We start from the raw sequence: 115,343 nt of genomic DNA on the forward strand, positions 1-115,343 counted from the left end.
GTTATGACGAACAGGCACTACGGCGGGCGCTCCATCAGATTACTTCGCACCATGATGCATTGCGTATGGTTTTTAGTTTGTCGGAGAACGGATGTACAGCATGGAACCGCAGTGTAGAGGAAGGCGAACCGTACCATCTGGAGTGCTTTGACTATAATGACAGCGATGTAAACAAGCAAGATTTGGCGAAGATAATTGAAGCGAAATGCAATGAAATTCAATCTGGTATTTCCCTAAGCGAAGGTCCGCTGATGAGACTGGGGCTGTTCCGTTGCCCGGATGGAGATCATCTGCTGGTCGTGATTCATCATTTGGCGGTGGACGGGGTATCCTGGCGCATTTTATTCGAGGATTTGGCGACTGCCTATGATCAAGCCTCCAAGGGTGAACAGGTGATTCAGCTGCCTCATAAAACAGATTCGTTCCAAACGTGGGCCGAGCAGCTGCACGCTTATGCCAACAGTCCAGCTATGGAACGTGAGCGAGCGTATTGGGGGAAACTTGCACAAGCGGAACTGGCTCCTTTGCCGCAGGATTACGGGCATAACGAGCACGAAAAGCCATTGATTGGCGATAGTGAGTCGGTTACTGCTTTGTGGACACATGCTGAGACAGAGCAGCTGCTCAAGCAGGCCAATCGTGCCTACCGTACAGAAATTAATGACCTGTTGTTGACGGCGGTAGGAATGGCATTGCAAGCATGGAGCGGACATGAGCGTTTCCTGATTAATCTGGAGGGACATGGGCGTGAAGCCATTTTACCAGAGGTGGACATTACCCGAACGATAGGGTGGTTTACAAGCCAATATCCTGTTTTGCTCGAAATGCCGGAAGAACTGGCACTTTCGCAACGGATTAAGCGTGTGAAGGAAGGACTGCGCGGCATCCCGCAAAAAGGGATTGGCTACGGTGTACTGAAATATTTAGCCGACCGCCAGACACAGGCACCGGAGGCATCTCCAGCCATATTTACGACAGATCCCGAAATCAGCTTTAACTATTTGGGACAGTTCGATCAGGATATGAAAGGGAACGACTTGCAATCATCCTCATATGAGGGTGGGATGCCGCTGAGCCCGACCATGGCTCGAACGTATACGCTTGATTTTGGCGGCATCATTTCGGGAGGCCAACTGGGTCTGACGATTAGCTATAGCCGTACGAGCTATAGAGCGGAGACGATCGAGCGATTGGCGAAATTTCTAGAATCGAGCCTGCGTGAAATTTTGGCGCATTGCATCCATAAAGAACACCCGGAGCTTACCCCAAGTGATATTTCCTATAAAGGAATGAGTGTGGAGGGCTTGGACAGCCTCTTATCTGAAATGGGTGCTGCGGGTGAGATTGACAATGTATATGCACTGACCCCGATGCAGAAAGGGATGCTGTTTCACAGCCAGCTAGATAGTCAAGCAGCTGCGAATGACGCGTATTTTGAGCAGGTTTCTTATGATATGCGAGGTCAGATGGACATTCGGGCTTTTGCAGAAAGCCTGAATATTCTGGTTCGGCGACATGAGGCGCTGCGTACAAATTTTTATTTTGGCAGAAATACGGAACCGTTGCAGGTGGTGTATCGAAATCGGGATTGCGGCTTTCAATATGAAGATTTACACCATCTAGATGAGGATGAAATAGATTCCTGGGTGAAAAATTTCAAGCTACAAGATAAAGCACGGGGCTTTGATCTGCGTCGGGATGTCCTGCTGCGTGTAGCGATTTTACGTACCGGAGAAGACAGCTATCATTTTGTATGGAGCTTTCATCATATCGTCATGGACGGCTGGTGTCTGTCCCTTATAAACAAAGAAGTGTTTGAAAGCTATGCAGCACTTCAGGAGGGCAGAGTACCAGAACTGGCACCGGCAGTGCCGTACAGCCGCTTTATTGAATGGCTGGAAGCACAGGATCGCAAGGCGGCAACCGACTACTGGAGCAGCTATTTATCCGGATATGAGCAGCAAACAGCGTTACCAGCTGTAAAATCCGGTCGCAAGAGTGAAGGCAACACGGCTAGTGATTGGGTGACGGTTTTGGAACGTGAGTTGACCCTCCGGGTGGAGGAGACGGCTAAGCGATATCAAGTGACCATGAATACGTTATTACAAACCGCATGGGGGATTGTGCTGCAAAAATATAACAACCACAGTGATGTCGTATTTGGCAGTGTCGTCTCAGGCCGTCCATCAGATATTATCGGGGTAGAGGATATTATCGGCTTGTTCATTAATACCATTCCCGTTCGCATTCTTAGTGAGGCAGGGGAATCTTTTGCAGAAGTTATGAAGAAAACGCAGGAGCAGGCGCTGGCTTCTCATGCATATGATACGTATCCACTGTTTGAGATTCAGGCATTGACCGATCAGAAACAGGATTTAATTAACCATATTATGGTGTTTGAAAATTATCCAGTAGATGAGCAGGTCGAGGAACTGGGAAGTGACGGGCAGGATACATTCCCGATTTCCAATGTGGTGGCTGCAGAGCAGACTAACTATGATCTGAGCTTAGTCGTTATGCCGGGAGAATGCATCAAGATTCGTTTTATGTATAACGCGTTAAGTTATGATCAAACAGGCATTGAGCGTCTGCATGGACATTTTGTGAACCTGTTGGAGCAAGTTTTGCTTAACCCGAATGTTTGCGTAGAAGAGCTGGAACTGGTTACAGCGGCGGAAAAACAACAAATTACAGGAGAGTTTAATGACACTGCCTCTGCATATCCAAGCAATCACACGATCCAAAAACTGTTTGAGGAGCAGGCAGAGCGCACGCCGGATCATATTGCCGTAGCTTTGGGTCATCAATCATTGACCTATCGGGAACTCAATGAGACAGCCAACCGTTTAGCGCATACGCTGCGTGATGCAGGGGTGAAATCCGATGAACCTGTGGGCATTTTGACGGAGCGCTCACTGGATATGATTACGGGAACACTCGCTATTTTGAAGGCTGGTGGCGCGTATGTGCCGGTAGACCCTCAATATCCGGAGGACCGTATCCGTTATATGCTGGAGGACTCGGGAGCCAAGCTGCTGCTGGCTCAGCAGGATTTACTGGATCGTTGCTATTTTGAAGGACAGATTGTCAATCTGAATGAGGATACGTCCTACAGTGCAGATGCTTCCAATCTGGGTATAGATGGAGCGGGTAATCATGCTGCTTATGTCATTTATACCTCAGGTTCAACAGGTAAGCCTAAGGGTGTCGTTGTTGAGCATCAAAGTGTCGTGCGCCTTGTCCGCAATACGGATTATGTGCCATTTGATGAATCGACCCGAATGCTGCAGACTTGCGCGTTTGTATTTGATGTATCTACGTTTGAAATTTGGGGCGCGCTGCTGAACGGCGGTCAGCTTGTTCTTGTGCATAAGGATGATCTATTGGACGCGGCCAAGCTTAAAGAGACGATACGGGATCATCGCGTCACCATGATGTGGCTGACCACACCGTTATTTAATCAGCTTTCACAGCAGGATAGTAAACTTTTCGGCGATGTGAAGTATTTGCTCGTTGGTGGTGATGTTTTGTCTGCACCCCATATTAACCGGGTTCTGCGCGATAATCCGGACATCAACATCATTAACGGCTATGGGCCAACGGAAAATACAACCTTTTCGACGACGTATCACATTACGGAAGAACAGCTGGATTCTGTGCCGATCGGACGCCCCATCCGCAATTCGACGGCGTATGTTGTGGATTCGTCATTTAACCTGCAGCCGGTCGGAGCTTGGGGTGAACTGGTTGTCGGCGGAGACGGAGTTGCACGTGGTTATCTAAACCGTCCTGAGCTGACGGCTGAGAGATTTCTTGCTAACCCGTGGGTGGACGGAGATCGCCTGTACTGTACGGGAGACCTTGTTCGCTGGCGTGAAGACGGCATACTGGAATACGCTGGACGGATTGATCAACAGGTTAAAATTCGCGGTTACCGGATTGAGCTGGGCGAGGTGGAGGCGCGGCTGGCAAGTGTACCGTCCGTGCGGGATAGCGTTGTTATCGCTTTGCGGGATGGAGCAGGTCAGCAGCAATTATGTGCTTACTTCACTGCCGATGAACAGCTGACCATCCGTGAGATTCGAGCTGCGATGTCGGCCAGTCTGCCGAGCTATATGATTCCATCCGCATTTGTACAGCTGGATCGGTTTCCGCTGACGACAAACGGCAAAATCGACCGCAAAGCTTTACCTGTGCCGGACAAAGGGCTGCACACGGGTATAGAATATGTCGCACCGCGAACTGATGTGGAACAGTTGCTGGCAGCCATTTGGCAGGAAGTACTTGAAATTCCACAAGTGGGTATCCACGATGACTTTTTCACGTTAGGTGGACATTCCTTAAAAGTACTGGAGCTTATACGCAAAGTTCACCTTGCCACAGACATTGAGCTTCCCATCCGTAGTGTAATGGACTTCCCGACTATAGAAGAGCAGGCGCTCACATTATTGAAAGCCGATCTGGAATACAAGGCCGATAGTCCAATCATTCGGTTGAATGAACACGGTCCGATCTCCATCTTCTGCTTTCCTCCTATGCTTGGATACGGGCTGTCGTTCGCGGAGCTGGCGAAACAACTGGATCAGGACGCAGTCGTGTATGGATTGGAGTTCGTGGATGATGCTGCGGATGAGCAGGCCATGCTGGCACGTTACGTTGATTTGATCGTCAGCACGCAAGCGCAAGGTCCGTATGTACTGCTTGGTTATTCCATAGGTGGTAATCTGGCGCATAAGGTTGCTGACACACTGGAACGTCAAGGCCATGCTGTATCCGATATTTTTATGCTCGATTCGGTCAAAAGGGCGGAAGCCCTGCCCTTCACAGTTGAAGAAACAGAGCATGAAATTCATGACATGCTGGAACAAGTTCCCGACTCCTACCGTGAGCTGTTGAATGAAACGTACCAACGTAAAATGATCGCTTACGCGGTATATGGCAACCAGCTTGTGAATACAGAGAGCGTTCAGGCGAATATTCACGGCTTTGTCGCCGTTGGATCGGAAACGGTCAAGGGTACAGGAGATAATCGACTTTTATGGAAAGACGCTACACAAGGTAGCTATGAAGAGCATAGCTTGATTGGCAATCATTATGAACTGCTGGAACCCGGATTTATCGAGGAAAATGTAAAAAGTATCCGTGCCACAATACAAAAGATAACTCGGAACACGGACAAAGACATGACACAAGACTTGGCACATCATAAATCTTGAAAATCTACGGTTGATGATTTAACGAACTGAATCTCTAATTTTTAATCTGTAACACATGAATCCTGATCGACAGGTAAGAAGCCTTCTGCTTACGCGACTCGATCAGGATTCGCTTTATTATGTGCACTCCCGCGATGGGAAGTGCGATGATTCCATAGCGCCATGCTGATGGCTTCCATACGGAGTATAAATATCTGCTCGCTATGCAATCACCGCACGGTTCAAATCATTAAATCAACTTCATACGTAAGGATGGTACTTCAATATGAAGAATAAAGGCATTTGCTACCTATCCGCTTTTTTAGCAGCGTTGTTTCTCTCGAACCTGCTCATTGCTTCGGCATGGGCAACAGACAGCATAACACCTGATTCATTGGAAAAAACAGTGGACGATCTCATGAGTACAGAATTGGAAAAATTGCATATTCCGGGGGCTGCAGTCGTCGTGACCCAGGAAAACCAAATCCTTTTTAGTAAAGGCTATGGATATGCAGATCTTGAGCGGAAAGTGGCATTTGATCCAGCAAAGACCATTGTTCGTGTCGGCTCTCTAACCAAATCATTTAGTGCAAGTGCCACGATGCAGCTGGTTGAGCAAAACAAGCTTGATTTGAATGAAGACGTGAACAGCTATCTCCACAGCTATAAAGCTACACAATACCAAAATCAGCCTTTCAATTTGCATCAGCTTTTGACACATACCTCGGGATTGGATGAAGCGCTGTACAACATTAACAGCTCGACTCGGGCAGGCGTTTTGCCCACAGAGCAGTATCTCAGCACGTATTTTCAAAATCAGCCTCCCATCCGCAAACCTGGAATTCAGTATGATTACAGCAATGTCGCCTACGGTCTGATCGGTAATATCGTGGAGCAAGTAAGCGGTCAGGGACTGAATGATTACCTCCGTATACATCTGTTCCAGCCGATGAATATGCCCAGCGCGACACTGGAATTGCCGTTAAATCATCCTGCATTGGCCCAATCGTATCAGTGGAAGGATGGAGCGTATTTGAAACAGCCTTTGTCGTATATCAATCTGCCAGGAGCAGGAGCGTTGAACGTCACACCCAACGAGTTTTCCCATTATCTGATCACTCATTTAAACCAAGGCAAGTATGAGGGCAAAGTGGTGCTCCAGCCACATACGGTAAAAGTGATGCATGCGCAACAATTTGCAGTCGATGCACGCCTGGATGGCGTGGGCTACGGATTTTTTCGTGGTCATTTGGAGACGGGAGTACCTATGCTGTGGGCTACCGGGGAAATTGATGATTTTATTTCTGAGATGGTATTGATTCCGTCCCAAAAGATTGGTATTTTTGTGATCATTAATTCAGCTGACACGGACACCCTGCTTCATGGAAAAGTCATCAATGCGATAGCCCAAATGCTGCCCTCAGAGCCGCAGGCCGTTTCGCAGTCACTAGCTCGCTCTTCCACACAAGTGAAACTTTCGCCAGAGATCGAGGGCGTATATCAGGTGGATTCTAATCCTGTTCATGGTTGGGGAAAATGGATTCGGATACTGGGAAGCATTACATACACCGTGCGGATTCAAGATGATCATACGTTAATTGTTAAAGGAAAACACCCAAATGAGAATGAAGCAACAGACAAAGTGTTTCAAGCAGCAGGTGATGGATTGTTTGTGGAAAAGGGGGGCCAGCTTAAAATTTTGCTGTATCAGGAAAACGGTACTTGGATGATGGTTGCCCCAGACAGTAAGACCATGAAGCAGACGACACTTTGGCACCGTACCTGGACTCTGCTTGTCAGCTACGCTGCCGCCTCCTTATTTTTCATCACAACCTTGCTGATTTGGATCGTAAGATATGTGATCAGAGATATCCGTAAAACGAATAATCACATTTCGTCCAACCTTGCATTCATTGCGTCACTAAATTCGATTTTTCTCGGGGTGCAGGTCATCTATGGTAACAATCAGATAGTGTATGGCTATTCCGCCTGGTATATCTGGGGAATTTGCACGTTACCGCTCATTTCAGCTCTCATTGCCGTATGGGTATTGATCGTGAATGGCGCAAAGCTGATTACAGGGGAAAGGAGACCCCGGGCTGCTGGGAAAATCCTATTTGCGGTACTCACATTGCTGCATACGGTGTATCTCTTTTATTGGAATTTACTTCCTATTCATTATTCCTAAAGATTTACAAAACAATGCATATTCGAACATAAATGAATGCTAAAATTTGTATCTGATGCCCCCCAGAGGGGCTTTAAACCAACAAACAGGAGGAGAATAATGGGAATCTTTCGTCGCTTTACATCCCGTAGCTTCAAATACGCAACTGCTATGGTTTTCACTTTATCGTTGTACGCTGGTGTTGCGGGCAGCATACAACCGGTACGGGCAGAAGGTCCGGCGGACCCAGCCCCCTTCATTGCTGCGAAAGTGGTCAATGAGAACGCTGGTAAAAAAGTGCTGTTTGATAATACACATGGACAGACAGCTGGCGCAGCAGATTGGGTGATTGATGGTGGATTTTCAGACTTCGGCCAAGCCCTCGCGAGCAATGGCTATGATGTACACGAGCTTCGCCAATCTACGCCTATTACTTACAATGATCTAAAGAATTATGATGTATTTGTTACGGCAGAGCCAAATATTCCTTTTAAACAGAGCGAACAGGCTGCAATGGAGCAGTATGTAAAAGCAGGCAATAGTATTTTTTTCATTGGAGATCATTATAACGCGGACCGCAACAAGAATCGCTGGGACGGATCGGAGAGCATTAATGGCTACCGTCGTGGTGCATGGGAAGACCCTGCGAAGGGAATGAGTGCGGAAGAAAAAAGCTCGGCAGCTATGCAGGGCGTAGTCAGCTCAGATTGGCTGGGCAGCCAGTTTGGTGTGCGCTTTCGCTACAATGCATTAGGCGATATCACGGCCAATCAGATTGTCGAGCCAGCGCAGGCGTTCGGCATTACAGCTGGAGTGAGTAATGTGGCAATGCATGCAGGATCAACACTCGCAATTATCGACCCGGCGAAAGCCAAGGGAATCGTATATCTTCCTAAAACCAATCAGGCTTGGGGCAACGCGGTAGATCAGGGCGTTTATAACGGAGGCGGCATTCCAGAAGGACCTTATGCAGCTGTATCGAAAGTAGGACTAGGCAAAGCTGCTTTCATTGGGGACTCGTCTCCTGTTGAAGATGCAACGCCAAAATATTTGCGCGAAGAGACAGGAACCAAGAAGACAACGTATGACGGCTTTAAGGAGCAGGATGACGCTGTGTTACTGGTCAATATCGTAGACTGGTTGTCCAACAAGGAGGAGTATACCAGCCTGACGGAAGTGAAAAGCTTACAGCTGGACCAGCCGACGGCATTACTACCTTTTGAAGAGCCCCAGGCTTCCACGGAACCACAAGCCGAGCCTTGGTCCGCTCCCGCAGCCGGCTACAAATGGTGGGATCAGCGAACATTCAAAGCAGGGTCCTATGGCGGAACTACAGCCAGTGCGCAGCCTGTGTACAGCATCGTTCGTCAAGAGCAGCTGCCCAATGCAGAGCCTTTTCAAATTCGGGTTACTGCCGACCAACTGGCTCCTAACAGCACGATTAGCGGATTCAGCACAGGTATTTATGTAGCGGGCGGCAATCAAGTAGCCCAAATTCAAAATCCGGATGGAAGCTGGCCAACCTCTTACGGCTATAGCGGAACATTTAGCCTGGAGTCCAACGGCAAAGGTCATGCCTATAAGGACTTGACGGTGCGGATCAAGCCGGGAACCAGTGGTTCAGCTAATCTTAGACTGAGGCAAAACGGCAGCAATCTGCTGACCCAATCCGTCGTGCTGGCTGATGTCCCGGCCCAGCCGTTGCCTGAGGAAGGCAATACGGTTCCAGCTCGTATCAGTGTCGCAGAAGCACGGAGTCTCCCGGCTGGCAAAGTCGTGACCTTAGAGGGTATTGTGACGACAGAACCAGGTGCATTCGGCGGTCAAGCCTTTTACATGCAGGATGAAAGTGGTGGGATTTATGTATATCAGAACCAAAGCGGCTTTCACCAAGGTGATCGAGTAAAGCTTACAGCAAGCTTGGCACTGTATAATAGTGAGCTAGAGTTAACCGATCCAGTGGCAATTGAAAAAACGGGAGAAGGACAAACGCCGGAAGCTGTACAAGTCACCGAACTCAGTGATGCGAACCAAGGACAGTTAGTTGAGCTTCCTACGGCAATGATTCGTAATGTGATAGACGCGACTCCCGTAGGTTCGTTTGAATTTGATGCAGTATCTGGTGAAGGAAGTCACCATGTGCGCGTCGATGCACGTACAGGCTTAACACGGACATCTTTTCCATATCAAGAAGGACAGCAAGTGAAGCTGAAGGGAATTTCGGCGATTTTCAAAGGGAATTATCAGTTGAAACCGCGTGGACTGGATGATTTTTCAGCTCAGGCAGGCGCAGCTTTGCAGGAAGTAGAGCTTTCAATGGATCAAACGACCCTCAACATTGGGGATACGGCAGCGACACATCTCAAGGGTACGCTGACAGATGGCAGCGAAGCTGATTTAAGCCGCGCTTCTGTTCAGTATATCAGCAGTCATGAATCCGTTTCGCTGGATACGTATGGAGAACTTAAGGCCCTAAAAGAGGGAAGCGCGGAGATTACAGCCAGCGTCACCTTGGACGGTCAAACAGTGGTATCCAATCCTGTAACCGTTAGAGTCGAAAAGACTGCTGTAGGTGAAGTGCCGGGAAAACCTGAGCTGTCGCATGATAACGGGCAGGACACTGGACTGAAGGATGGCAACTACAACATCACCATGAATCTGTGGTGGGGTACGAATGGTGATGAACTCAAGTTGTATGAAAACGACAAGCTGATTGGCACCGAATCATTGCAAACTGCTTCCCCTGGAGCACAGCATGCAGTCATTCCTGTTACAGGCAAGACCAATGGTACCTACACGTATACTGCAGAACTGATCAACGCTTCTGGTAAAACGACCAGCGACCCATTAACTGTAGAAGTGACCGATGCTTCCCCTGGCATTCCAGTGCTGTCTCATGACAATTGGGACGGTGACGGCACCTACACCCTTACAATGAACATGTGGTGGGGCACGAATGCGACAAAATACAACTTATATGAAAATGGAGAACTGATCGACGCCCAGGATCTTCCAAGCCAAAGCCCGCAGGCCCAAAGTGCAGTCACCAACATCCAAAATCAAAAGCCGGGTACATACGAGTATCGGGCCGAGTTAGTCAATGCTTCAGGAGAAGTTTCTAGTCAAACGATAAGTGTAGAAGTAAAGGGCCATTAAGTAGAAAGGATGGTCCGTTAAAAAGTAAGAGCATCTATTGACCTCGTGAGAGTCTATAGATGCTCTATTTTATTTTTACGATATGTCTGCCACTATGGTGTTCTGTCGAGCTGTATTTATATAAGAGAGAAGCATGAAAAAAGTACCCGCAGCGGGTACTATCATTTTAGGATTGTGTTGGTTGAGCAGACAGTCCCTCTATATCTGAGGAGCCATAGAAGAACAAGGCAACTAGTATCACAATAATGACAACCTCTGCAAAATATTCTCCATCAAACTCACTCACCACAAATATCTCCTTTCGCCACTTGTTAATTGTTTACTTTCTGTGAAAAGGCCTGTATTACTTGATCAAGTGTCATATTTCCATTATCATTTAAGAATTTTACCATATTATCGACATTGGAAGGAGTAGATGCTAATGTTTTGTATTTTCCAGTGAGGCCTAAAAATAATGTTGCTTGTCTGTATAAAGTCACGGAATCGACGTTTAGTTTTCCCGTTAGTAGGAGGGCTGCCACTAAGACCTCCACATTTTTCCCTTGAAGAGCAGAAAAGATAGCCGAATTACTGTTTAATCCATTTTTCTTTTGACCGTTGGGGGGGGATTTGGATTTACGATTCCCATTCCCATTACCATTCTTTCCTAAGGAAGCCATTGAATCTTCCTCCCGCCATATACTGCTCCTGCCTGGTTTTCACAAAATTCGGGACAAGGACAGCGGCACTGCATGTGCTCATCAATATACGTTATGATCATACGATATGCGAATAAGAGAGCATTGGTTACTATAAGAATCACCCTGGCTGAAGGTAGTTGGCTACTATTATCAGTAATTTATTTCGCATGTTGGTCCGATTTAGAGTAAACTACAATAAAGCAAGCCAAATGAGCAATTTGCATACATCCCAAGAGCGTTTCCAATCAGCAATGTTTAGACCGAAACGGTTTAGTTCGTTTATTGTATTTTTGAGCGTTGAATTGGAATTAAGCAAATGCTGAAATAGGAGTTGTAGATAAAATATGTCGAATGAAGAAGTATTGTTAACTAAAGAGGGATTGGCCAAGCTAGAGGATGAGCTTAAGGAACTGAAGACCGTAAAACGTAAGGAGCTAGCCGAACGGCTTAAGTTGGCTATCAGCTACGGTGATTTGAAGGAAAATAGTGAGTATCACTCAGCCAAGGACGACCAAGCATTTATGGAAACCCGCATTCTCATATTGGAGAAGATGCTGACCAAAGCCCGGGTCGTGGACGAGAGTAATTTAGACCTTAGAACCGTTAGTATCGGATCGACTGTCATTCTGAATGACATCGAATTTTCGGAGAAGATGGAATACAAAATTGTAAGTCCTGCTGAGGCGGATGTTCTGGATAACAAAATTTCCTATGAGAGTCCTTTAGGCAAGGCACTTTTGGGGAAAGAAGTGGGCAGTATCATTCATGTGGATGCACCCATGGCTGTAATCAAATATGAGTTGCTTGAAATTAAGCTCACATAGTTCATTCCCGATTCCCTTATATGAGGGGGCCGGGATTTTTTTATTTCTCGCTACTTACATACCGTCCATGTGGAGCACAGTTGCACTCCACATACTGGACAGGATTTTCTTTACTCCGCTATAGCGCACTAAGTTAGTCCGTCATCAGGAAGCCTGCTTGCTCCAGTGCAGCGCAGGCATCGTTAATTTTATCTTCATCCGAGGCATTCAAGGTATGCAGGTGGATGCCTCCCGTCAGCTGGGACAAATAAGTGGCCTGGGTGGAACTGATTTTACGGATAAAATCGTCCACTTCCTTGCGAGTTCCAACCCGTATCGGAGCAGTTAGATCCCCGTATACCGGATGCTCAACAATAACATCCTGCACACTTACACCGTAGTCCACAATCAGCTTTAGTTCCTCTTCTGTCTGTTCAGGTCGATGTTTACACACAATAATACGTGAGGCTAAGGGGGCTGTCTGACCCGCAGGCTCCATATAAATGTATCCTTGACTCGTTGCAAGGATAGGCTCTTGGCTTGCTTTTAACAGGGAAATATCCTGTACAATTACTTGTCTGGAAACGGAGGATCTGCGTGCCAGTTCGCTCCCGGTCAGCGGTGATTCGCTCTTCAGCCACAACAGCAGCTGCTCGCGGCGATCCGTACCTGACCGCTTTAAAGATTCAGTCAACGGGATAAGCTCCTTTCTTGTCGATGCGTCAGGTCTGTCAAAATATCTACCAGTACATTCAATTCCTCGATGGTGGTTGCCCTTCCGAAAGAAATACGGATAAATTGTAATGCTTCACGGTCGGATGCTCCAAGCGCTTGTAAGGCAGGCGAAGGATCGTGGTGTCCGGCGGCACATGCGCTTCCGGTTGATATACAGACACCTCTGCGATTACATTCCAGCATAACATATTGTCCCTCGTAACCGTGAAAAAAACATCCAACTATATGATGAAGCACTGCTTTATTCTCGCTTTCCTGTACGACCCAACGTAACGGAATGGATCTTTCCTGAATTTTCCTAATAAAGTGTCTTCTCAGGGTAGCATATCGCTCCTGATGCGACTCCATCTGTTCGGTCATCATTTCTGCCGCCGCGACAAAGGCTGCAATCCCGGGAACATTAACCGTTCCAGGACGAAATCCGTTTTCATGTAGCGTATCAGGGTACACGGGACGCCACGGGGTTCCGGGTTTGAGATATGCAGCACCGACACCTTTGGGGCCATACACTTTATGGCTCGATACAGAGAGTGCATCTACTCCCATGGCTTCTACATCTAAGAGAATATTCCCAAATGTCTGTACCGCATCACTGTGCAGCAAAATACCCCGTTCGTGTAGCAGGGGAGATATGGCAGCAAGGTCCTGAACCAGTCCCGTTTCCGAATTGGCGTGTTGTACAGATACAAGTCCGGTGTTTTCTCTCAGGTGAGGTAAAAGAGCTTCGCGAGTCATTCGTCCTTCCCGATCCGGTTGCACAATGGTCAGTTCATAGCCCTGACGTTCCAGCAAAGTAGCAAGGTTGTACATCGAGTGATGTTCCAAAGCGCTCATGATCCAATGCTTTTTATGCGGCGGCAACCCGTTCAGGATTGATTGCACAATCAACATATTGGATTCTGTTCCCCCGGTTGTAAAATAGATGCCTTCCTTTTGCCCGCCAATCATATTTGCTATTCGTTGCCTGCTGTAATCCAGCGTGTAGGCTGCTTGACCGCCCGCATCATGGAGGCTGCTGGCATTTCCGAACATTTCCTTATTTAATACGTTATACATATTTAAAGCTTCGTCACACATAGGTGTGGAAGCGGCATAGTCCAGATAAATCACAGTAATTCCTCCCTGCTTAAAAATAATTCCATTCAAAAACTCTTGAGATTATTGTAGTCATGTGTAAATATAAGTGTCAAGACACTTGTAAACAGTTATGTACACAAAGCGGTTATCTGTTCGTGAGAGCGGAAACGATCAGCCGCATCGATATGGAGGGATTCTAATGTCTATGCTTGACATTTTACAAGGAAATAGAGGGCTTATACCAGAGCATTATAAGACACTGACGGTTGCTGACATGGAGCAGCGAGTGGCCGAGTTGAAACAAAAATGGGGACCCAAGCTGCTTATACCGGGCCATCACTATCAGAAGGACGAGGTTATTCAGTTTGCTGATATAACAGGAGATTCTCTACAGCTTGCTCAAATGGCTGCACAAAATCAGGAAGCGGAGTTTATTGTATTTTGTGGGGTACATTTTATGGCCGAGACAGCGGATATGCTGACTACTGATCGACAGACTGTTGTCCTGCCGGATATGCGTGCAGGCTGCTCGATGGCAGATATGGCGAATGTGGAGCAGACAGAACGAGCATGGAAGCATTTACAGGAATGGGTAGGAGATACGATCATACCGTTAACGTATGTAAATTCCACAGCAGAGATCAAAGCCTTTGTAGGGCGACATGGCGGGGCTACCGTGACCTCTTCGAATGCCAAACAAGTGCTGGAATGGGCGCTGAAGCAAAAGGAACGTATTTTGTTTTTGCCGGATCAGCATTTGGGCCGCAATACAGCTTACGATCTTGGAATTCCGCTAAATGAAATGGCCGTGTGGAATCCCATGACCGATCAGCTGGAGACTGAACAGGACCCGGCAACCGTAAAAATTATTTTATGGAAAGGACATTGCTCTGTTCATGAAAAATTCACGGTAGATCACATTCGCAATGTCCGCGAGCGTGATAAGAACATCCGGGTCATCGTGCACCCCGAATGCTCTTATGAGGTCGTACAGCTCGCAGATTGCGCGGGCTCCACAAAATTCATCATCGATACCATTCGCGCGGCAGAGCCGGGAACCCAATGGGCTGTTGGCACAGAAATGAATCTCGTGCAACGAATCAAACAGCAGTACCCTGAACAGCAGATTGAATCGCTCAATCCCGATATGTGTCCCTGTCTGACCATGAACCGGATCGATCTTCCCCATTTGCTGTGGGCAATGGAGCAGTTTGATCGGGGTGAGCCTGTGGGTGTGATTCGTGTGGATGCTCAGATCAGACAGGATGCTGTACTAGCATTGAATCGTATGCTTGCTATCCGTTAACCTTTTGCTGTTCCAGCGAGAATGCTGCTTAAAATCTTTGGTCTTATTTTAAAGAAGCAGGGAGCTTGACGCCAAGCAGACGGTTTCCGCTTTGAATAAATATCATTCCACCGGATTTGAGCGTTGGACCGAAGGAGCGTGAGCCTGTGTTGACAGCAAACACGGGCTTTAAGCTCATCAAATCATAGCCATGAAATACGCCATCTGATTGCCCGACATAGACTCCTTTACCGAATACGTCAGCTTGAACGGTCGGATTATCGCCGTCGTAATGAATGAATTGACCTGAGGACAGCTTCATAGCAGTCAGTCTGGATGTACTAAAATCTTGGTAGAACATGCGACCTTCATGAATAGACAATAAAGGAACAAGTTGATCATAGCCATTTTGCGCCCACTTGCGAGCAGGTTTGCTATCTGGTTTATAGTTCCAGAAGTCATAGGAAGCTAGTATCTTTCCCTGAAAGACATAAAGGTCTTTACCGTACAAAAAAGCAGAACCGTATATGCCTCCAGATTGGAAAGTGCCATCTTTATTTTCAGCCTCAGTCCATCGGTACTGACGATCTCCTTTGGATTCACCTGTCTTGAGGTCGTACTGTGCTATCGTAACTTTTCGATTTACCGGGTCATCATCAATCATAAACGTATTGGCAACAGAGTAGACAATCCCGTCTTTAACGGCCAGTGGAAAAGAACTTCTGAAGCTGTCCCAAAGCTTTTTGCCGGTTTTAGCGTCATAGGCATTAATCTGTTCAAAGGTCAGGCTGCCCTGTACATTATAGTTGCGGATAAGCACACCGTCAGTTTCCATTATTTCGCCCAAACCACTGTATGAGTTCTTATCCTCACTGATTTTCCACTTCACCTTGCCACTGACAGCATCAATGGCAGCCGTTTGCACCGATTGCATAATATATATAGTTGGACCAATGCGCTGAATACCATATGCTTCAGTAAATCCAAGCGGAGTGGACCACACTTTCTTGCCAGCTTCTGTAACGGCATAGATAGAACCGCTTCGTGTCATTCCGTAGATGATACCTTTGTTGTACGTTAAAACAGGGGTAAGTTGATCACCATATTGCCACAATTTCCGACCCGAACTGGCCTCAAGGGCAACCAGTCTATGGTTCGAGTCAACCGCGAATACCTTACCGTTTTCCGCTATTGCTACCGCCTTATCTGGATATCGGTTTCTATCGATTGGGATAACGGGAAAAGACCAGGAAGGTTTGATCACAGGTGCCTGGATTGTGGTGCTATAAGCGGCGTTACTCATGGAGACTGCAGATTGCTCTGCACTTGCCTTTTCAGTGAATCCATCGCTGATTAAGGGCAGCCCAATGCTGGCTAACGCCAATCCTGTAAACAATGTGCTGTGTATCGTTTTTCTCATACGCGCTGGCTCCTTTAATGGTTAATAGGGGAGTAAGGCTTTATAGAAAGTCACCTTTGATTAGACTGTAAATAAACCCAAAAGTTTCATGTTGTATTTACATTTTGGTTGTTTTGAGCATAAATACTTAAATTCAGTTGCTTGTGTCCAACCTGTATCTCTAATTAAAGATTAGTCGCTTGTCCGGTTTTCGTGCTATAATTGTAGCAACAAACCGAAGGAGGTGAATCCCTTGTTTGAGCTCCAGGACCTACTCCCTTATTTATTTACAATCGGCTTGCTGTGCACAGTGACTTATGCATATCTCGCTCATTTGCACGGCAATGTACCCGAATGCTGGGTCGAAGGCGGGCCCGTAAGGTCGCATGCTTCTCCACAGATGCCGATGTCTGCCCGTGGACAGGACATGCCTGTCCGGCTGGCCCGACATATCCGGCGTAAGGAAGCGCCGGATGAAGATGCATCCGATTGTTCTCCCTCGTTGAACGATGGCACAGCCAATCAACGAGGAGGAACATATGAAACGATTCAAGGGATTCACCTTTTGGGGTAAAAAAGAACGGATATTAGGATTAATGGTAGCGTTGGCGGTGGTTATGCTGCTGTCTGGTTGTGGTGCGAATGCTGCGGAGATAAATGCACAGACACCCGGATTTTTTAATCATTACGTGGTGTTCCCGCTTTCTTGGCTTATTCAGCAATTGGCGCAATGGTTTGGTGGAAGCTTTGGGCTGGCGATTATGACTTTGACATTCATTGTCCGGCTGGCCTTACTGCCTCTTATGATGCGTCAAACGCGTGCCCAGCAGGGGATGAAGCGTAAGATGAGCGCCATGCAGCCCGACTTGGACCGAATTAAGAAGAAGTATGAAAACAAGAAAGATACCACCAGCCAGCAGAGTATGCAGCAGGAAATGATGTCGCTTTATAAAGAGCATCAATTCAATCCGCTTAATATCGGTTGTCTGCCTATTCTCATTCAGCTCCCGATCTTGAGCGGTATGTACACTGCAATCCGCTTAACCCCGGAGCTGGCGTCTCACTCCTTCCTATGGTTCCGGCTCGGACAGCCGGACTGGATTTTGGCAATCGTCGTCGCAGTTGTATACTTGGCACAGGCCAAGCTTTCTCAGCTTCAGATGACGCCTGACCAGCGCAAGCAATTTGCGATCATGGGCTATCTTTCACCGATTATGATGGCGGTCTTTTCCTTTAATGCCCCTTCTGCCATGCCATTATATTGGACAGTAAGCGGCACCTTTTTGCTGCTTCAGTCGCTGTGGTTCCGCAGACGCTATCCAATAGAGGAAGCAGAGAGTAAGGTTAAACTTGGAGAAGTCACACCAACCTAAATAGAAGATGATATTTGTTTAACTTAAGATTTGCGCTTGTAGTATGCCACGTGTAATCATAGGATGTCATTCGAGCCGTTTATAAGGCTTAGAATGGCGTCCTTTTTTGATGCTGCTTTTTCGCTACATTCCGCTTGTGATTTTGTAGTCAATATGAAATCCTTATATTATAAAATGATTCTTAAAGTTGGGAGAGGCTATATGAGAACTCCAACCACGTCCATAGAATGATATGATCATCAAATAAAGGAGGACGGATGCTATTGCATGAGAAGCGTGCAAAAAGCACCCGGCTATATACCAACAGGGATACCTCATGGGCGCCTGATCCCACCTTTTCCAAAAAAATGGGTTTCGACATGTGGAGGATGCACCTAGTCTTTGAATGAAATGATAACAGAAAAATGGGTAAAGTAAGATATATACGAAAGCTAATGCTGGACTTTGTTTTATCACGCAATGAATGTTATGGAGGAACTATAGAAAATGAAGAAAACACCAACAAAGCTGCCCATTTCCTTAGCACTGCTCACATGTATAGTATGTGCGCTCGGTTTTGGCTTAATCGCATTATGGGTGAGCGACCATCAAATACGGTATTTTGACCAGAAAATTATTACGGCTATTAGACAGCTGGAGTCGCCCGCCATGACCCGTCTAATGAAATTTTTCACCATGATCGGCAGCGGGATTCCAGTTGTGATCATCATTTTAATTGCCATGTTCGTGCTTTATAGAGTATTGGGACACCGCAGAGAACTGCTTTTTTTGGCGGCTGGTGTGTTGGGATCGGTAATGCTGAATACGATACTGAAATTGCTTTTTCAGCGTGCGAGACCGGAGATTAACCGTATTATTGAAGAGAATGGATACAGCTTTCCGAGCGGACATTCCATGACAGCTTTCAGCATGTACGCTGCGCTGACATTTTTAGTGTGGAAGCATGTTCCTTCTAGGCTGGGGCGTATCCTTCTTATTGTGCTCAGCAGTCTGCTGATTGTAGCAATCGGAACGAGCCGCATTTATTTGGGCGTACATTATCCGAGCGACGTTGTGGGTGGCTATTTTATGAGTGGCTGCTGGATGGCGGCTTGTATTTGGTTTTATCAGCGGTACGAAGAACGACGAATGCTGCCACTTCGCTCCAAATCGACAGCATAATAGGTAGCATAAATAAATGAAGCATATAAAAAAGCAGACGCTTTAGCGTCTGCTTTTCATTTGGACAGAGGAAGTGTGTTCAGTCATCTTAGTTCTGGCCTGTTCACCAGGATTGAGCCCCAGCTTCTGCTCCCATTTTCCATAAAATATAATAGCCGCCTGCATGAAGATGCCAGGAAGCTTCCGGCTTCGAATGAATTGATGAACGCCAATGGCACAACCTGCACCAATAAGCGCACCTGCCAAAATATCCGAGGGATAATGCACTCCGGTCCACACGCGGGATACTGCGATGAGTACAGCCAAGATAACCCAGAGAACACGGAATTTTTGATGATGAAGCCATAAAATGGAAGCCAGAGCAAACGCTCCAAGTGCATGGTTACTTGGGAATGAAGCATTAGGATCATGGTGAACAAGCTGAATGACTGAATGTCCGACAAAAGGTCGATCTCTGTAAAACAAATGTCCAAGGCCCCAACTAATTACAAAACCGATACAAACCGTTATAACGGCTTCTAAAACCATCATCCGATGCGGCATTTTAAAAGTGAACCAGTAAATCAGCAAAGCCACTCCGAATAAATATGGTGCATATTGCGCCAAGAAACGCATGGTTCCATTCAAAAAGGCGAGGGAATTAGCCAGTTCATTGATCCAGTGAAATAAAGCATAATCTACATTAATTAACATGAATAAATTACTCCTTAACATCAAAAAATTGAATAACAAAGTTATATTATAGAGCGACTACACGGATAAAAGCTTAAAATCAAATAAAAAATGAATGTCATTTCCATTACTCATTTGTTTTTTCTATAGAAAATAGGTGGTTTTGCGATGGAAAAGTCGGTGCTGGTCATTGATGATGAAGAGAAGATATCCAGATTGCTTCAGTTGGAGTTATCCCATGAAGGATATGCAGTTGAAATCGCACAGACGGGCAGAGAAGGATTGGAAAAAGCTCTAGCACGTACATGGGATATCATCATTTTGGATGTAATGCTGCCGGAGATGAACGGGGTCGAGGTACTGAAGCAGATTCGAAAAGTGGACAATCATACACCAGTAATTATGGTCACTGCACGTAACACGACTCCTGATAAGGTTTCAGGTCTGGATGAAGGTGCCAATGATTACATTACGAAGCCTTTTGAGATCGAGGAGTTATTAGCGCGGATGCGGGCCAGTATGAGGCATCAAATGGAGCCAACAGCTACCGCTTTACAAGAAGAGGACAAGCCGCCGTCTAGGCTCCAAGTGGATAGTTTGGTGTTGGAACGCAAAACCAGGTCAGTAGTGCGGGAAGGAAACCGAATCGAACTGACGCCAAAAGAATATGATCTGCTTCTTTATCTGATGGAGCACAAAAATCAGGTATTGCAGCGGGATCAAATGATTCAGGACGTGTGGGGATTTGATTTTGTCGGTGATACGAATGTCGTAGATGTGTATATCCGGTATGTTCGCAAAAAAATTGATCATGGATACAAAAAGAAATTGATAAAAACCGTGCGCGGTGTTGGGTACTTCATCCGGGAGGAAGACTAGTGAAGCTTCGGACCAAAATCACCCTGCTCAGTTCTATTTTAGTGATGTCGATACTCCTGTTTGTGGATGTTACAGTTCACCTATTGTTCGTTAAAATCGCTACGCGAAATGAAAGAGAAGTGCTGCAAAATAAGTGGACTGAAATCATTGCCGAAACCGGACCCACGATGATTCTGAAGAATGCATGGGGCCCCAAACTGAAAGATGAGCTTTCTGGAGATACCATTTTGAGGGTATTTGATCAGCAATCCCGACTTTTGTATGAAGTAAGTCGCCAGTCCCGCTTTAAGCTGGGCGATATACGTTTTAACACTTCTCAAAGCTCTCAACTGACAGATGTACAGGGTCATAAAATTCTGGTTATCCATCTGCCTGTGCTTTCTCTGGAGGGCAATCAGAAGGGGACGCTGGAAATCGTGGAAAAATGGGATGCACTCGAAACCAATCTCGATATTTTAAATACGATTCTCATCACATCGACTGTAGGGGCTATGTTGCTAAGCTTGGTAGGAAGCACGATTTTGGCGAATGCCATATTGCTGCCGATTTCCAGTAGTATTCAAACGATGCAGGAAATTGAAAGAAGCTTGAAATTTAAAAAAATCCCCGCTGGCAGTCATAATCAAGATGAATTGTCCCAAATGACCGCCACTTTTAACCGAATGATGGAGAGATTAGAAGAAAGCTTTCAGAGCCAGCAGCAGTTTGTTTCAGATGCCTCACATGAGCTGAACACCACTCTTATGATTATTGAGGGCTATGCCAACATGCTGCGGCGGTGGGGCACGCGTGACGAGGACATTCGTAAGGAATCCATTGAATCGATCTATGAAGAAACTCAGCGAATGCGTACGATGACACAGCAGTTGCTGACTCTTGCCTCCTCACAGCAGAAAGATCCTGAGCCGCATGAGCGGATAGAAATGATCGGTTGTTGTCAACAGGTGGTAGCGCATCTCAAGCCTGTACATGATCGTCAAATTTCTATTTTAACAGAAGAGAACGAAATTTGGCTGGATGCCAATCTGACAAAAATAAAGCAGTTGCTAGTGATCCTGCTGGATAATGCATTAAAATACAGCTCGGATGAGATCGAAATAGGGTTATCTACAGATGAAAAGGATGTCTATATCCAGGTTAAGGATTATGGGATCGGAATACCTGAGGGCGAGATCAAGCGGGTCTTTGAACGATTTTATCGGGTAGATAGCTCCAGGCATCGTAAAACCGGAGGAACGGGGCTGGGGTTGCCAATTGCCAAGGCAATTACAGATGCCCATCAGGGTACGATACGCATGGAGAGCGTAGAAGGAGAAGGAACGGTAGTCATCGTCACGCTGCCCCAAAGACAACAGGAAAGGCTGTCCCTCCAGTAGATATATCTACTAGCGGGACAGCCCTTTTTATCATCTAAAATTTATTCTAAAGGACACGACGTGCTGTTGTGTAATTGCGACTCCACCATCCGGAATTTAGATCTGTAACCGTTACGCCGCCTTTACCATACGTATGCAGAATTTTGCCGTTCCCCATGTAAATGGCTACATGATGAATTGGTGCATAGAAAAAGACCAAATCGCCTTTTTTCAGCTGACTACGCGGTACAAAAGTGCCAACAGTTGATTGCTGTCTAGACGAACGTGGTAGCTTAATGCCATTTTGTGCAAATACATATTGAGTGAATGAAGAGCAGTCAAAAGAGCTTGTATTGCCAGCTGGGGCTCCATGCTCATAACGCACGCCCATAAACTGGGAGCCTTTAGAAATAATCCGATCAGCTTTACTTACCGAAGCAGCATGAGTGGTGGCTGGTCCAACGACGAAGCTCCCTGCGCTCAATGCCAAAGTCATAGTAAAGCAAATACCCATCCACAATTTTTTAGAAGTATGTTTCATATATAAATTCCTCCGTTATTCGTATTGTGTTGATGTCCTGAAATGACAATAACACAAATAAAATATCCGGAATTTACCACTCATGGTTACAAACCTGTTACCCCAACGCTTTGTCCTCATTTATTAGAAAACGATGAGAATTTTCTCCTTAATTTTGGCTTGACAAATTGTATAGACTCCACTTATAGATAGGCTCGTATGACAAAAAGCGACTTGCAGACGATTGGCACAAGCAATCACGCAAAATATACATACCTATATACTACAATTTATAACTTGTACGGGAGTATGCTCTGATTCCCGTTGACATTGTAAGGATCACACCGTATTTCCGGTCAGGAAGGGGAATTCGTATGGCTTCAAAACAGAATAAAGCACTCAAAAAACGGCGTCTAACCATTGTTCAGGTCATTTCTAACTATCCAGATGCACAGCCGGTACCCTCCAACAAGGGCGGCACGGAAAAGGTCGTGCATGAATTAACTGAGGAATTGGTGAGACGAGGGCATCATGTATCTCTTTTTGCCGCTCTTGGGAGCAGGAGCAGTGCGCGGTTGATTACCTATCCCAAGGGTTTGAAACATAGTCAGATCCCCCAATATGTACTCCGGCATATGCCTTCCGACACACATATCATTCATGATCATACCTTTCGTTCTGCTGTAGGGCGTAGGAAGCTGCCTTGTCCATCAGTATGCACCGTTCATCTTCCAGTGAAGAGACACGGTAAAAACCCGGTATATGTCAGTAAACGAGCACGTCAGCTGATGGGCAGGGGCAAAGGATTTTATATCTATAACGGCATTAACACACATGAATACGAGTTCAGCAGTGAGAAGCGTGGCTACTTGCTGTTCATGGGCAGAATTATACGAAATAAAGGTGTATTGCAGGCCATTCAGGTTGCAGAACGAACAGGAAAAAAACTGCTTATTGCAGGTCCTATCAAAGCTCCAGAATTTTTCCGCAAAGAGATTCAGAAACGAATTCAGCGTAATCCGAATATACGCTATGTGGGGGCAGTTGGAGGCGATCAGAAACAGAAATTGCTGAAACATGCAGAGTGTCTGTTGTTTCCGACACTGTGGGAAGAGCCATTTGGACTCGTTATGGTTGAGGCCATGGCTTGTGGAACACCGGTGCTGGCATTAAAAAACGGCTCCGTTCCCGAGGTGCTCTCGGGCTTTCCACAGTTGATTTGCAAATCGGTTAGCCAAATGGCACGAAAAGCACAGCAAAAAAACTACCCGTCACCAGCGAAGCTGCGTTTGTATGTGACTCAAAGATTTACCAACAAACAGATGACCAGTAACTACTTAAGACTATACCGTGAAATCATCCGTCGGCGAGAACAAAAGAGAGGACAACGACAGCCTACACGGAGGTGAGGGGAATGCAGGTTAAACGGTATATGCTCGGAAAGGGCTCTTGGGCAACTCCTTATTATATAGCCACAGGGGCACAGAAAGGTCCGTGTGTGATGGTGGTGGCGGGAATACATGGTAAAGAAATAGCAAGCATACGAGCTGCTGAGAAACTGGTAAAGCTTTTGAATCAGCAAAAACTGCGATTTAGCCAGGGTAAGCTTATAATTGTACCGATTGTAAATCAAGAGGCTTACCGCAAACGGATTAGAGGAATACCTGATCTTAATCGAACCTTTCCGCGCAAAAAAAAGCAGCTGGCAACACAACCACTTTCCGCTGCTCTATTCAAATTAACACAAAAGCATCAACCGGAATGGTATCTCGACTTGCATGAGGCTAACGGATTGTCACAAAAGGATTCCAAGGTGCTTGGTCAAACGCTAATCACCAACAAAGCCAATTCGGTGGTTCCTGCGGTTCGCCGGATTATTAAGCGAATGAATCGCTCCATCCAGGTGAGCGACCGACATTTCAACATTCGGCTGCATGAGCTCCCAGGTTCCTCCCGCACTGCTGCAGCCCGCATTTTAGGTACACGCGCGGTTACCGTGGAAACGGGTTGGAGCCTGCCCAAGAAAGTACGCATACACTATCAGTTAGAGATTGTCCGGCATTTTTTAAAAGAAGCCGGAATAGTCAAAGGCAACGAGGTATATTTATCTGCCAAGGTTAGAACTATTATCTCAAGAAAATATGGCATCACAAAATAAAATCGCTTCTGGAGCAAGGATTTTTTCACCTTGCTCAGGAGCGATTTATTATGTGCGACCTCCGTTCAGAATCCGTAGCGTGCTATGTTATATCTGAGGATTTTGCAAAAATCTAATAAGCGACTTCCAATGAACAATATATAGATCGCAATGCTCTAGTTCGTCTATATATTGCACTTTGGAGCGACTGGAATCGAATTTTGCAAAATCCTGATCTATGTGTTGTCAGGCCTCGGATTTATAGAAGGCATTCACCAAGCTGTTCCCCAGACGTACCTCAATCAGCTCCAGTGGTGTATCCAGATCGGCACGGATCGTGTGATACGTATCAACCGGAATGCTAAATACAGAACCGCTTGCGGCAGCAAAACGCTCTCCGTTCAGCATGACCTCTCCACGACCGGACACAATCGTCCATACTTTAAGTCCACTGCCGTGAATACGGCCATTCAAGCGGTGATCTGGCAGTACCGTCAGCCGTATGGCCAGTATATCGTTCAGACTCCGATGATCAAACTCGTCCAGCACCCGGTAACTGCCCCAAGAGGTTTCACCATGCATGGGGTGAAGTTGAAGTTTACCTAGCTGCTCCTTGATTACGTGGGCATGGCTCTTGGACGCAATGAGAATGCCGTCGGGACTCGCAGCAGCAATAATATCTTCCACGCCAATGACATGAATTGGATAGGGCAGCTCATTGACGATGTGCGTACCAAGAGTCTGACCACTAATCTGTCCACGCCCGATCACTTGGCTGCTTAGCTGCTCTGTTAGGGCCTGCCAGTTGCCGATGTCGTGCCATTCGCCATCGTAGGGCAGGACGATGGCATGTTCGGCACGCTCTGCAATCTCCTCATCAAAACTGCGAACCGGGAGGCTATCATACATTGCGCATAATGCTTTATCGTTCAGCGGCAAATAACTTCGCTCCATACAGGACAGCATATACCGTAATGTAAAAGCGTAAACACCACAGTTCCACAGCGCGCCCTGATGAATAAGCTGTTGTGCCCCGGAGAGATCCGGCTTTTCTGTGAAGCGGGCAACTTGCGCATAAGAAGTTTTCCCTTCCCGTATCATTTGCAGACCCGGAACGACATAGCCGTATTGGTCGGAGGGATGAGTAGGCCTTGTCCCAAGCATAGCCAGATCGGCTCCGCTCTCAAGCAATAAGCCGGAGAGCGCTGCTATGCTATGGAAGAAATCCTCCCCTGCATACATGTCCGCTGGAGCAATGCAGAGAACTTCATCCAGCCCCGTGCCTCTGGTGTGAAAATAAGCAGCCGCCAGTGCAGCTGCGGTGAAGGTTCCCCGTTTGGCAGGCTCGCCTAGAACGGGCAGACGACCTTCTGTATGGCGAAAGGCTAGATTTACCTGACTCCGATGAGCCAGAAGCAGGGCTGAGGAATCCAGCCCGGCTAAGGTGAGCTGACGGTACACCCGGCTGAGCATAGATTCCTTTCGCCCGTCAGGAGCGGACAACAACCGGAGAAACAGCTTCGACCGGATTTCGTTGGATAGTGGCCATAGCCGTTTTCCGGCACCACCGCATAACAATACGATGCGCACGGACGTTTCCTCCTTCAATGCAGATCCATTGTACTGCATCATTTTGCAGGATTTTAAGAACTATTTTAGCGATGATTCAATCTTTGTTTTTGGAGCAAGCTGGTACACCTTGCGTTGATGAAAAGATAAGGAGCGATAGCTCTTGGCCAAGACATCCAATTGTTTTTGCGACAGGGAAGAAGCCCGACTATGAAGCGCTTTATTCAATGACTTGCGCAAAATCATCCGAGAGGGCTGATTGCTGTATAAATAGTTGGCATACGTTTCATATTCGGAAAACCCAAACTGTTTTGTCCGGTCTATACTGTGGATAATTGCGTTGTACCAAGGTTTTCCATGTCGGGCCTCGATAACTTGCTTGAGCTGGGTAAGCCGCGCTTTTTCAAAAAGCATATAGTGAGTAACAAAGGACTTTGGTGAGGGCGCTTTAACGCCCATCAACTTGTGATAGGTGCGAAAATACTCAGGCTGGCTCCAGCTGCGGTAGTAAAAAATCGTTTTTCCGTCTTTACGGAACGTATGTGGACGAATCAAAATCGTGTCCGCGTCAATGACGAGAAAAAAAGAGGCTTTACTGATTTTGTCGCCATTCATTTTGAGCAATTGTTGATACAGCCAGCCTGAGCGGTCCCAGCGCGTTGTCCCGTAATGAATATGTTTTTTGGTGATGGGCAGCACCGTTTTTTCGTCTATAAATGTACATTTCTTGTTTACGCACAGACGGCGAATCCCGGTGCTTTGCGGTGAAACGATATAAATATTTCCAATTCGGTGCTGCACATGACGGCGCAGACTATCAATCACCAGCGGTAGTGTGGCAATATCTTTATCAATTGCGGGAATCAGAACATCGATTGTAAGGGAACCCTTCCGTGGCCCATCCGATTGCGCTGACATGTTATTCACTCCCTATATGTGCAAATATATGCTCCCAGCGTCTCACAATATCGTATGCTTGGACAGGCGCTTTCGACCGGGCAAGGTCAAACGTCCATTTCTATGCAGGACAGGGCTGATGAAGCTTCGAATGGGGAGTTAGCGCATACGATAGATTGATCTTTTTTAACAGGAGCGTTCTACCTGAGAGTAGAGAGGAGAGGGGCAAGTGAATTCTTCAAAAGCGCAGGCGTTGCGCAGCAAATGGCATAAAACCCAATTGTTGCTCCAGCATGGAAGCATCAAACCTTATGTACCAGAAACTCGCAAATATAACAAAGCAAATTTGAAGTCAATGCTGGAGAAATACGGTATGGTCTATGTAAAACCCGAGCGAGGTACCTTTGGTAAAGGTGTAATGAGAGTAGAGCAGGAGGCCGGCCAGCGTTTCGCCTATCAATATGAGGAAACGCGTCAAGAATTCAAACATTTGGATACACTATATACCAGCCTATCGAAACATACGGGGAAGAAAAGTTATCTCATTCAAAAGGGAATCCATTTACTACGCCATCAAATGCGTTATTTTGATATTCGGGTTATGGTGCAGCGGAATGAAAAAGGGCTATGGGAGTCTACCGGAATTATTGGACGTCTTGGTCATCCTCGTAAAATCGTGACTAACTATCATAGTGGTGGTAAGCCGATGGCCTTGGAGCAGTTACTAAAATCCCATTTATCGCAAAGCAAACAGGCGGAGCTGGTCAAGAAACTAAATGAACTGGGTCTTACCATCGCCAAACAACTGCAAAAAACATATCCGAATTTCCGGCAAATTGGTGTGGACATTGGACTGGATCATCGCTTTATCCCGTGGATTATTGAGGTGAATACGAAGCCGGACCCATATATTTTTAACCAATTAACAGATAAGTCCATGTACAGTAAAGTGTTAAGCTATTGGCGACTGGCTAATGAAAAAAGGAAAGTCTCCGTCCCAAGCAAAGATACAAATAAAGACAAGAATAAAGATAAGAGTAAAGATAAAAATAAGAATGTAATTAAAGATTCAAAAAAAGAAAAAATATCTTGACCAGTAGATTGCTTCATTGCCAGCAGCTAATACAGAAAAAAGGATGAATATTTCATAATTCATCCTTTTTAATTAGGATATTTATTTTTAAACGCGCCAAGTACCCAGTTGTTTACGTATAAGTACGATTTGTCCACTATGATATGCATCGTGCAGCGTCCACCGCGATAATTCTGCACCGAGAGTTTCGGAGCCGAAAGGCTTATCCAGATCAGCATCAGTCAAAGCAGTAATGGCGACAAGCAGTTGGTTTACAATAGCTTCTGCTTCTTTCAGTGTCTTCTGCCATCCTTCATGGTCTTCAGTATCCCCTGGCGGACCGAATGTCTCATCGTTGCTTATTCCAGTTGAGCTTACAGGTCGGTCAGTTAAACGTCTCAAAATACGCTCATTGTAATAATTAATGTGACGAACCGTTTGCCAAATCGTGTTTCCTCCACCTGGTGGTGTCCAAGTGGCTTCCTGTGTATTCACACCGTGAAGTGCTGCGGCAAGAGGAACAATCCATTCTTCCTTATCCCATGAATTTTCTCTTTGCAATACCAGCATATTTACTCGATCTCGGCTCACCTAACCCAACTCCTTTTGTAGGGATGTAACTCGCTAAATGTAGAATAAATCGTTACAATTAATAATGTAGCATGACAAAATAAGATTTGCAACCAGTTAAAATGATTTTAGTGGTTACAGGCGGTAGGGGGAACTCTTTTGAATACACTTTGGACTGATTTTGTAAACAGCGAATGGCATGACTGGAGAGGTAGCGGGCGTTCAGAAGATCGTTTGTTGAAGCCGGAATGGCAAAATGACTTTCTCATACAGTGGCAATTTTCCGCTCCGGTCCCAGCCAGTGCAGAAGATATCGAAGAAATGCAAATTCTCCGGCGGGAATTGCGTAGCTTCGCTGAGCACCTGACTTCCGGAGGACAAATGACATCTGATCTGGTGGATACGATTAACCGGAAGATGATAGAAGGGGGGCCGGTCACTCGCTTATTAAAGCAACAGGATGAGCATTTCAACATTGTGCTGGAACCTGTGGCAAATGGTTGGAAAAAAGTGCTGGCAGAGGTGGTAGCCGATTTTGCCCAGGCATTCGTCAATAGCGGCGGCTCCAGAATTCGTATTTGCGATAACACCGATTGCCGATGGGTGTTTTACGATGATACCCGAAATCGGTCAAAGCGATTTTGCGACGATAAGATGTGCGGTAATTTGATGAAGGTACGTCGATTTCGCGAACGTAAGAAACAGTAGATGAAGCGAGAGAATTTACATGAGCAGTACATGTTGAGCCCACTCCTATATGAACAATGGAGTGGGTTATTTAAAATTGAACAACCAGTGACCCTATGCTATGCTTACATGAAAGAGAAGCTAGACGTACTAACGATGATCTTTACTATGCGTATAAACATCTGATGATACGACGAATAGAAAGGATGTATGCCATGAATTCTGTCATTGAACTTAACAATGTAAGCTGGAAGAGAGATAACCGCACCATACTGGACCAAATCAATTGGCAGGTAGCTGAGGGAGAGCACTGGGCTGTACTCGGCTTGAATGGGTCAGGTAAAACAACGATGCTCAATATGATTAACGGTTACATATGGCCAACCACAGGTAGTGTCGGTGTATTGGGCCATACCTTTGGAGATGTGGATCTGAGGGAACTGCGCAAATCTATCGGTTGGGTCAGTTCCTCTTTACAGGAAAGAATTAATGGGAGTCAGCGTACGCAGGATGTTGTCATTAGTGGCAAATTTGCCTCCATTGGACTTTATGATCAGACGACGGATACAGATTATGAACAGGCCGTTCAGCTTATGACGCAACTGGGGTGTGCTCATCTGGTGGATCGGTTGTATCAGGGATGCTCACAGGGAGAAAAGCAAAAAGTGCTTATCGCCCGTGCATTAATGGCCTCGCCCAAGCTACTGATTTTGGACGAGGCGTGTAATGGTTTGGACTTTTTCTCCCGGGAAGCATTGCTGGATAGCGTTCGCCAGTTATCGGAGTCGCCGGCTTCGCCGAATTTACTGTATGTTACACATCATATCGAAGAAATTCTACCGATGTACACGCATACGATTCTAATCCGCCGGGGCACGGTATTTGCCAAAGGTAAAACGACTGATATTCTAAGCAGTGAAACGCTTAGTGCTTTTTTTGAAACGCCTGTGCAAGTAGAATGGAGACAGAATCGCGCATGGCTCTCTATGGTGTAGAGAGTCTTTTTTGCTCGCTAACCTGCTACCAACATAATCAGAATAGGCAAAATCAGGAATGAGGCAAGCGTGCTCCACAGGATGCAGGTGGAAACCAGTTTTGGCGATGCATTAAATTTTTCTGCTAAAATGACAGCATTCACAGCAACCGGCATCGAGGCCAAAATGAAGAGAACGGAGAACAAAAGGCCTGAAATTCCCAGTATCAGCATAGCAAGACAAGCCGCAAGCGGCGAGAGCAGAAGCCGAATTGTTAGTCCGGCATAGCTGGCTTTTTTAATAGACGACTCCAGCTTGAATATTTTTACATAAGCCATCTGGGTACCAAGGATCGCAAGCACGACTGGAGAATAGGCGGCAGCAATCATCGAGACGCCTGACTGAATCCCTGAGGGAAGATGCCAGTCCAGCAACCGCAATCCCATGGCAAGTAGAGCTGCATAGATCGCAGGAAGTGAAAACACCGACTTAACAGCACTTTGAACAGAAAATTCAGAGCGGGCTGCAAAGTAAACGCCAATGGTATTGACCATAATCATCTGGATGACGACATACACGGAGGCTTTATCCAGACCGAGCTGCCCAAAGGCAAGTAAAATAAGGGGCAGGCCATAATTTGCACTATTGGTCAGCGTAGAGATTAAGGTAAGTCCAGCCGTTTCCGGAGTGCTCAGTCTAAAGATTTTCCCCGCTAATTGTGCAATTCCCCACAACAGCAGTAGGTTCAGTATTGAAAAAGCGGCAGTCTGCGCCACATCATGCCAGGAAAGCTGTGCTTTGAGTAGCGTGTCCAGAATCATTGCGGGGCTTAAAAAATATAAATACAAAGTCGAGAGCGGTTTCGTTTCCAGCTTCATGAATTTGCCGAGTAAAAATCCGGCGATCACCGGAATGGACAGCGGAACGATAACGGATAATAGAGTTGAAAGTACGATTTGAATCATGAATTCCACCCATCCTTTCTGTAATGACATTTTCCATTATAAAACGCTACTTTCGAGCCCGTCCAAGATGAAAATACAATCAAGGTCATAGGTACATACTATGAAGCTTTCGACACTTATTGTGAAAACAACAAAAGGGATGCCCACAGCCATGTTGAACGGCTAATAGGGCATCCCTCTTGTTATAATGAACTAATGATGCTGCTGATTTATGCAGTAGCCACGGTTTCCGCTTTGGTTCGGCAATCGTCAGAGCAATAGTGCTGATGCTGTTCTTCGCAATCCGGACATACGATATGCTGGAGATTGCACACTGGGCAATTGATATAATGATCGCTAGGCGTTTCACAATGGAAGCACTTGCCAACAATGACTTCCTCATCCGTATGATTGATCGGAATCGAGATTCGTTCGTCAAACACGTAGCATTTACCGTCAAATAAACGTCCTTGTACTTCCGGGTCCTTGCTGTAAGTCACAATGCCGCCATCCAACTGGCCTACATCGTTAAATCCTTCTTTGATCAGAAGACCGGACAACTTTTCGCAACGGATACCTCCGGTGCAGTACGTCAAGATTTTCTTGTCCTTGAACTGAGTCATATTGTCGCGAATCCATTGTGGAAATTCACGGAACGATTCGACTTCGGGGCGAATAGCCCCACGGAAATGACCGATGTCATATTCATAGTCATTACGTCCGTCCAGAACAACTACATCTTCATCTTGAAGCTGTTCATAAAACTCCTTTGGTGACAGACGCTTACCGCTAATTTCATTAGGGTCCAGCTCATCTTCATGACGCAGCGTAACAAGCTCCTGACGATGGCGTACAAATATTTTCTTGAACGCATGACCGTCAGACTCATCTATTTTAATAACGATATCGTGGAATTTCGGATTGGCGCGCAAATCACGCATATATTGCTCAGTTTGCTCTACTGTACCAGACAGTGTTCCGTTGATTCCTTCCGCAGCAATCAAGATTCTTCCCTTGACGCCCAGCTCCTTGCAGTAAGCCAGATGCTCTGCCGTAAAGGTGGCAGGATCTTCAATGTTGACATATTTGTAAAACAACAAAATTCGATAAGCATGTTCACACACGTAAAATCACCCTCTGATTCAAGTCAAAGTTTTTTAACAAGCAATTTTAAATGTACCACATTCTTTAAGTTAGTCAACTTAAATGTATAAAAAGTGGAAATGGAAAAGATGACGAGCGACAAAAGTAAGGGTTTACATTATAATAGTAACGTAGTACTGAGGGGATTTTTAGTAGCAGGATGAGTTATACAAGATGAAAGGATGAATGAAATGAAACATCATTTGACAGCGCATACACCACCTATGGGGTGGAATAGCTGGGATTGCTACGGTGCAGCAGTACGGGAAGAGGAAGTACGGGGAAATGCTCAATATATGGCGGAGCACCTGAAGGAATATGGTTGGGAATATGTCGTTGTAGATATTCAGTGGTATGAGTCAGGAGCAGTATCTTCACAGTATCGCCCGTTTGTCCCATTGGAAATGGATTCATTTTCACGTCTTATTCCAGCGGTGAATCGTTTTCCTTCGGCAGCAGATGGACGAGGCTTCCAAGCTCTTGCGGAATATGTACACGGACTGGGATTGAAATTTGGTATACATATTATGAGAGGCATCTCCCGTCAGGCGGTGCACCAGGATACCCCGATTTTGGGAACCACAGCCACGGCGAGACAAATTGCGCATCCCAACTCTATTTGTCCTTGGAACACAGATATGTATGGGGTAGATGCATCCAAGGAGGGCGCACAGGAGTACTATAATTCATTGTTTGACCTGTATGCGGAATGGGGTGTGGATTTTGTCAAAGTAGATGACATTGCTGCATCACGTCTCTATGGTATTCATTTGGCGGAAATTGAATTGATTAGGCGAGCTATCGCCCAATGCGGACGTCCGATGGTGTTGAGTCTATCGCCTGGTCCGGCACCGCTGGAGCATGCATCCGATTTAATCGCAAACGCGAATATGTGGCGTATGACGGATGACTTCTGGGATGTATGGCCTTTACTGTATGGTATGTTTGAGCGCTGCGAAAAATGGGCGGAACATGTAGGTCCAGGTCACTGGCCGGATTGCGACATGCTACCACTGGGTCATCTGGGTATTCGTTCGGTAGATTCGGTAGATTCCGGCAGCCATGACCGATGGACACGCTTTACGAAGGATGAGCAGCTAACGATGATGACCTTGTGGAGCATTTTCCGATCTCCACTGATGTTCGGGGGGGAACTGCGGGATAATGATGCATGGACCCTTTCCTTGCTAACTAATGAAGAAGTGTTAAATGCTCATCGTAACGGTTTGAATGCGCGGCAGGTGTATAGAAAGGATGAACATATCGTTTGGACTTCACATAACGAGGAGGGTCATGTATATGTAGCTTTGTTTAATGCTGGAGATGAAGCTTCAAAGGTGCGTGTATCCTTAAAAGACCTTGGTATTGAAGGGCAGGCAAATGCCAGAGATTTATGGAACCATATAGATTTAGGTGTTTTAGCACAAGAACTGTCCGCAGATTTACCTCCTCACGGAGCAGCTCTATTTATTTTGAAATAATGTAAGGAAGAACTATGCGCAGTTCCAACCCAAGCACCTTATCGTAAAAGTGGAAGGCATCTTTACGATAGGGTGTTTTTTTGCATGTGTAACTTTAGGATATTTTAACGAACTCGACATTATTCTTGGGAATATGACATTTGGAACGTGTTAATTTTATATAGTGCCTATTTCTGTACAAATTTAAATCATTCTAACGAATAGACTCGAGAAAGGAGTCAAATGATGAAATTAAAAAAAATCCACAAAAATGAACAGGACGAGCCTTGGCCCTCTAGCAAACCAATATTATGTATCGGGGGGGCCAATCTGGATCGTAAAATCATGATTAAAGGTACATTTCAGCTTCATACCTCCAATCCGAGCAGTACAAGGCTGCAATCTTGCGGTGGGGTAGCACGAAATGTAGCTGAAAATTTAGGGAGGTTGAGCCAGCGGGTCAGCCTGCTAACTGCGGTTGGAGACGATGCGGAAGGTGAATTTATTATCGAGCAGTCCAGCCGTTACATGCACGTGGTTCCTCTGCAAGTCAAAGGTGAACCGTCAACTGGAGTTTATACTGCCTTGCTGAACGAGCGTGGTGAACTGATTGTAGCGACAGCAGAAATGGAGATTTATGATCAGATTCGTCCTTCAGTAATTTTTGAAAATGCTCCTTTAATCGCCTCGTCCCGACTGGTTCTGCTGGACACTAATTTCTCTATGAACGTAATTGCGGCCACCATACATGTCTGCCATGAGCATCGGGTTCCGATTGTCGTTTCTTCGGTATCAGCCTCCAAGATGAGAAAGCTTCCCCGAAATTTGCATGGGGTGGAATGGCTGGTATGTAAACCGGTGGAGGCTGAAGCCTATTTGGGGCTAGAACTTACAGATGATCAGCATATGTTGGATGCCACCCGGATTTTTCACAAACTTGGGGTTCAAAATGTCATTTTTATCTGCGGTGCTGATCGTGTTTTGTACGCCTCTCAGGATGGAACTCATGGACAAATTCCTATGCATCCTGTTCAAGAGGTCATTGATGTCACAGGCGCAGATGATGCTTTTATTGCCGGGATGATTTATGGTATTACCCAAGGTTATCCTATGGAGCAAGTGTGCCAATTTGGAATTAGCTGTGTCGACTTGACCCTGCAAACGGATCGGACGGTTTCAGAGACCCTTTCTATGAATAAACTCCATTCTAGGTTTCAGGAGCTGTATGGCACACATTCGCAAAATTTTGTGTTTTTCAAGGGCGTGTATTTTAAAAAGAAAGATACATAAGTAATCAAGAGAACTCTACCCTACAACAACGCGTATTTGGAGCTTCACGTACGTAATGGCCTCAATTATTGAATTTGTAAAAGGAGCATGTTGTCTGATGGACAGTGTGAAATACGTAATTGTTTTTCTGCCACTGTGCCTCCTTTATTTGCTTTTAAAGGGAGGTTCTTTGGTAGTAGGTTTACTCTATCGATTGATCTATTCCATGCGGCCCTTACATGCAGGACAGGATAACGAGTTTCGTGCTGTGCAGCACGCTAAACGTATTATCGTGATCGGCTCGCCGGGAAGCGGTAAGACTTTTTTGGCCAAACGTCTTTCCATGTGGACTCAATTGCCGTATATCTCTTTGGATGATTTGTATTGGGGCCCGGAGTGGAAGCGGAGCACTGACAAACAATTTCTCAAACAGCTGGGTGAAGTGCTCCAAAGGGAAGAGTGGATCATCGAAGGGAATTATCATGAGCGTTATTTTACCGAGCGACTCCAGCGCGCCGATACGATCATTGTAATGGATGTTAGTACGCTTGAAGCAATAACAGGCGTTATCACACGTTCGCTCAACCGTTTTCTGTTTTCCAAGGAGCTACCTAAAGGAGTGAAGGAGGAAGCAGTTCGTATTTGGGATATTTCGCCTCGCTTTGTCCGTTTTGTTCTGGGTTTTCGCAGGCGTATTCGTCCTAAAATCTGGCCGCTCATTATGCAATATGGTAACCAACGGAATTTGATTATCTTGAAATCTAAATATCGTTCATGTCCCTGGACAGCTCCAGATAGACGATCATCTCCTTGACTAGAACTTACGTTTCGTGTAAAGTGGTGAAAATTGTAATATATAGGAATAGTGTAGACCAAGGATCAAAGGTTCAATACCCGCTGTACAGAGAAGAAACTCATGGGCTGAAAGGTTTCTCGCCGCGAATGAACGTTTCCCTGCCTTGCGAGCTGTAGCGGTTTGTAAGATAAACCGTTACCGGCTAGACGCCGTTATCTGATGAAGGACCGTTCCGTGTATGGTTACGGTCAAATTAAGGGTGGTACCACGACACATTCGTCCCTGACGGATGTGTCTTTTTGCGTACATTTTATCGTCCATATAAGGAGGTAGCTACACATGCGCCAAAGCCAATTATTACTGACAACCTTGCGTGAAGCACCCGCAGAGGCCGAAGTGATCAGTCATCAGCTTATGCTGCGGGGAGGATTTATCCGTCAACTGGCGGCTGGAATGTACACCTACATGCCACTGGGCAGACGGGTGCTCAGAAAAGTAGAGCAAATCGTACGGGATGAAATGGATCGCGTAGGGGCTGGGGAACTGCTGATGCCTGTATTGCAGCCAACGGAGCTGTGGCAAGAATCAGGGAGATACGATGTTTACGGTCCTGAGCTGATGCGTTTGCAAGATCGGCATGATCGGGAGTTTGCTTTGGGGCCTACACATGAAGAGGTCATTACGTCTTTAATACGAAATGAAGTGAATTCTTATCGCAAATTGCCTGTAACCCTGTATCAAATTCAAACCAAATTTCGGGATGAACGACGTCCTCGATTTGGCCTGCTTCGCAGCAGAGAATTCTTAATGAAGGATGCCTATTCGTTTGATGCACATTGGGAAGGACTAGATCATACCTATTGGACCATGTTCCAGGCATATCATCGTATTTTCACCCGCTGTGGTCTAAATTTTCGTGCTGTAGAAGCAGATGCGGGTGCCATTGGTGGCGAAGGTGAAACCCATGAATTTATGGCTCTAGCTGATATTGGAGAGGACACAATTGTAGCATGTACCTGCTGTGAATATGCAGCTAATCTTGAAAAAGCCGTGGCGCGGTCGACGGGGGAAATAGAAATAGCCCCAGTCTCAGATGAAAATGAACATGTCAGCCATCCTTCTTTCGATACAGCTAAAATGGAAAAATTCCATACTCCAGGTCTGCGTACAATAGATCAACTGGTTGAATCGCTTCACATAGAACCTGAAGAAATCATCAAAACACTGATTTATATGGCTGACGATCAACCTGTTGCTGTAGTTGTCAGGGGTGATCATGAGGTCAACGAAGTGAAAGTTAAACATATTTTAGGTAGTGAAAAATTCGAAATAGCAAGTGCAGACACTGTGTCAAAGGCGACTGGAACCCCCTCGGGGTTCATAGGCCCATGCGGATTGACGATCCCTATGTGGGTAGATTACGCCGTTGTCCAAATGTCCAGCGGTATCGCAGGCGCCAACGAGCTGGATTATCATTATCGACATGTGAATCCAGTGCGCGATATAGATCTTCGGCATGTGGCTGACTTGCGGAATGCCATAGAAGGGGATAGATGTCCTCGATGTGACGAAGGGGAATTGAAACTTCATCGTGGGATTGAGATCGGACACGTATTTAAACTAGGCACCAAATATAGTGAGAAGCTGGGTGCGACTTTTCTGGATGCTTCCGGAACTGAGCAAGCGATGATTATGGGCTGCTATGGCATTGGCGTATCCCGGATCCTTTCCGCCATTGTAGAGCAAAATCACGATCAGAACGGAATGATATGGCCTTATGCGCTGGCCCCATTTCAAGTTCATATTATTCCGATTTCTGTGAAAGACAGGCTTCAGATGCAAATAGCCGAGAAATTATACAACCAGCTGCAGGATCGTGGCGTGGAGGTGCTGCTGGATGATCGGGAGGAACGGCCCGGGGTTAAATTCAAAGACTCCGATTTAGTAGGTATTCCCGTGCGCATCGTCGTTGGTAAAGATGCCGAACACGGGAAAGTAGAGTTAGTGGAACGAAAAAGCTGCAACAAAGAGACGATTCATATCGAAGATGTAGAGAGACGAATATTGGAACTACACTAAGCATCTGTATCCCGTAGAATATGACCTTCTCCAAGTGTAATCTCATGAAAGTCCGCCATCTGACGTGCCTGAAACCGGATGGGCTTGTCCCGACCAATCATAATGATATTTTGAATGTCGGCAGCGCCTTCCGAGGGGATCGAGAAAGTTGTGACATAGGCGAATTCTTCACGCAACGTTGTGTGAATGGCATTGATCAGGTGGTCGTGTTCACTTTTGCCCATTAAATTCATGATCAGGGAGCCTTCGGAATCCAGCTTTTCTTTGGTCATCTTGAAAAATTCCCAGGATATTAAATGCAAGGGTGTACCCTGCTCCGTGAAGGCGTCCAAAATAATATAGTCATAAGCATCCGGCGCTTCCTTCTCCAGAATGCGTCGTCCATCGCCAACAGTCACATTATCCTGATCGTATCCAAAGAATGTTCGGCTGAACTCTACGACTTGTGCATCCAGCTCGGCAATCTTAAAGCGTTTATCTGTAAAATGACCCGCTATTGTACCTATACCGTGCCCAATAACAAATACATCTTCAAATGACGGATCGTTCAGCTCCATGAGATGGATGATTGCTCTCGGATATTCGAACACAATGCGTTGCGGATGATTCAAGTCCACCGCGCCTTGGACGGCTGTATTTGAAAACTGCATTACTCGAAATAATCCCTTTTCACCATACAGCTCAGTGGTTTCGTATACTGTGATTTCATGATTATGGCTCAACTTTTTGTACAAGACATCCAAGTGAATGATCTCCTTCAAGTCAGACTTCCTCCTCATCTTAGAGATTGATAGGGGGATTGTCCATAGATGAGGAGAATTGAAAGTTCACATTTCCAAGCATCCCTAATTAGGTAGAATTGTTTATTTTTCCATAACGGAGTTGTTTGAACTTGTTCGTATGTCCTTTAGGAGATATAATATACAAGGATATAATGAAGTTCGTTGTGTATATTCATACAGGAAGAGAGCGGGATATTATGGGACGTAAGTGGAATAACATTAAAGAAAAGAAGGCATCCAAGGATGCTAATACGAGTCGTATATATGCTAAATTTGGCGTGGAAATTTATGTGGCAGCCAAACAGGGCGAACCTGATCCTGAATCCAATCGGGTATTAAGAGTCGTTTTAGAACGTGCAAAAACGTACAATGTACCCAAAGCAATCATTGACCGTGCTATTGAAAAAGCAAAAGGTGCTGGCGATGAAAACTACGTAGAGCTTCGTTATGAAGGTTTTGGACCGAACGGTTCCATGGTCATTGTAGATGCACTGACCAATAACGTTAACCGTACAGCATCAGATGTGCGTTCTGCTTTTACTAAAAATGGCGGTAGCTTAGGCGTGAGTGGATCTGTAGCCTACATGTTTGATTCAACAGCAGTCATTGGTCTGGTGGGTAAAACCGCAGATGAAGTGCTGGAGCTGCTGATGGAGGCAGATGTAGAGGTACGTGACATCATTGAAGAAGATGAAGCCGTCATCGTATATGCAGAACCTGATCAATTCCATGCTGTGCAGGAAGCTTTCAAACAAGCAGGAGTGACTGAGTTTACCGTTGCGGAGCTCACCATGCTTGCCCAAAATGATATTTCTCTTCCAGAAGATGCACAGGTTCAATTCGATAAATTGATTGATGCATTAGAAGATTTGGAGGATGTTCAGCAGGTTTACCACAATGTAGACTCTGAGGAATAGTTTTTGTTAATTAGTTTATAAAAACACCGTATTCCGATACGGTGTTTTTTTTGTATAGTAATCACCGGACCTCAGTCGCTAATCTTTGGCGGAGTGGCTGAGATTATCGGGAAAGTAACAGGCCAACCGATTCAGCATATCTCGTTGTCTGATGAAGAGTTGGAAGTGGGAATGGTTCACGCTGGAATGCCTGAAGAGTATGCAGATATGTTGGCGGGATTGGATAGAAGGATACGTGAAAATGGAAGTAATAATGAAGGGGGCAATTGAATCAACCCGTCATATTCAAAAAGAAGGTTCACTGATCTAGTGGCGAGCGTGATACCGTTCCCGGTTATTTCTTTTTAGGGTCATAAGAATAACCAGGATATTTGACGACGGGCCATTTTACCTTTCGTAAATTAGAGATCACATCAGTACCTACATGTAAATTACTCTGAATCAGTTCTGTGGGGGTAAGAGCCATCCATTGATTTAGTGAAACATCCGCAAAACGGTCACTCTTAAACATTTCAAGAAACCATAGTGAGCTAGAGCCAGTATTTTGAATATAATGACCATAAGCAAAAGGCACATATCCGACATCTCCGGCTCTAAAATCAAATGTGCGGGCCGCGCCATTACCACCAAAGACAGTCATCCGTCCTTGCCCTGTAAGATAGTATTGCCATTCGTCATTATTGGGGTGCCAGTGCATTTCTCGCATGGCTCCGGGCTCAATCTCAACAAGGGCGGCTGCAATGGTTTTGGAAATCGGAAAATTGGAGGAGTCAACGATTCGTACGCTTCCGCCCGGCGTTTTGATTGGGGGCTGGGCTAGTAATTCATGCTTGAAGGATTGGGGCAATGTCCCGTAAGGAGAGGGAACAGCTTGGCTTTGGATTGAACCGGGAACGGAATCCTGATAGATGTATACTTGATCTTGAGGAATCGCTGCAAAATCAGCTTCTGGTACACCAAAATTTGCAGAAAGTACGTCTTTGGGAGTATGTGCGAACCAATCCGAGATGGATAGGGTGTTCAGATCGGAGAAACTGCCATCATCAAAAACCAGCAAAAATTCGCACCCATCCTCAAGCCCCTGTATAGAGTGCGGAATGCCAGGAGGAAAATACCAGAGATCCCCGGGACCCACATCAGCAATAAAATTACGTCCATTTTGGTCAACTGCCGTAATGCGAGCACTTCCCAACAGCATATATGACCATTCCGCCTGCTGATGCCAGTGAAGCTCACGTACACCACCCGGTGTTAAACTCATATTCACCCCGGCAAGGGTTGTAGCAATAGGTAATTCCCTTACTGTTACTTCTCTTGACCACCCACCATGATTAAGCTGCATATGAGCATCAGAAAAAGAAAATCTCATATTCGGAATGAGACCATTGTCCGTTACGGGGGGAACCAGCATATCAGGATTCTGTAGATCCCTCATCACATCACGTGGACCCTTGTCGATACCCCCAGCACCATCACTTCTGATGGGTTGGGGGATTCTTGCATTTTTCGGGCAATCATTATGCATCATTAGATCTTCCTCTCCAGGTTGAAGCTTGATGAAGTATGGGATAAGAGAAAATACGCATAAAGATTTTATGATCATGTGGTGAGTTTTATGCTGTATGCGTCAGATCTGTAAACTGTGCCTGAATGATTAGAGCTAAATCGTGTGGACTCAACTCCAGTTGGGTCCCAATTTTCCCACCGCTCACAACGATGGCTTCCAGTTCCAATGCAGGCTGGTCGATAAAAGTGGGGTAGAGCTTTTTCATTCCTATGGGGGAGCAGCCACCGCGAATATATCCCGTATACTTTTGCAAATCCTTAACTGGAAGCATTTCAATTTTTTTCTCTCCCGCGGATTTGGCTGCTTTTTTGAGATCAAGCTCTTTATGTACAGGAATCACAAAAATAAACAGATTTTGTTTGCCATGTGCAACCAAAGTTTTGAAAACCATTTCCGGGGCTCTCTCGATTTTCTCAGCCACATTCATCCCGTCTATTTTTCCGTCTTGATGATCATAACTCAAAATATTGTATTGTATATGTTGCCCGTCCAATATGCGCATGGCGTTTGTTTTGCTGGCACTCATCTTATTTCTTCCTTTCTTTAGAGTTTTTCCAAGTGATCCACATAATCCTTTGCATCCTTAAGGGAAAGATCCTTAGCGGTTCTCAGCTCTTTTATGGCTTGAATCTTTTTACCTTCCCTAATTAGCAGGAGCAACCTTTCATTGATATCTTCTGAAGCTCCTGCATCTAGAATATGTGGAGGAGTGGCAGCGATGGTACCTGACAGCGATGCGCCTTGTATTCCTGAACGATTTTCAAGACGCTCCACGTCGGATTTCAAGTCATTAAGCCGAGATTGAAGGCTGTAGACCTTAATTAAAAGTATGACGGAGAGGAGCAACGCGATTATTGCTATATACTCAATAGCTGACAACAGAATCCCCCCAATTTCACTTAGTTTCATCGCAAAGATGCCGCACTAAAAATTTGATTCTTATTTCTAGTATAGCATGATGATCGAAGAGAAGAGGAAAATGTGTACAAATTGACTTTTTGCAGGCAGAGCGTTATATTACAACTTATTATAAACCTTTTAATAAATACTGGAAAAGGAGTGTATTCAAATACAACCAGTCTCCAATAATACCATTCGGGTTAAACAAATTAATGTAGAGTTAGTTAAAAACACACTGAAATCCAAGGAATATGCAACCAAGTCATCCATAGCCAGTATCACAGGTCTTAGTGTGGCAACTTGCGGAAATATTCTGAATGAGCTTCTTCAAACCGGGGAAGTATTAGAGACGGAATTGGAAGAGTCGAATGGCGGACGTCCGGCTAGACGTTACAAATATAACGCTGACTATTCTTATATTATCTGTTTAAATGTGAAAACGGAAGGCGGTATACATTCTCTTACTTATGCTGTTGCCAATTTGCTTGGTGATATCATCATCGAGAATACTTCCAATGTGCCTCATATTGATTATGAGGTCATAGAAACCCAAATTGGAGAGCTGATTAATAACTATGGAAACGTCAAAGCCATTGGGATTGGCATCCCCGGGGTTGTTCATCAAGGGATTATCGATGTTTGTGATCTCGACCTGCTCATAGGAGTCCCTGTAGGTCCACGGCTTCAAGATAAATACGGATTAGAAGTTACCATTGAAAATGATATGCATTTGACAGTCTACGGATTTTATAACATGCAGAATTATGATGAGGATAAAACCTTTGCTATTGTTACGTTTCCCAAAGACAATTTCCCCGGCGCGGGTTTTATTGTCGATGGACATTTGTTAAAAGGAAATACCAAATTTGCTGGGGAGGTTTCCTTCTTACCCTTTGATTTAACAAGAGAGGAACAGCTTAAACAGTTAAATAGCACAGAGGGATTTGTTCCTTTGGCGATCAAAACGATAACTTCCATTATTGCGATTATAGATCCTGTATCTATCGCTTTGACTGGAGAGTTATCCAAGCCGAATCTGTTGGACGATATTTATAACGGCTGTCTAAAAGATGTACCCAAAGAACATATGCCCGAGATTTTTGTGAAAAACGATACACATGATGAATACATGCGTGGGTTGATTTCGGTGACCCTTGAAAGTCTGACGTACAATTTGCAATTGGTGGAGAAAAGGAAATAGGGCATCGTTCAATAAAGAATGAGAGGATGAGATTAATGACTCAAAAATCGATTGCATGGACTACAGGGACATGGACTAATCACCCTGTATCATCCATAGAAGAAGATCAGTTCCTTAAAGTTGAAACCAGAGAAGGAAGCGACTACTGGGAAAAAACTTTGTATGGATTTGAACGCAGTAGCGGACATTCCCTGCTTACAGACTGGGAAGAAGGCTCTGCCATCGAAGTCACGTTTCAATTAGGCTCATTTACGGAGCTCTACGATCAGGCAGGTATAATGCTGTATCAAGGACAGCAAAAGTGGATTAAAGCCGGAATCGAATTAAATGATGGAATTCCTCAACTGGCAGTCGTAGTCACGGATGGCTATTCCGATTGGTCATTAGCTCCTGTACCTGATTGGGTAGGGAAAAATGTGACGATTCGTGCTTCACAGCTACAGGATGCAGTTATCATTAGAGCCCGAACCGAAAATCAAAGCTGGCGCACCGTACGTGTAGCACGTTTTCCTTATGAAACGGGACAACAGGCGGGTCCTTTTGCCTGCGCGCCGACTCGAGCCGGCTTTCAGGTTATCTTTACTCGCTGGGTAAGCACTGAACCAGATAGAGATATTCATGTAGATCCGCCATTTGAAGAATAGCCATTTTACTCAATAATAGAAGAGTTATAAATATGGGAGTAATTATTGGAGATAATACAATTATAAGCTCTGGAAGTTTTTAAAATAATACTTGACATGAAACGCGTTACAAACCTTAAGATTCAATTAGAAGTACTTTATAACACATTAGCATAGAGGTAACGTATTTCTATCCTAGTTAATGAAAAACATCAGCAAAGGCGGAGAAAATATGAGTACACAGTTTCCAAAAGATTTCCTGTGGGGCGGAGCAGTTGCTGCTAATCAGCTCGAAGGCGCTTATCAAGAAGATGGAAAAGGCTGGTCCATTCAGGATGTAACTCCTCGTGGTGGCTGGGGGCCCGTTACGGATGTACCAACAGAAGATAACATGAAATTGATCGGTATTGATTTTTATCATCATTATAAAGAAGATATCAAACTTTTTGCGGAAATGGGCTTCAAAGTATTCCGTACTTCTATCGCATGGTCACGTATTTTCCCTAAAGGTGACGAACTGGAGCCTAACGAAAAAGGCTTGCAATTTTATGATGATTTGTTTGATGAACTTCACAAATATGGAATTGAGCCACTCGTTACATTATCTCACTATGAAACACCTTTACATTTGTCCAGAGAATACGATGGTTGGGTAAACCGTAAGCTTGTTGATTTTTATGAGCGCTATGCTACAACTGTATTTAATCGCTACAAAAATAAAGTTAAATACTGGTTGACTTTCAATGAAATCAACTCCATTCTTGAAGCACCATTCATGAGTGGAGGAATTAGCACACCAAAAGATCAACTTAGTGAGCAAGATCTTTATCAAGCTATTCACCATGAGCTTGTAGCGAGTGCAAGAGCAGTAAAAATCGGTCATCAGATCAACCCTGATTTCAAAATTGGCTGTATGGTGCTGAGCATGCCTACTTATCCGCTGACACCTAATCCGGACGATGTGATCGCTGCGATGGAATTTGATCACAGAAACATGGCATTTGCCGATATTCACGCAAGAGGTCAATACCCAGGTTACATGAAACGTTTCTTTAAAGAAAACGGAATTTCTATTCACTTTGAACCAGGTGATGCCGAAGATTTGAAGCATACCGTTGATTTTATCTCGTTCAGCTATTATATGAGTACTTGTGAGACAGCTGACGAAGCTAAAAAAGTCAAAGGTAAAGGTAACATCCTTGGTGGTGTCAGCAATCCGCATCTCGAGGCAAGTGAGTGGGGCTGGCAAATTGATCCGCAAGGTCTGCGTTATGTCCTGAATACATTCTATGATCGCTTCCAAAAACCACTGTTCATCGTTGAAAATGGCCTGGGCGCCGTTGATGAACTGATCACGAATGAAAAAGGCGAAAAAACGGTTGAAGATGACTACCGAATCAACTACCTGAATGATCATTTGGTTCAAGTTGGAGAAGCTATTGAGGACGGAGTAGAGGTTTTGGGCTACACGTCTTGGGGATGTATTGACCTTGTCAGCGCATCGACCGCTCAGCTTAAAAAACGTTATGGCTACATTTACGTAGACCGTCATGATGATGGCAGCGGTACACTTGAAAGATATCCGAAGAAATCGTTCCATTGGTACAAAGAAGTTATTGCTACGAACGGTGAAAGCTTGAAACGTTAATTTATAAATAAACCAGTGATTAAGTATTAAATTTACAATGAAGGCTTATAGATAGCGACCGCTTCTTCTCTTTTACGAAGCGGTCGCTAATTTTTTAGGGGTATTAGCAACCGGGTTACAAGCTGAGGACGAAAGAGCTTTCATGAATGATTCGTAAGCGTTATTTATTGGTAATTGATGATAAATAGATTGGACAAAAATTAATTACTGAGATATATTGAGACTTATTAAAACGTTAATAATAACGATGTTAAAAATTGAGTCCAGTATAAATTAATGATGAGGGCTGCAGAAGGAGGAAAATAATGAAGATTGAGCATGTAGCGATCTGGGTGAGAGACTTAGAAAAGATGAAAAGCTTTTACGAGCAATATTTTGATGGAAAATCTAACGATAAATATTATAACGCTACAAAAGGATTTGAGTCCTATTTTATCACCTTTGAGGATGGAGCAAGGTTAGAGGTTATGCGTAAAACGGGAGTAGATCATTCACCACAGATAAATATTACGGGCTGGGCTCATGTGGCATTTTCCGTTGGAAGTAAAGCACGGGTGAATGAAAAGACAGAGCAGCTCATGCATGCAGGATATGAAGTTGTGGGTCAGCCAAGATTGACAGGTGACGGCTATTATGAAAGCGTAATTAAAGATCCAGAAGGTAATTTGGTGGAAATTTCAATGTGAGTAGCTTTCCAGTTCTGAAGAGTGAGCATGTGGAATCCTACAATGAAGCTTTAAAAGAAATCTGAATTCTGTATCTAAATAAGCAAAGCGAGGATGGACATGACAGAAAAAGAAAGATCACAACTAGGACTCCTATACAATGCTAATTATGATGAAGAGTTAATTGAAGAACGTTTACACGCTAAAGTTCTCTGCCACGAATATAATCAGCTCCATCCTAGAAATATCGAAGAACGAGAAACACTCATCAAAACTTTACTTGGGAAAACAACTGATAGATTCTTGATTGAGCAACCTTTCGTATGTGACTATGGCTATAACATTGAAATCGGTGAAAATTTCTATAGTAACCATAATCTAGTTTTGCTTGATGGGGCAAAAATCGTTTTTGGTGATCATGTGTTTGTTGCTCCTAACTGCGGATTTTATACTGCGGGTCATGCTCTTGATGTAGAACAACGTAATGAGGGATTGGAGATTGCATTTCCAATTACAGTCGGCAATAATGTGTGGATCGGTGGTAATGTCAGCGTTCTGCCTGGTGTTACTATAGGCGATAACTCCATTATCGGTGCAGGAAGTGTTGTTACCAAAGATATCCCTTCTGGTGTGATTGCTGCTGGAAACCCTTGCACGGTAATCCGTAAAATCACCGAAGATGATAAGACCAAGTACAAAAGGAACTAATAATAAACTACAGCTCACTCGGAACTGTAGTTTATTTTCTTAAAAGAGTATTATCAAACGAGAGAAAATTTTTGCACAGATTTGTTCAGGGAATAATGCAATAATGTACTTAAGTGGAATGTTTTTTAGCCTATTCAGAAAGGAAAGAACAATCATGAAATTGATGTTTATTTCAGATATTCACGGCTCGCTGCACTGGTTGCAATTGGCACTGGAAAAGTTCAGGGAGGAGAAAGCCGATCGTCTTGTCTTGCTCGGAGATTATATGTACCACGGACCACGTAATCCGTTACCAGAAGGGTATAATCCGGCAGAAGTGGCCGCTCTGCTGAATAAGTACAAGTCCCACATTGCGGTTTCTGTGCGCGGGAATTGCGATGCAGAGGTGGATCAGATGCTACTTGAGTTTCCTATGATGGGTGATTATGCTTGGCTGTACCATGAAGGACGGAGAATCTATGTCACGCACGGACATGGCTTTAGTATCGGAAATTTACCACCACTGGAAGCGGGAGATGTGTTCATCCAGGGACATACTCATATTCCGGTAGCGGATGTGGAAAATGGGGTCTTTATACTGAACCCCGGTTCGATCTCGCTGCCAAAAGATAACTATCCATCCTCTTACGGTGTGCTGGAGGGAGCACATTTCACTGTGAAGGATTTTGATGGGAATACGGTGAAAGCAATCACGTTTTCAAAGTAATTTACTCAAATGTGATTGTAAATTATTAAAACTTTTCCGCTTCGATTGAGACAAAGATCATATTATTGTATGATAGGAGCGGAGTCTACATTATGAAAAAGAAAGAGAGCTTCATTACATGCAAATTAAGGATTCACATTATAAGATGCCGCCTGAATGGGCGCCACATGAACGCACGTATATTTCTTGGCCTGTAAAATCTTCAATGGTTTACCCGAATATGCATGCTGATGTATGCAAGGGCTATGCCGGAATTGTACGCGCCATGGCGGAATTTGAACCAGTTACTGTGGTCGTAAATCCGGATGATCTGGAGAGCGTTAAGGCGCTTGAACTTGGGGAACGTGTAGAACTGCTGCCGATTGAACACAGCGATGCGTGGCTGCGTGACAATGGCCCTACTTTTCTCACAGACGAGCATGGTCAGCTGGCAGGTGTAAACTGGAAGTTTAACGCCTGGGGTGGTAAATACGCTCCATGGGACCTGGATGATCAGGTTGCGCCGCAAATTTTGGACAAACTTGGAGTTCCACGGTTTGATGCACCGCTTGTGATGGAAGGCGGCTCACTGCACGTAGATGGCGAAGGCACACTGATTACAACCGAAGAGTGTTTGCTCAATTCCAACCGAAATCCGGAATTAAACAGAGAAGAAATTGAACGGTATGTATGTGAGTATACAGGTGTAGAGAAAATAATTTGGCTAAAACGTGGTCTTAGTGGCGACGAAACAGATGGCCATGTGGACAATATTGCTTGCTTTGCAGCTCCTGGCAAGGTCATTATGCAAGTATGTGATGATCCTGAGGATGAAAATTACGAAATCACGCAGGAAAATCTGCGTATTCTGGAGCAAGCAACGGATGCCCAAGGCCGTAAGCTGGAAGTGATTCGGATCGGTCAGCCGCCGCGTGTGGATTATGAAGACAGCCGATTGACACTGAGCTATATTAACTTCTACTTTGTGAATGGCGGTATCATTTTGCCAGTGTTTGGCGGCACTGCCGCTGAGAGCGATCTTGCAGCTGAGCAAGTGCTGGCAAATGTATTTCCAGATCGCACCATTCGGACTGTAGACGGTATGGCGGTCATCCGTGAAGGCGGTAACGTACACTGTACGACCCAGCAGATGCCTGCTTTAAAGCGTTGAACGATACAACATCTAAAAGGAGGACTAAAGTGAGAAAAGTAAAAGTGGCAGCGACTCAAATGAGCTGCTCTACCAATATCGAAGAAAATATAAGCAAAGCAGAGAAGCTAGTACGTGAAGCGGCTGCGCAGGGCGCACAAATTATTTTGCTGCAGGAGTTGTTCGAGACTCCATATTTCTGTCAGAAGGAAAAGTCTGATTATTATTCATATGCAACTGAGCTGGAGCACAACAAGGCGGTTAACCATTTTAAGAAGATCGCCAAAGAATTACAGGTTGTACTGCCCATCAGTTTTTATGAAAAGAAAAACTACGCGCGCTACAACAGTCTTGCTGTCATTGACGCAGACGGTGAAGTGTTGGGTAAATACCGCAAAAGTCATATCCCAGACGGTCCTGGGTATGAGGAAAAGTTTTATTTTAATCCGGGCGATACCGGTTTTAAAGTATGGAATACACGTTATGCCAAAATTGGGGTAGGCGTGTGCTGGGATCAATGGTACCCTGAGGCGGCCCGCTGTATGGCGCTTATGGGCGCAGAACTTTTGTTCTATCCGACAGCTATTGGCTCGGAACCGCAGGATTCTGCCATTGATTCCAAAGATCACTGGCAGACTTGCATGCTGGGTCATGCTGCTTCCAATCTGATCCCAGTCATTGCTTCCAATCGGATCGGAACTGAAACAGACGAGGACTCCAGTATTACATTCTACGGTTCATCCTTTATTGCCGGGCATCAAGGTAACAAGATCGCAGAAGCGGGTCGTACTGATGAGGAAGTACTTACTGCTGAATTTGACCTGGATGAGCTGGAAGTAGGACGGATTGAATGGGGCATTTTCCGTGACCGTCGTCCTGAACTGTACAATATGATTGCCACCTATGATGGTGATTTAAAAGTATAATCTAGACAAGTCTCCCTTGACGTCAAGCTGAGGTGTTTCCTTTCATTGGACTCTCACCCGGCTTTTCGGGCAGGGGATTTTTGGTTTCTGAATGGAATACTTCTAGTGATGGAGAGGAGGAAGGAAAATAGCAATGAGGCGTAAGGGTATAGACCAATCGCTCGCACAGTTCACAACTTCCAATCTCTCCTAAAGCCACAGCCTACGTACCTTTATTCAGAAAAAATGGATATGCCACAATGTGTGGGCTGCTGGACAGATATGTTAGGGAAGGGATTTTGGAGCGTGTACCCAACGGTTTCAAAAGAACGGATCGGTAGATGGTCCGGAATATAAGCATGATTTTTCACACTAAAGGAACATTTCTCATAGGATTGTTCCTTTTTTATGTCTAAATCCAGTTAATCTATAGACTGAAACTATGATTTGATACATAAAATAGCATTAGAATTTATGGATTAGATGATATAAAATCAAGTCATAAGGAATGATCGTACTCAATAACATCTCGATATTCCCAAAAGTGAAAAAAATCACATATGAGAATGCTTTAATGGAAGCTTGAACATGAAATTTGTAAACTCGCAAGGAGGAAGAACAATGAACCACTATCCTGCTATCTTTGAACCTCTAACCATACGACGCATGACCTTGAAAAATCGGATTGTTATGCCCCCGATGGGAACTAACTTTGCTGCCATGGACGGAAGCTTTGTTCAGGATCATATTGACTATTACGTGCAACGGGCCAAAGGTGGTACCGGCTTGATAACAGTAGAAAATGTTTGTCTGGATTTCCCGATGGGTACAAACGGAACAACCCAGTTGCGTATGGATAACGACCAGTTTATTCCCGGACTGTTTAGATTAACAGAAGCCCTGCATTCTTATGGAGCCTGTGTTTCTGTACAAATTAACCATGCGGGTGCTTCGGCTTATGCGGGACGACTGAACGGAGTTCAGCCTGTATCTTCTTCGAATATTCCTTCTAAAAAGGGCGGAGCTATTCCAAGACCTCTGCAAAAAGAAGAAATTTACGCCATTGTGCGCAAATACGGAGAAGCAGCGGGAAGAGCGCAACGAGCAGGATTTGACTGTGTTGAAATTCATGCGGGACACTCCTACTTGCTGAGTCAGTTTCTTTCACCGATGTATAATAAACGCACGGATGAATTTGGCGGAAGCGCAGAAAACCGTACTCGTTTTGCCAGATTAGTCATTGATGAAATTCGTTCAGTGGTCGGCCCATTTTTCCCTATTTGCTTACGTTTTAGCGCGGAAGAGTTCACAGAAGGTGGGAACACACTGGAAGATACACTCGAGTTATTGGAGTATCTTAATGATGAGGTAGATATTCTGAACGTTTCTGCTGCTCTGAATGATTCCATCCAGTTCCAGATTGACGGGATGAACCTGCCGGATGGTTGGCGCTCATATATGGCTAAAGCGGTAAAAGAAAAATTCGGGAAGGTCACGATGACCTCAGGTAATATTCGGAGCCCACAGGCTGCGCAGGATATTTTGGAGAGAGGTGACGCTGATCTTCTGGCTATGGGTAGAGGGTTGATTGCAGAACCGAACTGGGTGCTTAAAGTGCAAAACGGCTACGAACATTTGCTTAGAAAATGTATCTCTTGCAACATTGGTTGTGCCGATCATCGTATCTCCAAAAGTAAACCGATTTGCTGTACGGTAAATCCGGATCTGTTCAAGGAAGCTGAATACCGGAAACAACGTGTTAAAAACAATGTTCAGGTTGTTGTTATTGGTGGGGGCACTGCCGGCATGGAAGCAGCATGTACGGCAGCCGAAGTAGGCTGCAAAGTAACCCTCTTTGAGGAGAAACCAGAGTTGGGCGGCTTGGCTCGTGATATTGCCCGCTTGCCAGACAAAACACGTATCAATGATTTCCCTGATTATCTGATTCAACGCACCAAACAGTTAACCAATCTGAACATTGTAACAGGGACCCGAGCCGATTTGGCGATGATTAGTGCCCTGAATCCTGATATTATTGTCAATGCGACGGGGTCCACACCACTTCTTCCGCCAATTGCAGGTTTGCATGAACAACTGGGCAAACCGGGCACAAAAGTGTTCTCCATCTTTGATCTTTTGCACAACATGGAGAAATTCCAGGAGTTTGAAGGTAAACGCATTGCTGTAGTTGGTGGCGGAGCTGTGGGACTGGATGTCGTCGAATATTACGCAGAGCGTGGAGCAGAAGAGGTTTCCATCATTGAGATGATGCCGCTACTGGGTAAAGACCTGGATATGATTACTCGCATTTCCATGATGAAAATGGTAGAGGAGCAGGAAGTGAACGTCCATACGGAAACAGCTTTGACAGAAGTGTGTAGCGACCGCTTCAAAGTAAAGCATGGAGAACAGGAGTTTGAGATTCCTTTTGACCTTGGATTCGTATGCTTGGGTATGCGTTCATACAGTCCGCTGATGGACAGCTTGCTCGAATATGGTAAAGAACATCAAGTAGAAGTTATTAATATCGGGGATAGTAAACAAGCTCGTCGTATTATTGATGGCACACGTGAAGGTCGCAATATTTTGAAAACCATTCAACGGGTAGACGAATTTAAACATGAGTTTTCTTATTCTTACTAATTTGACAATACAAGTGATGGGTGTTCACGATGGCAACCCAGTGAATATTGAGGTTGAAGAGACGACTTGTCTTTTCAGCCTTTTTTATTTGAGTTTTTCCTGGAAGAAGATTGATTCCTCTGTCATTTCAAAGGTAAACTATGGAAAGCAAATATAGTAAGTAAGGCTATCTTAACGTGGGGGGATGAGCGTGAATCGACTCTTTAGTGAAATACCGGGTGCCAGCATGTGGAGCAGCGTGGAAGAGATTCATAAAGGCTGGTCTAGTGACAAAAAATATTATATTCAAACCACTGACGGTAGGGACTTGCTGCTAAGAATGTCGGATATGGTTCATTATGATAAAAAGAAATGCGAGTTTGAAGCTGTAACAAAGTTGAATCACGTGGAGAATCTGTTCATGTCCCGGCCGCTTGAATTTGGGATTTGTCATGATGGTCAATCTGTGTATTCTCTGTTCACCTGGATCGAAGGGAAAGATGCTGAAGAGATTATCCCCACGTTAACCGCAGCACAACAGTATCAACTCGGAGTTCAGGCAGGAGATGCACTAAAAAAAATGCATGAGATTCATGCGGAGCAAGATCGAGTCCCATGGGCTGAACATTATAATGCCAAAATCAACAGATATATTACAAACTATAAGTCATGCGGTATTCCCCTAAAGGGAGCAGATCAAGCCATAAGCTTTATTGAGAAAAACCGCCATCTATTAGAAAATCGTCCCCAGACTTTTCAGCATGGAGATTATCATGTAGGCAATATGGTGGTTAACCCATCTGGTGAACTGGGTATCATTGATTTTAATAGAATGGATTATGGTGATCCTTGGGAGGAATTCAATAGAATTACCTGGTGTGCAGCATTAAGTCCTTTATTCGCTTCGGGCCGTATCCACAGTTATTTTAATAACCATGTACCTGATTTATTTTTTAGATTAATGGCTCTGTATATTGCAAGCAATCAGCTTTCATCGATTCACTGGGCCATTCCATTTGGCAAAGAAGAGGTAGACGATATGGTGCAACGAGCTGAAGAGGTTTTGGAGGCGTATAATTACTTTCAAACCTATATACCGAAATGGTACGTGCCCAGTTACAGCGACTTGTAAAAGCGAAGACCGCCGCTCCTGGGAGTGACGGTCTTTTTTTAGCATTCTATTATTGTTTCTTAATCTTATACGTAAATTCCCAAACGGCTTGATGACCTGAATAACGTCCACGGTTTTCAGTAACCGTCACTCTTAACTTAACGGTAGAACCTTTGGCAGAAACCGAGGAGACCTTTACATTCTTGGTGGCTTCGCCTTCATCAGGAATTTTGTCTTGTTCCTCGGCATACGCATACAGCTTTATGCTACCATTCGATTTGACCTTCACGCTGTTACCTTCACTAATGGATTGATCTGCCACCTGGGCAGCAATGGCCCATTCGTTGCCTACGTGATCGTTGGATACCAAGGTTGCTTGTTGAAACGTAACGATATACGTTGATGTTGCCGAAGCTGCGAGTGCGTACGTTCCGTTGAATATTAAGGATACCACTACCAATAGAATAGCTGATGCTTTCGTCCATACTCTATTCATTCGCCTGTCTCCTTCAGTTGGATATATTGAGGAAATTCCCTCTATTCTAATTATCGTTTGCATCAAACAGAATTGTTAATGGTTGGTAAAAAAAGAATTTGACTTCTTATTGCATCACTTGTGATCTAACATGATTATGACTTGAATTTATTTAGTAGAGAAAGGGAAGGGAAAATCTGATGAAAAAAATATATAGCGAACAAGAACTCATAGATATGACTATTAAACAGCTTGAACAAACTTCAATATATGAAGACCAGTATGAGCAATATGTAAGACGACCTTTCCGTACGGATTTTTATGATGATCTGAGCCCGTATGTGCAAGTGGGCAAGCGGGGTTATACGCTCCAGATGTATGAAAGAGGCATACAGATGCTGAACAAGCTTACGAAAGAGGAAGAGGATGTGATTTATTGGATCATCGAAGATACAATTCACATCATTGCTCATCTAAATTTGCTTCGCAAATATAAAGTGGATAACATAAATACTCATTTAAAATATACCAAGGAAATCACGAAGGAGCTGACAACTGCAATGAACAAAGCATTTTATGAAATTGGAGGAATCTACCAGGAATGGCATGAAGCGAATAGAAGGGGAGCACTGGAGAACCCATTAAAGTAAAACAAAAAAATAAAGAAACAGTTGACAATCACTAATATAAAATTTACAATTTTATATTAGTGATATTGATAATCATTATCACTAATTTTAAGTATGTTTTGCACTTACTATATTTCAAAGGAGATTTACAACATGCATCGTATGATGAACAAGAAATTTCACATGATTTTATGTGCACTATTCGTAGTGATTTTTGTTATTTCAGGTTGTGGGAATGCTGGCAGTTCCTCTGATTCATCTGCTAAACCCGCGTCGCCCACGAAGGAAGAGGTAAGCAGTGATTCTGATACGCGTACAGTCTCTACGGTAAAAGGAGATGTGAAGGTGCCCGCTAATCCTCAACGGGTAGTCGTGAACTGGTATGTTGGCGATGTATTTACACTAGGGATTAAGCCGGCCGCAGTCATGGGGTGGAAACAAGAAACGATGCCTTTTTACGATAAGTTTAACGACATCCCCAATATCGAAAAGTGGGAAACTGAGGAAATTATGAAGTATGATCCTGATCTCATCATTACATATGATACAAAGGATTATGATAAGCTCTCTAAAATTGCGCCTGTTCTTGTGATACCTGAGGACAAAATGACCTCCCTAGAACGTTTGAAATTTCTTGGTCAGGCCACAGGACATGAAGCAGAAGCAGACAAAGTGATTTCACTGTTTGAAAGCAAGCTGAGTCAGGCCAAAGAAAAACTAAATTCCGACATATTCAAGGACAAAACGTTTAGCATTTTCGAGGACTGGGGCAGTGGCTCCTATGGAATTTATTATGAAACAGGCTCACGTGGAGGAACGTTGCTTTACAATTATCTTGGACTTCACAAACCGGAAAAGCTCAACACATTGGTTAAAAGCTCCGGAGAGCGTCGAGGTTCTTTATCCTACGAGGTAGCTGCTGAATACTTTGGAGATTATGTCCTTTGGTTTAAGCAGGAAGGCAAGGAATCCGAATATGCGAAGACAAAAATCTGGAGCAGTATTCCAGCCGTTAAAAACGGACATATCATCGAAATTCCAGCGAAATATGCAGGACTGTTCTATTATTCCGACGTTGCTAGTATGACGGGGCAGCTAGATTATATTATTAGCAAATTGCTGGAACAGACTAAGTAACGTTGCATAATTGACCAACTAAGGGTGTAATCGATGTCTACTCACAAAGAACCAAATAAAAAAGGAATATTTCATTTTATAGGCTATATGATCATGGGCGTGTTCCTGCTCCTGGTGGTTACCGCAGCATCTATTACCTTTGGTGCTGCGGAAATGAGCTTGAAGCTGGCGTGGGGGGCTATATTTCAGTTTGATCCCAACATTACGGAACATCAGATTATTCACACCTTGCGTTTTCCACGTACCGTGGCAGATATCATAGTAGGGTGCAGCTTGGCTGTGTGTGGGGCAATTATGCAGGGAACCACTCGTAATCCACTAGCGGATTCGGGACTCATTGGCATAAGTTCAGGCTCGACATTTGCTATTGCGTTATGTATGGCCTTTTTGCCTGGTCGTACCTACGGAGAAACTATGCTGTATTCTTGCCTAGGTGCAGCAATCACTACTGGCATCACGTATTACATCGCTTCTATAGGCAAGCGAGGAATGACGCCTCAGCGACTGGTGTTAGCAGGAATGTCCATCTCCATGCTTTTTGGTGCGTTTAGTACGTTTATCGCTATTAAGTATGAGATTGGCCAAGCCCTTGATTACTGGTCTGCTGGTGGTACAGCCAGTGCCAAGTGGGGCGAATTAGCTTTCATTGCGCCACTGTTTGTAGTGGGTTTGGTCTGTGCCATCGCGCTTTCTCCCTCGATTACGATTTTGAGCTTCGGGGAGGATGTGGCATCAGGCTTGGGTATTCGTGCGAATAGGATTAAGCTGTTTTCAACCTTAATTGTATTAATTTTAACAGGGTTATCGGTTATTGTGGTCGGCCCTGTTGGCTTCGTTGGTTTGATCGTGCCACACATTATGCGCCATCTGGTCGGAACGGATTATCGGTATATTATCCCGGCCTCAGCTTTGTATGGAGCAGTCTTTCTGTTGGCGGCGGATTTACTCGGACGACTGATCAATCGCCCTCACGAAACACCCCTTGGCATTATTTTTGCCTTGGTGGGCGTACCCTATTTTCTCTACCTTGTGCGCAAGCAGAGGAGGGAGTTTAGTTGAAACTGTCCCGTAATACCAGGGGGATTAGCATTATTTTACTGTTAGTAGTGCTGACGCTGCTAGTGGCTGTACTCAGTATGAATGTTGGGAAAATGAACCTTTCTCCACTCGAAGTTTTCAAGGTCATCATTGGCGAAGGAACGAGCAAACAGAACCTGATCGTGTTTGACTTTCGACTGCCACGTATTGTGCTTTCTATATTGGTAGGTATTGGCATGGGGATATCAGGCTGTATTATGCAAAGCTTGCTCAAAAACGACATGGCCAGCCCGGGGACACTCGGCATCAGCTCAGGCTCAGGGTTATTTGTACTTATGTATATTACGTTGTTCGCTAGTGAAGGATTGCTATCGCCTATTCTTCTTCCAGGACTGGCTTTTGCAGGCGGCCTTACGGCAGCATTTTTGATTTTTATGTTTGCTTTCAGGCGGGGAAGAGACATCTCGCCTACAGGCTTAATTTTAACCGGTGTCGCTATGGGCAGTGGCTACAGCGCATTATCTCTGATGTTGACACTCCGGCTAGACAAGCAACAGTATGACTTTGCTCTGAGATGGCAGGCTGGAGACCTGTGGGGGGACGACTGGAGCTATATTATGGTGCTGCTCCCGTGGGTGCTTATCATTTGCTTTTACGTTTTTTACAGGTCGAACACACTCAATACGTTGAATTTGGGGAATCAGACAGCATCGGGGCTCGGCGTAGCAATTAAAAGGGAGTTTATCGGCTTGACGATTGCTGCCGTTGCGCTCGCTTCTGGTAGCGTGGCACTTGGCGGAAATTTCTTTTTTGTAGGCATGGTCAGTCCCCATCTAGCACGCAAGCTAGTAGGACCCAATCATAAGCTATTGCTACCTACGACGGCATTAGTTGGTGCACTCGTCATTTTGATTGCTGACACACTTACTCGGACGATTAGTTTTGGAGCTGATATTCCAACCGGAATTATTATCACCATACTGGTTACCCCTTATTTCCTTTACTTGCTGTCGAAAGCCAGTTAAATGCATAATGAAAAGACGCTAACCCATGTCCATGCAAAATATGGCTGGGTTAACGTCTTTTTTATTGTTCTTTGGGCGATTCTTCATTGTCATAACTCAATTGCCATTCAATTCCAAACTTATCTTTAAGGCTACCGTAGCATTTGCTCCAGAATGTTTCTTGAAGCTCCATGTTTACGGTCCCCCCTTCTTTTAACTTATGAAAGTACGATCGAATTTTCTCTTCGTCCTTATTGACGATGGCGAGGCTGATGTTGTTTCCGGCTACGAAAGGCATACCAGGAAAAACGTCTGAAAACATGACATTACTACCATCAATTTGAAGCCGCGTGTGCATGACCAAATTTTTGGCTTCTTCTGGTAGAGGATAATCGGGATTGGGTGGTGCTTCACCGAACGTCATGATATGTGGTTTCTCAGTCCCAAATGCCTCTGCGTAAAACTCCGCTGCTTCGCGACAGTTTCCATTAAAGTTAAGATAAACATCAACAGACATGTGTTTCACTCCTTTATGGCTGATTTTTTACTTGCAAATTCTCACCTATCATTATTAGCCTGTGCAGAAGCAAAAATACTAAGTGTTCATTGACTTTCTAACGTGTAGCCGTTAAGGGGGATGTTAGCGTCTTTTTTAGGGATTAGAATTAAAGTAACCCGCAAAAAGACTGCTTGCTCTTAAGCAAACTATTTTGCGGGTTATTATATGGCTTGTTTAGAGGGAAATCAGGTTTGGAGTGGCAGGGTGATAGAGCAGATGACGTGAAATATCGCCGGGATGCTGTACGAAAAGTGGTCCCCAAGCAGGATTGGTATCGTGCATCAGCTTTAACAGGGACAGCATCCGATTAAATATAACCTGCAGATCCGCTTCCCGGGAAAGTCCCTCAGTAACAGCAGCAGCTACCACATGCGCGGCGTAGAAGCCAGAGCGGTGCTCGTCGGTAAGAGAACCGGTGGTTTGCAGCAAGGTACGTAAAAGTACGGCGACGCTCTCATCCTCGTTTCTCCAGTTTTGGATTTCATCCAGACTGTGATTTTCAAGGCTTGCAAGTTTAGTCTTCATAATGGCTTCAGCTACAATTCGTGCAGAACGTTTTGCTGTATTAGCGTCGATGGCTCTGCCGTTAAGCTTAATACTTGATAGATCCTTGTCGACTTCCGATTCAATGACTTCTGCCCATGCTCCAGCTTGGTCGAATTCCAAAAGTGCAGTGGCGTAGGCACCCAAATATCCCCGTAAAATATCTGCAGCATGTGGATCACGGGTAGGTCCTTCATTTCGAAGTTGAGCTCTTCCCGAAAAGGCGGCATTCATACCCCGGAAATAACCGATTAAGCCAATGGCAGCTGCTGGTCCCAGATTAAGGACACCCAATACATCCGAGGCGGTTTCATCGATGCGGGAAGCCCAGTAGTCCGGTAGTCCTTGTCCGATGTTTTCGCTGTTTAATCTGTTTCTAACGACATTGGCCAACTCTTGAATTAGACCCAGATCAGCATGCAAAATGTCATGACCACATACTTCATGCGGGATACTGGACCAAGCCAGCAGTCCATTTGTCGCATGCGCAGGAGGAAGACTGACAATCGCTGCTTGCACTTTAAATACTGCTGTGGCATCAGCGGGCCATGTGTACGGGCCATTTTCCGGCTCTCCCCATTTAACAAGTGCTGGAATAATACTGAGATCCGGTTCTTTTATTCCTTCACGATCTTCTGCGCTAAGAAAACCGTCATACAGGTCACTCACAATCTCCTGAAAAGCATCGGTCGCAAGTGCATTGTAGCCTTCTCCGTTTTGCAGAATGCTCTGAGCGATATCCAGCATGAGTCCGGCAGCTCTAGTTCTACTTGGGTCCTGAATCAAAATTTCAGTGAAGCCCTGTTGCCCAAGCTTGTCCAATTCCTTAATAAACGGAATCGCGACCGTTTCCTGATATATTTTCGGCAGTTTGGCTTTTGCCGCATGGAGTCTTCCCATCAATTGGTGATAATCCGTAGGGGCTGCCGGCCCCTGAAGATTGGAGAGAACCGCCTTTTTCACATTTTCGATACAAACAGACATGTTGGATACGTCGGGTTTGGTAACAGCGGTGATGCGATTTCTTTCGAGCATTCCTTGCATAATTAGATGACCTCCCAGTTTTTTTTGAATTAAACTACAACAGTTTACTCTGTACTCCACAAATGCTTCGCCTGACATTTTCCATCACTAAAAGTTAAAAGATAGAGATCCGGATTCGTGATTTCCTCCAGAATAAAATCTGGAGCATAATGATGCAGCAGGAGTGTTATGATCAAGCGATGGGTGACTAACAGAAAGGTGTGTCGACCGCTCTCCAGCAATTCTTCCGTTAAGGCAGTGACCCGGGTGTTAACCATTTTTTCAGACTCTTCAGCCGTAACTTCGGGCACCCCTCGTTCTCTAAGACGATCTTCAGGTGGATCAAGTTTGATGTTTAATCGTTCTTCAATGATTTCCGCTGTCTGCCAAGCTCGTTTATACGGACTGGAAATCAAACGGTCTACATGCAAGCCATCCATATGCAGTAGAAAATCCGCCAACTGCTTGGCTTGCTCGAAGCCCTCTGGAACTCTGAGCGGAGCATCCGGCTCATTACCAGTCCCAATACCGTGACGAACCACAAACAGGCTTACGTCATTATTCATCCTGTATCCTTCTTTTCTAGAGAAAATTAGCCATTTAAGTGGGGGAAAAGAAAGCTTTTTTCGCGGCCTACAATAACATGTGTGAGCTTTCACATGATTATGTGCTCCTTTATTTGGCACAGTTTATGCTTCAATTTTTTAAAACAAATGGGCATTATGATCAAAGTAATGGTATGATAGCTTAGTTAAATCTGAACGACTAGTAATGGAGTGATCATATGGGTGGAAAAAGCAAGGGCGGCGGGACCGGCAGAGGTACAGGTAGTAAGGGCTGGACACGCTGGAACAAAACTGCGAAGCCAGTAAGGACAAAAAGCGCTTCTACAAGCGCACCGGGAAGCAAAGCGGCAGGTGGTACAAAAGGCGGCACTGCCAAACCAACAAGGAATAAAAGCGGCGGCAGCAGTAGCAAATAAGCCGGGAAAGTATAAGTTGTCGTAAACGGCGAACATCTGATTAAGCAAGAACAATCAGGTGTTTTTTTAATTATTTTACTTATACTCGCATATTATAATCAGAAGCAGGTGAATCGTGAGAATTAACAAGTACATAAGTGAGACAGGATTTTGCTCACGTCGGGAAACCAATAGGTTGATTGCAGCAGGACGAATTACGATTAATGGAAATGTTTGTGAAGCGGGCGCAGAAGTAGAGCCACAGGATATCGTGCTGATTGATGGAAAAGCTATTCCGCTTAATTCCATTGAACCTGTATATTTGGCTCTGAATAAGCCTATAGGCATTGTTTGTACCGCAGCGGAGCAAGTGGCTGGCAATATTATTAGTTATGTCAATTATCCTTCACGTATCTTTGCCATTGGCAGGCTGGATAAAGCGTCAGAGGGACTCATTCTATTAACCAACGATGGAAGCATTGTCAATCAAATGATGCGTTCCGAGCATGGTCATGAGAAGGAATATATAGTGACTGTAGACAAACCTGTTACAAACGAGTTTACGCAGGCCATGTCTCGTGGCGTTGAAATATTGAACGTCATTACTAAACCGTGCAAGGTTGATCGTACGAGCGAATACGAGTTCCGCATTATTTTGACGCAGGGTCTGAACTTGCAAATTCGCAGAATGTGCAAGGCCTTGGGCTACAGGGTGCTAAAGTTGGAACGTATTCGAATTATGAATATTACCTTGGATCATCTGGAACGTGGGCAATGGAGACATCTGGAGAGGGAGGAACTGGAGTTACTTCTTGCTAAATTGCAATAATGATTACAACAAGAGCAAGTCCCCTAGCCCAATAGGCGTCTTCCATGTCCTTTGGACGTGGTGGAGAGGCTGGAATTGGACAGTATGTTCATACGGTCAATGCAACTTTAGTGATACTTTTTACGGAATTTCAACGAGCCGCCTACCTTACCCACCAGCCATAGCACAATAGGAAACACGATACCGAAAATCATGGCGTAAAAAGGCCATACTGAAAAAAACTTGATTAAAAATTGCATATTTGGCCAAATAGAATGAACCATTGCCATTGCGATTAGGATCAGAGGAACTAAGAGAGAGTTAGCGCTTCGAAGACGAAAAGCATCTGCAAGCCCTTGCGCTGAAACATATAAAAGCAGTGCGAGTCGGAAAAAAATGGTAACAAACCAGAACACTGCAACGACAATTTCAAACCGTTGAAGAAACTCCCCGTTACTGATTGTTCGGCTAATAAAATAAGTAGGAAACGTCAAATTAGATACAACACCTTCACTCATCACGGCGATTATTTGTAGAACCATGAAAAAATACATGCCGCCGCTAATCAAAGCACATGTAATCACTGTCTTTCTCCACTTCTTTGGATCGGGAATGTACTGTGCAAAAAAAAGATACAGAATTGCTTCAAGGTAGGGAAAGGCAAACAAATTGAACGAAGCGAGAACGATAGGGTTCAAACCATACTCAAAAATAGGGAGCACATTATTTATGTTGGTCTCAGGAAGAAGGGTAATCCTGACCAAAAGATATAGAACCAGAAGGAAAAAAAACAGGATTTCCGCACAACGGCCAATTACAGCAGGGCCTGATCGAACGGCGAAATAAATGACTATAAGCATGATGAAATATATCGCGTCGGAGGGAGTTTCCGGCATAATATCTATTGTGATAAAGTCGCCTAGATTTCGAAGCGTCATGATGAACACAAGAAAGGGAAAGAAAAAAATGAAAACGATGCTAATCGTCCCGCCCAAGGGACCGAAGAGGCAACGGAGATGCTCTACGAAAGATTTCCCCTGTATTTGCCTAGCGATGGAGGCATATAAAGGTATCAATAACAGATGGAAACCTAAGGAGACTGGGATGGAGAGCCAGGCATCTTGTTTAGCGGCAGCAGTAATTGCCGCTGGGAGCACCAGATATGCGCTTCCTATTTGATATAATGTAAACCACATAATAGCTTGTCTAACGGTCAAGTTGGAATTCATTCCAATGCCCCCTTAAGATAACATTTCTATAAGTAACCGGCTTACTGGTTGGAATAGGATTCGAATGCCCGTCAGTGGAGTCGGCAATTCAATGTTGGCGATCCGTAGGATAATCAATATAACGCCTATAGTCAACAATACCGAGCTGAATACAATTTCACGCACATATTGTTTCTTCTTGAGTTTTTTAAACTCATACAGCGATGTTAAAATGGAACTTACGAGAATCACATAAAGCATATGTATTCACTCCTGATTGTGTAGTCCCATATCGATTGGACTGGCGATTTCTCCGAACCGGATCAAACGATAATTGAGCTGAATATCCACTTTAAGCGTTTGGAATTTTTGTGACCAATCCTCTTTCCATCTATGCCATTCACGCGGGAACTTGCGGTGAAAAGCTTCTCCAAACCCGAATATATCGGAACCGATGTGTTGTGCATTTCGAATGCCTTCCTTCAAAGACTGTTCCAGATGCTCTTTAGCTGATTTTTGAAGATCTCTAAATGTCTCTTCATTCTTAAGGTTGGCATTGCACGAGACCGTTCCGACATTGGATTCTGTATCCACAATAAGAGAAATGTGCGGCTCATGGTCTATTATTTCTGGACGCATTTTTACTTTGGAACGGATTACTTCAACAACAAATTTTCCATTGGAATACGGACAATCGATGGAAGCTACGGTGCTGGAAACACGGTTGGATATATAGGTAAAGGCTTTACTTTGTGAATCATCCATCCAATTGAGAAGTCGATCGCCCTTGAAAACACCAATTCCAGTGAAAAAATATTTAACATGTTGGGGCGACTTTGTCACATTATCAATAGTTAGGCCTTTTTCTAGGTTTGTCAGTCGAATACCGGTGAGGACTGGTTCAATGCCATCCTCCGTAAATTTCTGCAAAAGATCTTTTACATTGACCGCGGAAGTGGGAGCCCAGGCTTTTTCAGAAAGCCTTAATGCCTTATACATATCCATTGCAGGCAAGATCTCGGTTGGAGCTACAAAAGTAACGGCCTCCTTTGCCGAGTTTTCTCTGACAACCGCCAAATAGAAATCAGGCCGAACTTCATGATCACGGAATAGAAAGTCCAGCGGCTCCTTGATTCCTTTTTTTGCTGTTTTTTCATCGAAAATTACAAATTTTAAGTGGGACATATACAATTTTCGGGAGGATTCCGTTGTTAATTTTCGAATAGCTTCAAATATGGTATCGGCGCGTTTGGAAAAAACGATCGTTGGCGTCCGTTCCATGGGGGAATTCCGAGACATTTGCGATGGGTCAACCACTTGTAGACTGACTTCATATTGGTCATCCACTGCATCAATACCCATAGCCATCACGACGGAAATTGCGCTCAATTCCTTATTGTTCCAGCAACCCGTAAGAAACACCATTAGCCAGGTGCACATTAACAGTAACAAAATGGTGGATCGGTACGAGTTCATGATGGTCTACTCCTTTAGTTTTTGCGATGTTTTTTTTTAGTTCTATATGGAAAACGCAATATTGCGTCCTTCTGCTCCGACGATTTGTAATTGGCAAAGGGGCTCAAATACGGTACACCGAATGAATGAAGTCCATTCAGATGCACAAAGAGCATGAGGATACCAACAGTCAATCCGTACACACCAAACATAGCGGCTATTCCTATGAAAGCGAAACGTAATATACGGATAGGAATGGCAAAGGTGTACGAGGGAATGACAAAGCTCGAAATGGCAGTTATTGCAACAACAATGACCATAACAGCCGAAACGATGTTTGCTTCTACAGCTGCTTGGCCAATTACTATTGACCCAACAATAGAAACGGCTTGACCGACCGTCCGTGGCATACGAAGACCTGCCTCCCTCAGAATTTCAAAAACCACTTCCATGATCATCGCCTCAATAAATGCTGGAAACGGAACTCCTTCACGTTGCGCGGATAAGCTTAATAACAAAACTGTTGGAATCATATCCTGATGGAATGTCGTTAATGCGACATAAATGGAGGGAGCCAACATACAGATTGCCAGGCAGATATACCTTAATATTCGAATGATACTACTGTAAATAAAGGATTGATAATAATCTTCTGCGGATTGAAGGAAATCTACAAACACCGCAGGTGCAAGGATGGCGAAGGGAGATCCATCCACAAATATCGCAATTTTCCCCTCCATAATTCCTGCTGCAATAGAGTCTGGGCGATCAGAATTATAAAAGAGCGGAAATATCGTGAGTTGTTTATCTTCTTGGAGACATTCTTCCAAATATTCGCTTTCAAGCACACCTTCTACATGCATGTCCTTTAACCTGGATATCATGTCCTGCACCTTTTTTAGGTCAGCCACCTCATGTAAATACATGACCGATATATCGGTCTTGGTTTTTTCGCCAACTTTTATGGTAGTTAGACGTACTCTTGTATCCTTCACCCTTCGACGAACCATAGTCGTATTCGTACGTAAAGTTTCTGTAAACGACTCTTGCGGACCTCTGACCACAGGCTGCGTCTTCGAGTCCGTAATGCTGCGTTCTTCCCATCCAGGCAAAGAAATGACCAATCCTTCATCCGTATCGTTCAGTAGTAGGAGAAGACCACCTGAGAGGATCTGTTCCAAGGCATCTTCAAAGTTTTGAGTAAAGCTTGCTTCACCAATGTCCAAAATTGCGTTTTTCAATAACGGTAAAGTGATCTCGTCAGAGGAAACACGATCATGCAACGGACGGATCACGTTGTCCTGTACCTTTTGCATGTCAGTCATTCCATCCAAATAAAAAAGAGCGGCGTGTTTATGGCCAGTCGTGATCTCACGAACAATAAAATCCGAACTGTTTCCCATGAAGTCACAAATGAGATCGATATTCTGGCATAATTGTCTTGAAAATTTGGTATGTAACTTCATTTTCACCCTCCTCAGATACGTAGTATTAACAATAATCCGAAATAATACCACAATAATCCATGATTATGTTTGTTGTCGGTAAGGTTAAAAACATCTTTAACGGTAGAGGATTCGGGCTAAGTAATTTTTGAAGACAGCTACGGACAACAAGGAACTGACGATGCAACTCTTGGATAAGGGAAATTTTGATATAGCAAACAGCGTAGCAGAAGGGTGACTACGAAGGGTACAATACCTGCAATAATATACTATATGCCATTTATCTTAAGATGTATTATTTCATGAGAATACGTTAAAGGAGTTTTCCTCATGAATATTACATCTGTTTTAATTTACTGCTTTATTGCCACTTTTACACCAGGTCCAACTAATATCGTTATACTATCTACAGTCCATAATTTTGGGGCAAAAAAAGCAATGAAATATACGTATGGAGCAACTCTAGCTTTTGGTTTATTACTTGTTATTTCTGCTATATTAAATACGATGCTTATAACGATCATACCGAAAATTTTAATTGTTATGCAGATAATTGGAAGCTGTTATATGTTCTATCTCGCCTATCAAGTTTACAAAATGGATACATCCAATCCAACCGTAAACCAATCAGCTACCTTTATGTCAGGCTTCCTTATGCAGTTTCTAAATCCAAAGGTAGTACTATTTACAATGACTGTAATTCCTAGTTTTATTATGCCCCACTATATCGCAATACCTGCGGTGACGATAAGTATTGTCGCTATAACGCTTATTGGTTTTTTAGCATTTGTGACATGGGTTCTTTTCGGTGCAATCTTCAAGGAGTTTTTACAGAAGCATAAAAAGACTGTTAATATAATGATGGCCTTATTTTTAGCCTATGCGGCCATAATGATATGGATGTAGGTAAGCTTGTTAGGGGTGATTGAAATGGACAAATTTATCTATAAGAAATCAGCAGGTATTACTGCATTATCAGCAAGTCTTTCTGAATTTAAGTATAAGAAGCACTCTCACATGGAGTATGCAATAGGCGTAACATTGCGTGGAATTCAAGAGTATACCTTGGATGGCAGCTTACAGTTATCCTATCAAAATGGTGTGATGCTTTTTAATCCAGAACAGGCGCATGACGGAATGGCACATAATAAGGTGGGGCTTGATTATGTCATGCTATATATTGAGCCACAATTGCTTTTAGAGATTATTGAGCACAAGGATATCGTACGGTTTTCAACGCCAATTGTGTATGACTATAGCCTTGAACAAAAAATATTAAGTCTTTCTAAGGCTATCTTAAGCGAAAAAGATGAGGCTTTGTGTAGCGAATTACTTTTATCCTTGACGGATAGCCTTTTTCAAACCAATCTTTCTACAGACAATAAGAAAGAGAACGTTTTAATTCGAATAGCGAAGGATATGATTCATACCAACTTAGAACATGTACTTAAACTTGACGAGATATGTAAAGAGCTTAATTTATCGAAATTTCAGTTTATCCGATTATTCAATGCTCATACTGGAATTTCACCATACCAATACTTTCTTAACTGCAAGATCGAACGTGCAAAGCAGTTAATAGAAAAAAATAGAGATATTTATTCAGCAGTAGCAGAATGTGGTTTTGTTGATTTAACCCATTTAAATAAACACTTTAAAAGTGTATATGGAACAACAGCATTTGAATATATGTCACATTTAAATTGAGGAGGAGGGAATACGTTGAAACAAACTACAGATTTGTTGAAGATGAAGCAAAACAATGAAAAGATTGTCATGTTAACAGCCTATGACTATCCTTCTGCAAAGCTTGCAGAACAAGGGGGCGTTGACGTCATATTGGTTGGTGATTCGCTTGGAATGGTTGTTCTGGGTTACGATTCAACAATTCCAGTTACAATCGAAGACATGATTCACCACACGAAAGCTGTTAAACGAGGAGCGAAGGATACATTTATCATTACGGATATGCCGTTTTTAACCTATCATTTGTCTGTTAGAGATACATTAATCAATGCTGGGGAATTAGTTCAAGATGCCGGTGCCCATGCGGTGAAGCTGGAAGGTGCCGATGAAGTCGTCGAACATATCGCCGCCCTGACAAGAGCAGGAATTCCTGTCTGCTCCCACCTGGGACTGACTCCGCAAACTGTTGGAGTTTTAGGCGGATATAAGGTGCAGGGAAAAGATGCATTAGCCGCTAAAAAATTGCTGGAAGATGCTAAGAAATGTGAAGCGGCTGGAGCATTTGCTCTTCTTTTGGAATGTGTTCCAAGACAACTTGCAGAAGAAGTAACCAAAGCCCTTTCGATTCCGGTGATTGGAATTGGTGCTGGATTGGATGTGGATGCCCAGGTTCTCGTATATCATGATATTTTAGGCTATGGTGTTGAACGTGTTCCTAAGTTTGTAAAACAATACCATTCGTTGAATCCGTTTATATTGGAGTCCATTCAAGCTTATACTGCTGATGTGAAGAATAAACGGTTTCCTGAAGAAAAACATACTTTTACGATGAAGGAAGAGGAACTGAAAGTACTTTATGGAGGTAAGGCTGGTGATTCACGGTACTGAAGATCCGATTATCCCTTATGAACATGGAAAAAATTTGGCTAACGAAATTACAGGTGCGGTTTTACTGAGTTCAATAAAACAGCGGCAGTCTAGGACTTTATTTTTCCGTCCATGGCTGCCGCTGTTTCTATTACTTGGATCATCAGTATAATGTAGTATCGTTTTACTCTTTGCCATTCCTCATTCAGCTAATGTTTTCCGTTAGGTAATTAGTAAAAGCAAATAAGGGGTTATACAAAATAATGTTTGTTTTCATTAACCCATTGAGTAAATGTTCTGGCTGGCTTGCTTGTAACTTGTTCTACTGTCGGTAGAACGGTATAGGCTCCTTTAGGAGGGTTTTTCCCAATCCCTATAATAAAGTATTCAATAAATTCATTGTCATAGCCTTTGCTTTTCCAATCTTGTTTTACTTGTTCTTCTGTAATTTCAACAAGATCAATGTATTTATCTATAACTACAGAAATTTGTTTAACCATACTTCTTGGAGACAATGCTTCTGGTCCTGTCAAATCATATGTCCGCTTATCATGGCCTTCTTCTGTCAGTGCCTTTACTGCGACATCAGCGATATCAGCTTCATGAATTCTAGCGCTTAAACTATCAGGGAAAGCCGTACGAATAATCCCTTCTTTTTGGATTGATTCTGTCCAACCACTGTAAAGTGCATTCTTCATAAATTCCACTGGCTTTAGTAAAGTCCATTCCATTCCACTATTTTTAATAACGTCCTCAATTGGGTTTCCTTCAAAATCTAACAGGGCTACAATTCTTGCAACATTAGCTTGTTTTGCCATCTGAATAATTCTTTTGTTTTTTATAAATTTTTCGTCCGATTGTTCACTCTGAGTGATCAGAAACAAGCTATCTATAGTATGGAGATGTGCTTGTATAGTCTCGGGAATATCAAGGTCACCTAGAACTACTTGTGCTCCTTTAGGTAAGTTGCTTTCCTTCCTTGACAATGCCTTTACTTCTATATCTTTTGCAACTAGTTGTTCAACAATATGACTCCCCACACTTCCTGTTGCTCCTGTAACTAGAACTTTCATTCCTTATATCCTCCCAAGATTAATTATTTAGGTATTACTTTCGATTAGATACTCCTCATGGTCTACTGCTATATGAAGGTTACTTGGTTATAATAAAGTGTGGTGTAACACCATAGTCAAGGAGGGATTTCATGGAGAATAATGTTCAAACTCATTTAACGTCAGGACAATTTGCAAAAGTGATGGGTATTAGCAAGGATACTTTATTTCACTATGATCGACTTGGAATTCTTTCTCCTGAATTTAAAGCTGAAAATGGGTATAGATATTATTCAATTAATCAAATCGATGTTTTTAAAGTGATTTCAATACTTAAAGAATTAGAAATGCCATTAAAAGAGATAAAAGAGTATTTAAATAAAAGGTCACCTCAGGAGCTCATTGTCCTACTTGAGAAAGAAGAGGCAATGCTGAATTCTAAAATTAAACAACTGCAAAAAATGAAAAATATAATATCAGAGAAGAAACGAATTACCCAAGCAGCAACTGAGATCGTTACAACTGATATTATTATTGAGGAAAAAAAGGAGGAGTTTTTGGTAGTAACAGAGGCTGATCCTTACACAAATGATAAAAGCATTTACGATTCTATGATAAAACACGAAAAGTACTTGAACATTTATAGTATTGATGCTTCCCATACAGTAGGCTGGATGAGAGATACTAAAAGAGTCTTAACAAATGAAACATTCAATTATGATTATCTTTTTACTAGAGTTAGTAAAAAATCAAATTATTCAAATTTCAAGCGAGAAAAAGGAACATATTTAATCGCGTACCATATAGAGGGATACTCAAGCGTATGTGACACTTATGATCGAATAATAAGTTATGCTAAAGATAAGAGCATAGAATTACAGGGATTTTTTTATGAGGATGTTTTGTTAGATGATCTTTCAGTTAGAGGTTATGAAGAGTATTTAATTGAGATCTCTGTTCAAATTTTAAAGATGTAGATTAGAAAACAAAGAAGACCCATCACGGTAAATCAAACTTTCCTGCTGGTTAAACATCCATGCATCCCAATAAAACATTTTCCTCGCTGTAGTGAATGCCTAATGTCTGTTGAGCCGTACTTACTACTATTAATTGGGGTGATCTACAGATCGCAAGAGATAATGAATGCAAACATTCAAAAAATACAGGTTGAAAATAGTACCATATCGAACTATAATATTAGTACGATATGGTACTTTTTTTGAGAAAATGGAGGTGCACATGGGAATTATAAAAGGAAGATCTGTTTTTTTATCAGCATCCATAGATGCATTGCTGGCTAGAATAGTTTCAAGAAAACACAGGGAATCTGAGGTTGATACTTTAACAGCAACTCAAGCAAGGATTTTGTTTTATCTTTGGACGAAAGACGAAATACCTATACATGAAATCTCAAGGGTTACCAATCTTCAAAAGTCAACTTTAACGAGTATATTAGCTAAGTTGGAAAAAGCAGGACATATCAGTTTTATGCCTTGCCAAACAGACAAACGGAAAACAATAGTTAAAGTAGTGAACAGAAATGAAAAATTAGTGGAATTGAACAAAAAGATTATTGATGAAGTCGGAGAGATTTTTTACAAGGGATTTAGCGAGGAAGAAATAGCATTGTATCAAAGTTTCTTAATAAGAACTTTAGATAACCTGATAGAATGCGAGAATGAAAAAAAGTGAGGAGAGAGAGTATGAATAAAAAACTAAGAATGGTATCCTTCGTACTTTTAGCAACATTGGCTTTTGCCACACAAAAGGAAAGTTTCGTAGCTGCTGAAAGTCCTCCTACAGATGTGATTAGTATGGCTCCTACCTATAAAGATGTGGTGTATGCAACCGTAACTAATGACGATGGAAAGAAAAAAGAGTTAAAAATGAACATCTTTAAGCCGGAGGGTGTAACCGAAGCAACTCCTGTCTTGGTATATATTCATGGTGGAGGATGGGCTATAGGGGACTATCAGGGCGATGATGCGCCTAAAGATGCAAAGAAGGAAACAGCCGCGCCACCAAATCGACCAGCACAAATGACAGGTAGAGCTACAGATCAAGTGGCTACAGATTCAGCATATCAAGTTTTCAAAAAAGTATTAGAAGATAAAATTGCTTTCGTTTCCATAGATTATCGGCTAAGTGGCGAAGCTATTTTTCCGGCTCCCATTTATGATGTTAAGGGCAGTATCAGATATCTGCGTGCACATGCCAAGGAATACGGTATTGATCCAGAAAAAATTGCAGTAGCAGGAAATTCTGCAGGTGGACATCTGGCTACCGAACTCGCTGTTACTAGTGATATAAAAGAGCTTGAAGGTGATGTTGGGGGCAATCTTGAGTATTCAAGCAAAGTAATGGCTGCAGTTGATTTTTACGGTCCAACAGATATGTTTACCATGGGCCCTGAGATGGACCCAACCCTGCAATCTCCTGAGGAGGCAGCCGAAACACATGACTCTCCACGAGCAGCTGAAGCCAAACTTCTTGGATTTGATAAAGAAGGACAAGGTGTGGCAGTCCTGAGAGATATTCGGGATAAAAAACAAACCAATTCTCCTTATTGGGAAAAAGTAAAGTTGGCAGAATTGGCAAGTCCTATAAATTATGTATCTTCAGATGATCCACCCATGTTTATTGCACATGGAGGAAGTGACAGTTTAGTATCTATTCAACAAAGTTTGAGACTTAGAGATACTCTTAACCATGCAGGAGTAGAAAATATTTTTATGTCTAACTCTAAAGCTCCCCACGGTGGCCAGGGTGAAGATGTCAATAATGCAGCTATAACCTGGGTAACAAAAAAATTGCTTAATAAGTGAGAAATTTTAAATATTTATGTTATTTTATTAAAAAAAGGGATCTCCATTTATGGAGGTTCCTTATTCTTTAAAGCCTACTTTAGATGAATTAGATTGGCTCTTTTAACCGTTTCATTGCAGATTAAGTCGTTAGGCTATGAGTTAGATTAATTAATGTACTACCCATTGGATATCAAGATGAAATGTTTCTTGAACGGAAGATGCCGATCGAACAATAGGATCAGACAATTTTGTAGCGGAAAATGCTCATATGTGAGATGGCTTGATGATTTTAGGAACTCTATCCTAAGGGGTAGGGCTTCTTTTGGTTTGTTCTATTTAATAAATAGTCTGTGCTTGTTTGGTGGAAATTTGCCAATAGTCCTTCAATTATTCCTAGTGAAATATTCGCTAAAATTCAATATTGATATTTCCAATAGGATATTCTTATTTTTGGGGAACAAAACGCATCTACGGATCCGAAATTTACGCAAAGTCTGTATCAAGAAGGAGAAGATGAAATGAGTATCTTGGAGGATATATATTACGGCAAATGGTATCCAAGTGAACGAATCAAACCGAAGAACCCTGAACTTGAACTAACCCATCAGAAAATATCCGCTTCTATGGAAACTCTAAAAGCAAGATTGCCAGAACAAGATTATAAGTTAATTGAAGAACTATCTGATTTAAATGATGTCCTAATTTCTATATTATCTGCCTCGGATTATATTTCTGGGTACAAAACGGGAGTTTTGATGATGTTAGAAATATTTGATGGGAAAAATTATCGAAACTAAGGTATACCTTTGTAAAGTAAAGGGAAAGAAAACTTATACAGAATAGAGTTAAAAGGCAAGGGCCGGACGCTATAGCGTACCGGCTTATTTAATATGAGATGGCTGTTAATCTTATGATCATATAACTGAAATAAGATATATTTTCACGATTATTCAGAAGAAGATGAGGCATTAAAAAGGTACTTATTTATAATGAAGGGGGAGCTGAATTTAATAAATATAAGTCAGAGGTCATAGGGATTAAGTCTTCTAATTCATATAACAATTAGTAATAAAGATGATTTTCCATAAATTTGAATAATGTTATTATGTCTTAATGAACTCAACCGAGGTAAATAACGTTTTTTTTGTAAACGTCCTGATCATATTTTAGGGTGACTCGGCGATTTTTCTTTCCGGGAATCACTGGAATAGCCTGTTGTTCATTCAAAAACATGCGAATGACATCGATATCTTACGCGCGGTCGTCAAACACTTGGGATGAACATTCCGGGATTATTCGTTTTAGGCTCCATGTTTTCGACAAACAGTAATGATGGAAGGAGATAAAGGGGTAAACGGTGTTTTATCCCAGTCCGAATATTGATTTTCGATACAAAAGCCGCGGCTCGTTAATAAACGCTGAAGCGTGTCATTATCAGTAAAGCGACATGCAATTCGAGAAATTGTTTTCTCCGATCCCCAATCACGGAACGTGACCCAGTGCATGATCTGGTTACTTGAATCATACGACTGTGTCCCAGATATCTTGACTTTAATTCCATCTTTATCGATAAAATTTCCCCAGATGCTTTCCTCTTGGTTGGATAAATCGGTTCCCAAGGGGTTTCGTGTTTCAAAAACAAATATCCCATTTGATTCTAGGTGCTTGTAGACGGTTTCGAGTAAGGCTCGTTGATCGTCATCGCTCAAAAATGCCTGGAATGCATTTCCTGTCAAATAAATCATGGAAAAACGCTTTTCGGAATCGAATGTACGAGCATCAGCTTCAATAAAATCCACAGGCAAACCTTGAGCTTTAACCCGCGCATATTCAAGCATCGATGAAGAAATGTCAACACCTGTTATATGTATCCCCGATTTTGATAAATGAATGGTTGTCAATCCTGTACCACATGCAAGTTCCAGAACCTCGCCTGGGTTCAATCTAGCCATATCAAGATAGAAATTGTATTTATTAGTCTCACCGCCAAATTCAAGATCATAATTAATCGGGTCTCGATACTCTTCAAGATTATCGTGATTTATCAATATGAATCATCCCTTCACTACACTACAGATTCCTTTAAATCATCCTTCATTATACCATCCATTCTCGGTTTTGCGATATATGGAAACCACGTTGATGTTTTATAAAAAAAGGACTGACGCGCCAGCACTTTTAAAACAAAAAAGCCGCTAATTTAGCGGATCTGATGATGAAGGTATAATTATTGTAGGAACAAACAAAGGACTAGATCATTTAACTTACCCAGAAATAAAAAAAATCATAGGGGATAAAATTCTTATTAAATACGCAGATCAAAATGAGACGTAAAAAAGGCGGTTTCCCCTTTTGGGGAAACCATTCGTTATACATAATTCTTTTAAATATTTACTAAATATCCGCATTAACCATACTCTGAATTTTTTATGCAAGAAATTATAGTATTTATATCTCTTTGTTATAGGAACTTCTTCATTTCATTAAATGCTAACTCCCTGTGGCCTGCTTGGCAGTGTTGCTCACCACCCGTTTCTTTAGTAAATACTTTGGTTGTAATGGACGCAGCATTGATTAATTCTTGTTGAATTTGTGCGAGTCGGCTAATAGGTACGTATTGATCATCTTCTCCAGCTAATAAAAGAACATCTTGATTAATGAATGCTCCAATGCCTTGCATCGTGTGCTTTTCGAAATTTTTAATGAGATCAAAAGGCGTTGCTACACCGGTGTTTTCCATCCCTTTGGTAATCTTCCAATGTAAATCAATATTGTGAGTCATCATCTGTTCGAATAATGAATTCACTTGATCTACTTCATTACGATCGACTAGCTGCACTATGCTCTGGTAAGTCTCTTCTGACATTCCCATTTTTAAGGCATCTAAACCACAATAGAAAATGTTAAAAGCAACTACTTTATCGATTCTCTTTTCGAAGGCTGCCGCACGCATAGCTAAATATCCTCCCCAAGAAGCACCTACGAGACTAACATGATCTAATTTGAAATAATCAATCACCGTTGATATGGGCTTTTCCCAGTTATGAATGAATTTTAGGCCGTTTTTTAAAGCAGTTCCTTGGCCAGGGCCATCGAATACAATAATATTGTAATCAATTCCCTTCATAAATCTCATCATTTTAAGCATCTCTTCCATGTAAGAATCATAGCCACCAAAGACAAGTAATGTCTTCGTAGCTCCAGGTGTCAATAATTTTACAGCAGGAAGATACGAGTCTTCATAGGGAATCTTGTAGGATTCATAATCAAAATCATGAAAGCCTTTATAGAACATTTCTCTATATTTTCGATACATTTTTTCTTTATTGGGGTCTGTGGTTGCAAGATAAAATTCTGCAGCTTGATAGTAGACTGAGGCTAAGTCATAGTCCTTGCTGTCTTCGCGTTTCTTTGCAAAATTGAGCCAAGCTTCATACCAGCTATGGGTGTCGTTTAATTTCGGAATCATTTCTTCCAAGTCAGCTTGTGCTCGATCATCTTCTTGATAATAATCATTGATAAAACGATTAATTTGAAGATTGAACTGTTCGTTATTGACATAGGATTTAAACATATATTTTCCTCCTTCAATTTGGGTATGTGCTTACTATAGAGTATAGTTACTACATAAAAAATAATTAGTATCGCATAATCTGTAGGATATCTTACACGGTATATATAAAGTGTTCGAAAACTTACACATAAGGAGCAAGTGGTTAAATGAATGAAGATATCAGAATTTATAAAACAAAAATAGCTATTGAGCGAGCTTTAATAGAATTACTCCAACAACATGATTTTAAAGATATTACGATCAAAAAAATCTGTGATCAATCTCTTATCGGACGTTCTACCTTTTATAGTCATTATTTAGATAAGTACGACTTGCTAGAAAAAATAGTTAAACAGTATGCTTGATGTCTATTCAGTGGGTTTTGAAAAATGGTAAAGATGCGAACATCATTTTTCTTTTAGATCAAATGCAAGAATATATTATTAATCAGTTAAAGTCTGACTTGTATCAAGGTTAAATGTTTTAGCTAGTATGAGGGCGGTGAGATTACTTGGTTGATATAGAAAAGAACTTTAAACATAAAGAATATGCACCCCTCGAAGGGATGTGTTTCAAGCTACGAGAAATTGAGCATATCAAGAATCAAGCAAATGATTGGGAGCTAAGACTTCAGTTTATCGAATCCCACATGATTCTTGTTGCGGCAAGCGGTCAAGGCTGGCTAACGATTGATGGGCAATTCACCGAACTTCGACAGGGCAGCGTTTACGTGTGTACGCCAGGAGAACTCATCGAAGCAGCCGCGCACTCCTTTGATGAACGAGGGTTTTATTATCTTCGATTTGATGTTATGGACGATGAGGTATCTTCAGCCCATTCGATGCAGATTATTAAGAAGAACAGCCCGTTTCCGGCTAAAGGGGAAGTTATCGTTACGTCGCCTGTTTCTGTTAATACGTTGTGCGATACCATTAACCAATACTTGCAGGATGATCATTTAAAACGATTTCGCGGGCAAATTCTCTTTCAAGAACTGCTGCATACCATCTTGCAAGATGCCCATCTTGAACAAGGAAACGATTCGGAAACAGCCCTAGACTATATCAAAGGCTATATAGAGCAGCATTACCAGAAAGAACTGACAATCGATCACTTGGCCAAGGTGGGGGGAATGAGTACCCGTCATTTTATGCGATTATTCAAAAAAAGGTATGGCTGCAGCGCGATCGACTATTTGGCAGTGTTCCGAATCGAGCAGGCACAACAGCTGATGAGGTCGGGTGGGCAAAATCGTCTTCGAGATATTGCACGACATGTAGGTTACCATGACGATACTTATTTTCGGCGCAAATTTAAACAGGTATCGGGCGTGCCTCCAGCGGCATTTATGCAGAACAGCAGAAAAAAAATAGTCGCCTACGATTTCCCCAACATTGGACAATTGATTGCGCTTCAAATTAATCCTTTCGCCGCACCAGCCGATCACCCATGGACTGGTTATTTCAAGCGAAAGTATCACATGGATGCCGTGCTCCCTCTAAGTTCAAATCAATGGATCAAGAGAGAAGAAATTCGACTTGCTGAACCCGATTTTATTGTTGGTATCGACACTCTGGTATCTCCTGAGGAACAGGAAATGCTGAGGAAAATTGCACCTGCATTTTTTGTACCCTGGATGGAGAACGATTGGCGTACGCATTTGCGCTTAATTGGGAAATTTCTGGACAAGACCGTAACAGCCGAGACTTGGCTTGAAAAATATGATCGAAGGGCTCTTTTTGTAAGAGAGCAAGTGAAACATGTATTCAAGGATGATCGTCTCCTCATTCTGAGAATCACCGGTGATCGTTACAATGTTTTGGGCAGTAGAAGCCTAGGCACAGTATTTTACGATGATCTGCATGTTCTGCCTGTGCAAGGTGTCGATCTTTTGAGTCAAAATCAGCAGATAACGCCTGACCAACTAGCGAATTTTGATCCAGATCGTTTATTGCTCATCGTAGACGAGGACATTCAGTCACAATTAAGTTGGCAAACACTCATGAATTCTAAGCTATGGAGTGATTTGAAAGCTGTCAGGAACAGCCGGGTGGACTTCCTTCCCTCATATCCTTGGGTAGAATATACGGCTTTCACTCATGAGCTTATGCTGGATGAAGTTTTAAAGATTTGGCGGGATCGTGCATGAAAAAAAGTCGCTATCGTCAATATTCCGAAATTATAAATTCATCTATACTCCTAATATATGATAATGATAATCAATTTTAATTAGAGGTTGTCATAAATAAATCAAATGATCAGGAGGACCACCGAAGAATGAAGCAACAACGACATATAATCGCAGGTTTAATTATCGTATTGTTCGTCATTGTAAGTACTGCTTGTGGAGCCAATAATGCAGGAAACACAGCTAGCAATACTGAAAAAGCGAATAAAGGAGCCGCTGCTGAGCAGCACGTTATTTCAACTTTAAAAGGGGACCTTAGTATTCCAACGGAGCCCAAAAGGGTCATTGGACTCTCTGTTGTTTACCCAGAGTTGTTATATGCACTTGGCGTTACGCCTGTTGCGGTACAAAACTATCATCCGGATTTCCCATCCTATTTAAAGGAACCGTTTAAAGATACACTGAAGATGGGAATTGCCCAAACTCCTAATTTTGAAGCTATTCTGGCCTCTAAGCCGGATTTAATTATTGCCCCTACGTGGTGGTCCGATAAGGATTATGCTCAGCTTTCCAAAATTGCACCAACGGTGCTTTTACCGCAGCGGGATGATTGGCGTGATGAGTTACGGGATATTGGCAAGGTTCTAGGCAAAGTGGAACAGGCTGAAAAGGTCATTCAGGATTTGCAAACGAAAGAAACTGAAGCGAAGGAGAAACTTCATTCTCTAGTTGGTGACGAGACAGTCATGTACATGATGATTATGGCGAAGGAGATCGTTATTTACGGAGAAAATAGTGATCGGGGAATCTTCATCCATAAGACATTAGGTCTAAAGCCGATTAAAGAATATCCACAGGGTGAGCTAAGTCTATCCATTTCATTGGAAAAAATACCGGAATATAATCCTGACCATATCATTTTGCAGTTAGATGATGACTCCAGTCAAGAAGTTCGGAATAGATATGAGGAAATGCTGAACAGCTCTTTATGGAAAAACATGACAGCCGTGAAAAAAAAACAGGTTCACATGATGGGAGGCAAGGAATGGTTTAGTCTTGGCATGTCTCCATTGGCAGATCTTCATGCTATTAACGATGTCGTTCATGCTTTTGAAAAATAGAGAACAATAATGGGAGTGTATGCTATGGGCACGGTTGATTTTCAACATTTGGAAGAAAAATTTTTCCTTACTTTGAATGAGCTCGATAAAACCGTGCTTACCATCCCTGCATTTGATCTATTAAAAGTTGAAAATATGAATCACTTAATCGACACATACGGCACGCTCATCAAAGCTAAAGAACGTTCAGCAGCAGCAGCTTTTTTTATTAGCTGGTACGCCGGGGTATGCGGTGCGATGCAGCACATGCTGTATCAAGGCAACGTGTTGCTGTTGGATTTATCATTATCTAATTTATCCGTACAATTATATGTAGTTGACGGCTATCCGCTTTTTTCATTTAAAATCAACGAAGTGCGATTTAACCAAATTTCGATAATGGACTGGGATGAGGGGGAGAAGAAATCGCTTGATTCCTTTTACAGGGAACAGGTAACGCCTATAATCCAACTTTTGTCCCAACTGGCCCCCATAAACGCTATTCCATTATGGGGACAAATCGTTAATGCGTTGTATGCTCAAATGGAAGAAGAGTTGGCCGAAGCGTCTGATGAAGAAAGTAGAACCAGGATCATTTCTTTTTTCAAATTGCTCACACACGATGTCGATGCTAGTGCGTTCGGACTCCGTAATAACCCGTTTAATATTAAACCAAATTTCATTGAACACCCAAATATCCCTGATCAAAAAATGTTAGTGAAAACAGCTTGTTGCCTGGCTTATTGCTTGGATCGTGAATTTGGTTACTGTTACGCATGTCCGCGATTAAAAGAAAAGGATCGGGCATTAATGAGAGCGAATGGACGTTGTTGAAAAAACATCTGCTTTGATTGGATAATAACGATTGAAGCTATGGAACTACGATTTTGATGGGCATGTTGCGTACGAACAATATATTTTTACAGTTGTTATATGAATTTCTTCATTTCATTAAATGCTAACTCCCTGTGACCTGCTACCACCTGTTTCTTTAGTAAATACTTTGGTGTAATGGACGCAGCATTGATTAATTCTTGTTGGATTTGTGCGAGTCGGCTAATAGGTACGTATTGATCATCTTCTTGATAATAATCATTGATAAAACGATTAATTTGAAGATTGAATTGTTCATTATTGACATATGATTTAAACATATATTTTCCTCCTTCAATTTGGGTATGTGCTTACTATAGAGTATAGTTACTACATAAAAAATAATTAGTATCGCATAATCTGTAAGATGTCTTACATGTTATATATGAAGTGTTCGAAAACTTACACATAAGGAGCAAGTGGTTGAATGAATGAAGATATCAGAATTTATAAAACAAAAATAGCTATTGAGCGAGCTTTAATAGAATTACTCCAACAAAATCATTTTAAAGAAATTACGATCAAAAAAATCTGTGATCAATCTCTTATCGGACGTTCTACCTTTTATAGTCATTATTTGGATAAGTACGACTTGCTAGAAAAAATAGTTAAACAGTATGCTTCTGATTTTAAAGTTGAAATTGAGCAGCGTTTTGATCCCACGGAAGATGGCAAGGTGGCAAACGCCATAGAACTTGTAACCGATAATATGATTAAGAATAAGCTCGAAATTTCAACATTGTTAGCCGTTCATGAAGTAACAGCAGATCTACGTAAGGAATTTGAACAAATTTTGTTTAGGACTTGCTTAGATTATTTAAAGCAACAGAATTCTTCAACTTCGATCGCATTAGAGTATTTAGCAGAACTATATGCTGCTAACTCAATGATGTCTATTCAGTGGGTTTTGAAAAATGGCAAAGATGCTAACATCATTCTTCTTTTAGATCAAATGCAAGAATATATTTTTAATCAGTTAAAGTCTGATCTATATACAAGTTAGCACACGTGGAGTGATGTTTTTATGACCGATAAATCATTAGGAGAATACATTATCTATTATCATGGGTCGTGTTGACGCACGGCTCTTTTTCGTATTTCTTTGTTCAAAAGGGGGAAAGCTAACCGCGAATTAACGTCTTCACCGTCTTTTTTTATAATTTTACCAATAAAAGATTATTGACTGCATAGTCAATAAATGATAAAGTGAGTCCATGAGCAGACCAAGAGAATTTGATGTTGATCGTGTGTTGCAACAGACTATGGAAGTATTCTGGAACAAGGGATTCAAGTCAACCTCCTATGAGGATCTAACTCGCACTACGGGGGTTAAGAAGCAAAGTTTGTATGGTGTATTTAACGACAAGCGATCGTTGTTCCTGAAGGCGTTAGTACACTATCGTGAACAATATATAGAGATACTTGAAAAGTTGGAAGCGCAGGAAATGTCTCCAGTGAACAAGCTGGAATCGTTACGCGACTCTCTGCTGGACGAAGAAGCCACTTCCCGAGGTTGTCTGATGGTAAATTCCGCTCTGGAATTCGGAACAGAAGATGATCAGGTCACACGCGAAATAGAGTTGATGTTCACTGAAGCCGAACAAATACTGGAGAAAATCGTCATCAGTGGCCAGGAACAGCAGTTGATTACGACGCGTTTTTCCAGCGAAGAGCTTGCATCTTATCTGAACAACGCTATTCTCGGCGCGCGAATTCAGGAGAAATCAGGTGCGTCCAGGGAACAGATCAAGGCAATCTTACGCGTGTCTTTTTCAATGATCTTGCCTTGATCTTTTTTTGTCAAGTTATTGACTTTGTAGTCAATAATACGTCATCACTGGGAAGAGTAGATCACTTTTATTACATTAAAGGAACGGTCTGTGATACTTCTTAAGCTTTTTAAATAAATATCAAATTTGGAGGCAATTATGAACCATACTCAATCCGTAGAACCCTTGTTTAAATCTTTTGAATTAGGCAACTTGAAATTATCTAATCGTATCGTGATGGCACCGATGACCCGTCAATTTTCTCCGGACGGTGTGCCTGGTGCAAATTCAGCTGCCTACTACCGCCGCAGAGCTGAGAATGGTGTGGGACTTATTGTGACCGAAGGAACGGTGATCAATCACCTGGACGCGTCCAATCAAGCCGATGTTCCGCACTTTTATGGTGAAGCTGCACTAAACGGTTGGGCAAATGTGGTGGCTGAGGTACATAAGGCAGGCGGAAAGATCATCCCGCAATTCTGGCATATGGGAGCACGAGGCCAAGTTAACGATTATTCGGAAGCAGAAATTGCAGAGATCATCCAAGCCTTCGCACAGGCAGCAGCGGAAGCCAAGCGACTTGGGTTCGATGGTATTGAGCTGCATGGTGCTCATGGATTTTTGATCGATCAATTCTTCTGGGAAAAAACCAATCAACGTACCGATCGTTATGGCGGTGATATAATTGCACGCACACGCTTTGCAGTGGAGGTCATCAAGGCCTGCCGTCAGGCCGTTGGACCAGAATTCCCAGTTGTACTGCGTTTATCACAATGGAAAGGAAGCGATTATACAGCGAAGTTGGCTGAAACGCCGGCACTGCTGGAGCAGTTCTTGGCGCAACTGGTTGATGCGGGCGTGGATATTTTCCATTGTTCTACTCGCCGTTTCTGGGAGCCTGAATTCGAGGGCTCTGAGCTGAATCTTGCCGGCTGGACCAAAAAACTAACAGGTAAACCGACCATTACGGTTGGGTCCGTTGGCCTTGACGGTGAATTTATGAGTGTTTTCACCGAAGGAAAGGGAGCAAATCATGTTGGGATTGATGGATTAATCCAAAAGCTCGAACGTGAGGAGTTTGATTTGGTGGCCATAGGCCGTTCCCTGTTGGTTGATCCTGAGTGGGTAGCCAAAATTCGTGACGGCCGGACAGATGAGCTAATTCCTTTTACGGCGGAGGCACTAAAGACACTTCATTAATTCTTATAACATCTCCTGCATGATACAAGCAGTGGCAGACCAGAGGGAGGAATTACCCCCGACCTGATTTGGCTGTCGATCGGCATTGAAGCTCCCGAGGATATGTAGGAGGATCTGGAACAGGCGATTCGGAAGGCCTAACTGGATGATATGGTTGAGGCAGGGGACGTAGCAGAGACGGAGCAAATAATCGGTTAGCGATTTAATTAAGATCATACCCTAAAAGCCAAACGGGGAGGGACGCAAAGGTGGATATTCCTCGAATTCGCAGTTAGCAAGGTTTAGCCAGGATGGAATAATGACTCATACGCTCAGAGAATGCAACTTAATGAAAATTATCGTTCATCTCAGTTAGTTGGATTGCAGGAATAAACAATGAAGATCTATTTTGTAAAATGCAAAATAACACTTTGTTAAAGTTCAATCACGAATTAACAAAGTGTTATTTTAAATAATCTTCTCGTTCACAACATCGTTCCACCAAAGGTAACTTGCTGGAACTTTAATTTTATAATCCTTGGGTAAGTCCTAATATCTGATCATTCACATGTACATTACTTAATCCCCCGTGATAACAAACTACGGATGCAATGTCGAGATCCAAATACTTTTTCAATGAGAGATGAGCTGCATTTATATCGGGTGTGGTCGGGACATGAATTCCTGCGAGAATCCCGTTTACACTGTACATCGAATCCCCGGCAATAAGAGTTTTACTTTGCCTTAAATAAAGGCTGATATGACCCGGAGTATGCCCAGGCGTATGGATGACTCGAATCCTGCTGCAAAACGGAAGTTCCTGGCCATCTATTAAGATATCATCCACTTTGCCCTTCGGGGGATTCACAAGGTGACCATCTTTTAAAAGAGGGATCTCCCCCTGAATATACGGCTTATCCAGTTCGTGTGCATAGACTTTAATATGACTGCCACACTCCTGCAAAATCTCAGGAAGACTTCCTATATGATCCACATCTTGATGCGTCAAAATCACAGCTTTTAGTTGGTCAAACGACACGCCTACCTTTTCCATAGCCACGCGTAAATCTTCAATTTGCCCAGGAAATCCTGTATCTATTAATACAGCCATTTCTCGATCCCACAAAAGAATGGGGTGAATCATATTCCCATGAAAATCTAGCTGAAGCATTTCTACTCCCTGTGAAATTTCCATAATATCGGGCCTCCGTACATGTAATTGCCACCCATGCTAAAATAGGTTCATGGGGCGAATCCAACTCTGTAGCGTTGCCGTTCCTTAATGTCAATGGATACGGTGCGAATGGATGTAATAGGAATAACAAGCGTCTGATATTGCGTAACGTATTTAACGAACTTGTCGTCAATCTGATCCAATATCCCGTCGCATACATTTGTCCCATCTATAAAATGAATAGTTACTTCCTTGCCTTGTAAGCTTGCTAACATGATATCACCTCGTATTATTTCTTGAAGTTTCTTGCAGATCATTAGGTTTTGAGCATACTTTACAAAGAAGTTATCACTTGATCAATAACACCATATTCCAGTGCCTCTTGAGCGGACATGTAAAAATCCCGGTCCATATCTTTTTCGACTTTTTCAAAAGATTGCCCGGTCCGTTCAGCTGTGATACGGGTTGCCTTTTCACGAGTCCATAAAATTCGTTTTGCGCTGATCGCAATATCGCTAGCTTGACCTTGTGCGCCGCCGTGCGGCTGATGGATCATGATTTCACTGTTCGGCAACGCCGAACGTTTCCCTTTGGCGCCCGCCAGCAAAAGGATCGCGCCAAACGAAGCAGCAAATCCCGTACATATCGTGTGCACATCGGGTTTGATGTACTGCATCGTATCATAAATGGCAAATCCTGCGGAAGTAGAGCCACCCGGGCTGTTGATATACATGTAAATTTCTTTTTCCGGATCTTCTGCCGCCAGGAACAATAATTGAGCAATAATACTGTTAGCCAAATGGTCATCAATGGCTGCCCCGACAAACACAATACGATCCTTTAATAGTCTGGAATAGATATCGTACGATCTTTCACCTTGAGCAGTTTGCTCGACAACATAAGGCACATAAACACTCATTTTTTATACCCCCAATTTCCTGTTTCCAGTTGATTTCTCCTTGTAAACGAACCGAGGCCGTAAAAAGATACGGAGGCTTTAATGGGAAAACGATTTACGTAAATGGTGTAACTTTTACAACCACTTGTTCGTTTACATTGGAGGTAGCAAATGGTTTTGCTCTAGGAAAGGGCAGAATAAGACCGTGGAGGAGAGGACCTATGCGCATAGATGATTCTATACAAATGACAGATAATATAATAAACATCGAGAACTTGGAGGAATTACAGGCGGTCCTGAAACGTTACTGTCTGTCGCTTACGAAATCAAATTGGGATGCGGAAGAACTGGCTCAGGACACTTGGATCAAAGCATTAGGTAAGTTAAATAGCTTCGAGCATACAAATCCCGAAGCGCTTTTGCTACGGATTGCTAAGAACACCTGGATTGATGACATACGGAGAAAAGCAGTCTACACTCGGATATTGAATAGGGAACAAGCGAAAGTAACTGTACCCGATCATGGATCTTTTGAAATCGAGATAGCGCTGCATTCCTTAATGAATCATTTATCTCCGCTTCAGAGAACTGTTTTTTTGCTGCGAGATGTGTTTGGATATTCGATTCGTGAGACATCCGACATGCTTGAAACAACGGAGGGAGCGGTAAAAGTTGCACTCCACCGGGCACGAAAATCGCTTGGAGCAGTCAGGGAGGATCTTCTGAAAGGAGAGTTATCCTTACCGGAAAGTGAAAACTCGAAAACTTTTCTGAGAGCGTTGACGGCGGCATATCAGATGGGAGATATTGCAGCAATGGTTATGCTCTCCCATCAGGATGAAATGGAGCCGGACGTGGTGATCGGAATCGTCAATCATAAGCTGCACCGGAGTCTCGCTACAATAAAACAAACGGATTCCCATACCATGAGTATGATAGCGGCGTAGTTTGTTTTTCTTACCATCGTAGTATCATAGGATATAGCACTCAATTTTTCTGAATTGGGTGAAAGTAGGGTTCTGATCATGAATTCTAACAAAATAAATTTGGAGCAGTGGAATCGCAAAGAACATTTTGATCAGGAAGACAACGTACCATTGGCTGTTTTAAGCGAGGATAAAGTAATGATAAAGCAAGAATTGAAAATCGAGGGCATTCCGGCAATTTTGTGGGGTGTTGAATCAGATAAGATATTTATAGCTATCCACGGTAATATGTCAAACAAGGCAGATGATGTGATCGTTATATTTGCAGAAGAAGCAACGGCACAAGGGTATCAAGTCATTAGTTTTGATTTGCCTGAACATGGTGATCGCAAAGAAGAAGCGTACGTCTGTAAAGTTCAAAATTGTGTTCATGATCTTGACATAATCATGCGTTACACACAAAAGCAATGGGATGACATTAGTATTTTCGCTTGTAGCATGGGTGCGTATTTTAGTTTGCTTGCTTATAATCATCTCCCACTAAAACAATGTCTGTTTCTTTCTCCAGTGCTAGATATGGAGAGAATAATCAAAAATATGATGACATGGTTCAGTGTAAGTGAGGATAGATTAAAAGTTGAAAGAGAAGTATCTACACCCATTGGGCAAACACTTTATTGGGATTATTACTGTTATGTAAAATCACATCCGGTTGATACATGGAATAAGCCAACTGCCATTCTTTATGGTACTGAAGATGACTTGTGTGAATATGATGTCATATCTACGTTTGCAAGCCGATTTCATTGCCATCTAAAAGTGATGGAACATGGAAAACATTATTTTCACACCAAAGAGCAACTGCAGTTTTATAGGCAGTGGTTGAAAGAACAATTATTCGCAAAATAAGCAAATGGGAAGCAAGGAGTTAATCTCACTGCTTCCCATTATACTTGGTGGTGAAAAGAAGACAGTGGAGGAGAAGACAGTTCGTGAGTTGCTTCAAACTGCACTTCTATTGATAACGATGCAAGAAGTCATCAACTAATTTGGCGTTTGTCATCTGAATTACGGACTGATTTTCCAGTTCCTCGGCCATATCATCATCCGTCATGGACACGAAAAAAATAATATCTTCTTTGGATTGGCCGAATTGATTAAAAAGTACATCGTCTGTTTCCTTAACTACCTTGGCCATAATTTTTATCACTTCATCTTTATAGTCAAACACATTTTCGGTTGCATACAGAAATTTGCTAATATGATTGAGATGTGTTGTATCGCCATATTGATATTCGCTTAATCCCCATCTATAATAATTTTCATCTTCCTTGCTGTTGCACAGGCCTTGGGCTTTCATGTTTGTGATATGTCTAACAAGTGATTCCTCCGTATTAACAGCAAGAAACAAGGTGATAAAATCGCTGTCTGTGCCAAAAGCACAAGCGTAAACCCGCTCATTCTTCACTTCTTCCAGTATGCTTTTAAGATCATCCAAAAATCCTGCCCTAAATCTTTCCTCAAATTCACTTAGAAAATTGCTCATCTGATTCATATACTCCTTAATGTCTCTTTTGATAAACTTAGATTATCAGATTTCTCTAATTAAAGTTAGCTGGAGTTTGTTCAATTAACTGGAAAAAATGTTTTAGAAACCCTTTTATTTGTTTAAAAAAAGTTGTTATAATTGTTAGATCAGTGTGTAGAGATATTGGTACTAGTTTTAATGACCAAAAATATATGTCGCATGATACGTCTACCATCTGAAATATTTTTATTTCGGAGGGAAACAATATGTATAAGGAAGAAAGACTGCCTCAAAACGCAAAAGAAGGTATATTATTTTTATTGATTATTTCAATTATTTCAGTAAACACGATCGCCCCAATTATTATGGGATTGGAGCGCGGCTTTAGTAAAGAAAATTATTTAGAAACGCTAAAGATTATTCCGTTTATGTGGATTATCGTTGTTTTGTTAGTAAGATTGGTTGCGGGACCGTTAGTGGGTAAAGTGATACCCAAATTCGCAGGACAAACAGATGGATTTAATGCTAGAGTTTTATTGAATACTTTATTGAATGTTACGGTCTTATCTGTTCTTCTAACCATTATAGGAACTTGGGTTGGTACGAAACAAATAAGCCTAGAACCTTTTCAGAACTTCTTTCATAGTTGGTTTAGAAATTTTGGTGTAGCATTTTGGATTGAGCTATTGATTGCTCAGCCAATAGCAAGATTTGCAATGAAAAAAATACACGCAAGACAGGCTAGCCAAGAGAGAGTGTAAATCCGTAACACGATACCAAAGTCATAATAAAAAACCGCATAACAATGTGGTTTTTCGTAAATCGGTAAAGTTACAAACCATATAAAAAAAGCGCTGGTCCCAGGCTGGAACCAGCGCTTTTTCGCGTTTCAGATTACGAACTTTCGTCAAGCCAGGCAGGCCGGGTTGGCGACTTATTTCCTAAAATGACGCATTGCCGTCCGTTCGCCTCTATTCTTACTGGGCCGTTAAAATCAGTGGTCCGTCCGACGTAACTGCGATCGTATGCTCATATTGCGCTGACAACTTGCCGTCGGCCGTTCTCGCCGTCCACTGATCGTCGTCGATCGTGATACGGAACGTACCTTGGTTGATCATCGGTTCAATCGTAAACACCATGCCTTCCTTTAACCGAATGCCTTTGCCGGCTACGCCGATATGCTCGTAGCTTGGCTCCTCGTGCAGGCTCCGCCCGATCCCATGCGCCAGCAGATCGCGTACGACCGAAAACCCGTTTGATTCCGCATGCTGTTGAATCGCCGACGTTATGTCGCCGAGCCGGCCCCCCGGGAGTGCCCGGGCGATCCCCAGATCCAAGCATTCCTTTGTCACCTTCATTAATTTTTGCGCTTCCGGCCGGATATTGCCCACCGCATAGCACCAGCACGAATCGCCAAACCATCCGCCGTATTCCACGACGATGTCGAGCTTCAGCAAGTCGCCGTCCATAAGCGCCTGGTTCGAAGGAATGCCGTGGGCCACCACATCGTTGACCGAAATGCAGGTTTCGGCGGGGAAACCGTTGTACCCTTTCGTAAACTGCTTGCCGCCCAGCTTGGTGATGTGTCTGGCAACAAAGTCATTGATTTCCCGGGTGGTGATCCCAGGCCCGATCAGTTTGGCCACCTCGCGGTAGCAGTCCGCAACGATTTGGCTCGCCGGCTTCATCTCTTCGATTTCCCTAGGTGATTTTAGAATGATCATTTTTGTCTATTCGCTCCTTATCAATTCTATAATTTTAAAAACCGGACGATATCTTTGGCCTCCTCGTGCAGCTTTCCGCGGCGAAGCGAAAGCGAGGCGCAGCCGACCAAGGCGGCCAGCAGCATTTCCGCGCGCTGTAGCGGATACGGCGGCTCCGCCGCGTTTCCGCCGGAAGCGGCAGTCCCGTCCACCGCATGACCGGTTTCCAGCAGCGCGGCAAGCGGCGCGAGCACCTCCCGGCGAAAGGCGGCCGAGAGCGGGGCCGAGCGCGCTTCAGGCAGCGAGGCAAAGCCCTCACCGGCCAGCTTATGCAGCAGGTACAGGGCGTGGTCCTCCGCCCAAAGCTGTAGCAGCCGAATGCCGGCGGCGGCGGCGGGGCCAAGCTCTGCGGCAGCGGCCGTTTCGCGGCTTCCGCTTTGGGAATCCGCGGCAGCCGAGTTCCCGGTGTCCGCCGCAGCAGCCAAGCCGAAATGCCCGCCCGCCGGCGCCTCCCCCGAAGCCGAAGCGCGCGGGGCCTCCAGCCATCCCCCGGCCCGCTCCAACGCGTCCCATAGCAGATCGTGGAGCAAATTGCCCTTATTACTGTAATAATGGTATACCGTGCCATAGCCGAGTCCCGCTTGGACGGCCACATCGCGGATTTCCAGTAAAGGCCCTTTATTCAAAAACACATCGGCAGCGGCTTTCCGGATTTGCGCCAGACGCCGCAGCCGGATCTCTTCGTTTTGTTCCTTCGTGCGTGGAGACATCTCGTCCGTCACCTCTTTTATTTTTGACCTGCTCTTATGTCAATATAAAACATCGGCTTGCAAATAACAAGAGTCGGGCAAACAAAAGTCCCGGCAACACCTCATAAACGAATGAAGATCAGTTATATATCAGCTCAATTTTAATGGTTGGATTGTACTGATATCATTTAGCTGGTCCCAGGTGAGCAGAAGTTATGCTATACTTGCGAAGTAAAAGGGGGTGCCTACTGATGGAGAATCTATTGGGATTGTCTGTGACTTCTTACACTCATGCAAAGCCAATTATTAGGAAAGCGTTACTTTGTATGGGGCGAAACAATTTTTAACGCTGAACAAGCTTTTTTAATATTTTTGGCTTTGCACCTTATTTTAAAGAATCAAAATAAGGGGCGAGCAAAATTGAGATATACGAATGCTACAAAAATTTTACCTAAAAAACTAATTATGGAAATTCAAAAATATGTTCAAGGAGAGACTCTGTATATTCCCAAGCCAAAAACGGAATAAATGAATTGGGGCAGTTTGAGTGGCGGGAGAAGGTTGCTTGAACAGCGAAATGCCGCAATCAGAAATGCTTTTCAAAATAGCAGCAGTATCGAGCAATTAGCTAAGGAGTTTTTCCTCTCTACCGAAACCATTAAGAAAATTGTTTATTCACATAAAAATACCTAGTTTGTAAAGTGGCGTGGTACTCTACCCGCATAAATGAATTTAATTTTGGCCTCATAACGTGGTGAGCTTAGGGCGTGATCGGATGATCGCTGTGAACGACCAATCCGGTCACGTCTTTTTTATTTGGCAAAAGGTTTGATGTGTGTTCTCGCATTATCTCCCACATCCAGATTCCGAAATACGTTTTTGGCATTTCATTTTCTCTCTTGAACTTTTTACATACCGTTCTTGATCCCAAAATTCCGCTCACCCTCCCTCAATGATCCAACAGACCCATTCTATTTCAAAGGCTGTACTTCATTTTTTTATTATTGTTTTTATGCCAAAAATGATTCTAAATCGTTGTTTTCATTTATAAAGCTTATTTTAATCTTTAAAATATGAATATAAACGACAGCAACAATTGAAATATGTATTGATTCATTGTCTTTAAAACAAGAAAGCGGGGAAACGATTACTATGGGGGAGCAAAGAAGTAGAAGTAGACATCTGATTGATCCAGAAATTATCAGTGCAGTTGATTTAATACCAATAACCGACCTTACCGAATCTACACTAATGGAAGCACGTAAAAATCAATCTCAAATGATGCAACAAATAGATGTAACGCAGATGTTCCCTATTACATTAGAAAAAAAGGTTGTGCCAAGCTATTTAGGGGTCCAGATATTCAAATAGAAATCATTAAGCCCTCACAATCAAAGCATCATAAGATGCCTCTATATTATTCGATACACGGAGGCGGGATGGTCTTAGGAAGTCCAGTCGTGGATCGTCCTGCTAATGCATCTCTTGCTTCACAACATGGTTTTTGTTGTGTATCTGTGTACTATCGCCTAGCACCAGAGCATGTACAGCCAAGTCAGTTACAGGATTGTTATTCGGGCCTAAAATGGTGTATTGAACATGCGGAAGAGTTAGGGATAGATACTCAGAAAGTTGCCGTAGGGGGCAGCAGCGCTGGCGGCGGATTGGCGGCTGGCCTAGCCTTGTACATTCGTGATCAGAAGGAATTCGAAATCCATCATCTAAGATTAATGAGGCCAATGCTAGATGATCGCACAAGCACCGCACCAGAGCATCCATACGCAGGAGAGTTTATTTGGACAAAACAAAGCAACTATTTTGGCTGGAAATCTGTATTGGGGGATGAACCGGGTCAGGAGGAGGTAAGTGAGTATTATGTGCCGGCCCGTGCTAAGTCATTGGCCGGATTACCACCGACTTATATAAATATAGGTACCCTTGATTTATTCATTGATGAGGTCTTAGTTTTTGCAAAACAACTGGCCATTGATGGTGTCTTAGTGGAATTACATGTCTATCCCGGGTACCATCATATGTCTCCCGCGTTTCCGGATGCGCATTTTTCAAAAGAAGGGGCTAGAACAAGTGAATATGCCTTACTGAAAGCTCTGGAGATGTTCTAATGAGTATAATGTTAAACTCCTCTAATAAGCTCCGACCTCAGCGTGTCAATGTCGCCAAGGTGATTGCGTTAAAACTCAAGTTGATCGTGCTGGATGAGCCGGTGAGGGAGAGGGATACTGATATATTCTAATCTGATATTATCTTTTTTCATCCCTTCCGACTTTTACCATTCATTTAGGGTAAAATAGTACCAAGCATAAAATCCAACTACGGAAGTGGTGATGTCCCATGACAACGAGCAGCAAACCGAATAGACTAGCCAAGGAAAAATCACCTTATTTGCTACAGCATGCTCACAATCCAGTAAATTGGTTCCCTTGGTCAGATGAGGCTTTTGAAACTGCTAAGCGTAATAACAAGCCTATTTTCCTATCTGTCGGCTATTCCACTTGCCATTGGTGCCATGTAATGGGGAGAGAATCTTTCGAGGATGAAGAAGTAGCTGAGGTATTAAACAGGGATTACGTATCCATTAAGGTGGATCGTGAAGAACGTCCAGATGTGGATCATATCTATATGTCCATCTGCCAGACGATGACGGGGCATGGAGGCTGGCCACTGACGATATTGATGACGCCGGATCAGAAGCCTTTTTTTGCGGGGACGTATTTGCCCAAGGAGCAGAAATTTGGCCGTGTCGGACTGTTGGAGCTGCTGGACAAGGTGGGTACCCGGTGGAAAGAACAGCCCGAAGAGCTGGTGGAGCTGAGTGAGCAGGTGCTTACCGAGCATGAGCGGCAGGACTTGCTTGCAGGTTATCGCGGTGAACTGGATGAACAGAGCTTGAATAAAGCTTTCCATGAATACAGCCACACCTTCGATAAGGAATATGGCGGCTTCGGGGAAGCTCCTAAGTTTCCTTCTCCGCATAACCTGTCTTTTTTGCTGCGATATGCACAGCATACGGGGAATCAAGAGGCACTGGAAATGGCAGAGAAGACGCTGGATGCGATGTCCCGGGGCGGAATCTACGACCATATAGGCATGGGGTTCTCACGATACTCCGTGGACGAGAAATGGTTGGTGCCGCATTTTGAAAAAATGCTGTATGACAATGCTCTGTTGGCCATCGCGTATACAGAGGCTTGGCAGGTGACAGGCAAGGAACTGTACCGACGGATTACAGAACAAATCTTTACATATATCACAAGAGACATGACGGATGCAGGTGGTGCCTTTTATTCGGCGGAAGATGCAGATTCCGAAGGAGAAGAGGGGAGATTCTACGTCTGGGACGATTCCGAGGTAAGGGCTGTATTGGGCGATAAGGATGCCGCCTTTTTCAACGATTTGTATGGAATTACACCTTACGGAAATTTTGAAGGCCACAACATTCCAAACCTGATTGATATCAATCTGGAAGCCTATGGGATCAAGCATGACTTGACTGAGCAGGAACTGGAGCAGCGGGTTAGTGAGCTACGCGCCAAGCTGTTTGCTGCCAGAGAGCAACGTGTTCATCCTCACAAGGATGACAAGATTTTGACCTCGTGGAACGGGTTGATGATTGCTGCTCTGGCGAAGGCGGGACAAGCTTTTGGAGACACGAGATATACAGAGCAAGCTCGGAAGGCTGAGACGTTTTTGTGGAACCATTTGAGACAGGAGAACGGACGGCTGTTGGCACGTTATCGGGACGGAGAAGCAGCTTATCCCGGTTATGTAGATGATTATGCTTTTTATGTGTGGGGCTTGATCGAGTTATACCAGGCGACCTTCGATATAGAGTATCTGCAACGGGCGTTGACGCTCAATCAAAATATGATCGATTTGTTCTGGGATGAGGAACGGGACGGATTATTCTTTTATGGGTCAGATAGTGAGCAGCTAATTGCCAAGCCTAAAGAAATCTATGACGGTGCGATTCCGTCGGGTAACAGCATCGCGGCCTATAATTTTGTGAGGCTTGCGCGGCTAACGGGTGAATCTCAATTAGAGAACTATGCAGCCAAGCAGTTTAAGGCTTTTGGCGGTATGGTTGCTCATTACCCGTCAGGCCACTCCGCGTTGCTCAGCGCGTTGTTGTATGCGACGGGAACGACGAAGGAGATTGTGATTGTAGGTCATAGGGACGATCTGCAGACCGTACAGTTCATTCAGGCAGTTCGAGCTGGGTTCAGGCCGAATACGGTCGTTATTTTGAAGGATGAAGGACAGTCGGAGATTGCAGAGACGGTTTCTTATATCCGTGATTACAATCTTGTGGAAGGCAAACCAGCCGTATATGTGTGTGAGCATTTTACCTGTCAGGCACCTGTTACCAGGCTTGAAGATCTGAAGGTGTTGTTGGATTGAACTGAATAAAGCGATCAAACTTAATCCCCTTGGGGGTAGTAAGCATATGGTGATTATCGAAAATGACCCTATGTTTGCTACATTCAAGGGGATTATTTTCATGTTAAGAGGTAGGTATAGTGAAATGAAACTAATATTTTCTTAACATGTGCTACGCATTTTTTTTAATATTTTTTAGGTATATTATATCAAAGAACCGGTTCCGACCAGCCTTGCTGTTTTCGAAAATAAGTACATATACCTATTTAACTAGCGTGTTTATATCTTTTATGTCCAAGCGTTTTAGCAGCAGATGTGAAAAATGTGAAAGAGAGTCTGTCGGGTGATTGTCATCATCGGCAAGACGAAGAGGTTCACCATAGGTTAGGAAATCTAGGTAATGAAATGGAGATGTTTATTAATGAAGAAGTTATCGGGAAAAAAGTGGCTAGTCGCAAGGATGCTCAGCAAAAATTTTAAAACGAAGCTAATGGTCGCCTTTATTGCCTTTCTGATTTTACCGTCCATGATCGTGGGGGCTTTGTCGTTTGTGAGCGCCAGTCAGCAGATTCGAAACCAGATTGAAGAAAGTGCCGAGCAGGCTATCATCCGCACTAATTTTATTATTGATAGTACTATCGAACCCAAGGTACATGACGCAGAATATTTTGCAGAAAGACTAAAAGGCAATCGGGTAGAGACGGAGGAACAAGCGGCCAAACTGGAAGAATTTTTCAAACAATATGCTGCACTTCATCCTGAAGCAGAATCCATCTCTTATGGTACGAAGGATGGTAAATTTATAACCTATCCACAGAAGCAATTACCGGACAATTATGATCCACGGGTCAGACCTTGGTACGATGAAGCGATAAAAGAGCAAGCAAAGACAGCGATTAGTTCTCCCTATCTTTCGGCAAGCTCGAAGCAAATGACGGTTACGGTGTCCCGGGCAACGTCAGATGGATCGGGTGTTATTGGCATTGACCTGAAAATTAGTGGTATTAAAGAGACGTTGAACAATATTAAAGTAGGTCATGAAGGTTATGCCATATTGCTGGACAGCAACCATACCTACATTGTACATCCGACGAAGGAAGCAGGCACCAAAATTACAGATATTGAATCACGCATGTTTCAGAGCGATACTGGTGAATACGAGTATGAGTATGAAGGCCAGCCCAAATATATGAACTATGCGACTAACAAGCTGACTGGCTGGAAGATAGGCGGAACGCTGTATTTGTCTGAAGTCGATGAAGCAGCAGGACCGATTTTGATCAGCACTTTACTAACCATCGTCGGTTGTCTTGTGATTGGTATTATCATTGTTTATTTCCTGATTCGTTCCATCATCAAACCGATTTTAAAGTTAAAAGAACAAGCGGTAAATGTGAGCGCCGGAGATCTAACACAGGACATTCAAGTAAAGAGCGAGGACGAGATCGGAGAATTAGGAGTGGCTTTTCAAAATATGCAGAATAACCTGCGATCTGTCATTCAGAACGTAGGGAACAGTGCAGATCATGTCGCAATTTCTTCGAATGAACTCACAATAAGCGCGGAACAAACCAGTGCTGCAAGTGAGCAGGTGTCCCAGGCTGTGCAAGAAATTGCCAGTGGTGCAGAGAAGCAGACTACAGGGCTGGAAAATAATTCGGTGGCCCTGGATGAAATTGCACAAGGGATCACCCAAATTGCTGAACGATCGATTTTGGTAGCTGATTTGGCCAAACGATCTGCCTTGCAAGCCGAGGAAGGACGAAAGTCTGTTGAGCAGACAGGCGAGCAAATGAATTCCATTCATCAATCAGTAGAGCGTTCCAACCAGATGATTCAAACCTTGCAAGCCCGCTCTCATGAAATCGGTGAAATTACGAAGGTTATCGGTGATATCTCCAATCAGACAAACCTGCTGGCATTGAATGCAGCTATTGAGGCAGCCAGAGCGGGTGATCATGGAAAAGGCTTTGCCGTCGTTGCTGATGAGGTGCGTAAGCTGGCAGAGCAGTCTCAGACATCCGCCACACAGATTGCCACCTTGATTGCCGAAATTCAGCATGAAACCGAAACAACAGTGAAGACGATGGACAGGGTCACGACTGAGGTGCAGGATGGACTGCAGATTTCCAAAGCAACCATTGTCAAGCTAGGTCATGCGATGGAAGGCATTCGAGAGACAACGCCTCAGGTAGAGGAGGTCGCTGCGATTGCAGAGCAAATATCAGCCAGTGTACAAGAAATTGCAGCGACAGCCAACGAGCTGGCGACGATTGCAACCGGTAATGCCGCCACATCTGAGGAAGTTGCTGCCTCCTCACAAGAGCAACTGGCTTCCATGGAGGAAATATCAGCTTCTGCACAGTTGCTTTCAACCATGGCTGCTGATTTGAAGGTAATGATCAGTCGTTTCAAATATTAAAATGAACTTGAACCCTATGGAATGTATAGTACAATGAATGCTCGGGACAGTTCTTTAAGCCTTATGGCATAAGGAATCTGTCCTGAGTTTTTTTATATTTTCGATATCTCACAAAACATGGAAGATTATAAGGGGGCGAACACTTGGTTCGAGATTTAGTGCTATATGCTATCTTGATATTATTGTTAGTTTTGATTTTTCAGCGGCAGCTTGTTCGTCAGGCGATTACAGGTGTTTTTTATGGAGTGGCAGGAATTCTGTTCTTATATTTTGGCATAAGTGATAAAACACTGCTGACCTGCGTGCTGGAGCTGGGGATGGGTCTAATGTTCATGACGCTGTTTGTGCACGCTTTAACCACCGCTAAGTATTCATATGGACAACGTTTGTTAGACAAAGATCGTGATCTGCTGAATTTACTTCGGGTTCAACCTGGCTTTACCTTTAGGCTGGAGAAAAGTGGTGATGAATTTTATTATAGGCTGCTTGAAGGTGAATTGCTGGAGCGAGTGGGTCTGAATCTACAAGTCAACTACAATAAAAGGGAGCATGTGAAGCGTCTCGGGGACATTTTGGAGCTTTCCTCTGAAACGATGGAGCAGCTAAGTCAATACTACAAACAGGCCTGGTTCGGTGATCGGACCGTATTTGAATTGGAGTTTTGGGAATATTCGGCTCTCATTACCTTACATCCGGTTAGGGAGGACGGGAATACCAGGCATGTTATCGGTCACGTGTTGGATATTACAGAGTATAAAGCCTCTGAGCAGAAGCGAAAGGAGATGGACGAGGCTAACCGTGCGAAAAGCACTTTTTTGGCTCATATGAGTCACGAAATTCGCACCCCGCTGAATGGAATCATCGGTCTGTCAAAGCTGTTAAATAAGACTGAACTGACTGCCGTTCAAAGAGATTACCTCCACAAGCTTCTCGCTTCCTCTCGTACCCTTTCATCCATGCTCAGTAACGTATTGGACTTTTCCAAAATGGAAGCCGGCAGTCTGGAACTGGAAAAGGTAGAATTCGAGCCGGAAAAAATGCTTCGGCATCTCGCAGATACCGTTGGAACTTTACTTGAGGATAAGGAAATAGAGGTCGTATTTATAACGGACCCGGCGTTACCGAAAAGCTTTAAGGGAGACCCTCTTCGAATGGAGCAGGTGCTTTCAAATCTTCTGACCAATGCCATCAAGTTTACGGATCAGGGACATGTATTGTTACAGGTAAAAATGCTAAGTCAGCAGGAAGGGCGAGTAGGCGTTTCTTTTATGGTAGAAGATACGGGCATAGGAATTTCCGAGACGTGTATAGACAAGCTATTCGTCCCTTTTATCCAGGCGAGTACATCAACCAGCCGCAGATATGGGGGCTCTGGGCTGGGTTTGGCCATTAGCAAGCATTTGGCTGAAGCTATGGGCGGGAAAGTAGAGGTGAAAAGTCGATTAGGAGAGTACAGTCAATTTTACTTTAATGTCGAGCTGGAAACTGGGGAATTGAATGCAGGAAGCACACGAATAGAAAAACAAATCAAAGGCAAAGCCTTAATTGTTGCGCAGCATGAACTGGTGAGATACAGCTTGAACGAACTACTGCAAGACTTGGGATTAAAAACATTCACTAATTCATCCTTCCAAGAAAGTGTGGACGCTTTTCAAAAGGGTGAGCATTTTGATTATGTTATCATCGATATGGGGATGGAAGGTTTGAGAGAACTGGACTCCCGGAGGCAGTGGCTTCAAATGCTGGATAGGCAGATAACTCAGATTATTGGACTTACAACCGTGTTTCAGATGGAAACAATAGCTGCAGGGGACATGAATCATAGTGTGGATGCCTTTTTGTCCAAGCCCGTTACCCGAAACGCTCTGCTGGAGGTTCTCTGCTGGAAGAAGGAACAGTCAGTGCCAGCAGATGGTAATACTCTGGAGACTCATGCGACGATGAGTTCCCACAATGAGATAGGGGATACAACACAGAAGTATCAAATTCTCATAGCAGAGGATAACGAAATTAACCAGGTGGTGATTACCGAGTTTTTAGCAGAGCGTAACTTTGAGGTAACGATGGTCACGAACGGAAGAGAACTAATAGCGTTACTGGAACTGCGTTACTGGGATATGGTGCTGCTTGATTTGCATATGCCAGAGATGGATGGTTTTGAGACGGCGAGGCATATTCGGAGAAACAAAGCTTTTAACAGGCTTCCCATTATCGCTTTTACCGCTGATGCTGTGCAGCATGAACAGGAAGTTTGTCTTCGTGCTGGTATTAATGCCGTGTTGTTCAAGCCTGTCCATGAACTGACCGCTGCTAGAGTATTAACTAGCTGGATTAATTTAGCGTGGCTGCAAGATTTACATGGTATTCACGCTGAGCAGTCGATAGCAGGCATGGATGGCAAGGTGTATATTTTTCAATTTGCCCTTTATAAATGGATACAGGAATACCAGTATCTCGATAAAAGAGTTGTGAGAAAAATGGACAATGGGCAGTTATCTTCTGCTCTTCGATTAATCCACTCACTTAAGGGAGGAACGGGGAACCTGTGCGCGCCTGAGTTGCTGGCAAAGGTAATAGAGCTGGAAAAGGCATTGAAGCGCAGCAATGAAACCTCAACAGGAGCACTGTATCCAGACTGGAAAAAGCATCTGAGCACGGTTCAGAAGGATATTAACCAAATCAAGTCATCACTTCCCTGGAGCTGACCGTGTTATTGCATAAATTTGTAGCCGATTCCCCAGATGGTCTTGATTAATTGCGGTTTCTTAGGGTCTTTTTCGATTTTTCTGCGTAAATGGTTAATATGTACGTCCACAGCCCTTTCATTAATAAAGGAGTCTGTGCCACGGAGAGCCTGAATCAAAGCATACCTGCTGAATACAATTCCCCGGTTCAAATAAAAAAGCTTCATGAGCTCAAATTCTGAATATGTTGTCTCCACATTCTGTCCGTTAACGGTAATCATTCTTCTCGCTAGATCCAAAGTAATGCCGGTTTCAGGTTCAGGTGCTCTGCCTCTTCCTTGCAAGCGCGTGATTTCAATACGACGGAAAAGAGCCTCCATCCGTGCTTTTAGCTCTTGCATACTAAAAGGCTTGCAAATATAATCATCTGCTCCCAACGTAAGTGTACGAATACGCTCTGATATGTTGTTTTCTGTAGAAATCACGATGATGGGCACGTCCGTATGCTTGCGTATGAGTGGGCAGGGATTTACCCCATCCAAATCTGGAAGCAGCAGATCCAGCAAAATAATATCGGGCTGTACGATCTCAAGCCGGGCAATACCCTCAGACGCTTGTTCCACTCGAGTAACGTTGTAGTCTTCTCCTGTTAAATACAAGGAAAGGGTCTCTCCCAACATATTGTCATCTTCAATAATTAAAACATTAGACATGATCATATTTCCTTATCTTTCTATCAAATTCGAGCCAAATAGTTAGGATAACTGCAATGTTTACAACAAGTTTTTGGCAGGTCCTGTTGATAGAGTAAACTCCTTTGGACAGTCTGTCAAAAGATCAGGTTTGTTGTGACAATCCTGTGGACAATTAGTCCAGATGTATATCTATTTGATATGGAAATGTACTATTTTTGAGATTTATTACTATAATACGACATTTTTCGTTTTCTTTTAACAATATACTACAAGCCATTGATGATAAATTACAAAAATTTAACAAAACACATCAGAAACATGCATTGACTTAAATGAAAATTATGGTATTTTATTACATAGGAGTTGACATCCTCTGATAGGCCTCTTAGAAAAACCCACTATTTAATCTTCTACTAACATACTCTCATGTGCTATCTCTGTATTTAATTTTCGTACTTTAATTGTTCTTGTGATCATACTTATGATTCTTTGGTGTGGATATCCCAGTGTGAATTCAGACTGTCTACTCATTTAGATTACATATTTACATTTTTTTGCTTTCCATGCTTGTATTTTTTAAAATCAGGTCAGCGGGAGGACGAGAGATCATGAACACATTCGAAGCGCTGGAGTCCAATGTAAGATCCTATTGCAGAAGTTTTCCAGTTGTTTTCAACAAAGCTAAAAACGATGTACTGTACACGGAGGCAGGCAAGGGTTATATTGACTTTTTTGCTGGGGCAGGGGCTTTGAACTATGGGCATAATAATGATTTTATGAAAAACCGGATATTGGATTATTTAAGTTCCGATCGGATTATGCATGGTCTGGATATGTACACGACAGCTAAGCAAGAGTTTATTGAGTCTTTTTCAGAGCGTATTCTCCAGCCCAAGGGCTTGAATTATAAGCTGCAATTTTGCGGACCGACCGGAACCAATGCGGTGGAAGCAGCACTGAAACTTGCACGCAAGGTGAAAAACAGAAATGGTATTTTCGCTTTTATGGGCGCGTTCCACGGAATGTCGCTGGGTAGTTTATCTATTACCAGCAACAACTCCATGCGAGAGAGCGCAGGGGTCCCCCTGAACAATGTTACCTTCATACCTTATAACAGCACATTTAACGGAATGGATACCATTTTGTATATGGAGCAGCTTTTAACAGACACTCACTCGGGTGTGGAAAAGCCTGCCGCGATCATTTTGGAAACGGTACAGGCTGAAGGCGGTATTCATATTGCAGATACCGAATGGCTGCGTGATTTGCGACAGCTGTGCGATGACCATGATATTTTGCTCATTGTTGACGATATTCAAGTCGGTTGCGGTCGAGTTGGTTCGTTCTTCTCATTCGAGCGGGCGGGAATTGTTCCTGATATGGTTGTTTTGTCCAAATCGATCAGTGGATACGGTTTGCCAATGTCTCTGTTGCTACTCAAGCCAGAATTGGATATATGGAGTCCAGGTGAGCATAACGGCACCTTCCGTGGAAATCAGCTTGCTTTTGTCGGGGCAAAGGCTGCGCTGGAGTTCAGAGATACGGTAGAGCTGGAAGCACAAGTGAAGGAAAAAGAGGCTTTTGTTCAGCAGTTCTTGCGTGAACATATCCAATCGATAGATCCTCTAATTGAAATTCGCGGCATGGGACTAATCTGGGGAATTGATGTATCCCATCTGGGAGAAGCGTTCGCCAAGGAGGTAGCGACTCTCTGCTTTAGTAGGGGACTCATTATTGAACGTGCTGGGCGTAACGATACGGTAATTAAAATCATGCCAGCGTTAACGATAAGCTTGGAAAACTTGCGTAAGGGCTGCGACATTATTAAAGAAAGTATGGCCCAGGTAACCAGCACGTTGGTTACGATGTAAATCGAACAGTAAAGCCCCTTGGCTGGAGCTGCCGTCTGCTGTAAAGCAGGTATGGCAGGCGCCGTCCAAGGGGCTTTCTAGTAAAAAATTAAGAAATAACCGTTTGCGCGTATTTTTGTGCGGATTGCTCTAGTTGCTCATCGGTCAAAACTGCAGCACCATATTGTACGAAATAAGGGAGCAATTTGACACCAATCATATGGCCTGTAGCTTCCAGAGGTCTCAACAGCTCTTCGATCGTATACCTGTTCCGTCCGTCATGTTGGTAATTTTCCTCAACGCTGGCAGCAGACAAGGCGATCAACAACTCTTTGCCCTGTAGCTTGCCACCTTCGCTTCCATAAGCCCAGCCGTAGGTTAGAACCTTATCCAGCCATTTTTTCAGTAGGGAAGGAGTGCTGTACCAGTAAAAAGGGAATTGCAGAACGATACGGTCATGCTGCTCTAGCAGTTCCTGCTCCTGGGCGACATTGATTTGCTCACCAGGATATACTTCATACAGGTTGTGAACGGTCACGCCGGATTGTTTCTTGAGTTCTTGCACCCATCTTTTGTTAATGCGAGATTCCGCAAGATCAGGGTGAACGACAATAACGAGGGTTGACATTTAAAAAACCATCTCCTTCGAACTTATTTATTGTTAGTAAATAACCAATACATATGTAACTATTTTAGTTTCAACTTATGGAATTGTCAACTCTATTACATTTTAAGTTCTATATTCAAAAGACTCCGGCAAGCTCATGCCGGAGTCTCATCAAATGAAGTGTTTTTACATTAAGCGATATGATTAAGAGCAACAATTTTGTTTTTCCCGGAGCGCTTAGCTTGATACAGATAGTCATCTGCTTGCTGAAAAAATACATCTTTATCTTTGTTCATTTCCTCTGTATAGCTTTTCAGTCCAATGCTTACGGTTACAGAAACGAGTTGCAATTTCTCCTGAAAGGTCATTTTCTCCACTTCACGACGGATGTTTTCGACGATCTGATAAGCTTCTTCGAAAGTATGCTCGAACATCAAAATAGCAAATTCCTCACCGCCATAGCGAGCCGCAATGTCATTTGCGGTAATCTGTTCTGTAATGATTTGCGAGATGCCTTCCAAAATTTTATCTCCGAACTGGTGTCCGTAAGTATCATTGATCTTCTTGAAATTATCAATATCCACTAACGCCAGATGGATGATCGCGCCTTGTTCGGCATATTCGAGTGCTTTTTCATAAAAGTTTTGAAAGGACAAATGATTGTACAGCTTTGTCAAACCATCAGTCATTGACATTTTGCTGATAATCGCGTTACTGATCATTAATTCCTGTTGCGCGCGCTTTGTTTTATACAAATCCACTAACAAATCGCGGCCGCTGGCCTGAATAATGAGAGCAATAAAGGTGGACATAATCAAAAAGGTTGGAATCGCCACGATATCAAAGTCTGACAAATAGGTACGAAATGATGCATCCACTGCCAGCAACAGAAAAAAGACGACTACTTGTAATACAAAGGAAAGCCATATTAAGCGGCGATTGAAGAACAGGATAGAAGAGAAAATAGGCAACAAGCACAACGCTGTAATAATCCGGATATCATAGTTTAGGCGAATAATCATCCAGCAAATGACGGTACTTGCCATAAACAGGATCACAAAAGAATACCTGTTAAATTTAAAATGAGCCAACTCTGCCAGTAAGTTGGAACCACTCATGATTAGCGTGGGAACAATAAGGGTTCCGACGTAAAATTCATAAGGCGAAGCGGAGTAATCAAGAAATAAGTAACTGCCCAGCTGGACGATAAAATGTACAGCTATAATCATCCAATACAGTAATAACATTTTGCGTACCCAGCGGGCTTGCTTTGTTTTGTAATCCATGGTTTGAGTAAGCCGTTTTGTCTTGTTCATGATGTCACCACACTTAATGTATCTTTAGCCATTCTCGTATTATAAGATACTATGTGATGAAGTTGAAGCTAATTTTTTTAAAGGCCATGAACTTGTTAGCCTAGCAACACTTTTACTTGGTGGATAGCCCCGTCCCCTGCAACCGGCAGAATATTATTCGTAAGGACGGTGCCATCTAAGGTAACAGTAACTACACCCTTGGAGACATGCTGTGGATTCGTGATATGAATCACGTAGGTATCACCGCGGAAGACGCGGGTGACTGTGAATTCGTCCCAGGCTGTAGGAATGCACGGATCAATACGCAGACCATCCCATTCGGGCTGAATACCGAGAATGGATTGAGTAATAGCTATAAAGTTCCATGCCGCTGTACCCGTCAGCCAGGAATTTTTGGCTTCGCCTGCACGAACAGCATCTTTGCCCGCAATCATTTGAGCGTACACATACGGCTCAGTGCGGTGAATGTCGCTAATGTCCTCTAGATAGGCGGGGGCAATTTTGCTATATAGCTCGAAAGCGCGATCCCCACGTCCTATTACGGCTTCCGCCATCATAATCCAAGGGTTATTGTGACAGAAAATACCGGCATTTTCCTTATACCCGGGAGGGTAAGATGAGATTTCGCCCAGATTGATGTAATAGCGAGAATACGGTGGATTTTGCAGCACAATGCCGTAGGGAGTTTCTAACTGATCACGTGTAGAATCGAGAGCTTTTTGAGCTAGACCTTCTTCAACGCCAATTCCTGCCATGACACAGAAGCCTTGAGGTTCAATGAAAATTTGGCCTTCCTCACAATCCTTGCTCCCTATTTTGTCTCCATAATGGTCATAAGCACGTAAGAACCATTCCCCGTCAAAACCATGCTCCAATGTGGCTGTTCGCATACGATCCACATATGCCTGAGCGGTTGCTGCTTCTTCATCCAGTCCTCTGCGCTTGCAAAGCTCAATAAAATCCGGTCCCGTATATACAAATAGTCCGGCGATGAACACGGATTCGGCTATTCGACCCTCCAGATTCTGAGTTGTCTGATAGGACTCATCTGGTGTAGCAGAAAAACAGTTGAGATTCAGACAGTCGTTCCAGTCAGCCCGGCCAATGAGTGGAAGACCATGCGGGCCCAGATTACCCACAACGTGGTAAAAAGAACGCTTCAAATGTTCAAACAGCGTAGCCGTACGCTCTACATTTCCGTCAAAGGGCACTTGTTCATCCAGTATGCCAAAGTCTCCCGTTTCTTTGATGTACGCTGCGGTACCGACAATAAGCCACAACGGATCGTCGTTAAAGCCACCGCCAACCTCGTGATTTCCTTTTTTGGTTAACGGTTGGTACTGATGATAAGCTCCGCCGTTTTCAAATTGAGTAGAGGCGATGTCGATAATCCGTTCTCTTGCCCGCTCCGGTATTTGGTGGACGAAGCCGAGCAAGTCCTGATTCGAATCCCGGAAGCCCATTCCACGCCCGATACCAGATTCAAAATACGAGGCGGAACGCGACATATTGAACGTAACCATACACTGATAAGGGTTCCATATGTTTACCATTCGGTTCAGCTTGTCGTCGTGGCTTTGAAGGGTATACTTGGACAGCAGATTATTCCAATAGGTCCGCAGCTCACTCAACGCTCGTTCTACATCAGCTTCATCCGCAAACTGCTTAATCATGGCATGTGCTTGTTTTTTATTAATAACACCGGGCGACTCCCATTTTTCTTCCTCGGGATTTTCCACATAACCGAGTATAAAGTTACAGCTTGTTTCTTCGCCTGGCTCCAGCGTTACCTCAATGCAATGTGATCCGACAGGGGACCATCCGCTGGCAATAGAGTTCGAGGCTTGCCCAGCGGCGACCGTTTGAGGCTGATCTAATCCGTTGTAGAGCCCCAGAAAAGCTTCACGGTCTGTATCATAACCCGCTAGCGGACGATTAGCAGAGAAAAAAGCATAGTGATTGCGACGTTCACGGTATTCCGTTTTGTGATAAATGACAGAATCTTGTATTTCTACCTCACCCGTGTTCAAGTTGCGCTGGTAGTTGGTCATATCGTCATAGGCGTTCCACAGACAAAATTCCACGAATGAAAAGAGTTTGATCTTTTTGGTTTGTAACGATGTGTTCTGAAGCTTAACCTGATGGACCTCGCCGTCAAAGGAAAGGGGCACAAAAGCCAGCTGGGTGGCCCGAATACCGCTGCGTTCTCCCATAATTGAGGTATAGCCAAGTCCATGGCGGCATTCATACTGCTCCAGCTCCCGTTTGACTGGCATCCAACCTGGAGTCCAATAATCCCCATCATCATAAATATAAAAATATCGACCACTGTTATCGACAGGAATATTGTTGTACCGGTAACGTGTTAAGCGACGTAAGCGAGCATCCCGGTAAAATGCATAGCCGCCACTTGTATTGGAGATTAGTCCAAAAAATCGTTCATTACCTAAATAATTAATCCAGGGATAAGGGGTTTGAGGGGTGTGGATGACATATTCTTGATTGACATCATCGAAAAAACCGTACTTCATGGCGCAGAACTCCTTTCGATTTGAAAAAATAAAAGACCCAACACATGATTATATTCAAACATAAAGCCGTTCTTTCTTTAGAAAGACATTTCCTGCCTTATATAAAATGTGCTTGATTTTCTCAACCTATCTTCTGGAATTTGCAAAATATTTGAAATGGGTAAATATACCTTTTTATGCTAAAATGAAAAAGTTAGAACTTAGCAAGGCAGGAGGTTGCAAGAATGGCACCTATCACATTATTTTTCATCCCGTATGCAGGCGGATCGGCGTCGGTCAGCTTCAAATGGAAAAAGTTGCTGCTTCCGCAGATTAAGCTTGTTCCACTGGAATTAGCGGGCAGAGGTATTCGTTCTGGGGAACCGCTAAAGGAAAGCATTGAGGAGATGAGCGAGGATCTGTTGCACAAGATCAGCGAAGAGATAGCCCCTGGCGATCCTTATGCCATATACGGCCACAGTATGGGGACGATGATCTCATTCGAGCTGTACTACAAGCTGGTGGACGGTGGATATGGCAAGCCTGCTCATCTGTTCGTTTCGGGTGGACGGGCACCGCATGTCCCAAGAAATTCCCCGTGGTTACACGATCTGCCCGCAGATCAGTTCAGGACGCATTTGCAGCGGTACGGTCAGCTTTCGGAAGCGATTTTTGACAATCGGGAATTATACGACTATTTTATGCCGGTGTTAAGAGCGGATTTCAAAGCTGTCGAGTTGTATAGGTACATGGCTAAAGCCGCACCTTTACATTGTCCTATCACCGCTTTGACGGGAATGACCGATAACACGGTGACCTTACAAGATGCGGAGGCATGGGCACACCATACGGATCAGCAATTTCGTATGTTTACCTTTGAGGGAGGACACTTTTTTATTCATGATGAAGTGGAACGGATTACGCACATCATCAATGAGACCTTGGAGCAGAGTACGGTAACAAGTAGCATACAACAATAAAAATAAGAGGTGATTTTTAGTGACAGTAGGTGTATTGGCACATTTGTTTGGCAAGTTGCCTTATCGTGAATTGGCTGCAAAGGTAGGCGCAGCGGGCTTTACTCATGTTCAGCTGGCTCCGTGGAGAGCGATCAGTGATGTGGATTTTAATAAACCGGGTAAGTTCAATCCGGGATTGGCACTGTCTATCGCAGAAGAATTTCGTAAGCATGGTGTATCCATATCGGTGCTCGGGTGCTATTTACATTTTTTTATACAGGATGAGGAATTGCTGCGTGAAAATGTAGAGCGCTTCAAAGAGCTGATCCGATATGCGGGTCTGTTAGGAGCACCAATGGTTGCAGCCGAAGTCGGACGTAATGAGGATGGTACCGCCTATACGGAACGTGACTGGAGAGTTGTAAGGGAAGTAGTGCGTGAATTAGCAGATGAAGCGGAGAAGTGGGGCGTATTCGTAGGATTGGAAGCTGCAAACGATCACTTGGTCGGAACTGCCGTAGAGTTGGCTGCCTTTCTGGAGGAAGTACCTTCTTCACACATCGGTGTTGTGATTGATCCGGGTAATCTGCTGAAAACGGAAAATCTGGCGCAGCAGGATGAGATCATCCGCGAAGCTTTCCAACTGCTGGGCCCTCGGATTATCGCAGCGCATGCCAAAGACCGGCGGTTGTCATCGTCAGGTGAAATTGAGACGGTGCCGCCAGGTTATGGTGACATGAACTATGCCCTCTACATGGAACTGCTGGAGCAGTACAAGCCGGGGGTTCATATTATTATGGAAGCTGCTCAGGAGCATGAGATGGCAGAATCGAGACGTTATATCGAAGGTCATCGGATAGCCGCTCAGAAGGCGCAACAAGTGCAGACGAAATAATGTATTCTTTCATATACTCAGGAATGCTATGTCAATAATTCGAGAGACTTGGAAGCGCCTCCTTTTCCAAGTCTCTGTTCCTTTATCCTTGTTTAACCTTGCACAACCGCCACGATCACAATGACCCAGCTTGCCAAAAAAGCCAACCCGCCAATGGGGGTGATTGCCCCAAGCTTTTTCACACCAGATATACTAAGGGCATACAGACTGCCGGAGAACAGGAGAATACCCACCAGCATAACCCAGCCTGCGGTAACGATGAGAGAAGAATGGACAAGGCTGTCAGCAAGAACTCCAAGCAGCAGCAAACCCAGTCCGTGAGCGATTTGATATTGAATTCCTGTCTGGAATATGCTCATCATGTCTACGGAAAGTCTCTTTTTCAATGCGTGTGCGCCGAACGCTCCCAGAGCTACGGCTAAAAACATCACGATACAACCAAGCAATAGCAAAATTTTCATGTTTTAACGCCTCCCTGTGAAATAGTACCGATTCCAATCGATTTCGTCAATTTTCCTTGTGAATCTCTAAACTTATAGAATTTTTCGACTCTCATTTGGCGCCTAGTGTGGTATATTTTTTCCAGGGCCAATGCGAAGCATTTGGAGCAATAGACAGCGTGTCCTCCACCTTTTTTATGGGAAAGTGAGGTGATGATGCTGTCTTTTTGTGCTGTCGTTTTTCGAAATAAAATCTTGTGTAAAGCCAAAATTGATAATGGAGAGGATGAATGCAAAAGTGATCAGCAGAAAATCAGTGTTCAGGAAATCTGTCTCTATGGTCATGTCAGCCATTTTGGTACTTCCGTTAACCTTGGGCTTATTTCAGGCAGGACCCGACCGTGCATCAGCCGCAACACCGGAATCGACACGCTTTTTACAATTGTATAAACAGCTGAAGGATCCGGCTAGCGGATACTTTTCAAAAGAAGGCATCCCTTATCATTCCGTTGAAACGCTTATGAGCGAGGCTCCAGATTACGGACACTTAACGACTTCGGAAGCGTACAGCTACTGGATGTGGCTGGAAGTGCTGTATGGTCATTATACCGGGGATTGGGGGCATTTGGAATCCGCATGGGACAACATGGAGAAATATATCATTCCTGTTAATGAAGGCGACGGTAAGGAAGAGCAGCCGACAATGAGTAACTACAACCCGAACAGCCCCGCCACCTATGCCGCAGAATACTCACAGCCGGATCAATACCCAAGCCGTCTGAGTGGACAGTATGGTGGTGGCAAGGATCCACTGGACTCTGAGCTGAAGGCAACCTATGGCAACAACCAGACTTATCTGATGCACTGGTTGTTGGACGTGGATAATTGGTACGGCTTCGGAAATCTTCTGAATCCGTCGCATACAGCAGCCTATGTAAACACCTTCCAGCGCGGGGAACAGGAATCGGTCTGGGAGGCTGTACCACACCCATCGCAAGACAATCAAAAGTTTGGCAAGCCTAATGAAGGCTTTATGAGCTTGTTTACCAAGGAAAATAATGCCCCTGCACAGCAATGGCGTTACACGAATGCCACCGATGCAGATGCACGGGCAGTTCAAGCAATGTACTGGGCTAAGGAATTAGGATATGACAACTCCGTATATTTGGATAAAGCTAAAAAGATGGGAGACTTTTTGCGTTACGGCATGTACGATAAATACTTCCAGAAAACCGGAAGCGCTTCCAACGGAAGTCCAATTGCTGGTACGGGCAAGGATGCCAGTCTTTATCTGATGGCATGGTATACAGCCTGGGGCGGCGGACTTGGCCAAAGCGGCAACTGGGCTTGGCGTATTGGTGCCAGCCATGCACATCAGGGCTATCAAAATGTCGTCGCAGCGTATGCGTTGTCCGATCAAGATGGTGGATTAATACCGAATTCACCAACGGCGGGACAGGACTGGGCGACCTCGCTGAAGCGCCAATTGGAGTTTTATACTTGGCTGCAATCCGATGAGGGGGCTATTGCAGGTGGAGCGACGAATAGCTGGGATGGTGCCTACAAGGCTTATCCATCTGGCACAAGTACCTTTTATGGCATGGCTTATACAGGGGCTCCTGTATATAACGATCCACCGTCGAACAACTGGTTCGGGATGCAGGCTTGGCCTGTCGAGCGGGTTGCCGAGCTGTACTACATTTTAGCCAAGAAAGGGGATACTTCGTCCGAGCAGTTTAAAATGGCTAAACAAGTGACGGAAAACTGGATAGCGTGGTCCAAGAGCTATGTATTTGCCAACGAACGGCCTGTGACTGATGCACAGGGATACTATTTGGACGCTCAAGGCAAGCGTATTCTGGGTGGCAAGAATCCGAAAGTGGCTACTACAGTGGCTAAAGGTGAGTTCTGGCTACCGAGCAATCTGGAATGGAGCGGAAAGCCTGAAACCTGGAGCGGATTTGCCATTCATAAAGGGAATACCAATCTCCATGTGGTAACAAAGAATCCGGGGCAGGATGCCGGAGTGCTGGGCAGCTATGTTAAAGCACTTACTTTCTTTGCTGCTGGAACGAAAGCTGAAAAAGGAGACTATTCCGAGTTAGGCAAGGAAGCTAAGGATCTGTCTAAAGCTTTGCTTGATGCTGCATGGGGTTATAACGATGGTATAGGCATTACAACGAAGGAAGCGCGCGAGGATTATTATCGTTATTTTACCAAAGAAGTGTATATCCCGAGCGGCTGGAGTGGTAAGACTGGGCAAGGCAACACGATCCCTGGCACCGACGCTACATCGTCTGATCCGTCTAAAGGTGGTAATGGTACGTATTCCAGCTACAGCGATATCCGCCCTAATATCACCAAAGATCCGCAATGGTCCTATCTTAAAGATAAATACACGACTTCTTGGAACAAGCAGACCAAAAAATGGGATAAAGGCGCTCCAGAATTTACGTATCACCGTTTCTGGTCCCAAGTTGATATGGCAACGGCTTATGCCGAGTATGACCGTCTCATTAACGGTAGTGGACCAACCGAGCCTACAGCTCCCAAAGCTCCGGCAAATGTGAAGGCAAACGCGGGGGATGCTCAGGTTACACTGACCTGGAGCAAAGCGACGGGTGCCGATAGCTATACAGTCAAGCGCTCGACAACCAGTGGTGGCCCTTATACCACAGTAGCAACGGTAACAGACAGCACTTACAAGGATACAGGAGTGGTGAATGAAACCACTTATTATTATGTGGCAAGTGCAACAAATTCTTTAGGAACCAGCCCGGATTCTGCCGAGGTCAGTGCCAAGCCTACGGCAGCACCCATTCCAGCAACGGGAGATGTGATTGCCCAATACCGCGTGGGCGACACAAACCCGGGAGATAATCAAATTCGGCCACTGTTCCGTATTGTAAACAAAGGTAAAGAAGCAGTTGATCTGAAAAATGTCAAGCTGCGATACTACTACACCGTAGATGGCGACAAGTCACAGGAATTCCATTGTGACTATGCACAGTTGGGCAGTAGTAACGTTCAGGGACGTTTTGTGAAACTGGATAAGGCCGTTACAGGCGCAGATTATTATCTGGAAATCTCCTTTGGAGCTGGTGCGGGAAGTCTGGCAGCAGGGGAAAACACAGGGGACATTCAGATTCGCATGAACAAGACGGACTGGAGCAACTATAACGAAAGTGATGATTTTTCCTATGATCCAACCAAGACATCTTATACGGATTGGGGCAAAGCACCATTGTATATAAATGACAAACGTGTCTGGGGTCTGGAGCCTTGATTGTAAACTAATTGTAGAGATTACGGGCGGAATGTGAGATCATTTAATTCACTTCCGTCCGTTTTTTTGTGATCGGATTCGTGGTACACTATGATCGTTACATTATTACATACATGACCGAGGTGACCTGAGACATGAATGACAATTTGGCACAGGCTCTGAATGAGCAAATGAACTTTGAATTTTACTCCGCTCACGTATATCTGGCGATGGCTGCTTATTGCTCCAGTGAAAGTCTGGATGGGTTTGCAAACTTCTTCCTGGTACAAGCTGAGGAGGAACGGTTTCATGCCATGAAACTGTATAAATACATTAATGACCGTAGAGGACGCGCCACATTGGCTGCATTGCCGGAGCCAAAAAACAGCTACGATTCCATGCTGGACGTATTTGAGCATGGTTACAAGCATGAGCAGCAAAACACGCAAAAATTTTATCATCTGGCTGACTTGGCCCTCGATGGACGCGAGCATGCAACGATCCATTTCCTGAAATGGTTTATTGATGAGCAAGTCGAAGAGGAAGCTCTGTTCGACAGTGTTATCCAGAAGCTTAAGCGCATTGAAAGAGACAGCAACGCCTTTTATATGCTGGACAGCGAGTTTGCCAAACGCAGCTTTACTGCCCCTGCGGAGTAATACAGCATACATGGTTTGTTTTGAATGCCGGAGATAAGACCAGCATTTTATTCGTCTAGAAAGTAGAGGAGCCCGATTTTCGGGCTTTTTTGCGTTGACTTTAATTAACGAATTCCCATCTTTCGAGGGGCTATTGTTATTTTAAATGGAGTTATAGAAAAAATTAATTTGTCGCTGGATGGTGAGCATGCTACAGTTATGTTAACTTTTATATCTCATTAAGTAGATAGGATTAATTATTTTGGTGATTCACGAGCATTATAATAATACTATAGGAAGGCGGGTTAGTATGAGTGAAATCTATCGTCTGGCACTCCAAGAGGATGCAGAAAGATTGCAGTATGTGACGTATGAGGCGTATGAAACAATTCGGCAGTTGGAGCTTCGATGGCCTGCCGCTCAGGCAGATGTTGCTCTCATTCAAGAAAACATTAAAAATAATGATTGCTATGTGCTGGAAGTAGACGGTGTCATTCAGGCTACCGTTAGCCATCTCAAAAATAGAGCCCTTAATTTTATAACCGATCTACCGTTTGTGATGTGGTTTGCTGTAGACCCGGCTGCCCAGGGCAAAGGATATGGGAAAAAACTGCTGAATTGGGTAGAGCAAACGATTATTCGTGACAAGGTCGGTGCTCCTGCTGTGACACTGGCGACTGCGGAAAAGCATCCCTATTTGCTATCCATGTATGAGCGTTGGGGGTATGAACGTATCCATGCTTTTGACCATGGAACAGGGGACGGGACGATGCATTTACTGCGTAAAGTGGTGAATCCTGAATTATTCTCCACCTACATTCGTGAAAAAAATGAAGCCGAGACAGCTAACCGAAATTAGACGCGATCATAGGGAACGGAAGAAGCCGATTCGTTCGCAGAAAGGGGGCAGGAGCGAATGAAGTTTGTATTGTTCAGCCTAATGGCTAATCTGCCTAATGCGATTACCGGAGAAGCCTGGAGTTCGCAGCAAAAATTCCAAAATGTAATTAAGCAGGCTGTGCTCGCAGAGGAGCTTGGTTTTGATGCGTATGGTGTGGGGGAGCGGCATGGTGCGCCTTTTTTGTCGTCTTCACCTCCACTCGTTCTGACCGCTATAGCAGCGAGAACTGAACGGATTCGTCTGCTGACGATGGTAACGGTGCTTAGTATACTTGACCCAGTACGCGTAGCTGAGGATTATGCGACATTGGATCATTTATCGGGCGGAAGATTAGAACTGATTATCGGAAAAGGCAATGATCCACGCCATTATCCGTTGTTTGGAATTACGGAGGAAGAGCAGTGGGAATCGTTAGCAGAACGCTATCGTCTGCTCAAACGGCTATGGAGCGAGGAAGAGGTTACGTGGAAGGGCAACTATCGGCCCCCGCTGTATCAGGTCACGACACAGCCACGCCCATATCAACAGCAAATTCCGATATGGCATGGAAGTGCCTCCAGTACATTATCGACGGAGCTGGCTGCACAATATGGAGAGCCGTTATTTTCCTCAAATTCTTTCCATCCTCAGGCCAAGTATAAAGGCTTAATTGATCATTACCGTGAACGGCTCGCTTATTACGGTCATGATCCTGCTCAAGCCGTAATTGGTGCCGGAGCCGGGAGCTTGTATCTGGCGGATACAGACGAGGAAGCGATCAGACGCTATCGCCCGTATTATGATGCTTACCACTCGACGACGGCGGCTCAACATAATCAATCCCCGTTTACAAATTTGGAGGACAATATCCGCAACGGTCCAGTTCTGATTGGTTCTGCGGACAGCGTTCTTGAAAAAATACGGAACTATTATACTGCGTTCGGCCATCAGGTACTCAGCATAAGCGTGGATGGGCTGGGAGAGCAGGAGCAGCTTGAACAGCTGCATCGGTTTGCCGAGGATATCATTCCTGTGCTGCGGCGAGAGATTCCCAGCACTATTTGGCAGCAGGTGCCGAACCTACACAAAGAAAATGGATCACTGGCTGCTATTCCTAATGGGGCTCCCTCCATTTCTCCTATTTTCCAATTGTGATTGATGAATAACGTTACCCTCTCTCATGAAAGCAACCGAAGTAGCGGTGTTTTCGGGTCGATAGCGACTGAGAGAGGGTCTTTTTAGTTTTAGACAAATTGACAGAGATAAATAAAAAGAGTAACGTAATTGTATATTCATTTAAATCACATAAAATTAATCGGATTAATTAAAATTTAAAGATGTGGAATCTAATGATATAAAGGAGGAATTTTTTTGAGCGACTCACAATCTAGTACGACCAAGCGCTGTATAACAGCCGAGGATTTATATCGACTTCACTGGGTTAGCGATCCAGCTATTCATCCTATTAGTGGTGAAATCGCTTACGTAGAACAGTATATTAATAAAGAGTGGACAGATTATAACTCAGGAATTTGGCTATTATCGTCCGAAGGCGCTAGCGCATTACCCTTTACATACGGACCGAAAGATGAAACGCCTGTCTGGTCACCAGATGGATCACAACTAGCTTTTCTCCGTACAACAGACGGCAAGCGCCAGGTGTGGATTATTCCAGAACGCGGAGGGGAGGCACGACAGCTTACACACGTAGAGAACAATGTTCGTTCATTAGCCTGGTCTCCTGATGGGACTTGCATATCGTTTGTAGCTAAAACGGCCGAGAACCCGTCAAGCCCTACATCCGATGGAGGAACTCAGGAGGCACAACTTAAGGGACGAGTTGTTAATCGAACGAAAGCTAAATCCGACGGATATGGACTGTGGGATGATACTCGTGATCACTTGTATGTAACTGATGTGACTTCGGGGCACACAGTTCAACTGACTTCCGGCGCTTATGATGTGGCGG

At 43.7% G+C, this 115,343-nt stretch carries 104 protein-coding genes and 3 pseudogenes (2 of these 107 cut by a window edge); 69 read left to right on the forward strand and 38 right to left on the reverse strand.

Going from position 1 to position 115,343, the window contains the following annotated elements; all coding sequences use genetic code 11:
- The 3 genes from ACUUJN_RS11830 to ACUUJN_RS11840 form a co-directional block, all read left to right on the forward strand.
- Positions 1–5,216, forward strand: partial view of an amino acid adenylation domain-containing protein gene (locus ACUUJN_RS11830; protein WP_484669664.1) — the 3' end only. It extends 5,998 nt beyond the left edge of the window; only the last 5,216 of its 11,214 coding nucleotides appear in the window; its start codon lies beyond the left edge, outside the window; its stop codon occupies positions 5,214–5,216.
- 265 nt (positions 5,217–5,481) lie between these two features.
- Positions 5,482–7,383, forward strand: a complete 1,902-nt coding sequence (locus ACUUJN_RS11835; protein WP_484669665.1) for a serine hydrolase domain-containing protein — start codon at positions 5,482–5,484, stop codon at positions 7,381–7,383.
- A gap of 99 nt (positions 7,384–7,482) precedes the next feature.
- Entirely contained in the window at positions 7,483–10,518 is a 3,036-nt protein-coding gene (locus ACUUJN_RS11840) for an endonuclease (protein WP_484669666.1), read from the forward strand.
- Positions 10,519–10,829: 311 nt separating this feature from the next.
- On the opposite strand, the gene ACUUJN_RS11845 is transcribed toward ACUUJN_RS11840, so the two are convergent.
- Complete coding sequence (locus ACUUJN_RS11845) at positions 10,830–11,177, reverse strand: hypothetical protein (protein ID WP_023988452.1); 348 nt, start codon at positions 11,175–11,177, stop codon at positions 10,830–10,832.
- 365 nt (positions 11,178–11,542) lie between these two features.
- On the opposite strand from ACUUJN_RS11845, the gene greA reads away from it, so the two are divergent.
- Positions 11,543–12,022, forward strand: coding sequence for a transcription elongation factor GreA (greA, locus tag ACUUJN_RS11850; RefSeq protein ID WP_013310174.1), 480 nt, complete (start codon positions 11,543–11,545; stop codon positions 12,020–12,022).
- Positions 12,023–12,155: 133 nt separating this feature from the next.
- Here the strand turns inward: greA and ACUUJN_RS11855 are convergent, their stop codons facing one another.
- The gene (locus tag ACUUJN_RS11855; protein WP_028541390.1) at positions 12,156–12,695 is read right to left on the reverse strand and encodes a transcription repressor NadR; all 540 of its coding nucleotides are present in this window, start codon (positions 12,693–12,695) and stop codon (positions 12,156–12,158) included.
- Positions 12,692–13,846, reverse strand: a complete 1,155-nt coding sequence (locus ACUUJN_RS11860) for an IscS subfamily cysteine desulfurase (RefSeq protein WP_028541389.1) — start codon at positions 13,844–13,846, stop codon at positions 12,692–12,694. Before ACUUJN_RS11860 ends, ACUUJN_RS11855 begins: the two co-directional genes overlap by 4 nt.
- Positions 13,847–14,012: 166 nt before the next feature.
- On the opposite strand from ACUUJN_RS11860, the gene nadA reads away from it, so the two are divergent.
- Complete coding sequence (nadA, locus tag ACUUJN_RS11865; protein WP_028541388.1) at positions 14,013–15,119, forward strand: quinolinate synthase NadA; 1,107 nt, start codon at positions 14,013–14,015, stop codon at positions 15,117–15,119.
- 43 nt (positions 15,120–15,162) lie between these two features.
- Here nadA and ACUUJN_RS11870 read toward each other — a convergent pair whose 3' ends face one another.
- Positions 15,163–16,518, reverse strand: a complete 1,356-nt coding sequence (locus ACUUJN_RS11870; RefSeq protein WP_023988456.1) for an outer membrane protein assembly factor BamB family protein — start codon at positions 16,516–16,518, stop codon at positions 15,163–15,165.
- A 223-nt stretch (positions 16,519–16,741) separates the two neighbouring features.
- On the opposite strand from ACUUJN_RS11870, the gene ACUUJN_RS11875 reads away from it, so the two are divergent.
- The 3 genes from ACUUJN_RS11875 to ACUUJN_RS11885 all read left to right on the forward strand — a co-directional run bounded on the left by ACUUJN_RS11875 (position 16,742) and on the right by ACUUJN_RS11885 (position 19,031).
- Entirely contained in the window at positions 16,742–17,071 is a 330-nt protein-coding gene (locus tag ACUUJN_RS11875) for a hypothetical protein (RefSeq protein WP_231118746.1), read from the forward strand.
- Positions 17,037–17,870: a membrane protein insertase YidC gene (gene yidC, locus ACUUJN_RS11880; RefSeq protein WP_023988458.1), complete on the forward strand. Its 834-nt coding sequence runs from the start codon at positions 17,037–17,039 to the stop codon at positions 17,868–17,870. Before ACUUJN_RS11875 ends, yidC begins: the two co-directional genes overlap by 35 nt.
- A 486-nt stretch (positions 17,871–18,356) precedes the next feature.
- Positions 18,357–19,031 (forward strand): phosphatase PAP2 family protein, encoded by a 675-nt coding sequence (locus ACUUJN_RS11885; RefSeq protein ID WP_076265375.1) that lies wholly within the window; start codon positions 18,357–18,359, stop codon positions 19,029–19,031.
- A gap of 42 nt (positions 19,032–19,073) precedes the next feature.
- Here ACUUJN_RS11885 and ACUUJN_RS11890 read toward each other — a convergent pair whose 3' ends face one another.
- Positions 19,074–19,724: an undecaprenyl-diphosphatase gene (locus ACUUJN_RS11890; protein ID WP_076265376.1), complete on the reverse strand. Its 651-nt coding sequence runs from the start codon at positions 19,722–19,724 to the stop codon at positions 19,074–19,076.
- 147 nt (positions 19,725–19,871) lie between these two features.
- On the opposite strand from ACUUJN_RS11890, the gene ACUUJN_RS11895 reads away from it, so the two are divergent.
- On the forward strand, positions 19,872–20,582 hold the full coding sequence (locus ACUUJN_RS11895) for a response regulator transcription factor (protein ID WP_075154156.1): 711 nt from the start codon (positions 19,872–19,874) through the stop codon (positions 20,580–20,582).
- Positions 20,582–21,958, forward strand: a complete 1,377-nt coding sequence (locus ACUUJN_RS11900) for a sensor histidine kinase (RefSeq protein ID WP_028541385.1) — start codon at positions 20,582–20,584, stop codon at positions 21,956–21,958. Before ACUUJN_RS11895 ends, ACUUJN_RS11900 begins: the two co-directional genes overlap by 1 nt.
- Before the next feature lie 46 nt (positions 21,959–22,004).
- Here the strand turns inward: ACUUJN_RS11900 and ACUUJN_RS11905 are convergent, their stop codons facing one another.
- Positions 22,005–22,478, reverse strand: a complete 474-nt coding sequence (locus tag ACUUJN_RS11905) for a C40 family peptidase (RefSeq protein ID WP_023988464.1) — start codon at positions 22,476–22,478, stop codon at positions 22,005–22,007.
- Positions 22,479–22,831: 353 nt separating this feature from the next.
- On the opposite strand from ACUUJN_RS11905, the gene ACUUJN_RS11910 reads away from it, so the two are divergent.
- Positions 22,832–23,866 carry a glycosyltransferase family 4 protein gene (locus ACUUJN_RS11910; RefSeq protein ID WP_023988465.1) on the forward strand — a complete coding sequence of 345 codons (1,035 nt, stop codon included), beginning with the start codon at positions 22,832–22,834 and terminating at the stop codon, positions 23,864–23,866.
- Positions 23,867–23,871: 5 nt separating this feature from the next.
- The gene (locus ACUUJN_RS11915) at positions 23,872–24,615 is read left to right on the forward strand and encodes a succinylglutamate desuccinylase/aspartoacylase family protein (RefSeq protein ID WP_076265377.1); all 744 of its coding nucleotides are present in this window, start codon (positions 23,872–23,874) and stop codon (positions 24,613–24,615) included.
- A gap of 225 nt (positions 24,616–24,840) precedes the next feature.
- Here ACUUJN_RS11915 and ACUUJN_RS11920 read toward each other — a convergent pair whose 3' ends face one another.
- Positions 24,841–26,184, reverse strand: coding sequence for a sugar phosphate nucleotidyltransferase (locus ACUUJN_RS11920; RefSeq protein ID WP_023988467.1), 1,344 nt, complete (start codon positions 26,182–26,184; stop codon positions 24,841–24,843).
- Between the two features lie 60 nt (positions 26,185–26,244).
- Positions 26,245–27,081, reverse strand: a complete 837-nt coding sequence (locus ACUUJN_RS11925; RefSeq protein WP_076265378.1) for a DUF6492 family protein — start codon at positions 27,079–27,081, stop codon at positions 26,245–26,247.
- Positions 27,082–27,289: 208 nt separating this feature from the next.
- On the opposite strand from ACUUJN_RS11925, the gene ACUUJN_RS11930 reads away from it, so the two are divergent.
- A complete protein-coding gene (locus ACUUJN_RS11930) occupies positions 27,290–28,153 on the forward strand; it encodes a YheC/YheD family protein (RefSeq protein WP_076265379.1) in 864 nt (287 codons plus the stop codon).
- Positions 28,154–28,240: 87 nt separating this feature from the next.
- Here ACUUJN_RS11930 and ACUUJN_RS11935 read toward each other — a convergent pair whose 3' ends face one another.
- Positions 28,241–28,723 (reverse strand): DinB family protein, encoded by a 483-nt coding sequence (locus ACUUJN_RS11935; protein ID WP_023988470.1) that lies wholly within the window; start codon positions 28,721–28,723, stop codon positions 28,241–28,243.
- 138 nt (positions 28,724–28,861) lie between these two features.
- Between ACUUJN_RS11935 and ACUUJN_RS11940 the strand changes: the two genes are divergently transcribed.
- Together ACUUJN_RS11940 and ACUUJN_RS11945 are read left to right on the forward strand one after the other, a co-directional pair.
- Positions 28,862–29,410: a CGNR zinc finger domain-containing protein gene (locus ACUUJN_RS11940; protein WP_023988471.1), complete on the forward strand. Its 549-nt coding sequence runs from the start codon at positions 28,862–28,864 to the stop codon at positions 29,408–29,410.
- 194 nt (positions 29,411–29,604) lie between these two features.
- On the forward strand, positions 29,605–30,384 hold the full coding sequence (locus ACUUJN_RS11945) for an ABC transporter ATP-binding protein (protein ID WP_023988473.1): 780 nt from the start codon (positions 29,605–29,607) through the stop codon (positions 30,382–30,384).
- Positions 30,385–30,401: 17 nt separating this feature from the next.
- Here ACUUJN_RS11945 and ACUUJN_RS11950 read toward each other — a convergent pair whose 3' ends face one another.
- Positions 30,402–31,328, reverse strand: a complete 927-nt coding sequence (locus ACUUJN_RS11950) for an AEC family transporter (RefSeq protein ID WP_053325370.1) — start codon at positions 31,326–31,328, stop codon at positions 30,402–30,404.
- Positions 31,329–31,537: 209 nt separating this feature from the next.
- On the reverse strand, positions 31,538–32,431 hold the full coding sequence (gene trhO / locus ACUUJN_RS11955) for an oxygen-dependent tRNA uridine(34) hydroxylase TrhO (protein ID WP_076160901.1): 894 nt from the start codon (positions 32,429–32,431) through the stop codon (positions 31,538–31,540).
- Between the two features lie 210 nt (positions 32,432–32,641).
- Between trhO and ACUUJN_RS11960 the strand changes: the two genes are divergently transcribed.
- From ACUUJN_RS11960 to ACUUJN_RS11975, 4 genes are all read left to right on the forward strand, one after another.
- The gene (locus ACUUJN_RS11960; protein ID WP_075154161.1) at positions 32,642–33,931 is read left to right on the forward strand and encodes a glycoside hydrolase family 27 protein; all 1,290 of its coding nucleotides are present in this window, start codon (positions 32,642–32,644) and stop codon (positions 33,929–33,931) included.
- Between the two features lie 225 nt (positions 33,932–34,156).
- Complete coding sequence (locus ACUUJN_RS11965; RefSeq protein WP_023988477.1) at positions 34,157–35,200, forward strand: carbohydrate kinase family protein; 1,044 nt, start codon at positions 34,157–34,159, stop codon at positions 35,198–35,200.
- A gap of 97 nt (positions 35,201–35,297) precedes the next feature.
- The gene (locus tag ACUUJN_RS11970) at positions 35,298–35,993 is read left to right on the forward strand and encodes a P-loop NTPase family protein (protein ID WP_076160904.1); all 696 of its coding nucleotides are present in this window, start codon (positions 35,298–35,300) and stop codon (positions 35,991–35,993) included.
- Between the two features lie 321 nt (positions 35,994–36,314).
- Positions 36,315–38,054 carry a proline--tRNA ligase gene (locus ACUUJN_RS11975; RefSeq protein ID WP_341063784.1) on the forward strand — a complete coding sequence of 580 codons (1,740 nt, stop codon included), beginning with the start codon at positions 36,315–36,317 and terminating at the stop codon, positions 38,052–38,054.
- On the opposite strand, the gene ACUUJN_RS11980 is transcribed toward ACUUJN_RS11975, so the two are convergent.
- A complete protein-coding gene (locus tag ACUUJN_RS11980; protein WP_484669667.1) occupies positions 38,051–38,815 on the reverse strand; it encodes a spermidine synthase in 765 nt (254 codons plus the stop codon). The genes ACUUJN_RS11975 and ACUUJN_RS11980 overlap by 4 nt on opposite strands.
- Positions 38,816–39,033: 218 nt before the next feature.
- Between ACUUJN_RS11980 and ACUUJN_RS11985 the strand changes: the two genes are divergently transcribed.
- Both ACUUJN_RS11985 and ACUUJN_RS11990 read left to right on the forward strand, forming a co-directional pair.
- Positions 39,034–39,753, forward strand: coding sequence for a YebC/PmpR family DNA-binding transcriptional regulator (locus ACUUJN_RS11985; protein WP_013310214.1), 720 nt, complete (start codon positions 39,034–39,036; stop codon positions 39,751–39,753).
- Positions 39,754–39,846: 93 nt separating this feature from the next.
- Positions 39,847–40,023, forward strand: coding sequence for a hypothetical protein (locus tag ACUUJN_RS11990; RefSeq protein ID WP_226887860.1), 177 nt, complete (start codon positions 39,847–39,849; stop codon positions 40,021–40,023).
- Positions 40,024–40,087: 64 nt separating this feature from the next.
- On the opposite strand, the gene ACUUJN_RS11995 is transcribed toward ACUUJN_RS11990, so the two are convergent.
- The 3 genes from ACUUJN_RS11995 to ACUUJN_RS12005 all read right to left on the reverse strand — a co-directional run bounded on the left by ACUUJN_RS11995 (position 40,088) and on the right by ACUUJN_RS12005 (position 42,229).
- Positions 40,088–41,278 carry an oxalate decarboxylase family bicupin gene (locus tag ACUUJN_RS11995; protein WP_023988481.1) on the reverse strand — a complete coding sequence of 397 codons (1,191 nt, stop codon included), beginning with the start codon at positions 41,276–41,278 and terminating at the stop codon, positions 40,088–40,090.
- Between the two features lie 88 nt (positions 41,279–41,366).
- Positions 41,367–41,846, reverse strand: coding sequence for a Cys-tRNA(Pro) deacylase (gene ybaK, locus ACUUJN_RS12000; RefSeq protein ID WP_069080119.1), 480 nt, complete (start codon positions 41,844–41,846; stop codon positions 41,367–41,369).
- Between the two features lie 17 nt (positions 41,847–41,863).
- Complete coding sequence (locus ACUUJN_RS12005) at positions 41,864–42,229, reverse strand: ribosomal protein L7/L12 (RefSeq protein ID WP_068938727.1); 366 nt, start codon at positions 42,227–42,229, stop codon at positions 41,864–41,866.
- 283 nt (positions 42,230–42,512) lie between these two features.
- Between ACUUJN_RS12005 and ACUUJN_RS12010 the strand changes: the two genes are divergently transcribed.
- The 10 genes from ACUUJN_RS12010 to ACUUJN_RS12055 all read left to right on the forward strand — a co-directional run bounded on the left by ACUUJN_RS12010 (position 42,513) and on the right by ACUUJN_RS12055 (position 53,559).
- Complete coding sequence (locus ACUUJN_RS12010; RefSeq protein WP_081327443.1) at positions 42,513–43,421, forward strand: ROK family protein; 909 nt, start codon at positions 42,513–42,515, stop codon at positions 43,419–43,421.
- Between the two features lie 35 nt (positions 43,422–43,456).
- The gene (locus tag ACUUJN_RS12015) at positions 43,457–44,065 is read left to right on the forward strand and encodes a DUF1349 domain-containing protein (protein WP_013310225.1); all 609 of its coding nucleotides are present in this window, start codon (positions 43,457–43,459) and stop codon (positions 44,063–44,065) included.
- Between the two features lie 211 nt (positions 44,066–44,276).
- Positions 44,277–45,692: a glycoside hydrolase family 1 protein gene (locus ACUUJN_RS12020; protein WP_023988485.1), complete on the forward strand. Its 1,416-nt coding sequence runs from the start codon at positions 44,277–44,279 to the stop codon at positions 45,690–45,692.
- A 305-nt stretch (positions 45,693–45,997) separates the two neighbouring features.
- Positions 45,998–46,378, forward strand: coding sequence for a VOC family protein (locus ACUUJN_RS12025; protein WP_023988486.1), 381 nt, complete (start codon positions 45,998–46,000; stop codon positions 46,376–46,378).
- A 99-nt stretch (positions 46,379–46,477) separates the two neighbouring features.
- Entirely contained in the window at positions 46,478–47,065 is a 588-nt protein-coding gene (locus ACUUJN_RS12030; RefSeq protein ID WP_023988487.1) for a sugar O-acetyltransferase, read from the forward strand.
- A 154-nt stretch (positions 47,066–47,219) separates the two neighbouring features.
- Positions 47,220–47,771, forward strand: coding sequence for a phosphodiesterase (gene yfcE, locus ACUUJN_RS12035; protein WP_023988488.1), 552 nt, complete (start codon positions 47,220–47,222; stop codon positions 47,769–47,771).
- A 118-nt stretch (positions 47,772–47,889) separates the two neighbouring features.
- Entirely contained in the window at positions 47,890–48,921 is a 1,032-nt protein-coding gene (locus ACUUJN_RS12040; protein ID WP_053325376.1) for an agmatine deiminase family protein, read from the forward strand.
- Positions 48,922–48,950: 29 nt separating this feature from the next.
- The gene (gene aguB / locus ACUUJN_RS12045; protein ID WP_025721082.1) at positions 48,951–49,826 is read left to right on the forward strand and encodes an N-carbamoylputrescine amidase; all 876 of its coding nucleotides are present in this window, start codon (positions 48,951–48,953) and stop codon (positions 49,824–49,826) included.
- A 600-nt stretch (positions 49,827–50,426) separates the two neighbouring features.
- Positions 50,427–52,448 (forward strand): NAD(P)/FAD-dependent oxidoreductase, encoded by a 2,022-nt coding sequence (locus ACUUJN_RS12050; RefSeq protein WP_023988491.1) that lies wholly within the window; start codon positions 50,427–50,429, stop codon positions 52,446–52,448.
- A gap of 190 nt (positions 52,449–52,638) precedes the next feature.
- Positions 52,639–53,559, forward strand: coding sequence for an aminoglycoside phosphotransferase family protein (locus ACUUJN_RS12055; protein WP_053325377.1), 921 nt, complete (start codon positions 52,639–52,641; stop codon positions 53,557–53,559).
- 49 nt (positions 53,560–53,608) lie between these two features.
- Here ACUUJN_RS12055 and ACUUJN_RS12060 read toward each other — a convergent pair whose 3' ends face one another.
- Entirely contained in the window at positions 53,609–54,034 is a 426-nt protein-coding gene (locus tag ACUUJN_RS12060; protein WP_484669668.1) for a hypothetical protein, read from the reverse strand.
- Positions 54,035–54,213: 179 nt separating this feature from the next.
- Here ACUUJN_RS12060 and ACUUJN_RS12065 point away from each other — a divergent pair, with 179 nt between their 5' ends.
- The 4 genes from ACUUJN_RS12065 to ACUUJN_RS12080 all read left to right on the forward strand — a co-directional run bounded on the left by ACUUJN_RS12065 (position 54,214) and on the right by ACUUJN_RS12080 (position 57,842).
- The gene (locus tag ACUUJN_RS12065; RefSeq protein ID WP_028541366.1) at positions 54,214–54,663 is read left to right on the forward strand and encodes an Imm63 family immunity protein; all 450 of its coding nucleotides are present in this window, start codon (positions 54,214–54,216) and stop codon (positions 54,661–54,663) included.
- A gap of 132 nt (positions 54,664–54,795) precedes the next feature.
- Entirely contained in the window at positions 54,796–55,779 is a 984-nt protein-coding gene (locus ACUUJN_RS12070) for an ABC transporter substrate-binding protein (protein ID WP_023988494.1), read from the forward strand.
- 33 nt (positions 55,780–55,812) lie between these two features.
- Complete coding sequence (locus ACUUJN_RS12075; protein ID WP_025721067.1) at positions 55,813–56,838, forward strand: FecCD family ABC transporter permease; 1,026 nt, start codon at positions 55,813–55,815, stop codon at positions 56,836–56,838.
- A complete protein-coding gene (locus ACUUJN_RS12080) occupies positions 56,835–57,842 on the forward strand; it encodes a FecCD family ABC transporter permease (protein WP_023988496.1) in 1,008 nt (335 codons plus the stop codon). The genes ACUUJN_RS12075 and ACUUJN_RS12080 overlap by 4 nt, the downstream gene beginning before the upstream one ends.
- Positions 57,843–57,903: 61 nt before the next feature.
- On the opposite strand, the gene ACUUJN_RS12085 is transcribed toward ACUUJN_RS12080, so the two are convergent.
- From ACUUJN_RS12085 to ACUUJN_RS12095, 3 genes are all read right to left on the reverse strand, one after another.
- Positions 57,904–58,338 carry a VOC family protein gene (locus ACUUJN_RS12085; protein WP_023988497.1) on the reverse strand — a complete coding sequence of 145 codons (435 nt, stop codon included), beginning with the start codon at positions 58,336–58,338 and terminating at the stop codon, positions 57,904–57,906.
- 216 nt (positions 58,339–58,554) lie between these two features.
- The gene (locus tag ACUUJN_RS12090) at positions 58,555–59,967 is read right to left on the reverse strand and encodes a hypothetical protein (protein ID WP_071558785.1); all 1,413 of its coding nucleotides are present in this window, start codon (positions 59,965–59,967) and stop codon (positions 58,555–58,557) included.
- 44 nt (positions 59,968–60,011) lie between these two features.
- Positions 60,012–60,512 (reverse strand): histidine phosphatase family protein, encoded by a 501-nt coding sequence (locus ACUUJN_RS12095; RefSeq protein ID WP_028541362.1) that lies wholly within the window; start codon positions 60,510–60,512, stop codon positions 60,012–60,014.
- 218 nt (positions 60,513–60,730) lie between these two features.
- Between ACUUJN_RS12095 and ACUUJN_RS12100 the strand changes: the two genes are divergently transcribed.
- Entirely contained in the window at positions 60,731–60,928 is a 198-nt protein-coding gene (locus ACUUJN_RS12100) for a DUF3934 family protein (protein ID WP_023988500.1), read from the forward strand.
- A 115-nt stretch (positions 60,929–61,043) separates the two neighbouring features.
- Entirely contained in the window at positions 61,044–61,736 is a 693-nt protein-coding gene (locus tag ACUUJN_RS12105) for a pseudouridine synthase (RefSeq protein ID WP_023988501.1), read from the forward strand.
- 107 nt (positions 61,737–61,843) lie between these two features.
- Here the strand turns inward: ACUUJN_RS12105 and ACUUJN_RS12110 are convergent, their stop codons facing one another.
- The 4 genes from ACUUJN_RS12110 to ACUUJN_RS12125 are packed head-to-tail and all read right to left on the reverse strand — an operon-like array spanning position 61,844 to position 65,844.
- Positions 61,844–62,944, reverse strand: a complete 1,101-nt coding sequence (locus tag ACUUJN_RS12110; protein ID WP_023988502.1) for a GerAB/ArcD/ProY family transporter — start codon at positions 62,942–62,944, stop codon at positions 61,844–61,846.
- A 12-nt stretch (positions 62,945–62,956) separates the two neighbouring features.
- Positions 62,957–63,184 (reverse strand): hypothetical protein, encoded by a 228-nt coding sequence (locus ACUUJN_RS12115; RefSeq protein WP_484669669.1) that lies wholly within the window; start codon positions 63,182–63,184, stop codon positions 62,957–62,959.
- A gap of 6 nt (positions 63,185–63,190) precedes the next feature.
- A complete protein-coding gene (locus ACUUJN_RS12120) occupies positions 63,191–64,399 on the reverse strand; it encodes a Ger(x)C family spore germination protein (protein ID WP_028541361.1) in 1,209 nt (402 codons plus the stop codon).
- Positions 64,400–64,413: 14 nt separating this feature from the next.
- Positions 64,414–65,844, reverse strand: coding sequence for a spore germination protein (locus ACUUJN_RS12125; RefSeq protein WP_069080125.1), 1,431 nt, complete (start codon positions 65,842–65,844; stop codon positions 64,414–64,416).
- Between the two features lie 309 nt (positions 65,845–66,153).
- Between ACUUJN_RS12125 and ACUUJN_RS12130 the strand changes: the two genes are divergently transcribed.
- From ACUUJN_RS12130 to ACUUJN_RS12145, 4 genes and pseudogenes are all read left to right on the forward strand, one after another.
- Positions 66,154–66,729, forward strand: coding sequence for a LysE family translocator (locus ACUUJN_RS12130; protein ID WP_023988506.1), 576 nt, complete (start codon positions 66,154–66,156; stop codon positions 66,727–66,729).
- Between the two features lie 24 nt (positions 66,730–66,753).
- Positions 66,754–67,530 (forward strand): AraC family transcriptional regulator, encoded by a 777-nt coding sequence (locus ACUUJN_RS12135; RefSeq protein WP_023988507.1) that lies wholly within the window; start codon positions 66,754–66,756, stop codon positions 67,528–67,530.
- Between the two features lie 15 nt (positions 67,531–67,545).
- Positions 67,546–68,397 carry a 3-methyl-2-oxobutanoate hydroxymethyltransferase gene (gene panB, locus ACUUJN_RS12140; protein ID WP_023988508.1) on the forward strand — a complete coding sequence of 284 codons (852 nt, stop codon included), beginning with the start codon at positions 67,546–67,548 and terminating at the stop codon, positions 68,395–68,397.
- Positions 68,378–68,467, forward strand: a pseudogene (locus ACUUJN_RS12145) (alpha/beta hydrolase); the annotation flags it as partial. The gene panB and the pseudogene ACUUJN_RS12145, both read left to right, overlap by 20 nt.
- 160 nt (positions 68,468–68,627) lie before the next feature.
- Here ACUUJN_RS12145 and ACUUJN_RS12150 read toward each other — a convergent pair.
- On the reverse strand, positions 68,628–69,449 hold the full coding sequence (locus ACUUJN_RS12150; protein WP_484669670.1) for an SDR family oxidoreductase: 822 nt from the start codon (positions 69,447–69,449) through the stop codon (positions 68,628–68,630).
- Positions 69,450–69,580: 131 nt separating this feature from the next.
- On the opposite strand from ACUUJN_RS12150, the gene ACUUJN_RS12155 reads away from it, so the two are divergent.
- The 4 genes from ACUUJN_RS12155 to ACUUJN_RS12170 all read left to right on the forward strand — a co-directional run bounded on the left by ACUUJN_RS12155 (position 69,581) and on the right by ACUUJN_RS12170 (position 73,032).
- On the forward strand, positions 69,581–70,405 hold the full coding sequence (locus tag ACUUJN_RS12155) for a MerR family transcriptional regulator (RefSeq protein ID WP_484669671.1): 825 nt from the start codon (positions 69,581–69,583) through the stop codon (positions 70,403–70,405).
- A 262-nt stretch (positions 70,406–70,667) separates the two neighbouring features.
- On the forward strand, positions 70,668–71,120 hold the full coding sequence (locus tag ACUUJN_RS12160; protein WP_028541357.1) for a MarR family winged helix-turn-helix transcriptional regulator: 453 nt from the start codon (positions 70,668–70,670) through the stop codon (positions 71,118–71,120).
- Between the two features lie 11 nt (positions 71,121–71,131).
- On the forward strand, positions 71,132–72,253 hold the full coding sequence (locus ACUUJN_RS12165) for an alpha/beta hydrolase (RefSeq protein ID WP_023988513.1): 1,122 nt from the start codon (positions 71,132–71,134) through the stop codon (positions 72,251–72,253).
- Positions 72,254–72,753: 500 nt separating this feature from the next.
- A complete protein-coding gene (locus ACUUJN_RS12170) occupies positions 72,754–73,032 on the forward strand; it encodes a DUF6809 family protein (RefSeq protein ID WP_076160936.1) in 279 nt (92 codons plus the stop codon).
- Between the two features lie 504 nt (positions 73,033–73,536).
- On the opposite strand, the gene ACUUJN_RS12175 is transcribed toward ACUUJN_RS12170, so the two are convergent.
- Together ACUUJN_RS12175 and ACUUJN_RS12180 are read right to left on the reverse strand one after the other, a co-directional pair.
- The gene (locus tag ACUUJN_RS12175) at positions 73,537–74,283 is read right to left on the reverse strand and encodes a class I SAM-dependent DNA methyltransferase (RefSeq protein ID WP_076160960.1); all 747 of its coding nucleotides are present in this window, start codon (positions 74,281–74,283) and stop codon (positions 73,537–73,539) included.
- A 413-nt stretch (positions 74,284–74,696) separates the two neighbouring features.
- Positions 74,697–75,809, reverse strand: a complete 1,113-nt coding sequence (locus tag ACUUJN_RS12180; RefSeq protein WP_264453800.1) for an alpha/beta fold hydrolase — start codon at positions 75,807–75,809, stop codon at positions 74,697–74,699.
- 146 nt (positions 75,810–75,955) lie between these two features.
- On the opposite strand from ACUUJN_RS12180, the gene ACUUJN_RS12185 reads away from it, so the two are divergent.
- The 4 genes from ACUUJN_RS12185 (at position 75,956) to ACUUJN_RS12200 (ending at position 79,850) form a co-directional block, all read left to right on the forward strand.
- Positions 75,956–76,153, forward strand: coding sequence for a TetR/AcrR family transcriptional regulator (locus ACUUJN_RS12185; protein ID WP_075154177.1), 198 nt, complete (start codon positions 75,956–75,958; stop codon positions 76,151–76,153).
- A gap of 146 nt (positions 76,154–76,299) precedes the next feature.
- On the forward strand, positions 76,300–77,937 hold the full coding sequence (locus tag ACUUJN_RS12190; protein ID WP_484669672.1) for a helix-turn-helix domain-containing protein: 1,638 nt from the start codon (positions 76,300–76,302) through the stop codon (positions 77,935–77,937).
- 128 nt (positions 77,938–78,065) lie between these two features.
- Entirely contained in the window at positions 78,066–79,037 is a 972-nt protein-coding gene (locus ACUUJN_RS12195; RefSeq protein WP_075154179.1) for an ABC transporter substrate-binding protein, read from the forward strand.
- Between the two features lie 24 nt (positions 79,038–79,061).
- Positions 79,062–79,850, forward strand: coding sequence for a hypothetical protein (locus ACUUJN_RS12200; RefSeq protein WP_068940986.1), 789 nt, complete (start codon positions 79,062–79,064; stop codon positions 79,848–79,850).
- A 95-nt stretch (positions 79,851–79,945) separates the two neighbouring features.
- On the opposite strand, the gene ACUUJN_RS12205 is transcribed toward ACUUJN_RS12200, so the two are convergent.
- A complete protein-coding gene (locus ACUUJN_RS12205) occupies positions 79,946–80,170 on the reverse strand; it encodes a hypothetical protein (RefSeq protein ID WP_028541348.1) in 225 nt (74 codons plus the stop codon).
- A 146-nt stretch (positions 80,171–80,316) separates the two neighbouring features.
- Between ACUUJN_RS12205 and ACUUJN_RS12210 the strand changes: the two genes are divergently transcribed.
- From ACUUJN_RS12210 to ACUUJN_RS12220, 3 genes are all read left to right on the forward strand, one after another.
- Positions 80,317–80,892, forward strand: coding sequence for a TetR/AcrR family transcriptional regulator (locus ACUUJN_RS12210; RefSeq protein ID WP_341063772.1), 576 nt, complete (start codon positions 80,317–80,319; stop codon positions 80,890–80,892).
- Between the two features lie 211 nt (positions 80,893–81,103).
- The gene (locus ACUUJN_RS12215; RefSeq protein ID WP_076295931.1) at positions 81,104–81,679 is read left to right on the forward strand and encodes a TetR/AcrR family transcriptional regulator; all 576 of its coding nucleotides are present in this window, start codon (positions 81,104–81,106) and stop codon (positions 81,677–81,679) included.
- A 138-nt stretch (positions 81,680–81,817) separates the two neighbouring features.
- Positions 81,818–82,858, forward strand: coding sequence for an NADH:flavin oxidoreductase (locus ACUUJN_RS12220; RefSeq protein WP_179086222.1), 1,041 nt, complete (start codon positions 81,818–81,820; stop codon positions 82,856–82,858).
- Positions 82,859–83,366: 508 nt separating this feature from the next.
- On the opposite strand, the gene ACUUJN_RS12225 is transcribed toward ACUUJN_RS12220, so the two are convergent.
- From ACUUJN_RS12225 to clpP, 3 genes are read right to left on the reverse strand one after another with little or no spacing between them, the layout of a single operon-like run.
- Positions 83,367–84,032 (reverse strand): MBL fold metallo-hydrolase, encoded by a 666-nt coding sequence (locus ACUUJN_RS12225; RefSeq protein ID WP_484669673.1) that lies wholly within the window; start codon positions 84,030–84,032, stop codon positions 83,367–83,369.
- A gap of 47 nt (positions 84,033–84,079) precedes the next feature.
- A complete protein-coding gene (locus tag ACUUJN_RS12230) occupies positions 84,080–84,286 on the reverse strand; it encodes a hypothetical protein (RefSeq protein ID WP_053326565.1) in 207 nt (68 codons plus the stop codon).
- A gap of 59 nt (positions 84,287–84,345) precedes the next feature.
- Positions 84,346–84,930 (reverse strand): ATP-dependent Clp endopeptidase proteolytic subunit ClpP, encoded by a 585-nt coding sequence (gene clpP, locus ACUUJN_RS12235; protein WP_013310269.1) that lies wholly within the window; start codon positions 84,928–84,930, stop codon positions 84,346–84,348.
- A 200-nt stretch (positions 84,931–85,130) separates the two neighbouring features.
- Between clpP and ACUUJN_RS12240 the strand changes: the two genes are divergently transcribed.
- Complete coding sequence (locus tag ACUUJN_RS12240) at positions 85,131–85,856, forward strand: RNA polymerase sigma factor (RefSeq protein ID WP_068939465.1); 726 nt, start codon at positions 85,131–85,133, stop codon at positions 85,854–85,856.
- Between the two features lie 177 nt (positions 85,857–86,033).
- Positions 86,034–86,744 carry an alpha/beta hydrolase gene (locus ACUUJN_RS12245; RefSeq protein WP_023988525.1) on the forward strand — a complete coding sequence of 237 codons (711 nt, stop codon included), beginning with the start codon at positions 86,034–86,036 and terminating at the stop codon, positions 86,742–86,744.
- 106 nt (positions 86,745–86,850) lie between these two features.
- Here ACUUJN_RS12245 and ACUUJN_RS12250 read toward each other — a convergent pair whose 3' ends face one another.
- Positions 86,851–87,381, reverse strand: a complete 531-nt coding sequence (locus ACUUJN_RS12250; protein WP_068939463.1) for a DUF4303 domain-containing protein — start codon at positions 87,379–87,381, stop codon at positions 86,851–86,853.
- 248 nt (positions 87,382–87,629) lie between these two features.
- On the opposite strand from ACUUJN_RS12250, the gene ACUUJN_RS12255 reads away from it, so the two are divergent.
- Entirely contained in the window at positions 87,630–88,124 is a 495-nt protein-coding gene (locus ACUUJN_RS12255; RefSeq protein WP_068939461.1) for a DUF2798 domain-containing protein, read from the forward strand.
- 216 nt (positions 88,125–88,340) lie between these two features.
- Here ACUUJN_RS12255 and map read toward each other — a convergent pair whose 3' ends face one another.
- A complete protein-coding gene (gene map, locus ACUUJN_RS12260; RefSeq protein ID WP_068939459.1) occupies positions 88,341–89,087 on the reverse strand; it encodes a type I methionyl aminopeptidase in 747 nt (248 codons plus the stop codon).
- A 26-nt stretch (positions 89,088–89,113) separates the two neighbouring features.
- Positions 89,114–89,836: a TetR/AcrR family transcriptional regulator gene (locus ACUUJN_RS12265; protein WP_068939457.1), complete on the reverse strand. Its 723-nt coding sequence runs from the start codon at positions 89,834–89,836 to the stop codon at positions 89,114–89,116.
- A 399-nt stretch (positions 89,837–90,235) separates the two neighbouring features.
- On the opposite strand from ACUUJN_RS12265, the pseudogene ACUUJN_RS12270 reads away from it, so the two are divergent.
- The 6 genes and pseudogenes from ACUUJN_RS12270 to ACUUJN_RS12295 all read left to right on the forward strand — a co-directional run bounded on the left by ACUUJN_RS12270 (position 90,236) and on the right by ACUUJN_RS12295 (position 99,340).
- Positions 90,236–90,508 (forward strand): annotated as a pseudogene (locus ACUUJN_RS12270) (CD3324 family protein).
- Between the two features lie 459 nt (positions 90,509–90,967).
- Positions 90,968–91,938 (forward strand): annotated as a pseudogene (locus ACUUJN_RS12275) (alpha/beta hydrolase fold domain-containing protein).
- On the forward strand, positions 91,938–92,069 hold the full coding sequence (locus tag ACUUJN_RS12280; protein WP_256253353.1) for a hypothetical protein: 132 nt from the start codon (positions 91,938–91,940) through the stop codon (positions 92,067–92,069). Before ACUUJN_RS12275 ends, ACUUJN_RS12280 begins: the two are co-directional and overlap by 1 nt.
- A 98-nt stretch (positions 92,070–92,167) precedes the next feature.
- Positions 92,168–94,234, forward strand: a complete 2,067-nt coding sequence (locus ACUUJN_RS12285; RefSeq protein ID WP_071558773.1) for a thioredoxin domain-containing protein — start codon at positions 92,168–92,170, stop codon at positions 94,232–94,234.
- Positions 94,235–94,634: 400 nt separating this feature from the next.
- Positions 94,635–96,635: a methyl-accepting chemotaxis protein gene (locus ACUUJN_RS12290; protein ID WP_023988532.1), complete on the forward strand. Its 2,001-nt coding sequence runs from the start codon at positions 94,635–94,637 to the stop codon at positions 96,633–96,635.
- A gap of 143 nt (positions 96,636–96,778) precedes the next feature.
- The gene (locus ACUUJN_RS12295; protein ID WP_028541335.1) at positions 96,779–99,340 is read left to right on the forward strand and encodes a hybrid sensor histidine kinase/response regulator; all 2,562 of its coding nucleotides are present in this window, start codon (positions 96,779–96,781) and stop codon (positions 99,338–99,340) included.
- Positions 99,341–99,345: 5 nt separating this feature from the next.
- On the opposite strand, the gene ACUUJN_RS12300 is transcribed toward ACUUJN_RS12295, so the two are convergent.
- A complete protein-coding gene (locus ACUUJN_RS12300; RefSeq protein WP_023988534.1) occupies positions 99,346–100,032 on the reverse strand; it encodes a response regulator transcription factor in 687 nt (228 codons plus the stop codon).
- A gap of 590 nt (positions 100,033–100,622) precedes the next feature.
- Between ACUUJN_RS12300 and ectB the strand changes: the two genes are divergently transcribed.
- Entirely contained in the window at positions 100,623–101,885 is a 1,263-nt protein-coding gene (gene ectB / locus ACUUJN_RS12305; RefSeq protein WP_023988535.1) for a diaminobutyrate--2-oxoglutarate transaminase, read from the forward strand.
- Positions 101,886–101,973: 88 nt separating this feature from the next.
- Here the strand turns inward: ectB and ACUUJN_RS12310 are convergent, their stop codons facing one another.
- From ACUUJN_RS12310 to ACUUJN_RS12320, 3 genes are all read right to left on the reverse strand, one after another.
- Positions 101,974–102,492 carry an NAD(P)H-dependent oxidoreductase gene (locus tag ACUUJN_RS12310; protein ID WP_484669674.1) on the reverse strand — a complete coding sequence of 173 codons (519 nt, stop codon included), beginning with the start codon at positions 102,490–102,492 and terminating at the stop codon, positions 101,974–101,976.
- A 170-nt stretch (positions 102,493–102,662) separates the two neighbouring features.
- Positions 102,663–103,787 carry a GGDEF domain-containing protein gene (locus ACUUJN_RS12315; protein WP_053325405.1) on the reverse strand — a complete coding sequence of 375 codons (1,125 nt, stop codon included), beginning with the start codon at positions 103,785–103,787 and terminating at the stop codon, positions 102,663–102,665.
- Between the two features lie 95 nt (positions 103,788–103,882).
- Positions 103,883–106,318 (reverse strand): glycoside hydrolase family 94 protein, encoded by a 2,436-nt coding sequence (locus ACUUJN_RS12320; RefSeq protein ID WP_484669675.1) that lies wholly within the window; start codon positions 106,316–106,318, stop codon positions 103,883–103,885.
- A 224-nt stretch (positions 106,319–106,542) separates the two neighbouring features.
- On the opposite strand from ACUUJN_RS12320, the gene ACUUJN_RS12325 reads away from it, so the two are divergent.
- Positions 106,543–107,277, forward strand: a complete 735-nt coding sequence (locus tag ACUUJN_RS12325; RefSeq protein WP_071558772.1) for a thioesterase II family protein — start codon at positions 106,543–106,545, stop codon at positions 107,275–107,277.
- 19 nt (positions 107,278–107,296) lie between these two features.
- Positions 107,297–108,151 (forward strand): sugar phosphate isomerase/epimerase family protein, encoded by an 855-nt coding sequence (locus ACUUJN_RS12330; protein ID WP_484669676.1) that lies wholly within the window; start codon positions 107,297–107,299, stop codon positions 108,149–108,151.
- Between the two features lie 92 nt (positions 108,152–108,243).
- Here ACUUJN_RS12330 and ACUUJN_RS12335 read toward each other — a convergent pair whose 3' ends face one another.
- Entirely contained in the window at positions 108,244–108,612 is a 369-nt protein-coding gene (locus tag ACUUJN_RS12335; protein ID WP_013310289.1) for a DUF423 domain-containing protein, read from the reverse strand.
- 316 nt (positions 108,613–108,928) lie between these two features.
- Between ACUUJN_RS12335 and ACUUJN_RS12340 the strand changes: the two genes are divergently transcribed.
- The 5 genes from ACUUJN_RS12340 to ACUUJN_RS12360 form a co-directional block, all read left to right on the forward strand.
- Complete coding sequence (locus tag ACUUJN_RS12340) at positions 108,929–111,877, forward strand: glycoside hydrolase family 48 protein (RefSeq protein WP_484669749.1); 2,949 nt, start codon at positions 108,929–108,931, stop codon at positions 111,875–111,877.
- Positions 111,878–112,011: 134 nt separating this feature from the next.
- The gene (locus ACUUJN_RS12345) at positions 112,012–112,515 is read left to right on the forward strand and encodes a ferritin (RefSeq protein ID WP_013310291.1); all 504 of its coding nucleotides are present in this window, start codon (positions 112,012–112,014) and stop codon (positions 112,513–112,515) included.
- A 289-nt stretch (positions 112,516–112,804) separates the two neighbouring features.
- Positions 112,805–113,353 (forward strand): GNAT family N-acetyltransferase, encoded by a 549-nt coding sequence (locus ACUUJN_RS12350; protein ID WP_023988541.1) that lies wholly within the window; start codon positions 112,805–112,807, stop codon positions 113,351–113,353.
- A 57-nt stretch (positions 113,354–113,410) separates the two neighbouring features.
- On the forward strand, positions 113,411–114,529 hold the full coding sequence (locus ACUUJN_RS12355; RefSeq protein WP_484669677.1) for an LLM class flavin-dependent oxidoreductase: 1,119 nt from the start codon (positions 113,411–113,413) through the stop codon (positions 114,527–114,529).
- 216 nt (positions 114,530–114,745) lie between these two features.
- Positions 114,746–115,343, forward strand: partial view of a S9 family peptidase gene (locus ACUUJN_RS12360; RefSeq protein ID WP_484669678.1) — the beginning only. 1,430 nt of this gene lie beyond the right edge of the window; only the first 598 of its 2,028 coding nucleotides appear in the window; it begins with the start codon at positions 114,746–114,748; its stop codon lies off the right edge, out of view.

This window comes from Paenibacillus sp. LRG-1 (genome assembly GCF_057220305.1).

Excerpts from the sequence above, each read along its gene's own strand:
- ACUUJN_RS11835 (WP_484669665.1), top strand. The coding sequence starts at position 5,482 with ATGAAGAATAAAGGCATTTGCTACCTATCCGCTTTTTTAGCAGCGTTG.
- ACUUJN_RS11840 (WP_484669666.1), top strand. The coding sequence starts at position 7,483 with ATGGGAATCTTTCGTCGCTTTACATCCCGTAGCTTCAAATACGCAACT.
- ACUUJN_RS11845 (WP_023988452.1), bottom strand. The coding sequence starts at position 11,177 with ATGGCTTCCTTAGGAAAGAATGGTAATGGGAATGGGAATCGTAAATCC.
- greA (WP_013310174.1), top strand. The coding sequence starts at position 11,543 with ATGTCGAATGAAGAAGTATTGTTAACTAAAGAGGGATTGGCCAAGCTA.
- nadA (WP_028541388.1), top strand. The coding sequence starts at position 14,013 with ATGTCTATGCTTGACATTTTACAAGGAAATAGAGGGCTTATACCAGAG.
- ACUUJN_RS11870 (WP_023988456.1), bottom strand. The coding sequence starts at position 16,518 with ATGAGAAAAACGATACACAGCACATTGTTTACAGGATTGGCGTTAGCC.
- yidC (WP_023988458.1), top strand. The coding sequence starts at position 17,037 with ATGAAACGATTCAAGGGATTCACCTTTTGGGGTAAAAAAGAACGGATA.
- ACUUJN_RS11885 (WP_076265375.1), top strand. The coding sequence starts at position 18,357 with ATGAAGAAAACACCAACAAAGCTGCCCATTTCCTTAGCACTGCTCACA.
- ACUUJN_RS11890 (WP_076265376.1), bottom strand. The coding sequence starts at position 19,724 with ATGTTAATTAATGTAGATTATGCTTTATTTCACTGGATCAATGAACTG.
- ACUUJN_RS11895 (WP_075154156.1), top strand. The coding sequence starts at position 19,872 with ATGGAAAAGTCGGTGCTGGTCATTGATGATGAAGAGAAGATATCCAGA.
- ACUUJN_RS11905 (WP_023988464.1), bottom strand. The coding sequence starts at position 22,478 with ATGAAACATACTTCTAAAAAATTGTGGATGGGTATTTGCTTTACTATG.
- ACUUJN_RS11910 (WP_023988465.1), top strand. The coding sequence starts at position 22,832 with ATGGCTTCAAAACAGAATAAAGCACTCAAAAAACGGCGTCTAACCATT.
- ACUUJN_RS11915 (WP_076265377.1), top strand. The coding sequence starts at position 23,872 with ATGCAGGTTAAACGGTATATGCTCGGAAAGGGCTCTTGGGCAACTCCT.
- ACUUJN_RS11925 (WP_076265378.1), bottom strand. The coding sequence starts at position 27,081 with ATGTCAGCGCAATCGGATGGGCCACGGAAGGGTTCCCTTACAATCGAT.
- ACUUJN_RS11945 (WP_023988473.1), top strand. The coding sequence starts at position 29,605 with ATGAATTCTGTCATTGAACTTAACAATGTAAGCTGGAAGAGAGATAAC.
- ACUUJN_RS11950 (WP_053325370.1), bottom strand. The coding sequence starts at position 31,328 with ATGATTCAAATCGTACTTTCAACTCTATTATCCGTTATCGTTCCGCTG.
- ACUUJN_RS11960 (WP_075154161.1), top strand. The coding sequence starts at position 32,642 with ATGAAACATCATTTGACAGCGCATACACCACCTATGGGGTGGAATAGC.
- ACUUJN_RS11965 (WP_023988477.1), top strand. The coding sequence starts at position 34,157 with ATGAAATTAAAAAAAATCCACAAAAATGAACAGGACGAGCCTTGGCCC.
- ACUUJN_RS11970 (WP_076160904.1), top strand. The coding sequence starts at position 35,298 with ATGGACAGTGTGAAATACGTAATTGTTTTTCTGCCACTGTGCCTCCTT.
- ACUUJN_RS11975 (WP_341063784.1), top strand. The coding sequence starts at position 36,315 with ATGCGCCAAAGCCAATTATTACTGACAACCTTGCGTGAAGCACCCGCA.
- ACUUJN_RS11985 (WP_013310214.1), top strand. The coding sequence starts at position 39,034 with ATGGGACGTAAGTGGAATAACATTAAAGAAAAGAAGGCATCCAAGGAT.
- ACUUJN_RS11995 (WP_023988481.1), bottom strand. The coding sequence starts at position 41,278 with ATGCATAATGATTGCCCGAAAAATGCAAGAATCCCCCAACCCATCAGA.
- ybaK (WP_069080119.1), bottom strand. The coding sequence starts at position 41,846 with ATGAGTGCCAGCAAAACAAACGCCATGCGCATATTGGACGGGCAACAT.
- ACUUJN_RS12005 (WP_068938727.1), bottom strand. The coding sequence starts at position 42,229 with ATGAAACTAAGTGAAATTGGGGGGATTCTGTTGTCAGCTATTGAGTAT.
- ACUUJN_RS12015 (WP_013310225.1), top strand. The coding sequence starts at position 43,457 with ATGACTCAAAAATCGATTGCATGGACTACAGGGACATGGACTAATCAC.
- ACUUJN_RS12020 (WP_023988485.1), top strand. The coding sequence starts at position 44,277 with ATGAGTACACAGTTTCCAAAAGATTTCCTGTGGGGCGGAGCAGTTGCT.
- ACUUJN_RS12025 (WP_023988486.1), top strand. The coding sequence starts at position 45,998 with ATGAAGATTGAGCATGTAGCGATCTGGGTGAGAGACTTAGAAAAGATG.
- ACUUJN_RS12030 (WP_023988487.1), top strand. The coding sequence starts at position 46,478 with ATGACAGAAAAAGAAAGATCACAACTAGGACTCCTATACAATGCTAAT.
- yfcE (WP_023988488.1), top strand. The coding sequence starts at position 47,220 with ATGAAATTGATGTTTATTTCAGATATTCACGGCTCGCTGCACTGGTTG.
- ACUUJN_RS12040 (WP_053325376.1), top strand. The coding sequence starts at position 47,890 with ATGCAAATTAAGGATTCACATTATAAGATGCCGCCTGAATGGGCGCCA.
- ACUUJN_RS12050 (WP_023988491.1), top strand. The coding sequence starts at position 50,427 with ATGAACCACTATCCTGCTATCTTTGAACCTCTAACCATACGACGCATG.
- ACUUJN_RS12060 (WP_484669668.1), bottom strand. The coding sequence starts at position 54,034 with ATGAATAGAGTATGGACGAAAGCATCAGCTATTCTATTGGTAGTGGTA.
- ACUUJN_RS12065 (WP_028541366.1), top strand. The coding sequence starts at position 54,214 with ATGAAAAAAATATATAGCGAACAAGAACTCATAGATATGACTATTAAA.
- ACUUJN_RS12070 (WP_023988494.1), top strand. The coding sequence starts at position 54,796 with ATGCATCGTATGATGAACAAGAAATTTCACATGATTTTATGTGCACTA.
- ACUUJN_RS12075 (WP_025721067.1), top strand. The coding sequence starts at position 55,813 with ATGTCTACTCACAAAGAACCAAATAAAAAAGGAATATTTCATTTTATA.
- ACUUJN_RS12085 (WP_023988497.1), bottom strand. The coding sequence starts at position 58,338 with ATGTCTGTTGATGTTTATCTTAACTTTAATGGAAACTGTCGCGAAGCA.
- ACUUJN_RS12090 (WP_071558785.1), bottom strand. The coding sequence starts at position 59,967 with ATGCAAGGAATGCTCGAAAGAAATCGCATCACCGCTGTTACCAAACCC.
- ACUUJN_RS12095 (WP_028541362.1), bottom strand. The coding sequence starts at position 60,512 with ATGAATAATGACGTAAGCCTGTTTGTGGTTCGTCACGGTATTGGGACT.
- ACUUJN_RS12100 (WP_023988500.1), top strand. The coding sequence starts at position 60,731 with ATGGGTGGAAAAAGCAAGGGCGGCGGGACCGGCAGAGGTACAGGTAGT.
- ACUUJN_RS12110 (WP_023988502.1), bottom strand. The coding sequence starts at position 62,944 with ATGAATTCCAACTTGACCGTTAGACAAGCTATTATGTGGTTTACATTA.
- ACUUJN_RS12115 (WP_484669669.1), bottom strand. The coding sequence starts at position 63,184 with ATGCTTTATGTGATTCTCGTAAGTTCCATTTTAACATCGCTGTATGAG.
- ACUUJN_RS12120 (WP_028541361.1), bottom strand. The coding sequence starts at position 64,399 with ATGAACTCGTACCGATCCACCATTTTGTTACTGTTAATGTGCACCTGG.
- ACUUJN_RS12125 (WP_069080125.1), bottom strand. The coding sequence starts at position 65,844 with ATGAAGTTACATACCAAATTTTCAAGACAATTATGCCAGAATATCGAT.
- ACUUJN_RS12130 (WP_023988506.1), top strand. The coding sequence starts at position 66,154 with ATGAATATTACATCTGTTTTAATTTACTGCTTTATTGCCACTTTTACA.
- ACUUJN_RS12135 (WP_023988507.1), top strand. The coding sequence starts at position 66,754 with ATGGACAAATTTATCTATAAGAAATCAGCAGGTATTACTGCATTATCA.
- ACUUJN_RS12150 (WP_484669670.1), bottom strand. The coding sequence starts at position 69,449 with ATGAAAGTTCTAGTTACAGGAGCAACAGGAAGTGTGGGGAGTCATATT.
- ACUUJN_RS12155 (WP_484669671.1), top strand. The coding sequence starts at position 69,581 with ATGGAGAATAATGTTCAAACTCATTTAACGTCAGGACAATTTGCAAAA.
- ACUUJN_RS12160 (WP_028541357.1), top strand. The coding sequence starts at position 70,668 with ATGGGAATTATAAAAGGAAGATCTGTTTTTTTATCAGCATCCATAGAT.
- ACUUJN_RS12165 (WP_023988513.1), top strand. The coding sequence starts at position 71,132 with ATGAATAAAAAACTAAGAATGGTATCCTTCGTACTTTTAGCAACATTG.
- ACUUJN_RS12170 (WP_076160936.1), top strand. The coding sequence starts at position 72,754 with ATGAGTATCTTGGAGGATATATATTACGGCAAATGGTATCCAAGTGAA.
- ACUUJN_RS12180 (WP_264453800.1), bottom strand. The coding sequence starts at position 75,809 with ATGTTTAAATCCTATGTCAATAACGAACAGTTCAATCTTCAAATTAAT.
- ACUUJN_RS12185 (WP_075154177.1), top strand. The coding sequence starts at position 75,956 with ATGAATGAAGATATCAGAATTTATAAAACAAAAATAGCTATTGAGCGA.
- ACUUJN_RS12195 (WP_075154179.1), top strand. The coding sequence starts at position 78,066 with ATGAAGCAACAACGACATATAATCGCAGGTTTAATTATCGTATTGTTC.
- ACUUJN_RS12200 (WP_068940986.1), top strand. The coding sequence starts at position 79,062 with ATGGGCACGGTTGATTTTCAACATTTGGAAGAAAAATTTTTCCTTACT.
- ACUUJN_RS12205 (WP_028541348.1), bottom strand. The coding sequence starts at position 80,170 with ATGTTTAAATCATATGTCAATAATGAACAATTCAATCTTCAAATTAAT.
- ACUUJN_RS12210 (WP_341063772.1), top strand. The coding sequence starts at position 80,317 with ATGAATGAAGATATCAGAATTTATAAAACAAAAATAGCTATTGAGCGA.
- ACUUJN_RS12215 (WP_076295931.1), top strand. The coding sequence starts at position 81,104 with ATGAGCAGACCAAGAGAATTTGATGTTGATCGTGTGTTGCAACAGACT.
- ACUUJN_RS12220 (WP_179086222.1), top strand. The coding sequence starts at position 81,818 with ATGAACCATACTCAATCCGTAGAACCCTTGTTTAAATCTTTTGAATTA.
- ACUUJN_RS12225 (WP_484669673.1), bottom strand. The coding sequence starts at position 84,032 with ATGGAAATTTCACAGGGAGTAGAAATGCTTCAGCTAGATTTTCATGGG.
- ACUUJN_RS12230 (WP_053326565.1), bottom strand. The coding sequence starts at position 84,286 with ATGTTAGCAAGCTTACAAGGCAAGGAAGTAACTATTCATTTTATAGAT.
- clpP (WP_013310269.1), bottom strand. The coding sequence starts at position 84,930 with ATGAGTGTTTATGTGCCTTATGTTGTCGAGCAAACTGCTCAAGGTGAA.
- ACUUJN_RS12240 (WP_068939465.1), top strand. The coding sequence starts at position 85,131 with ATGCGCATAGATGATTCTATACAAATGACAGATAATATAATAAACATC.
- ACUUJN_RS12245 (WP_023988525.1), top strand. The coding sequence starts at position 86,034 with ATGATAAAGCAAGAATTGAAAATCGAGGGCATTCCGGCAATTTTGTGG.
- ACUUJN_RS12250 (WP_068939463.1), bottom strand. The coding sequence starts at position 87,381 with ATGAGCAATTTTCTAAGTGAATTTGAGGAAAGATTTAGGGCAGGATTT.
- ACUUJN_RS12255 (WP_068939461.1), top strand. The coding sequence starts at position 87,630 with ATGTATAAGGAAGAAAGACTGCCTCAAAACGCAAAAGAAGGTATATTA.
- map (WP_068939459.1), bottom strand. The coding sequence starts at position 89,087 with ATGATCATTCTAAAATCACCTAGGGAAATCGAAGAGATGAAGCCGGCG.
- ACUUJN_RS12265 (WP_068939457.1), bottom strand. The coding sequence starts at position 89,836 with ATGTCTCCACGCACGAAGGAACAAAACGAAGAGATCCGGCTGCGGCGT.
- ACUUJN_RS12280 (WP_256253353.1), top strand. The coding sequence starts at position 91,938 with ATGAGTATAATGTTAAACTCCTCTAATAAGCTCCGACCTCAGCGTGTC.
- ACUUJN_RS12285 (WP_071558773.1), top strand. The coding sequence starts at position 92,168 with ATGACAACGAGCAGCAAACCGAATAGACTAGCCAAGGAAAAATCACCT.
- ACUUJN_RS12290 (WP_023988532.1), top strand. The coding sequence starts at position 94,635 with ATGAAGAAGTTATCGGGAAAAAAGTGGCTAGTCGCAAGGATGCTCAGC.
- ACUUJN_RS12300 (WP_023988534.1), bottom strand. The coding sequence starts at position 100,032 with ATGTCTAATGTTTTAATTATTGAAGATGACAATATGTTGGGAGAGACC.
- ectB (WP_023988535.1), top strand. The coding sequence starts at position 100,623 with ATGAACACATTCGAAGCGCTGGAGTCCAATGTAAGATCCTATTGCAGA.
- ACUUJN_RS12310 (WP_484669674.1), bottom strand. The coding sequence starts at position 102,492 with ATGTCAACCCTCGTTATTGTCGTTCACCCTGATCTTGCGGAATCTCGC.
- ACUUJN_RS12315 (WP_053325405.1), bottom strand. The coding sequence starts at position 103,787 with ATGAACAAGACAAAACGGCTTACTCAAACCATGGATTACAAAACAAAG.
- ACUUJN_RS12320 (WP_484669675.1), bottom strand. The coding sequence starts at position 106,318 with ATGAAGTACGGTTTTTTCGATGATGTCAATCAAGAATATGTCATCCAC.
- ACUUJN_RS12325 (WP_071558772.1), top strand. The coding sequence starts at position 106,543 with ATGGCACCTATCACATTATTTTTCATCCCGTATGCAGGCGGATCGGCG.
- ACUUJN_RS12335 (WP_013310289.1), bottom strand. The coding sequence starts at position 108,612 with ATGAAAATTTTGCTATTGCTTGGTTGTATCGTGATGTTTTTAGCCGTA.
- ACUUJN_RS12340 (WP_484669749.1), top strand. The coding sequence starts at position 108,929 with ATGGTCATGTCAGCCATTTTGGTACTTCCGTTAACCTTGGGCTTATTT.
- ACUUJN_RS12345 (WP_013310291.1), top strand. The coding sequence starts at position 112,012 with ATGAATGACAATTTGGCACAGGCTCTGAATGAGCAAATGAACTTTGAA.
- ACUUJN_RS12350 (WP_023988541.1), top strand. The coding sequence starts at position 112,805 with ATGAGTGAAATCTATCGTCTGGCACTCCAAGAGGATGCAGAAAGATTG.
- ACUUJN_RS12355 (WP_484669677.1), top strand. The coding sequence starts at position 113,411 with ATGAAGTTTGTATTGTTCAGCCTAATGGCTAATCTGCCTAATGCGATT.